The sequence below is a fragment of the Paraburkholderia heleia NBRC 101817 genome (assembly GCF_000739775.1).
GTDB lineage: Bacteria > Pseudomonadota > Gammaproteobacteria > Burkholderiales > Burkholderiaceae > Paraburkholderia > Paraburkholderia heleia.
Window position 1 is genome coordinate 1 of sequence record NZ_BBJH01000009.1, and the last position, 115343, is coordinate 115343.

The 115343-nt window shown below is 61.7% G+C and carries 101 protein-coding genes and 3 pseudogenes (1 of these 104 running past the window's edge); 63 read left to right on the forward strand and 41 right to left on the reverse strand.

Annotated elements, in window-relative coordinates; translation table 11 throughout:
- Window positions 1-474 precede the first annotated feature (474 nt).
- The 6 genes from BHE01S_RS09975 to BHE01S_RS10000 all read right to left on the reverse strand — a co-directional run bounded on the left by BHE01S_RS09975 (window position 475) and on the right by BHE01S_RS10000 (window position 7350).
- On the reverse strand, window positions 475-2175 hold the full coding sequence (locus BHE01S_RS09975) for a tannase/feruloyl esterase family alpha/beta hydrolase (protein ID WP_042263341.1): 1701 nt from the start codon (window positions 2173-2175) through the stop codon (window positions 475-477).
- Window positions 2176-2239: 64 nt separating this feature from the next.
- The gene (fabG, locus tag BHE01S_RS09980) at window positions 2240-2980 is read right to left on the reverse strand and encodes a 3-oxoacyl-[acyl-carrier-protein] reductase (protein ID WP_042263342.1); all 741 of its coding nucleotides are present in this window, start codon (window positions 2978-2980) and stop codon (window positions 2240-2242) included.
- A 91-nt stretch (window positions 2981-3071) separates the two neighbouring features.
- The gene (locus BHE01S_RS09985) at window positions 3072-3863 is read right to left on the reverse strand and encodes an SDR family oxidoreductase (RefSeq protein ID WP_042263344.1); all 792 of its coding nucleotides are present in this window, start codon (window positions 3861-3863) and stop codon (window positions 3072-3074) included.
- 56 nt (window positions 3864-3919) lie between these two features.
- Window positions 3920-4918, reverse strand: a complete 999-nt coding sequence (locus tag BHE01S_RS09990) for an SMP-30/gluconolactonase/LRE family protein (protein WP_042263345.1) — start codon at window positions 4916-4918, stop codon at window positions 3920-3922.
- 38 nt (window positions 4919-4956) lie between these two features.
- Complete coding sequence (locus BHE01S_RS09995; protein WP_042263667.1) at window positions 4957-6297, reverse strand: MFS transporter; 1341 nt, start codon at window positions 6295-6297, stop codon at window positions 4957-4959.
- Between the two features lie 114 nt (window positions 6298-6411).
- Window positions 6412-7350 (reverse strand): BKACE family enzyme, encoded by a 939-nt coding sequence (locus tag BHE01S_RS10000; protein WP_042263348.1) that lies wholly within the window; start codon window positions 7348-7350, stop codon window positions 6412-6414.
- Between the two features lie 264 nt (window positions 7351-7614).
- Here BHE01S_RS10000 and BHE01S_RS10005 point away from each other — a divergent pair, with 264 nt between their 5' ends.
- A complete protein-coding gene (locus BHE01S_RS10005; RefSeq protein ID WP_042263349.1) occupies window positions 7615-8646 on the forward strand; it encodes an AraC family transcriptional regulator in 1032 nt (343 codons plus the stop codon).
- 530 nt (window positions 8647-9176) lie between these two features.
- Here BHE01S_RS10005 and BHE01S_RS10015 read toward each other — a convergent pair.
- The 4 genes and pseudogenes from BHE01S_RS10015 to BHE01S_RS10030 all read right to left on the reverse strand — a co-directional run bounded on the left by BHE01S_RS10015 (window position 9177) and on the right by BHE01S_RS10030 (window position 12787).
- Window positions 9177-10130 carry an SDR family NAD(P)-dependent oxidoreductase gene (locus BHE01S_RS10015; protein ID WP_042263353.1) on the reverse strand — a complete coding sequence of 318 codons (954 nt, stop codon included), beginning with the start codon at window positions 10128-10130 and terminating at the stop codon, window positions 9177-9179.
- Between the two features lie 48 nt (window positions 10131-10178).
- A complete protein-coding gene (locus BHE01S_RS10020; RefSeq protein ID WP_042263354.1) occupies window positions 10179-10745 on the reverse strand; it encodes a TetR/AcrR family transcriptional regulator in 567 nt (188 codons plus the stop codon).
- Between the two features lie 120 nt (window positions 10746-10865).
- Window positions 10866-11058 (reverse strand): annotated as a pseudogene (locus tag BHE01S_RS38375) (DUF932 domain-containing protein); the annotation flags it as partial.
- Window positions 11059-11551: 493 nt separating this feature from the next.
- The gene (locus BHE01S_RS10030) at window positions 11552-12787 is read right to left on the reverse strand and encodes a citrate synthase family protein (protein WP_042263358.1); all 1236 of its coding nucleotides are present in this window, start codon (window positions 12785-12787) and stop codon (window positions 11552-11554) included.
- A gap of 268 nt (window positions 12788-13055) precedes the next feature.
- Between BHE01S_RS10030 and BHE01S_RS10035 the strand changes: the two genes are divergently transcribed.
- From BHE01S_RS10035 to BHE01S_RS10050, 4 genes are read left to right on the forward strand one after another with little or no spacing between them, the layout of a single operon-like run.
- On the forward strand, window positions 13056-14180 hold the full coding sequence (locus BHE01S_RS10035; RefSeq protein WP_042263359.1) for a cupin domain-containing protein: 1125 nt from the start codon (window positions 13056-13058) through the stop codon (window positions 14178-14180).
- A gap of 25 nt (window positions 14181-14205) precedes the next feature.
- Window positions 14206-15099, forward strand: a complete 894-nt coding sequence (gene dapA / locus BHE01S_RS10040) for a 4-hydroxy-tetrahydrodipicolinate synthase (RefSeq protein WP_042263361.1) — start codon at window positions 14206-14208, stop codon at window positions 15097-15099.
- A gap of 11 nt (window positions 15100-15110) precedes the next feature.
- Complete coding sequence (locus tag BHE01S_RS10045; protein WP_042263670.1) at window positions 15111-15665, forward strand: carboxymuconolactone decarboxylase family protein; 555 nt, start codon at window positions 15111-15113, stop codon at window positions 15663-15665.
- A gap of 1 nt (window position 15666) precedes the next feature.
- A complete protein-coding gene (locus BHE01S_RS10050; protein WP_042263363.1) occupies window positions 15667-16662 on the forward strand; it encodes an ornithine cyclodeaminase family protein in 996 nt (331 codons plus the stop codon).
- A 9-nt stretch (window positions 16663-16671) separates the two neighbouring features.
- On the opposite strand, the gene BHE01S_RS10055 is transcribed toward BHE01S_RS10050, so the two are convergent.
- The gene (locus tag BHE01S_RS10055; protein ID WP_042263365.1) at window positions 16672-17169 is read right to left on the reverse strand and encodes a MarR family winged helix-turn-helix transcriptional regulator; all 498 of its coding nucleotides are present in this window, start codon (window positions 17167-17169) and stop codon (window positions 16672-16674) included.
- A gap of 137 nt (window positions 17170-17306) precedes the next feature.
- Between BHE01S_RS10055 and BHE01S_RS10060 the strand changes: the two genes are divergently transcribed.
- From BHE01S_RS10060 to BHE01S_RS10095, 8 genes are all read left to right on the forward strand, one after another.
- On the forward strand, window positions 17307-18146 hold the full coding sequence (locus BHE01S_RS10060; RefSeq protein ID WP_042263366.1) for a p-hydroxycinnamoyl CoA hydratase/lyase: 840 nt from the start codon (window positions 17307-17309) through the stop codon (window positions 18144-18146).
- A gap of 29 nt (window positions 18147-18175) precedes the next feature.
- Window positions 18176-18658, forward strand: a complete 483-nt coding sequence (locus BHE01S_RS10065; RefSeq protein WP_042263368.1) for a MaoC/PaaZ C-terminal domain-containing protein — start codon at window positions 18176-18178, stop codon at window positions 18656-18658.
- Complete coding sequence (locus BHE01S_RS10070; RefSeq protein WP_052405821.1) at window positions 18630-20180, forward strand: AMP-binding protein; 1551 nt, start codon at window positions 18630-18632, stop codon at window positions 20178-20180. Before BHE01S_RS10065 ends, BHE01S_RS10070 begins: the two co-directional genes overlap by 29 nt.
- Before the next feature lie 134 nt (window positions 20181-20314).
- Window positions 20315-21688, forward strand: a complete 1374-nt coding sequence (locus BHE01S_RS10075) for an MFS transporter (RefSeq protein ID WP_042263370.1) — start codon at window positions 20315-20317, stop codon at window positions 21686-21688.
- A gap of 40 nt (window positions 21689-21728) precedes the next feature.
- Window positions 21729-23234, forward strand: coding sequence for an aldehyde dehydrogenase family protein (locus BHE01S_RS10080; protein WP_042263371.1), 1506 nt, complete (start codon window positions 21729-21731; stop codon window positions 23232-23234).
- Window positions 23235-23338: 104 nt separating this feature from the next.
- On the forward strand, window positions 23339-24463 hold the full coding sequence (locus BHE01S_RS10085; protein WP_042263374.1) for a porin: 1125 nt from the start codon (window positions 23339-23341) through the stop codon (window positions 24461-24463).
- Window positions 24464-24526: 63 nt separating this feature from the next.
- Window positions 24527-25369, forward strand: a complete 843-nt coding sequence (locus tag BHE01S_RS10090; RefSeq protein ID WP_245639693.1) for an alpha/beta fold hydrolase — start codon at window positions 24527-24529, stop codon at window positions 25367-25369.
- A 96-nt stretch (window positions 25370-25465) separates the two neighbouring features.
- Window positions 25466-25756 (forward strand): MFS transporter, encoded by a 291-nt coding sequence (locus BHE01S_RS10095; protein WP_042263378.1) that lies wholly within the window; start codon window positions 25466-25468, stop codon window positions 25754-25756.
- 952 nt (window positions 25757-26708) lie between these two features.
- Here BHE01S_RS10095 and BHE01S_RS10100 read toward each other — a convergent pair.
- Window positions 26709-28223 (reverse strand): annotated as a pseudogene (locus tag BHE01S_RS10100) (efflux RND transporter permease subunit); the annotation flags it as partial.
- A 143-nt stretch (window positions 28224-28366) separates the two neighbouring features.
- Window positions 28367-30604 carry a helix-turn-helix domain-containing protein gene (locus BHE01S_RS10105; protein ID WP_042263380.1) on the reverse strand — a complete coding sequence of 746 codons (2238 nt, stop codon included), beginning with the start codon at window positions 30602-30604 and terminating at the stop codon, window positions 28367-28369.
- 645 nt (window positions 30605-31249) lie between these two features.
- On the opposite strand from BHE01S_RS10105, the gene BHE01S_RS10110 reads away from it, so the two are divergent.
- The 28 genes from BHE01S_RS10110 (at window position 31250) to BHE01S_RS10240 (ending at window position 62187) form a co-directional block, all read left to right on the forward strand.
- Complete coding sequence (locus BHE01S_RS10110) at window positions 31250-32230, forward strand: DUF7064 domain-containing protein (RefSeq protein ID WP_042263381.1); 981 nt, start codon at window positions 31250-31252, stop codon at window positions 32228-32230.
- Between the two features lie 2 nt (window positions 32231-32232).
- On the forward strand, window positions 32233-32931 hold the full coding sequence (locus BHE01S_RS10115; RefSeq protein ID WP_167337673.1) for an HAD family hydrolase: 699 nt from the start codon (window positions 32233-32235) through the stop codon (window positions 32929-32931).
- Between the two features lie 189 nt (window positions 32932-33120).
- Window positions 33121-33531, forward strand: a complete 411-nt coding sequence (locus BHE01S_RS10120) for a PEP-utilizing enzyme (RefSeq protein ID WP_042263383.1) — start codon at window positions 33121-33123, stop codon at window positions 33529-33531.
- Between the two features lie 28 nt (window positions 33532-33559).
- Window positions 33560-34978 carry a hypothetical protein gene (locus tag BHE01S_RS10125; RefSeq protein WP_042263385.1) on the forward strand — a complete coding sequence of 473 codons (1419 nt, stop codon included), beginning with the start codon at window positions 33560-33562 and terminating at the stop codon, window positions 34976-34978.
- A 71-nt stretch (window positions 34979-35049) separates the two neighbouring features.
- Window positions 35050-35625 (forward strand): hypothetical protein, encoded by a 576-nt coding sequence (locus BHE01S_RS10130; protein ID WP_042263388.1) that lies wholly within the window; start codon window positions 35050-35052, stop codon window positions 35623-35625.
- A 2-nt stretch (window positions 35626-35627) separates the two neighbouring features.
- The gene (locus BHE01S_RS10135; protein ID WP_042263389.1) at window positions 35628-38147 is read left to right on the forward strand and encodes a pyruvate, phosphate dikinase; all 2520 of its coding nucleotides are present in this window, start codon (window positions 35628-35630) and stop codon (window positions 38145-38147) included.
- A 191-nt stretch (window positions 38148-38338) separates the two neighbouring features.
- Window positions 38339-39448: an NAD(P)-dependent alcohol dehydrogenase gene (locus tag BHE01S_RS10140; protein ID WP_042263677.1), complete on the forward strand. Its 1110-nt coding sequence runs from the start codon at window positions 38339-38341 to the stop codon at window positions 39446-39448.
- A 45-nt stretch (window positions 39449-39493) separates the two neighbouring features.
- Window positions 39494-40948, forward strand: a complete 1455-nt coding sequence (locus tag BHE01S_RS10145; RefSeq protein ID WP_042263391.1) for an aldehyde dehydrogenase family protein — start codon at window positions 39494-39496, stop codon at window positions 40946-40948.
- Window positions 40949-41001: 53 nt separating this feature from the next.
- Entirely contained in the window at window positions 41002-42537 is a 1536-nt protein-coding gene (locus BHE01S_RS10150; RefSeq protein ID WP_042263392.1) for an AMP-binding protein, read from the forward strand.
- A 321-nt stretch (window positions 42538-42858) separates the two neighbouring features.
- On the forward strand, window positions 42859-43905 hold the full coding sequence (locus tag BHE01S_RS10155) for a porin (RefSeq protein ID WP_042263393.1): 1047 nt from the start codon (window positions 42859-42861) through the stop codon (window positions 43903-43905).
- Between the two features lie 819 nt (window positions 43906-44724).
- Complete coding sequence (locus BHE01S_RS39785; protein ID WP_407669492.1) at window positions 44725-45396, forward strand: phage integrase central domain-containing protein; 672 nt, start codon at window positions 44725-44727, stop codon at window positions 45394-45396.
- Between the two features lie 135 nt (window positions 45397-45531).
- Window positions 45532-46272: a hypothetical protein gene (locus BHE01S_RS38670; RefSeq protein WP_174479498.1), complete on the forward strand. Its 741-nt coding sequence runs from the start codon at window positions 45532-45534 to the stop codon at window positions 46270-46272.
- 117 nt (window positions 46273-46389) lie between these two features.
- Window positions 46390-47439, forward strand: a complete 1050-nt coding sequence (locus BHE01S_RS10165; protein WP_042263398.1) for a porin — start codon at window positions 46390-46392, stop codon at window positions 47437-47439.
- 191 nt (window positions 47440-47630) lie between these two features.
- Entirely contained in the window at window positions 47631-48374 is a 744-nt protein-coding gene (locus BHE01S_RS10170; protein WP_007176421.1) for a GntR family transcriptional regulator, read from the forward strand.
- Complete coding sequence (locus tag BHE01S_RS10175; RefSeq protein ID WP_042263400.1) at window positions 48371-49150, forward strand: ABC transporter ATP-binding protein; 780 nt, start codon at window positions 48371-48373, stop codon at window positions 49148-49150. Before BHE01S_RS10170 ends, BHE01S_RS10175 begins: the two co-directional genes overlap by 4 nt.
- A 145-nt stretch (window positions 49151-49295) precedes the next feature.
- The gene (locus BHE01S_RS10180) at window positions 49296-49970 is read left to right on the forward strand and encodes an ABC transporter permease (protein ID WP_245639694.1); all 675 of its coding nucleotides are present in this window, start codon (window positions 49296-49298) and stop codon (window positions 49968-49970) included.
- Window positions 49971-50077: 107 nt separating this feature from the next.
- Complete coding sequence (locus tag BHE01S_RS10185) at window positions 50078-51091, forward strand: zinc-binding dehydrogenase (RefSeq protein ID WP_042263402.1); 1014 nt, start codon at window positions 50078-50080, stop codon at window positions 51089-51091.
- A 16-nt stretch (window positions 51092-51107) separates the two neighbouring features.
- Window positions 51108-51542, forward strand: coding sequence for a PaaI family thioesterase (locus tag BHE01S_RS10190; protein ID WP_042263404.1), 435 nt, complete (start codon window positions 51108-51110; stop codon window positions 51540-51542).
- Window positions 51542-52441 carry a VOC family protein gene (locus BHE01S_RS10195; protein ID WP_245639695.1) on the forward strand — a complete coding sequence of 300 codons (900 nt, stop codon included), beginning with the start codon at window positions 51542-51544 and terminating at the stop codon, window positions 52439-52441. The genes BHE01S_RS10190 and BHE01S_RS10195 overlap by 1 nt, the downstream gene beginning before the upstream one ends.
- Window positions 52428-53963 carry a class I adenylate-forming enzyme family protein gene (locus BHE01S_RS10200; protein WP_042263406.1) on the forward strand — a complete coding sequence of 512 codons (1536 nt, stop codon included), beginning with the start codon at window positions 52428-52430 and terminating at the stop codon, window positions 53961-53963. Before BHE01S_RS10195 ends, BHE01S_RS10200 begins: the two co-directional genes overlap by 14 nt.
- A gap of 38 nt (window positions 53964-54001) precedes the next feature.
- Window positions 54002-55597, forward strand: a complete 1596-nt coding sequence (locus BHE01S_RS10205) for a UbiD family decarboxylase (protein ID WP_042263679.1) — start codon at window positions 54002-54004, stop codon at window positions 55595-55597.
- A gap of 71 nt (window positions 55598-55668) precedes the next feature.
- Window positions 55669-56673: an ABC transporter substrate-binding protein gene (locus BHE01S_RS10210; RefSeq protein WP_042263408.1), complete on the forward strand. Its 1005-nt coding sequence runs from the start codon at window positions 55669-55671 to the stop codon at window positions 56671-56673.
- A 52-nt stretch (window positions 56674-56725) separates the two neighbouring features.
- Window positions 56726-57313 (forward strand): UbiX family flavin prenyltransferase, encoded by a 588-nt coding sequence (locus BHE01S_RS10215; protein ID WP_042263410.1) that lies wholly within the window; start codon window positions 56726-56728, stop codon window positions 57311-57313.
- A gap of 145 nt (window positions 57314-57458) precedes the next feature.
- Complete coding sequence (locus BHE01S_RS10220) at window positions 57459-58187, forward strand: GntR family transcriptional regulator (protein ID WP_042263412.1); 729 nt, start codon at window positions 57459-57461, stop codon at window positions 58185-58187.
- A gap of 138 nt (window positions 58188-58325) precedes the next feature.
- Window positions 58326-59321, forward strand: coding sequence for an ABC transporter substrate-binding protein (locus BHE01S_RS10225; protein ID WP_042263413.1), 996 nt, complete (start codon window positions 58326-58328; stop codon window positions 59319-59321).
- A gap of 73 nt (window positions 59322-59394) precedes the next feature.
- Window positions 59395-60669 carry an aromatic ring-hydroxylating dioxygenase subunit alpha gene (locus BHE01S_RS10230; protein WP_042263415.1) on the forward strand — a complete coding sequence of 425 codons (1275 nt, stop codon included), beginning with the start codon at window positions 59395-59397 and terminating at the stop codon, window positions 60667-60669.
- Entirely contained in the window at window positions 60662-61165 is a 504-nt protein-coding gene (locus BHE01S_RS10235; RefSeq protein ID WP_042263417.1) for an aromatic-ring-hydroxylating dioxygenase subunit beta, read from the forward strand. Before BHE01S_RS10230 ends, BHE01S_RS10235 begins: the two co-directional genes overlap by 8 nt.
- A 14-nt stretch (window positions 61166-61179) precedes the next feature.
- Entirely contained in the window at window positions 61180-62187 is a 1008-nt protein-coding gene (locus tag BHE01S_RS10240; RefSeq protein ID WP_042263419.1) for a D-2-hydroxyacid dehydrogenase, read from the forward strand.
- Window positions 62188-62348: 161 nt separating this feature from the next.
- Here BHE01S_RS10240 and BHE01S_RS10245 read toward each other — a convergent pair whose 3' ends face one another.
- The 5 genes from BHE01S_RS10245 to BHE01S_RS10265 all read right to left on the reverse strand — a co-directional run bounded on the left by BHE01S_RS10245 (window position 62349) and on the right by BHE01S_RS10265 (window position 67824).
- Window positions 62349-62618 (reverse strand): hypothetical protein, encoded by a 270-nt coding sequence (locus BHE01S_RS10245; RefSeq protein WP_157025278.1) that lies wholly within the window; start codon window positions 62616-62618, stop codon window positions 62349-62351.
- 355 nt (window positions 62619-62973) lie between these two features.
- On the reverse strand, window positions 62974-63441 hold the full coding sequence (locus BHE01S_RS10250; RefSeq protein WP_245639696.1) for a hypothetical protein: 468 nt from the start codon (window positions 63439-63441) through the stop codon (window positions 62974-62976).
- A gap of 439 nt (window positions 63442-63880) precedes the next feature.
- Window positions 63881-65308: an LLM class flavin-dependent oxidoreductase gene (locus BHE01S_RS10255; RefSeq protein WP_042263423.1), complete on the reverse strand. Its 1428-nt coding sequence runs from the start codon at window positions 65306-65308 to the stop codon at window positions 63881-63883.
- The gene (locus tag BHE01S_RS10260; protein WP_042263425.1) at window positions 65308-66570 is read right to left on the reverse strand and encodes an SfnB family sulfur acquisition oxidoreductase; all 1263 of its coding nucleotides are present in this window, start codon (window positions 66568-66570) and stop codon (window positions 65308-65310) included. The genes BHE01S_RS10255 and BHE01S_RS10260 overlap by 1 nt, the downstream gene beginning before the upstream one ends.
- 3 nt (window positions 66571-66573) lie before the next feature.
- Window positions 66574-67824 carry an SfnB family sulfur acquisition oxidoreductase gene (locus tag BHE01S_RS10265; RefSeq protein WP_042263427.1) on the reverse strand — a complete coding sequence of 417 codons (1251 nt, stop codon included), beginning with the start codon at window positions 67822-67824 and terminating at the stop codon, window positions 66574-66576.
- 471 nt (window positions 67825-68295) lie between these two features.
- Here BHE01S_RS10265 and BHE01S_RS10270 point away from each other — a divergent pair, with 471 nt between their 5' ends.
- Genes BHE01S_RS10270 through BHE01S_RS10280 form a run of 3 tightly spaced genes read left to right on the forward strand, consistent with a single transcriptional unit; the run spans window position 68296 to window position 70976 of the window.
- Window positions 68296-69327 carry an aliphatic sulfonate ABC transporter substrate-binding protein gene (locus tag BHE01S_RS10270; protein WP_042263428.1) on the forward strand — a complete coding sequence of 344 codons (1032 nt, stop codon included), beginning with the start codon at window positions 68296-68298 and terminating at the stop codon, window positions 69325-69327.
- A gap of 30 nt (window positions 69328-69357) precedes the next feature.
- Window positions 69358-70224, forward strand: a complete 867-nt coding sequence (locus BHE01S_RS10275) for an ABC transporter permease (protein WP_042263430.1) — start codon at window positions 69358-69360, stop codon at window positions 70222-70224.
- Window positions 70221-70976: an ABC transporter ATP-binding protein gene (locus BHE01S_RS10280; RefSeq protein ID WP_042263432.1), complete on the forward strand. Its 756-nt coding sequence runs from the start codon at window positions 70221-70223 to the stop codon at window positions 70974-70976. The genes BHE01S_RS10275 and BHE01S_RS10280 overlap by 4 nt, the downstream gene beginning before the upstream one ends.
- A gap of 47 nt (window positions 70977-71023) precedes the next feature.
- On the opposite strand, the gene BHE01S_RS10285 is transcribed toward BHE01S_RS10280, so the two are convergent.
- Window positions 71024-72511: an MFS transporter gene (locus BHE01S_RS10285; RefSeq protein WP_042263434.1), complete on the reverse strand. Its 1488-nt coding sequence runs from the start codon at window positions 72509-72511 to the stop codon at window positions 71024-71026.
- 374 nt (window positions 72512-72885) lie between these two features.
- On the opposite strand from BHE01S_RS10285, the gene BHE01S_RS10290 reads away from it, so the two are divergent.
- The 5 genes from BHE01S_RS10290 (at window position 72886) to BHE01S_RS10310 (ending at window position 78925) form a co-directional block, all read left to right on the forward strand.
- A complete protein-coding gene (locus BHE01S_RS10290) occupies window positions 72886-73200 on the forward strand; it encodes a hypothetical protein (protein WP_042263437.1) in 315 nt (104 codons plus the stop codon).
- 371 nt (window positions 73201-73571) lie between these two features.
- Complete coding sequence (locus tag BHE01S_RS10295) at window positions 73572-74339, forward strand: coniferyl-alcohol dehydrogenase (protein WP_042263681.1); 768 nt, start codon at window positions 73572-73574, stop codon at window positions 74337-74339.
- Window positions 74340-74370: 31 nt separating this feature from the next.
- A complete protein-coding gene (locus BHE01S_RS10300; protein ID WP_042263439.1) occupies window positions 74371-75843 on the forward strand; it encodes a benzaldehyde dehydrogenase in 1473 nt (490 codons plus the stop codon).
- A 69-nt stretch (window positions 75844-75912) separates the two neighbouring features.
- Window positions 75913-76746, forward strand: coding sequence for a p-hydroxycinnamoyl CoA hydratase/lyase (locus BHE01S_RS10305; RefSeq protein ID WP_042263441.1), 834 nt, complete (start codon window positions 75913-75915; stop codon window positions 76744-76746).
- A gap of 19 nt (window positions 76747-76765) precedes the next feature.
- Window positions 76766-78925, forward strand: a complete 2160-nt coding sequence (locus tag BHE01S_RS10310) for an acetate--CoA ligase family protein (protein ID WP_042263444.1) — start codon at window positions 76766-76768, stop codon at window positions 78923-78925.
- A gap of 53 nt (window positions 78926-78978) precedes the next feature.
- Here BHE01S_RS10310 and BHE01S_RS10315 read toward each other — a convergent pair whose 3' ends face one another.
- On the reverse strand, window positions 78979-79452 hold the full coding sequence (locus BHE01S_RS10315; protein WP_042263446.1) for a MarR family winged helix-turn-helix transcriptional regulator: 474 nt from the start codon (window positions 79450-79452) through the stop codon (window positions 78979-78981).
- 348 nt (window positions 79453-79800) lie between these two features.
- Between BHE01S_RS10315 and BHE01S_RS10320 the strand changes: the two genes are divergently transcribed.
- Together BHE01S_RS10320 and BHE01S_RS10325 are read left to right on the forward strand one after the other, a co-directional pair.
- Window positions 79801-81087 (forward strand): MFS transporter, encoded by a 1287-nt coding sequence (locus BHE01S_RS10320; RefSeq protein ID WP_042263448.1) that lies wholly within the window; start codon window positions 79801-79803, stop codon window positions 81085-81087.
- Window positions 81088-81184: 97 nt separating this feature from the next.
- Window positions 81185-82264: a porin gene (locus BHE01S_RS10325; RefSeq protein ID WP_042263449.1), complete on the forward strand. Its 1080-nt coding sequence runs from the start codon at window positions 81185-81187 to the stop codon at window positions 82262-82264.
- 182 nt (window positions 82265-82446) lie between these two features.
- On the opposite strand, the gene BHE01S_RS10330 is transcribed toward BHE01S_RS10325, so the two are convergent.
- The 7 genes from BHE01S_RS10330 to BHE01S_RS10360 form a co-directional block, all read right to left on the reverse strand.
- Window positions 82447-83427, reverse strand: coding sequence for an ABC transporter permease (locus BHE01S_RS10330; protein WP_042263451.1), 981 nt, complete (start codon window positions 83425-83427; stop codon window positions 82447-82449).
- Window positions 83424-84962, reverse strand: coding sequence for a sugar ABC transporter ATP-binding protein (locus tag BHE01S_RS10335; RefSeq protein WP_042263453.1), 1539 nt, complete (start codon window positions 84960-84962; stop codon window positions 83424-83426). The genes BHE01S_RS10330 and BHE01S_RS10335 overlap by 4 nt, the downstream gene beginning before the upstream one ends.
- Before the next feature lie 46 nt (window positions 84963-85008).
- On the reverse strand, window positions 85009-86013 hold the full coding sequence (locus BHE01S_RS10340; RefSeq protein ID WP_042263455.1) for a substrate-binding domain-containing protein: 1005 nt from the start codon (window positions 86011-86013) through the stop codon (window positions 85009-85011).
- Between the two features lie 105 nt (window positions 86014-86118).
- Window positions 86119-86922 (reverse strand): FadR/GntR family transcriptional regulator, encoded by an 804-nt coding sequence (locus BHE01S_RS10345; RefSeq protein ID WP_084068726.1) that lies wholly within the window; start codon window positions 86920-86922, stop codon window positions 86119-86121.
- A complete protein-coding gene (locus tag BHE01S_RS10350; RefSeq protein WP_042263460.1) occupies window positions 86919-87824 on the reverse strand; it encodes an aldose 1-epimerase in 906 nt (301 codons plus the stop codon). The genes BHE01S_RS10345 and BHE01S_RS10350 overlap by 4 nt, the downstream gene beginning before the upstream one ends.
- A 38-nt stretch (window positions 87825-87862) precedes the next feature.
- Window positions 87863-88918, reverse strand: a complete 1056-nt coding sequence (locus BHE01S_RS10355) for a zinc-dependent alcohol dehydrogenase family protein (protein ID WP_042263461.1) — start codon at window positions 88916-88918, stop codon at window positions 87863-87865.
- Between the two features lie 369 nt (window positions 88919-89287).
- A complete protein-coding gene (locus BHE01S_RS10360; RefSeq protein ID WP_042263464.1) occupies window positions 89288-89629 on the reverse strand; it encodes a BON domain-containing protein in 342 nt (113 codons plus the stop codon).
- A gap of 497 nt (window positions 89630-90126) precedes the next feature.
- Between BHE01S_RS10360 and BHE01S_RS10365 the strand changes: the two genes are divergently transcribed.
- Window positions 90127-91593 carry a metal-dependent hydrolase family protein gene (locus BHE01S_RS10365; RefSeq protein WP_245639697.1) on the forward strand — a complete coding sequence of 489 codons (1467 nt, stop codon included), beginning with the start codon at window positions 90127-90129 and terminating at the stop codon, window positions 91591-91593.
- Between the two features lie 307 nt (window positions 91594-91900).
- On the opposite strand, the gene BHE01S_RS10370 is transcribed toward BHE01S_RS10365, so the two are convergent.
- The 3 genes from BHE01S_RS10370 to BHE01S_RS10380 form a co-directional block, all read right to left on the reverse strand.
- Window positions 91901-93379 (reverse strand): YncE family protein, encoded by a 1479-nt coding sequence (locus BHE01S_RS10370; RefSeq protein WP_042263466.1) that lies wholly within the window; start codon window positions 93377-93379, stop codon window positions 91901-91903.
- Entirely contained in the window at window positions 93379-93882 is a 504-nt protein-coding gene (locus BHE01S_RS10375) for a DUF305 domain-containing protein (protein WP_084068727.1), read from the reverse strand. Before BHE01S_RS10375 ends, BHE01S_RS10370 begins: the two co-directional genes overlap by 1 nt.
- Window positions 93883-94010: 128 nt before the next feature.
- The gene (locus tag BHE01S_RS10380; protein WP_042263468.1) at window positions 94011-94763 is read right to left on the reverse strand and encodes a response regulator transcription factor; all 753 of its coding nucleotides are present in this window, start codon (window positions 94761-94763) and stop codon (window positions 94011-94013) included.
- A 370-nt stretch (window positions 94764-95133) separates the two neighbouring features.
- On the opposite strand from BHE01S_RS10380, the gene BHE01S_RS10385 reads away from it, so the two are divergent.
- Window positions 95134-95445, forward strand: a complete 312-nt coding sequence (locus tag BHE01S_RS10385; protein WP_042263470.1) for a hypothetical protein — start codon at window positions 95134-95136, stop codon at window positions 95443-95445.
- Between the two features lie 2 nt (window positions 95446-95447).
- On the opposite strand, the gene BHE01S_RS10390 is transcribed toward BHE01S_RS10385, so the two are convergent.
- Genes BHE01S_RS10390 through hyfB form a run of 6 tightly spaced genes read right to left on the reverse strand, consistent with a single transcriptional unit; the run spans window position 95448 to window position 102589 of the window.
- On the reverse strand, window positions 95448-95957 hold the full coding sequence (locus tag BHE01S_RS10390; protein WP_042263472.1) for an NADH-quinone oxidoreductase subunit B family protein: 510 nt from the start codon (window positions 95955-95957) through the stop codon (window positions 95448-95450).
- The gene (locus tag BHE01S_RS10395) at window positions 95957-97519 is read right to left on the reverse strand and encodes a hydrogenase large subunit (protein ID WP_042263474.1); all 1563 of its coding nucleotides are present in this window, start codon (window positions 97517-97519) and stop codon (window positions 95957-95959) included. Before BHE01S_RS10395 ends, BHE01S_RS10390 begins: the two co-directional genes overlap by 1 nt.
- 3 nt (window positions 97520-97522) lie before the next feature.
- A complete protein-coding gene (locus BHE01S_RS10400) occupies window positions 97523-98986 on the reverse strand; it encodes a hydrogenase 4 subunit F (RefSeq protein WP_042263475.1) in 1464 nt (487 codons plus the stop codon).
- Entirely contained in the window at window positions 98979-99638 is a 660-nt protein-coding gene (locus BHE01S_RS10405; RefSeq protein ID WP_042263477.1) for a formate hydrogenlyase, read from the reverse strand. The genes BHE01S_RS10400 and BHE01S_RS10405 overlap by 8 nt, the downstream gene beginning before the upstream one ends.
- Window positions 99639-100589, reverse strand: a complete 951-nt coding sequence (locus tag BHE01S_RS10410) for a respiratory chain complex I subunit 1 family protein (protein WP_042263479.1) — start codon at window positions 100587-100589, stop codon at window positions 99639-99641. It abuts the gene before it with no gap.
- A complete protein-coding gene (gene hyfB, locus BHE01S_RS10415; RefSeq protein ID WP_042263481.1) occupies window positions 100583-102589 on the reverse strand; it encodes a hydrogenase 4 subunit B in 2007 nt (668 codons plus the stop codon). The genes BHE01S_RS10410 and hyfB overlap by 7 nt, the downstream gene beginning before the upstream one ends.
- 318 nt (window positions 102590-102907) lie before the next feature.
- Here hyfB and BHE01S_RS10420 point away from each other — a divergent pair, with 318 nt between their 5' ends.
- Entirely contained in the window at window positions 102908-103105 is a 198-nt protein-coding gene (locus BHE01S_RS10420; protein WP_042263483.1) for a ribbon-helix-helix protein, CopG family, read from the forward strand.
- Between the two features lie 48 nt (window positions 103106-103153).
- On the opposite strand, the gene BHE01S_RS10425 is transcribed toward BHE01S_RS10420, so the two are convergent.
- Both BHE01S_RS10425 and BHE01S_RS36605 read right to left on the reverse strand, forming a co-directional pair.
- On the reverse strand, window positions 103154-103990 hold the full coding sequence (locus BHE01S_RS10425) for a fused MFS/spermidine synthase (protein WP_042263484.1): 837 nt from the start codon (window positions 103988-103990) through the stop codon (window positions 103154-103156).
- A gap of 111 nt (window positions 103991-104101) precedes the next feature.
- Window positions 104102-104194: pseudogene (locus BHE01S_RS36605) on the reverse strand (zinc ribbon domain-containing protein YjdM); the annotation flags it as partial.
- Between the two features lie 181 nt (window positions 104195-104375).
- On the opposite strand from BHE01S_RS36605, the gene BHE01S_RS10430 reads away from it, so the two are divergent.
- Both BHE01S_RS10430 and BHE01S_RS36610 read left to right on the forward strand, forming a co-directional pair.
- Window positions 104376-104822, forward strand: a complete 447-nt coding sequence (locus tag BHE01S_RS10430; protein ID WP_042263487.1) for a hypothetical protein — start codon at window positions 104376-104378, stop codon at window positions 104820-104822.
- Between the two features lie 136 nt (window positions 104823-104958).
- Entirely contained in the window at window positions 104959-105180 is a 222-nt protein-coding gene (locus tag BHE01S_RS36610; protein ID WP_084068732.1) for a hypothetical protein, read from the forward strand.
- Window positions 105181-105368: 188 nt separating this feature from the next.
- Here the strand turns inward: BHE01S_RS36610 and BHE01S_RS10435 are convergent, their stop codons facing one another.
- Window positions 105369-106283: a LysR family transcriptional regulator gene (locus BHE01S_RS10435; protein ID WP_042263489.1), complete on the reverse strand. Its 915-nt coding sequence runs from the start codon at window positions 106281-106283 to the stop codon at window positions 105369-105371.
- Window positions 106284-106443: 160 nt separating this feature from the next.
- On the opposite strand from BHE01S_RS10435, the gene BHE01S_RS10440 reads away from it, so the two are divergent.
- The 7 genes from BHE01S_RS10440 to BHE01S_RS10470 all read left to right on the forward strand — a co-directional run bounded on the left by BHE01S_RS10440 (window position 106444) and on the right by BHE01S_RS10470 (window position 114667).
- Window positions 106444-107946: an acetyl-CoA hydrolase/transferase family protein gene (locus BHE01S_RS10440; RefSeq protein ID WP_042263491.1), complete on the forward strand. Its 1503-nt coding sequence runs from the start codon at window positions 106444-106446 to the stop codon at window positions 107944-107946.
- A 50-nt stretch (window positions 107947-107996) separates the two neighbouring features.
- The gene (locus tag BHE01S_RS10445; RefSeq protein WP_042263492.1) at window positions 107997-108995 is read left to right on the forward strand and encodes a LysR family transcriptional regulator; all 999 of its coding nucleotides are present in this window, start codon (window positions 107997-107999) and stop codon (window positions 108993-108995) included.
- A 321-nt stretch (window positions 108996-109316) separates the two neighbouring features.
- Complete coding sequence (locus BHE01S_RS10450) at window positions 109317-110465, forward strand: porin (RefSeq protein WP_042263494.1); 1149 nt, start codon at window positions 109317-109319, stop codon at window positions 110463-110465.
- Between the two features lie 132 nt (window positions 110466-110597).
- Entirely contained in the window at window positions 110598-111110 is a 513-nt protein-coding gene (locus BHE01S_RS10455) for a hypothetical protein (RefSeq protein WP_042263687.1), read from the forward strand.
- Window positions 111111-111326: 216 nt separating this feature from the next.
- Window positions 111327-112883 carry a methyl-accepting chemotaxis protein gene (locus tag BHE01S_RS10460; protein WP_042263496.1) on the forward strand — a complete coding sequence of 519 codons (1557 nt, stop codon included), beginning with the start codon at window positions 111327-111329 and terminating at the stop codon, window positions 112881-112883.
- 167 nt (window positions 112884-113050) lie between these two features.
- Window positions 113051-113986 carry a class I SAM-dependent methyltransferase gene (locus tag BHE01S_RS35975; protein WP_245639702.1) on the forward strand — a complete coding sequence of 312 codons (936 nt, stop codon included), beginning with the start codon at window positions 113051-113053 and terminating at the stop codon, window positions 113984-113986.
- A 375-nt stretch (window positions 113987-114361) separates the two neighbouring features.
- Complete coding sequence (locus BHE01S_RS10470) at window positions 114362-114667, forward strand: hypothetical protein (protein WP_042263498.1); 306 nt, start codon at window positions 114362-114364, stop codon at window positions 114665-114667.
- A gap of 92 nt (window positions 114668-114759) precedes the next feature.
- On the opposite strand, the gene BHE01S_RS10475 is transcribed toward BHE01S_RS10470, so the two are convergent.
- Both BHE01S_RS10475 and BHE01S_RS10480 read right to left on the reverse strand, forming a co-directional pair.
- Entirely contained in the window at window positions 114760-115050 is a 291-nt protein-coding gene (locus BHE01S_RS10475; protein ID WP_042263691.1) for a cupredoxin domain-containing protein, read from the reverse strand.
- Between the two features lie 92 nt (window positions 115051-115142).
- Window positions 115143-115343, reverse strand: partial view of a metallophosphoesterase family protein gene (locus BHE01S_RS10480; protein WP_042263500.1) — the end only. Its footprint extends 735 nt past the window's final position; only the last 201 of its 936 coding nucleotides appear in the window; the start codon falls outside the window, past its right edge; its stop codon occupies window positions 115143-115145.

Sequence of the window (115343 nt, forward strand, 5' to 3'; positions counted from 1 at the left end):
TCTCGCGTACCTGACGCCCGACGAGTTCAAGCAGCAGCATTGTTCAACTGAAGCAACCGAGGCCGTTCCCCAAGATTGAAATGGCCCGAAGAAGTCAGGCAGGTTAAAGGCGCTTATCCTGTCCGATCCAGATATGCGCCCTGACGGTTACGCGAGTGCGGTCGTTGGCGGCGGCGAGTTTTGCGCATAGAAGGCGAGGGTTGGCCGTTGGACCGCCTACGCAGGAGCCGGTATCCAACCTTTCGTTTCTGGACAAAAAAGGGCGATCGGCACGAAGACCATTAAACGTTGGTGCGTTCCATCTTCTCATTTACGGTCGAGGGGAGGACGGACCCTTCGTTTCGCTCTCCGGCTTCTCCTTCATCTTCGTCATTGGTTCTCGCCGCGGCGCAGGCATTGCCGGGAACCCAGGCTGTCGCGTCGCGCAGACGGCGGCGATCGCACCCGCCTACGATAACCGCAACCGCCTATCGGTTACTCCGCGCACCTGAACGAATCCGCTCGGTTCACGTCTCCGCCTTCATACCGCGGCCACGACGGGTAGTCGCAGAGCGGCCGGGTGCGGCCTGGCACGCCGGCCGTGTCGGTCGTCACCTGATCGACCGGCGCCTTGCGTCTCTCGACCCAGTCTTCGAGAGCCGACAGCGAATCCCACGTGGCGTTGAAGGTGCTGCTCGCGGCGTGTCCCATGCCGGGAATCTCGTAGAAGCGCACGAACGACCGAACCTGCGCAACGCCGTACTGCGCTTGCAGGCGTCGATAGTATTGTTCGGTTGCGCGTGTGCTCACCAGTACGTCCACCGAGCCGTGAGCGAGCAACAGCTTTCCGCCACGCGCCTTGAACGCGGAGATATCGGTGCTCGCGTCCAGTTGCGAACTCAACTGGCTGATGCGGTTTGCCCACACGCCCGGCGCTTGCGGATCGAGCGAGAGCGAATCGAAGTTCGGGTCACGAGTGACCGAGTACTTGATCCACTGATCGGTCAGCACGCTGATGTACGGCGCCGTGAGTGGCATCGGATTGGCAGGCTGCGATGTGCCGAACGCGAGGAACGTAACGACAGGTTCGACCGGAGAGGTGCGCGTCGTGACGCCGAGATCGGCGCCCCAGACGTTGTAGCCCGGATACTGCGTCTCGCCGCTCGCCAGCCAGAAGCGGAAGCGGGTCGGCGTGTCGATCGTCTTCAGCGCTTCGATCTGCGCATCAGACAGGCAATTGTCTGCGGTATCCGCGCCTTTTGGACAGCGCAGCGGGGCGCCGTTCAGTGTGGCGACGGACGGATCGAAGCGCGCGTTGCATTGCCGCTGGTCGCTGATGAGTCCGTCCACGACGCCGTCGAGCGCATCGCAGGCCTGCATGGCCGCGTCGTACACGGCCTGACGTTTACCGACGGACAGATACGCGCCCGGTTGCGCGAGCGCCCGGTTCATGCGCTGACCTCCGAGCAGCGCCGCCGCGTCGTCCCATGCCGGGTACCAGGCGATCGCGCCATTCCAGTCGGCCGGCCAGCGTTGGATCGCGGTGACGGCTTCGCGGCCGCCCGTCGATCCTCCCGCGAAATACGCCTCGCGCGGCAAATGTGAATAGCGAGCCCTGATGATGGCGAGCGCGGCGTCGTGTGTTTTCTTCAACGCGTCCCCGCCGAAGTTTCTCACCGCCTCGTCGTTCAGTCCAAAGCGCCCGTCCTGAGAGGCGAGCGCGTTAGCCTGGTGCCCCGAGTCGCTCGCGAACGTCGCATAGCCGCGGCCCAGCGGCCCTGGTTTGTCGGCGGGTCCGTTCGGCACGTTGCCTGTCACGTCGGGGATCGTGCCGTCGAATCCGCCGCCGCCCAGCATCACGACCTTGTCGTTCCAATGCACCGGCAGCGCGACCTTGAACTGGATGTCCGGTGCGGACCGGTCGACGGGGGAAATCTTGCCCGTGACCTCGCAGTATTGGGGCAGCGCAGTCGCGCCGCTGCCACTCGCGGCGACGGGCTTCACTGCGGTAACACTCGCTCCCGATGTCGGCAAGCCGATTTCATAGGCGGGCACGGTGAAGCCGAGCAGGCGTTCGCAAGGGGCAGCGTGAACGGACGGCAAGGTCGCGGTCATACCCGAGACGCATGCCGTTGCGGTCGCCACGAGAGTGATCGCGTGTGCAATCTCGAGCCTGCAAGAATGGGCTGATTTCATTGGTGTCTCCGTTATGATCGACGTTCTGCATCGCGACCCTTCCGCACCGCGCGGTCCGGAACGCTTAAAGTGTCATGCCACCTGACGCTTCGATGACGGCACCGTTGATGTAACTCGCCTCATCGCTTGCAAGGAATGCGTAGATATTCGCTATTTCGTCGGGCCTTCCCAACCTGCGCAGCGGAACTTGGCTGCGCATCTTCTCGATCACCTCTTCAGGCACCGTCGCGAGAATGGGCGTGTCGATGAAGCCCGGAGCCACGGCATTCACGCGGATGCCTTTGGGGCCGAGTTCGCGGCTCCACGTCTTCGTGAATCCGATCACGCCGAATTTCGAGGCCGCGTAGTTCGTCTGCCCGTAATTGCCATAAATGCCCACCACCGAGCTTGCGTTGAGAATGACGCCGGCCTGCTGCTCGATCATGCAATCCACCACGGCCTGAGTGGCATGGAAAACGCCGCGCAGGTTGACGTCTATGACGTCGTCGAACTGCTCCTGCGTCATTTTCTGCAGACGCGCATCGCGAGTAATTCCCGCGTTATTCACGAGCACATCCACACGGCCGAATTGCTGCAGTACTTCGGCGACCCTATCGCGGACCGCCTGGCGGTCGGCCATGTCGACGGCGAACCCGGCAGCTTCGGCGCCCAGTTCCCGACACGCGCCGACCACGCTCTTCACTGCCGCCGCATTGAGATCGCACGCCGCCACGACCGCGCCTTCGCGTGCGAATTGCAGTGCTGTCGCTGCCCCAATGCCTTGTGCGGCGCCCGTGACGATGGCAACCTTGCCCTTGAGTCTCATTGTTCTACGCCTTGCGTGAAAGATAGTTGTTGGAGATGCAACGACGGGGGCGCACGCAAACCGGTGGGTCCGCGCTCGGCTCAAGATGTCGTTACAGATATTCGACGTTGCCGTCCACACTGATGGCTTGCCCGGAGATATTGCGGCCCGCCGGCGACGCGAGGAAAAGCGCCAGCGCCGCGATGTCGTCGACGGTCACCATGCGGCGAAGCGAAATCTTGCCGAGATACTGCTGTTTCATTTCTTCGAACGACACGCCCGTCGACGCTGCTCTCGCCGCTATCACGCGGTCCATCCGCTCGCCCTGCACGACGCCCGGCAAGATCGCATTGACGCGCACGTTGCTCGGCCCGAGTTCGACGGCCAACGACTTCACGAGTCCGACGATCGCCCATTTCGTCGAGGCGTACGGCGTGCGATACGCGTAGCCGAGCCGACCGGCAACGGAAGACATCGCGATGATGCTGGCGCAATCCGACGTCTCTTTCAGCAGCGGCACCGCTTTGCGCAAAAAATAGAACTGGCTGTTGAGGTTGATCGAAATGGTCCGCTCCCAGTCGTCCGGTGCGATCGCATCGACGTCACCCGTGGGACCTGCAATGCCCGCATTGTTGATCAGCACATCGAGGCCGCCCAGCTTCGCACGCGCGTCGTCGATGACCGCATCCACCTGATCGCGATCGCCGACGTCGGCAACGCCCGCGTGCAGCTTGGGGCTGCGTTGCCTTGCACTTTCGATCGCGGCGGGATCGACATCGCAGACGTAGACGTGGGCGTCGGTTTGCACGAACGCGTCGGCAATTGCGGCGCCGATGCCCGACGCCGCGCCAGAAATGAGAACGCGCAGGCCGGCTCGCGGTTTCAATAGTTCGAAAGTGTTCATGTGTTGCACTCAAAGTTGTATCGCCGTCTGGCAAAAAAATTGGCAGACGGGCTCGCTTACCAGTGAATCATGGGCAGACCCGGAACCGGGGAGGCGAAGAACGGAATCGAATGTTGCTTCAGGCTGCCAAGGTAGACGGTCTTCAGGTCGAGGCCGCCAAAAGTCACACTCGTCATCCACGGTGCGATGGTCCCGCCGGTTTTCTCGATGAGACTCATCGGCACGATGTCGCCCGTAGCGAAGGCCGCTTCGAAAAGCGCAGTCGCTTCCTTATCGCCGTCGTCGAGCAGAACATGCGCGTCGCCTGCCGGATCAATGGCCACGAGCCGGTCCGCGAATATCATCGCGCACCACAGGTTGCCGTCAGCATCGAACGCGAATCCGTCGATCAGGCCCGGGCCCAACTGGCTCGGTCCGTACGTCTCGCGCGGGCCCAATTCGCCGTTGTCGCGAACAGCAAAGCGACTCACGCGTTTAGCCGTGGTTTCGGCCACGTAAAGGAACGCTTCGCTGGCGTCGAAGCGGATTTCATTAGTGAACGCCAGCCCATCCGCCACGATCCTCGCGCCACGTTCGTCGATGAGGACAATGTACCCGTCCGCGAGATTCGAGCGGATCGCATTCGGCCACGGGCTGACTCGGGTCGAAACGGTGACCCACAAACGGTCCCTGCTGTCCCTCAGCACGAAATTGACCTTTCCCAGCGGCTTGCCGTCGATGTTATCAAGCAGCGCGCGCAACTCGCCGGACGTGCTCAGACATTCCACGCGATCGGTGCCGATATTCGCAATGACCACGTTGCCGTGCGAGTCCAACGCAAGTCCGTTGGGCAGCGAGCCGCTCGTGAGGCCGTCACTCGACGCGGGCGTGCCGATTCCTGTCGGCAGGATCAACCTCTGCTCGCCGGTCGCGCCGATGTGCATGACGCCGCCTCGCGCATCCGCTGCAAGGAGTGAGCCGTCGCGCCGTGCGAGTATGCATTCGGGGCGCTGCAGGTCATGCCCTATCGTTCGGATCGCAGCGACATCGATCGTGAAGTCCTTGATCGGATTCATGTGACCTCCATTCGCACGCCGTTGGGCGCGACCGTGTATCAACCCTTCGATGCAGCCAACGTTGCGACGGCAGGCCGCTCCGCATTGTGGATGGCCCTCGCGAGCGCCGGCACGAGGCAAAGCCCCAGCACCGACGCGACCACGACGACTTTGAAGCCTGAGTCGCTTCGGCCCGTGATCGTCTCCGCCAGGCCGAACAGATAAGGACCGACAAAGCCGCCCAGCAGACCGACGGTATTGATGAAAGCGAGTCCTGCGGCTGCCTGCACGCCTTGCAGCCGCTTCATCGCCACGGCCCAGTAGGATGGCAGGATGCCGCCCGCGAAGAAGCCCGTGATGCCGAGCAGAACGATCTGCGCAGTCTGATTTCCGATGGCGATGAACGCGCATGCGCTGACGACCAGGCCCGCAGTCAATGCGCCGATAAAGCCGCAGTCACTGGTCATTCGCCGGTGGATACGCGGGAGCGTCAGCACGCCGATCAGAAAACCGATGCCGACGCTGCTAGACAGAACGCCCACGAGTACCGGCGACTTCACATGCATTTGCGCGACGATGGAAGGCGTGAAAAAGTACAGGCCGACAAACGCCACCTGATTGAGGAAATAGATGAGCGCGATCAGGACCGTGGTGGGACGCTTCAGCGCTGCGATCCAGTGTGCGGAGCTCAGATCGGCGCGGCCGTGAGTGTCGACCACCGCGTTGGCTTCCAGCGCTTGCGCTTCTGGTGGCGTGAGCCAGCGGACATCCGAAGGCCGGTTCGGCAACGTGAAAAACAGCACGATGCCGAACACGATGGTCGGCACGCCTTCCAGCAGGAACATCCACTGCCAGCCGTGAAGACCGCCAATGCCTCCCAGTTGCATGAGGCTCGCGCCAAGCGGATTGCCGACGATCAGCGCGATGGAGGGAGCCGTGTAAATCCAGCCGACAGCGACGGCACGATCCTTCGGTGCGAACCAGAGCGTCACCATGTACATCAGAGCAGGGAAAAGCCCCGCCTCGGCGACGCCCAACAGTACACGCAAGACGTAGAACGACCACTCGCCCTGGACGAACATCATCGCGGTAGACAGCGCGCCCCATGTCACGGCGATTCGCGCGATCCATACGCGCGGGCCGACGCGGTGCGCCATGAGATTGCTCGGCACTTCGAGCAAGGCATAGCCGATGAAGAAAACGCCGGCGCCGAGCCCATAAGCCGCGGCACTGATACCAAGGTCGGCCGCCAGCGCGCTCTTGGCCAACGCGACGTTGGTGCGATCGACGAACGACAGAAAGTAAATTGCGCACATCAGGGGAAGAAGCCTTGCCATGGCCTTGCGGGTGGCAAGCCAATGCGTCTCGGCTGAACTGCGGTCGAGTGATGTCGTGCTCATGATGTCTCCAATCATTGTCCCGTTTGTTCTTGTCGTCTTCCGCGTGGACATCGTGCTGACGCACATGCGGCAGGAGCGGGTCAGTTTCGTTCGACGCGTCGCCGCGCCGTCCCTTCATAGCGAGACGCGGTCTCGTCCCTTCAGGCCAAGGATTTGCCGTGCTTCTGCCGGCGTCGCGATCTCGAATGACAACTCTTCGAGAATGCGGCGAATCTTGCGGACCTGCTCCGCATTCGATTTCGCCTTGACGCCACGCGACAGATAGACGCTGTCTTCGAGCCCCACACGCACGTTGCCGCCCATGATCGCGCCCATAGTCACGAGCGACATCTGATGACGGCCCGCGCCGAGGATAGAGAACTGGTAGTTCTCGCGACCGAACAGGCGGTCAGCGGTCGATCGCATGACGGCCAGGTTCTCCGGGTCTGGGCCGATACCGCCCAGAATGCCGAGAACCGACTGAATGAAGAACGGCGGCTCGATAAGCCCGATGTCGACGAAATGCGCGAGACTGTGCAGATGTCCCAGGTCATAGCACTCGAATTCGAAGCGCGTGCCGTAATCGCGGAACTCCGTTAGGATGTTCCTGATGTCACGGAAGGTGTTGCGGAAGATCATGTCCTCCATGCCTTCCACGTATTCTTTTTCCCAGTCGAAGCGCCACGACGACATCTTCGCCGCGACCGGATGCAGCGAAAAGTTCATCGAGCCCATGTTCAGCGAACACATCTCGGGCCGGGCCACGCGCGCGTAGGCGAGACGCTCGTCCAACGTCATGCGCGTGCTGCCGCCCGTCGAGATGTTGATGACGGCGTCGGTCCGCTCGGCGATGGCCGGCACGAACTGACGGAACACCTCGGGCGACGGCGTCGGCCGGCCGTCTTCGGGGTTGCGCGCATGCAGGTGAAGAATCGCCGCGCCGGCTTGCGCCGCGTCGAGCGCCTGGGTCGTAATATCTTCAGGGGTCAGCGGCAGATATTCGGACATGGACGGCACATGCGCCGATCCTGTGACCGCACACGTGATGATGACTTTGCCTGGGGAATTGCTCATTGCTCGATCCTTCCAGTGGCCATGTTGCCAAACGCGAGATTGGGGGAAACGCCGCGTGCGCGGCCGTGTCGCGCGCAGCGCAGATATGCGGCAGGCGCAAGATGAGGACGAATGATGGACATGCCTGTCTCCGATGGTCCGAGGCGTTGCGCCACTGCGGTGCGCCCCCTCTCTTGTTGCACTGATATTAGTGAGATACGATCGTCGATGTAAGGTCATTTACGGACAAGCTGGTGTCCCCGCAGGACACCGACAGGAGGCGCGGTGTCGTCGAGATTTCCGCTGTTGAACGAGCGCATTTACGCGCCGTACAAGATCGCCGCGCTGGTGGAAGTGCTGGCGGAACAAGGCATTTCGCCTGAGGACAGCCTCAAGGGCAGCGGCGTGTCGCCCGATGAGATCTACGACGCGTCGGTGCTGACCTCGGTGCGGCAGTATGCGGCCGTGTGCAGGAATGCGGTCGCGCTGTCGTCCGATCCGAGCACGCCCTTCAGAACGGGCGCGCGTCTGCATCTTGCGGCGTACGGGATGTACGGCTACGCGCTGATGTCGTGTCTCTCGCTCAGAGACTACTTTCGGCTCGGCGTTAAATATCACCGGCTCGCGACGCCGACCATCACGATCGAATGGACCGAGCGCCCGGATACTTCGGTATGGACTTTCCCGGACGCGTTCACATCGAACCTGCCCCACGACGTGCAGCAGTTCCTGCTGGAACAGCAGTACACGCAACACGTGACACATCTGCAGGACGTGGCCGGCCGTAGCTGTCCGCCCCTGCTCGCGCGGTTCTCCTACCCCGCGCCCGACTACGCGGCGGTCTATCCCGAGTACCTGGGCTGTCCGTGCGAGTTCGACGCCGAGGAATGCGAGCTGATCTACGACAGCGCGATCCTCGAGATGAAACCGCACCTCGCGCACCGGCACTCTGCGGCTCTTTTGCAGGAGACGTGCGACCGGCTGATCGGGCAGGCGAAGGTGTCGTCAGGCGCGGCGGGGGAGGTCTATCAACTGTTGATGCGCAAACCCGGCGTGTTCCCGGGCATGGAGACCGTTGCCGAAGCGCTGAAGATGACGAGCCGCACACTCAGACGCAAGCTCGAGGCCGAAGGCACGTCGTTTGTCGCGATCGTCGACGACGTCAGATGCTCGCTCGCGACCGAGTACCTGAAAACCACCAAGCTGAGTACCGATGACGTCGCCATGCTGGTCGGCTTCACCGATACGGCGAACTTCCGCAGAGCGCTCAAACGCTGGACGGGCAAAGGGCCGGGCGAAATTCGCGATCAGGCGTGAGCATGATCGGTGCCGAACGCGCCGACAAGGCCGATGACCGAATGAACGCGGCTCAATGGGCGAAGGTGGCAAGCTACAGCCATGCGTTGCTGCGAGAACTTATCGAGCACGCGGAGCCGCCAGCCGCTGGGTGGGTAACGGTGGTGCATCAGTTTTTCGTTGCTCCACTGAGACAGTGGGACAGAACTTAGGTTAAAGGGGTCGTTGCAAGGAAGTATGGGTAGGATTATGGGTATGTGATCGTTCGTCGAGGTGGGAGTCATACCTGTCCGCCCGGCAATGCAAATGGATTTTCAACTGCTGGCGTAATGACTGAAGGCGGCGGCCAGTTATCGTCGCGAAAGGCGCGCTATCGCGCAGTTTTCCGAAGCAAGCTGGTGTGTAACTCTACAGGACCTTCATTGACGTGGAGGCGTGAATTCTGCAGGCCGCATCTCCGGCTTCACTTCACAAGACCCAACTCGGCCACAATGAGCCGGCGCCCCGGCAACGCACTGGCGATGTCTTACAGAGCTATGAGTTTCCAATCTTCATGTCCCTGTAGGCATTGCTGCCAAAAGGGCTCGCGTCTCCGTTACCACGCGCTCCTGAAACTTCGGATCGCGCACAAGTGCGGAGCCTTGCATCGGATTGCCGCGCTCGTCGTAGTAAAAACCGGTCTGACCGGACGCATCGGTCATGATTTTCGCGATTATCTTGGCAGATCGTTTTGGTGTGCTAAGAATTCTAATAAAGGGCATGAGCAACGGCACGAGGAGCGGGATGACGAATCTCTGAAGCAAGCGCACAAGAGTGCCGGTATCGCTTCCCCCGAGACCCGTCGTTGGATTGAACCCCGGTTCGATCGCGTTGAAGTGCAGCCGCGGAGTCTCGCGAGCAAATACCATCGCCGATGCCAGGATGGCTTGCTTGGAAGTTGCATAGGCATCGAAGCCCGGCTGCTTGGCGCCGTTGGGCTTCCATTCACCTCGTGCGCTCGCCTCGGCAGAGATGTAGCGACCGCCGCGAAAGCCGGCTGCCACGGCTGGCTTGCGGTTGGGGTCTTCCACGGCGGAAACGACGAATGCGACGTTTGTTCCGTCTCGCAGATGGGGGACGAGTGCCTCGGTCAGCACGAAGGGGCCGAGGTGGTTTGTAGCAAAAGTCAGATCCAGACCTTTGTCGCTTTTCGTCGGGCGTGTCTGCATGATGCCGGCGTTGTTGAGCAAGCCAGCGATAGGCAGATTCAATCTGGCGATCTCCTCCGCCGCGCGCCGAACGCTAGAAATATCCGACAGATCGCACACGACCGATACAGCCCGCGCTCCTTGCTGCTCGATGATCTTCTTCACTTCATTGAGCTTTTGACGGTCGCGACCGACCAAGACGAGCATTCCGTGCTTAGCAAGCTCCAGCGCCGTCGCGCGGCCAATGCCTGAGGTTGGACCAGTGATGATGTACGCCCTACGTCCTGTCGAGGAGATGTGTGAGGTGGTGTTTGACATGAATCCTCTGTTTAATGTCTGGCTAGACGGTCATTTATAAGGCGAAAATTAGCCCAACATCCGCCAGAGCGCGTCGAATCCCGCCTTCGAGTGCAAGTCCGCGTGGGCCGGATCACGAAGCATGAAATCCATCGTTGCCTCTGCCAGCGAGTTCATGACCGCAGCGACGAATGGGAACGGCACTTCGCGCATGGAGCCTTGCGCGCGCACCTCATCCATTAACGCAGCAATACGCAACATTGTTTGGTTCCCCAAAGCGTGAGTCGCTTCCGTGATTTCATCGGAAACGGCGAGTTGTGCTAGCGCCCATCTTTTCTCCGGGTTATGAACCGCCCACTGCATCCAATTTGCCCATGCCCGGAAGAACCGTTCACGAAGATCTGCATCTACTGGCTGCCCATCCGACGCTGCTGATGCCATCTCAGTTTTCAACTCTAGGTACAGTTGATTGAAGAGGGTGGCCTTGGTCTCGAAGTAGGTGAACAGCGAGCCATTCGCTACACCAGCCTCCTTCGCGATTGCCGCTGTTGGCGCGCTCAGCCCTTGCTTCTTGATCACACGGACCGCAGCGGCCATGATCGCACTGCGCTTGTCGTCGCTTTTCGGCCTAGCCAAGCTTGTTCTCCTTGAGATTATCAGAACATTTTACCATTGAGCGTCTAGACAGTCAATTTATTCGCCTGCTTTGCATTCCTAGCTGTGGCTCACCAGTCGATCAGCCAATGGCTCACGCATGCGCGGCGGCGCGAGTACCTCCGTTTCGGTGACGGGGCGCGGGCTTGTCGGGGGCGTCGTACTTCAACGCCAGCGCGGCGCGGGCGAACACTTCGGCCTTACCGCTGTCCCGCGCAACGGCTTGCATGGCATCGCGGGCTTCCTGCGCCCGATCGAAGCCGTACAAGACTTCGTAAGCCCCCTCAAGGGCGTGCCAGCCCCGTCGCCGCTTGGCCGAAGGCGGCGACGCTGCGATTTTGCTATGGACGTTGAAACCGGGCGCAGCCACCGCCGCGCCCGGATTTTGAGCAACAGCTCCGGCGCAGTCGCCGAGGCTAACCGCTGCGCCAACCGGTCGGAGACGTTCGCGGCCTTGGGCGCTTCGTTGGCATCGCCTTCGTCCTCGTTCGTGGCTCCGCCCTCCGCAAAACCCTGCCGCAGCCGGTGCAGCGTGCGCAGCGCCTTCGTCTTCGCCTTGGCCTCGCGCACGGCCCTGCGCGCCTTGACGGCACACGGCCGGGGGCTACAGTCGCGGACAAGGTGATGAAGTCAGGAAAGGCGGATCGACAGGCAAAGCGCGCACCGCATGCCAAGACAGTGAGGTCGTGGCCGGCTTGGGCAAGGCAGAAGGTCACGGCGCTTCCGATCCGCTCCGCGCCAATCACGATGATTTTCACGAGTGTTGATTTTCACAAGCAAATCGCGCGTCAAAGGTGAGCGCCCGAAATGTACTTCGCGCGCGGGCGCAGTAGAAACGCCTGCGAGCGTTGTTCGAGCACATGCGCCACCCATCCGGCCGTGCGGCTGACGATCCACAGGCCGGTCGCGGTGCCGTCCGGCAAACCGAGCGCACGCGTCAGCGTCACGAGCGCGATCGCGACGCCCGGATGCATGCCGAGCTTCTGCTTCACGAGATCGAGAAAATCGAGCGTCGGCCGGGTCGCGCGCGTCGCGTGGCGCAGCGCGCGCACCTGTTCGAGAATCAGATCGGCGCGCGCGTCGCCGTCGGGATAGAGCGGGTGGTTGAAGCCGAACAGGCTTGCGCCGTACTCGCGCACGAGTTGCAGACGCGCGGCAACTTCGCCCGCCGCGATGTCGCGCAGCAGCAGCGTTTCGACTTTTTCGGTGGCGGTGCCCGTCGAAAAGCCGACGTGCGAGCCGATCGCCGCAGCGAGGCAGTTGAACAGGTCCGCGTGCGTCGAAGCCGCCACGCGCGCGGCGAACGTGGCGGGCGCTAGTTCGTTATCGGCCAGCACGGTCAGCGCGCCGTTGATCGCGAACAGCGCGTTCGGTGCGGGTTTGCCGCCCGCCGCGCGCAGCAGATGCGCGGCGAGACTTTCGCCTGGTTCGCGCCCGATGAAGGCGCGCTTGCGGCTCAGAAAACCAAGGCATCCCGCCATGGTCTGCATCGACAGACGCGCACACTGAACCGCGCTGCCGTCGGAGATTTCTGCCGCGCCGCGCCCCTGCATGGCGAGCGCGAGCGGCACCATGCCGAGCATGTTCGCGATGTCGCCGGCTCGGAGTTTTCCGGCATACGCATGAAAGAGCGGCAGCACGTCTGACGGCGTGTCGAGTGTGCCCCATGCGGTGACGCCGTCCTGCCAAATGCCCGTCATAAGCAATTGCGACACGGATTCGAACGACGTGCCCGCCTTCGCCAGGTCAACAGCCGAACGGTTGCGATACGCCGGGCCTTCCGGCGTGATGTGCGTGACGGCCGACGTGAGCACCGGCTCACCCCAGCGCATCGTCGATTCGGCCGACACCGCGCGCGGCATGCGCCCGCGCTTGCGGCTCCCGACCCGCTCGACGTCCGCGCGCACGTACAGGCTCCGCCGCCCGTCGTCGTGCGGCGCCGTGCCTATCAGCCCACGGCTTACGTACGAATACAGCGTGCCCGGCTTGATGCGCAAGCGATCTAGCACTTCTTCCCGGGTCATCAAATCTCTGGGTGCCATCGATCAACCTAATCAACATAAATTGGGATTCCCGCATCTTAGCCGCCGCGGCAGGCTTTTGAAGCGGAATCGTGACCGGCCTGGTGGCCTATGTCAGCGGGCCGGGCTACCAGTTGCAGCATCGCGTCGATTTTATATTGATTTGAAATATCAATCTTGATCGCTGAAATCGGTGAGGGTAATTTTCGACTCGAAATCAACTGTTGCGCGCACCACGACGATGCGCGCGGCGCTTTGAGGAGACTGCACCATGCACGACCTGAGACGCGAATTCGCACCCGCGCAAGCAAGTTTTGTCGATCAGACAGGACAGCGCGCACGCGACAACCACTACTGGGCGCCCGTGATCATGAGCCGCGAACAGATCGACGCGGAAGTTGAACGCCTCGCGTCGCTGCCGAAGCCCGCCGACGGCTACCGCCAATCACTGATCGTGCATCCGTCGGCACGCGAGGGATCGTTGGGTCTTGCGCCGGGCATTCAGGTGTCGCTTCAGGTACTGCTGCCGGGCGAGTCGACCGAGCCTACGCGCCACAACGCGACGGAAGTGAACTTCTGCATCCGCGGTGGCGGCTCGACGCGCGTCGCTGGCCGCACGATCGGCTTCAAACAGTACGACGTTTGGAACCACCCGGCTTTCGTCGCGTATTCGCATACCAACGACACGAGCGACGTGCAGGTGCGCCTCGTCTATTCGAACATTCCGCTGCTGCAGCACATGGAAGTCTACGTGTGCGAGTTCGGCGTCGAGCTCGAATCGCCGACCGAAACCGTGACGATGCATGCGAGCGATGATCCCAAGCGCCGCAATCCGTTCGGCAGTTTTCCAATCGGCGAGGACGGCGGTCTGTTGATGCCGTACGAAACGTTGATCAATCCGCAAGTGGTTGAATCAACACCGCTGCATTTTCCGTGGCAGCAGGTGAAAGCCGAACTCGACAAGCTCGAAGCGCTTGGCGCGGACTACGTCGGACGGCGTCTGTACATGATGTACAACCCCGTCACCGGCCGCACCAACGGCATCACGCCGAACTTCTTCGCAACAATGACTATCCGTCCGCCGAAGATCGTCGATCGTCCGCATCGGCACGTGTCGGCAGCGATCAACTATTACTTCTCCGGCAGTGGCTACAGCATGGTCGCGGGCAATCGCTACGAGTGGAAAGCAGGCGATCTGATGCTCTCCGCGCCCGGCTGGGCCGTGCACAACCACGCGTCCTACGACGACTACGTGTACGAACTGACGATTCAGGATCAGCCGCTCAACATCTACATGCAGTCGCTGTTGTGGCAGGAAAGCCTGAAGGAACCGCCCGCGCTGCTTGGCACGCAAACGGGGTTTTCGACCAACCGCTCCAGCGCGAAAGCGGCCTGATTTCAATGTCGAGGAAAGAAGAATCATGCGTGAACTCTCATGGCTGAAGGGATCGATTACGCCCATCGTTACGCCTTTCCAGAAGGATCGGATCGATTACGACACGTACTCGAAACTGATCGACTGGCAGATCGTCAATGGCGGGCACGGCGTGCTCGTCAACGGCACGACGGCCGAACCGAGCGTGTTGAGCGTCGAAGAACGCAATCGCCTTGTCGACGTCGCGATCGAAGCAGCGCAGGGCCGCGTGCCCGTGCTCGCTGCGACGGGCTCGCAATCGCATGCGGAAACCGTCGCGCTCACCGAGCACGCGGATAAAGCAGGTGTCGACGGCGTGCTGGTGGTGACACCGTACTACATCCGTCCGCCGCAGCGCGGACTCGTAGAGTATTACGTCGATATCGGCAGGCGCACCGACAAGCCGCTGCTGATCTATCACATTCCGGGTCGTGCGGCCGTCAATATGGAACTCGCCACCGTGAAGGCGATTCGCGAGCGTGTGCCGAATCTCGTCGGTATGAAGCACGCGGTCAACGACATGGGCTTCGTCACGCACATGCTCGACGCGTTCGGTGACGATTGGCGCGTGTTCGTCGGGCTGGAAGAGTTGAGCTTTCCGATGCTCGCGGTCGGCGCGTGCGGGCTGATGAACGCGGTCGGCAACCTCGCGCCCCGCAAGGTCGCCGATCTCGTCGAAGCGGTCGAGCGCAACGATTACGCGACCGCCCGCAAGCTGCATTTCGCGCTGTTCGAACTCAACCAGTCGGTGTTCTACGACACAAACCCGATCCCGATCAAATACATGATGAAGCGCATGGGTCTGCTGCGCGAGAATGATCATCGTCTGCCGATGATGCCCGCGACCCGCGAACTCGAAACGCGTCTCGACGGCGTGCTCGATCGCGCCGGTCTGATCTGATGGAGACCACGATGAGCGAGCGAATTCCCCGCCTGGAAATGTCCGACATGCGTGCCGATCTCGCCGCGTATTTGACGCCGCGCGTCGAGCGTTTGCGTTATCTCGGCGAACTGTTCAAGTGCGCGGGCAACGCGCCCGACGTCACGCTGACCTTCATGCATTTCACCGATGCGCTGAAGGATGCGCTGCCGGATCGCCTGACCGAACTCGGTGCGCTGACGGTTGCGAGTTTCATGGAGAACCGCTATGAGCGGCATCAACACGAACGGTTGAGCGAGAAACTCGGTTTCGCACACGAGTGGATTGCGGAGATCGAGCGGCTCGAGCCATCGACATCGACGATGTTGGACGACATTGATCGAGCCGCGCAAGCGTATGCGCTCAAGGCGCTGTGCACGCGCGGGCTCGACGCGCAGGCCGAATTCGACGCGTTCGCCGCGCTCGTCACGCCGACCGAGGCTATGGCCTTCGTGCTGCTGATCGGCCGTTACATCACGCACGCGATCGCGGTGAATACGCTGGGCCTGCAACCGCCCGTGCCGTCGATTTTCGACAAGGAAAGCTGATATGTCAGAACCGGTCTGGATTTCGGAGCAGCAGGTCGTCGCGATGATGAACCTGTCCGGCGCGATTGCCGCGCTGGAAGGCGGCCTCGCGCAACAGGCGAGCGGTGCCGCGACCAACATGAGCAAGACGCATGTTGCGTGGGGATACAGCAATCTTCATGCGATCGGCGCGGCGTTTCCGCGGGCGGGCGTAGTCGGCACGAAGACCTGGGCACACACGGACGGCGGCGCGTGTCCGCTGCTGGTGCTCTTCGATAGCGAAAACGGGCAGTTGCGCGCGATCGTCGAAGCGTTCGCGCTCGGACAGATGCGCACGGGCGGCATTTCGGGTGTCGCGACGAAATGGCTCGCGCAGCCGGACGCCGATGTGTTCGCGTTGATCGGTACGGGCAAGCAGGCGATCTCGCAGCTTGCGGCCGTCGCGGCAGTGCGCAAGCTGAAACTCGCGCGCGTGTTCAGTCCAACCGCCGACAAGCGGCGCGCGTTCGTCGACAAGGCGCGCGCGAAGTTTCCGGGCATCGAAATCGTCGAGGCGAAGTCGGTGAAAGAGGCCGTCGCCGATGCGCCGATCGTTACCACGGTGACACGCGCGACCGAAGCGTTTCTGTCCGCGACGGCGCTTGCGCGCGGGACGCACGTGAACGCGGTCGGCGCGATCACGTGCGAGCGCGTCGAACTTGCCGACGACGTGTTCGCGCGCTGCACGAAAGCGGTTGTCGACGATGCCGGCACGGCGCGACGTCTGTCGGCGGAATACATCCGCGCGTTTGCCACAGAGAACAATGAAGCCGACGGCTGGCACCGCGTGCTGCCGCTATGCGATGTCGTCGCTAAACGAATGGCGCGTGACGCGAACGACGATCTGACGATCTTCAAGGCGATGGGAATGGGCGTTTCCGATCTCGCGCTCGGCTTGCGGCTCGTCGAGCTGGCGCGCGAACGCGGACTCGGCGCGCCGCTGCCGCAACCGCGCCGCGAAGCGCCGCGGCTCGATTGAGCGGCCGATTCAGCGGTCGTAGAGGCGCTGCATCAGCTTGCCAAGCAGGGCGACTTCGGCTTCGGTGAGATCCGCGGTCCATGCGGATTCGTACGCTTCCAGTTCGGCGTCGAGCCGCGCGAGCGCTTCGCGGCCCGCTTTCGTCAGCACGAGGAACTGATTGCGTTTGTCCGATTCGTCGGTGGCGCGCCCGACATAGTTGAGGCCTTCGAGGCGCGACATGCTGCGCACCAGATTGGTCCGCTGGACGTGCAGCGTATCGGCGATCGCGGTCTGCGTGACGCCGTCGTTCGTTTCGAGCAGCGCGAGGATGCAGTAATCGACGGGACGAATGCCGTGCTGGTCGAACAAGGGTTCGAGCAGCGCGTTCTTGAAGTTTTCTATCTGGCGGATGTGATAGCCGAGGCGGCGCTGCAGGAATCGCTGATCGAGCGTGGCGCTGCTCCAGCCGCCGGGAGTCAGCGCTTTGGTATTCAGCGTGACGTCGAGGTTGTCGTCGGAAGGCATAGGTGAGTCGGTCCTGAAGCAGTTGATAGAAGTAGTGGGGCAGTCTAAGTAGAACTACCCATGGAGCGCAAGCAAACGCGTATCTATGATACGTATCAATGATACACGATCAACGATACCCGTTACCCGGAGAAAGCATGAACTACGAAACCTTGCGCGTCGACATTGACAACCGTATCGCCACGATCACGCTGAATCGTCCGAACAAGCGCAATTGTATGAGCCCGCAACTGCATCGCGAGATGACGGATTTGCTGGAGAAGCTGCGCTACGACGACAACGTCGCGGTGCTGGTGTTCACGGGCGCGGGCGACGCCTTTTGCGCGGGGATGGACCTGAAGGAGTTCTTCTTCGAAACGAAAGATTCGCCCGCGCGCTTCGACGAAACCTTCCGCACCGCGTGCGAATGGCGCGGCCGCACACTGCGCTACTACCCGAAGACGACGATCGCGATGATCAACGGCTTCTGTTTCGGCGGCGCGTTTTCGATCGTCGAAGGTTGCGATCTCGCGGTCGCTGCGGATAACGCGACGTTCGGCTTGTCCGAAGTGAACTTCAAGCTGTTTCCGGGCGGCACGGTGTCTAAGTCGCTCGCCAATCTGCTGCGTCCGCGCGAAGCACTCTTTTACGCGCTGACGGGCCGCCCGTTCGACGGCACGGAAGCGGCGCGCATCGGCCTGATCAACTATGCGGTACCCGCGGGCGAATTGCGCGCCTTCACGATGGACATCGCGCGAGAGATCGCGCAGAAGGATCTCACTGCGTTGCGCGCAACCAAGGACGGCTATCGCTACGCGCTCGAAATGAGTTGGGACGCGTCGATCAACTACACGCTCGCCAAGCAGGTTGAACTGAAATCGCTGCAGGCGAGCATGGAAAGCGGCGACTGGGTCGAAGCCGGCATCAACGATTTCCTGAAGGGCGAATACAAGCCGGGTCTGGAAACTCATGGCCAGAGCGCGCAGCGCCGTTCGTAACGTCATCGCACGATCACGGAACCGCACGCATGCACCCGACCACCGCCGCCTTCGATGCGCTCACGATCGGTCAGCGCTTTCGCAGCGCAGGCCGCACGCTCACGCCAACAGATCTGTCGTTCAGCTGCATGTTGAGCGGCGACTGGCACCCGATTCACGCGGACGTCGAATATTGCCGCGCCGAAACGGGCGGCGAGCGGCTGCTGCACGGCTCGTTCGGCATCATGCTCGCGATGGGCATGGCCACCATGCTGCCGATGTTCGCCGAACGAGTGATTGGTGCGACGGGGCTGCGCGAGTGGCGTTTCGGCAAACCGCTGCGCGTCGGCGACACCGTGCATATCGACGTAATCGTTCATGACAAGCGGATCACGTCGGACGGCGCGCGCGCGATCGTCGAGCGCCGTCTGATTCTGCGCAACCAGCGCGACGACGTGATTCAGGAAGGGACTATCGGCACGATGATCCAACTGGGGACACAGGATGAATCTCGGTCAACTGATCGAACGTAATGCGCGTCTGTTCGGCGCGCAGCCCGCGATCGTCTTCGAAGGCCGCGCGACCACGCATCGCGAATTTCGCGATCGCGTCGTGCGGCTGATCAATGCGCTCGTTGCGCTCGGCGCGAAGCATCAGGACCGCATCGCGATCCTGTCGCAGAACCGCACCGAATATCTCGAGTGCTACGGCGCGGCGGAACTCGGCGGTTTCGTTGCCATCGGCTTGAACTACAGGCTGTCGGCGGCCGAACAGCTCGCGGTGCTCGGCGATTGCCAGCCCGCCGTGCTGGTGTTCGAGGCGCAGTATCGCGAGCGCGTCGAAGCGTTTCGCGACATGCTGCCCGACGTGCGCTTCGTTTGCCTCGATGATGCACCGGCCTGGGCGCAAGCGTACGAAGAGATGCTCGACGGCGCCGATGCGTGCGCACCCGCAATGCGTGCCACCGACGACGACATCGTATATCTGATGTACACGAGCGGCAGCACAGGCAAGCCGAAAGGCGTGATGCTGTCGAACGGCGGGCAGTATCTGCAGGCGGCGAAACTCGCGCTCGCGCATGCGTCGCAGGCCGACGACCGGATGGAAGTGGTGATGCCGCTCTATCACATCGGCGGTCTCACCGAGCAGCACGCGTACTCGCTGGTCGGCGCGGTCACGTATCTGCATCGCGCGTTCGACCCGCTTGCCGTGCTCGCGTCGATCCGCGAGCATCAGTCGACAGCCGCGCATCTCGCGCCGATCATGATCCACCGCATGCTCGATGCAATGGAAACGACGTCGCACGACGTCGCGTCGCTGCGCACGGTCGTGTACGCGTCGGCACCGATGTCGGTGAGTCTGCTGCGGCGCGCGATCGACCGCTTCGGCGCGGTGTTCACGCAGGTCTACGGGATGACGGAAGTGACGATCAGTTCGCTGCTCGCGTGCCAGCACGATCCCTACGGCGGCCAGCTCGCGGTCCAGCGGCTCGCGTCGGGCGGACAGCCGTGTCACGGCGTCGAGGTCCGCATCGTCGATGGCGACGGCAAGGACGCAGCGCCGGGCGAGATCGGCGAAATCTGCATCCGCTCCGATGCGATGTTCAAGGGCTACTGGAACGCGCCGGAAGCCACGCGCAGCGCGTTTTCCGGCGACTGGTTCCATACGGGCGACGTCGGTTATCTCGACGACGACGCGTTCGTGTTTATCGTCGACCGCAAGAAAGACATGATCGTGTCGGGTGGCGAAAACATCTATTCGCGCGAAGTCGAGGAAGCGATCATGCGCCACCCGCAGGTCGCAGAAGCGGCCGTGGTCGGCGTGCCTGACGACGTGTGGGGCGAGTGCGTGAAGGCGTTCGTCGTGTGTCGCGCGAACCAGGCGCTCACCGAAGCCGACATTCTCGCGCATTGCCGCACGCTGATCGCGAGCTACAAGAAACCGCGCAGCGTCGAATTCATCGCCGCGCTGCCGCGCAAGCCATCGACCGACAAGGTCGACAAGATGGCGCTGCGCGAAGCGTACTGGCGCGGCCAGGCGCGGCTGGTGTCGTAGCACGGCGAAAGAGGACGGCACCGAACAACGAGACAGGACGAGACGAACCGGCACGCTTGCGCGCGCCGGATAGGCAGGCCGAACGAGACCGGCGCAGCGCTTGGCGCGCACACGCCGGCCAACAGGAGACCGACATGGCTTCACGCGACACCCCGATCGACGTTTCGCGGCTGATCAACCAGCACGCGATTTCGAAGTTGCAATACTGGATTTTCGCGGCCTGCTTTCTGGTCGCGGTGCTCGACGGTTTCGATTCGATGGCGATGGGCATCGGCGCGCCGTGGATCGCCGCCGCGCTCAAGCTCGATCACCGGCTGCTCGGACCGGTCTTCTCGGCGTCGCAGGGGGGCTTCGTGATCGGCGCGATGGTGCTCGGGCTGATCGCGGATCGCTGGGGACGCAAGCGCGCGCTGGTGCTGTCCGTGGCGATCTTTTCGGTGTTCTCGTTCGTGACCGCGTCGGCGGGATCGTTCGAGGCGTTGTTCGCGTATCGGCTGCTGGTGGGCGTGGGGGTGGGCGGCGCGGCGCCGTGCTTCGTCGGCCTTGCGTGCGAATACGCGCCGGCGAAGACGCGCTCGAACGTGATCGCGTGGATGTGGACGGGCATTCCCGTTGGCGGCATCGCGGGCGGTCTATTTGCCGCCAACGTGATGCCGCTGATGGGGTGGCAGTCACTCTTCATCGTCGGTGGCGTGGTGCCTGGCGCGCTCGCGGTGTTGATCGCGCTGACGGTGCCGGAATCGTACACGCGGCTCGCCCGTACGCCGCATTCGACGGACGCCGTTGGCAAGCTGCGCGGCATCGTCGAACGGCTGGTACCGGGCATCGCGCTGCCGGCCGACGCGCGTTTCGTCGCGGCGCAGGACGCACGCGAGAAAGTGCCCCTCAGCGTGCTGTTCTCGCATGGCAACGGTCGCCGCACGGCCGCACTGTGGACCGCGTGCTTCTTCGTCTGGCTCACGTTGACGGCGATGACCGCGTGGTCGCCGTCGCTGCTTAAGATGGCGGGGATGACGCCCGCTCAGACGGGCGTCGCGATGACGATGAGCATGGTCGGCGCGACGCTCGGCACCGTGTTCATGGGCAAGCTGATGCAGTGGCTCGGCGCGTACGCGGCGATCGTCGGATCGCTGGTCGTGGCGGCACTGTCGTCGTCGGCAATCGGGCTCGTCACCGGCGGGTACTGGTTGACGATGATGTTCGTGCTGGTCTTCGGTCTCGCGATCGCCGCGGCCGTCGCCGGACTCGTCGCGATCGCGGCGATGACGTACCCACCGGAACTGCGCTCGACGTCGGTAGGCTCGGCGGTCGGCGTCGGACGCATCGGCTCGTTCATCGGCCCGCTTCTGATCGGCGGCGCGATCGCGATGCAGCCGGGCGCGTGGGGCTCGTTCGTGGCTATGGGGATGACCTCGCTGATCGGCGCCGCCTGTGTCGCGCTGCTCAGCGCCGCGGCGCGCCGTGGCCGCAGCGAACCCGCCGCGCCCGCCGACGCGCTCCCGCAATGATTCGACGGTTCCCGAACCTCACGATCCCTGGAGAATCCACATGACGTCCGCTTTCGGCACGCCGCCTGTCCACGATCTATCGTCGCGTGTCGCGTCGCTCGTCCCTGCGTCGAAGGGGCTGTATTGGGGCGGCGAGTGGCATACACCCGCCGGCGCGCGCATGTTCGACACGATCAATCCATCGACGGGCGCGCGCCTCGGTGCGGTGTTCGAAGCGACTCCGCACGACGTCGATGCCGCAGTCGCTGCCGCGCGCGCCGCCTTTCCCGCGTGGGCCGCAACACCGCCGCTCGAGCGCGCGCGTCGCCTGCGCGAAGCCGCTGCGCGCATCCGCGCGAACGCACTCGATCTCGCGCTGCTCGACGCCGCCAATTGCGGCAATCCGGTCGGCGCGATGCGCGCGGACGCCGAGATCGCCGCGACGCAGCTCGAATACTTCGCTGGTCTCGTGCTGGAAGTGAAAGGCGAGACCTTGCCGACGGGCAACGGCTCGCTGAACTACACGGTGCGTGAGCCGCTCGGCGTGATCGCGCGAATCTTCCCGTTCAATCATCCGTTTATGTTCGCGGCGGGCAAGATCGCGGCGCCGCTCGCGGCGGGCAACACGGTGATCGTCAAGCCTCCCGAGCAGGCGCCGCTGTCCACCGTGCGTCTGATGGAACTACTCGCCGATCTGTTCCCGCCCGGCGTGCTCAACTGTGTGACGGGCGGCCGCGACACGGGCGCGGCGCTTGCCGCGCACCCCGGCATCGCCGCAATTGCATTGATCGGCAGCGTGCCGGCAGGCAAGGCCGTGCTGCACGCGGCCGCTGACACGATGAAGCACGCGCTGCTCGAACTCGGCGGAAAGAACGCGATGATCGTGTTCCCCGACGCCGACTTCGACAAGGCCGTCGCCGGCGCGGCGCGCGGCATGAATTTCACGTGGTGCGGGCAGTCGTGCGGATCGACGAGCCGGTTGTTCGTGGAGGATTCGATTCACGACCGCTTCGTCGAAGCCCTCGCAGTGCACGTCAAGGACAGTTACGTACCCGGTCCCGCGACCGATCTGCGCACAACGATGGGCGCGCTCGCGAGCAAAGCACAGTTCGACCGCACGATGCGCTACATCCGTGCGGGCGTCGAAGAGGGTGCGCGGCTCGTGTGCGGCGGCAAGCGGCCGGGCGACCCGCGGCTCAAGGGCGGCCTGTTCGTTGAGCCGACGATCTTCGCGGATGTGGACGCGTCGATGTCGATCGCGCGCGAGGAAATCTTCGGGCCGGTGCTGTCGGTGATGCGCTGGCGCGATGAAGCGCAACTGTTCGACGCGGTCAACGCGCTCGAACTTGGCCTGACGGCATCGATCTGGACGACGAGCCTGAAGACCGCGCATCGCAGCGCGGCGCGCGTCGAAGCCGGCTATGTGTGGATCAACGACTGCTCGATCCATATTCCGGGCGCGCCGTTCGGCGGCTACAAGCAATCGGGCATCGGGCGCGAAGAGTCGAAGGAAGAACTGTACGAATTCACGCGCCTGAAGAACGTCAACGTCGCGCTGGCCGACTAGCGGTTTTATCAATGTAGCGAAGCAGTGGTCGGCAAGTCATCAGAATATTTTGGTTATTTAGTAAGCCTAATAATATAAAAAAAGAACTCTTAAGGAGACGCGCAATGAAAAAGATCGTCGCCGCCACAGCCGGCATCCTGTTCTGCCAGCTCGCCGCCGCGCAGAGCAGCGTCACGCTCTATGGGCTGATGTCGGTTGGAATCGAATACGTCAATGCGGAGAAAGGACACTCGAACATCAAGATGCTGTCGGGTACGATGCAGAACTCGCGCTGGGGCCTGAAAATCCGTGAAGATCTGGGGGGCGGCAACGCGGCGATCGCGCAGCTCGAAAACGGCTTCGATATCACCAGCGGCGCGTTCCAGCAGGGTGGCCGCATGTTCGGGCGGCAGGCCTTCATCGGCTTGTCGTCGAACCAGTTCGGTTCGATCACGTTCGGCCGTCAGTACGACCTGTTTTGGGACGACCTGCAGCAGTTCGAAGCGGCTACTGCGTCCCACAGTCTCGCTGTGCATATCGGCGACAACGACAATGCGTTCGGCGGCTTTCGCTATAACAACTCGGTCAAATATGTGAGCCCTGAGGTCCACGGACTGTCGGTGCAAGGTCTGTATGCGTTCAGCAATCAGGCCGGTTCGTTCGGCGCGAACCGCGCGACCAGCTTCGGCATCAGCTACCGACAGACGAGCTTCCGCGCCGCCGCCGCGTATCTCGACATCGACCGACCGGGCAACGCGATTCCGACAGGCGCCGTCACCGACGACTACGTCGGTGCGCCATTCATCCTGTTTCACACCAGCCCACTTGGTACGGCCATCGGCGTCGAGCGGCAGCGCGAGTTCGGAGCCGGCGGCGCGTACATGTTCGGCCCGGTGACGTGGAACGTGCTGTTCTCGGACGTCCGCTTTCGATATCGCGATCAGACGTCGCTGCACCTCGACAACTACGACACCTCGCTGACATGGCAGGTCACGCCGTCGATCCTGCTCGGTGCATCCTACATCTACACGAACGGCAACTACGGCGGCGTGCCGTCGAACGCCCCGATGCACTGGCAGACCGGCTCGCTGAGTGTGACGTATTCGCTGTCGAAACGCACCGACATTTACGTCTTCAGCGATGCCGTGTGGGCGTACGGCGCGCGCGCGACTGCGGTCACGTGGCTCAATTCGCCGTCGAGCACGAAGCAACAGATCAACGTAGTCGCAGGGATTCGTCAACGTTTTTAAGAAAGCTGGTGTAACCGGGTGACCTCTTTTGAGAAAGGAATTACTGGTATGCGAAGGCGTTTCATGTTCCTGCTTGCGCTCATCGCGCTCCCTCTTGCGTCAGCGGCGGCAGACTTGCATCGGCTCACAATCGCAACAGGCGATGGCGCGATTGAATATCTGGATTGGGGCAGCGGGCCATCGATAGTAATGATTGCCTCGCTGGGGCGCGGCGCAGAGGATTTTGGGGAAATCGCCTCCGGACTCGCCGACCGAGGTTTTCGCGTGATTGCGCCGCAACCTCGTGGCATCGGGCAGAGTACAAGCCCGTCAAAACCGATGAGTCTTCACGACTATGCCGCAGACGTCGCGGCGGTAATCGAGCAGACTGGAACGAGGCCTGCTGTGGTTCTCGGCCATGCTTATGGCAACACGGTTGCACGAACGTTAGCTGCGGACCGGCCAGACCTGGTTAGCGGTGTAATTCTCGTCGCCGCATCTGGGCGAGCGCCCCTCGACAAAGATGTTCGGATAGCTATTGCGAAGGCGTCTGATCTATCCGTGTCCGCTGCGCAGCGGCTGCAAAGCTTGGAGGTTGCGTATTTCGCGAAAGGCAACGACGCAAAGGTTTGGCTAGACGGGTGGTACCCGAACCTTCAAAAGCGCCAGTGGAACGCTTTTAACACTAGCAACCCTGATGAATACATCGCTGCCGGAGGACGTGTTCCCATTCTCGACATCCAGGGCGAAGAGGATGCGGTGATACCGGGTAGATACTCGCAGGACTTGTGTCGTGAGTTGGGTAAGCGTGTGTCGGTGGTAGTGATTCCACACGCGGGCCATGCGCTGATTCCCGAGCAGCCGACTGCGGTAGTTAATGCAATTACCGATTGGCTTCGTTTGCTGCAGCGTTCGTCTAGGCCTTGACGATCGGCACGGCCGCACAGAAGGGCGCTCACGCAGGACAACTCGCGGACCTTGTGGTGGGCTTGGCGAATCCTGCCGATCCTCATTGGCTCGTACATGCTTACGTACCATGACCGCGTCAACATCAGCTTCACGAAGCTCGGCATGCAGTCTGACTTGGGCATGAGTGATGCGATTTATGGCATGGCTGCGGGTGTGCTTCTTGTTGGATATGTGCTGTTCGAAATCCCCTCGAACATACTGATGATGAAAATCGGCGCGGCCTGGACGTTAAGCCAAATCATGATCTTATGGGGCCTGACCGCGTCGGCCATGCTATTCGTGCATGACAAAAGCAGAAGAGTGCGTGCAAGGCGCAGCTCGCCGTCCGGTGATCTTTGTTGTTGACGGATCGGTGCGGTGCGCTTGAGCAAACATCGACTGGTCGACGGGCAGGGCGGGCAAGGCTACTGGTAACGGTGGTGTATCAGTTTTTCGTTGCTCCACTGAGACAGTGGGACAGAATCATCAAGGATGTGAGAGGCGGCATGGCGCGGTAGTTGTTCCGGTCTCGCGGTCCATTTTTTTCCACCGTTTTATGGAAATAGATCTGGGGGGAACCGGCGAGCGCCACATTGGCTGAACTTTTGTGGGGTGGGCCTGAGCGGCCACAATGAGAACTCACCAGGGGTCGTTGCAAGGAAGTATGGGTAAGATTATGGGTATGTGATCGTTCGTCGAGGTGGGAGTCATACCTGGCGGCGCTTTCCGGGCGGGAGTTGTAGTTGGCTGCCTTCCGCCCTATGGGCCTTCCTGGCCATTCCGGCCTCTTTGTAGAGGTAACCATAAAGCTTCCGCCTGGAAGTTAATCGGTCTAAAAATCACCTGCCCGATTTACATTTCGTTACCGTATCCGATGACCTTAGGCTATGACCGCAGTTAGTGAGTAGCCCAGAGTTTGGTCGTGGGTACGCTCGAGAACACACAGGCGAGAATTGCGAAACTGCAAACACAAGCGGAAACGCCGATCCGGAAGCAGTCTTCGGATGACCTCTTAAAAATCCGTGGCCTGATGGAAAAACATGGCATCACCATGGCCGCCATCGAGGCGCACACGGGTGGCGGGAAGTGTGTTCGCAAACCTGTAGAAGGTTCTGTTGGGAACCAGGGCCTGAGCGCAGCGGGTATCCTGACCCGAAGAGCGACGCGGGGCCGGCGTGGATCTCGAGTGTGGGGTGCATGATCGCAAGTTTTTGTCCTGTACGCTACGCAAGGTCCCTTCGAAGCCGCGATGTGGCCACCTGCAGATTGCCGCAGACTCACTTGTTGAGGGCGAATGATAAGTCGTCGCGCCGACCGCTTAGGTTGCGTCTTCGCTAACCGCGGAAGGCTCAGCCTGTCGCTGGGCGCCAACGCGGCGATTCAATCGAAACAGATCATCGACATAGGTAAAGACGACCGGCACGACGAGCAGACTCAGAATCGTCGAAGTGAGAAGGCCACCGATCACAACGATCGCCATCGGCTGACGGAAGCTCGGCTCAGCACCAGTTCCCAGCGCATTAGGTAGCATGCCGGCCCCCATCGCGATGGTGGTCATCACGATCGGTCTTGCGCGCCTGCGGCAGGCGTCGATCAACGCGTCGAATCGGCTGACGCCAGGTTTTCGGCGCGCAACGATGGCATATTCCACGACAAGAATCGAATTCTTCGTCACGATGCCCATCAACATCAGCACGCCGATGACCGCCGGCATCGTAAACGATTGGTGCGTAATCCAGAGCGCAAACAGCGCACCGCCCAGCGCGAGCGGCAGCGCGCCCAGGATGGTGGCCGGTTGCAGGAAGTCGTGGAATAGAAGCACCAGGGTCGCGTAAATGCAAAACACGCCGACGCCCATCGCCAGGCCGAAACTCGTGAACATCTCCGACATGCGTTGCGCCTCACCCTGCTCGACAAGGTGTACGTTCGCTGGCAGTAAGCGCAACGCGGGTAGTGACATGGCCTCTTTCTGTACCGCGCCGAGGGGCCGTCCGTTCAACTCGACCGAAAAAGTGACATTGCGCGACCGATCGATACGGTTGATCTCTGTTGGCCCGCTACCGATGGCGACCTTGGCCACAGAGCCGAGGCTGACCGTTCCTTCGCGGCCGGCAACCCGTAGCGCCGCCACTGAATCGAGACTGTCGCGTACAGACGGGTCCATTTGAACGCGAATAGGGATCTGCCGTTGCGGTAGGTTGAGTTTGGGCAAGGTACTGGAATAGTCGCCGTAGGTGGCCAGTCGCACGGCATCGGCGAGTGATTGCGACGTGACGCCGAGCGCTGCTGCGCGTGAGAAATCTGGCTGCACCTGAATCTCCGGTCGCTGCAATGCGGCGCTCGACGTAACGTTGCCGATGCCCATAAGCGTGCGCAACTGCGCTTCCACCTGCGTTGCTGCGGTAAGAAGGGTCTGCGGGTCGTCGCCGGCAAGCGTGAGGTTCAGCACGTTTCCGTTGCCTCCGCCGTTCACAGACACGCGAACCCCGGGCAGCGTGTGTATCAGCGCACGCATCTTGGCTTCCACGTCTGACTGCCTTAGCTTGCGATTGATGCGTGGCACCAAGTTCACTGTAAGCGTCGCACTTGTGAGGTCGGCCAACGATGACGCGTCCGGTCCGCTGCCACTGAAGGCCGTGCCAACTGCCATGAACACGCTTTTCACTTCGGGCAGTGATTGCAGGAGGGCAGAAGCACGTTGACCCATTGCCGCAGTGTCTTCCAGTGTGCTGCCCGGCGGTAGCGTGAGCGTGATCGTGGTTTGAGCGTTGTCTCTGGCTGGCAGAAAGCCGGTAGAGATCAGCGGTGCGATGGCGGTCGCGATACCAAAGAAGATGGCCAGTCTCGCTTCTGGCGGTTCGTACCACTCCATAGAAGGTCGCCTAACTGGCGTTAGTCTCCGACGGGTTTCAGCACTCAAACAGCCGTTCGTGCGCGCTGTCGAAGAGGCAGATGCGTGAATATGACTTTCTCGCCTCATGACGGCTCGGATGACTCGCGACGGATCATCTGCATCCGAAGGGCGATATCGACCATCATCCGATTCTCGTGGCGCCGTAGGTCCATCCCGCTCAGCTGTTCAAACTGGGTCAACCGGTACCGGACGGTCTTTTGATGGACGTGAAGCGCGGATGCTGTTGCCTGCAATGAACAGTCCGCGTCGAAATAGGTGCGCAGGGTGTTGGCCAGCGCTTGCTTGTGTCTGCGGTCATACTCGACAGCATCACCAAGGATCGCGCCAACGAGCCCTTCAAGATTGTTGTCATGACGGATAGAGAGCAGGAGACCCAGGACGCCGAGTTCGTCGGAAATCGCAATGTTCTCGTTGCTGAATTTTGTTGCGGCGAGAAGCGCTATCGCGGCTTCACGATGCGAGTTGCGAAAGTCTCCGCTGCCACCGCTCACTGAACTCACGCCCCACATTGGACAGAAGCCTGAAAAGTTTGCCGCGATGCGTCTCCTGATCGTGTCCAGGGCGAAGCGGATCTCGTCGGTACTCTTTCCGCTGACCAGGGCGATGAGCAGATTGCCGCGTACGGTGAGCAACCGCAGCCCGGCTGGCTCCAGGCCCCGTGTGCAATAGTCCAGCGCGATTCGCCGGTTGCGCTCGGCCGTGCCGGCGTCCCATCCCTCGGCACGCGCGAGTTCATCGAGTTGCTCGAGGGAGCAGTGAAGAACGCGATGTGGGCCGTTTAGCTCAATGTGCAGGCCTTTGGCCCGGGAAACTGCCGCAAGCCTCACCTTGGGTTCACCCTCCAGAAGATCCCAGAGTATTTCGCTGCTGACCTCAGCGCGCGCAAGCATTGCGGCACGGCTTTCCAGATAGCTCAGTGCGCAGGCAATTGCCCCTGATCTGAGCGCCATGTCAGCGACTTCGTTCGGTTCGGTGTCGGACACAATGGAGGCCCAGCCGACACGTTCTCCCGAGACCACAATGGGCTGCGCATGAAACCACAGGTTATCGACAACCGCGCGACGATCGCTCGACGTCTCCCGGGAGTCGCCAAGCAAGCCAGCGATCTTTGGAATCAGTGTCGCTGCCCTCTGGCTCGCGGAACAGGTCGTCATGGGCTGCAATTCCTCGCTTACGATCGCTACCTCCGCCTCTGAATAGCGCCCGATGACTCTGGCGATGCCGTCGATTCCCTCGCCCGCGAGAATCGTTTCGATCATGGATTGCTGGATTTCGGCTGACTGACCAAACGCGCTATTCTGATTCTTCAGTTGACGGTTCGCTGCTGCTAGCTGTTCGACTGCGTTTTGCTGTGTTTCGTAAAGCCGCGCATTCTGGATCGCTATGGCGACAAGATCGGCGAGCGCTGTAATTCTCCTTACGTCCCGATCCGAAAAAGTGGACTTCCGACGCCGCCAGACTTCGAGTACGCCAACGACCTCGTCGTGCACCTTGAGCGGAGCGGCCAGCGCAGAATAGGCGTGTTCCAGCCTGGCCAGGTCCATATAGTCCGGGCTGATGGTATTGTCGCGAACGTATTCATCGACGCGTACCGCTTCGCCCGTTTCGAATACGCGGCCAGCGACACCGCGCCCCTTCTTCATTCGCAACTGGGCTGTTTCGATGCGCAGGTTGCCGACACAACTGCGCATTACCACCTCATCGCCTTCCCTGAGAAAGACACCACAGATGTTCGAAGAGAGCAGGCGCAGCGTCTCGTGTGTTGCGCAAGAGAGAACCTGATTAAGTTCGCGCGCGGAGAGCGTTTCTCGTACGACGCTCTGCAAGCCGCTGATTTCATCGAGCGCAGCCACAACAGCTCGTCCCCGACTGGCAGCCGAGGACGCCAGGGTGAACGCCGACGCGAGCAGACGCAGGCTTTCTGCCTGCGCATCAGTAGGCATAAAGCGGGGCAGAAAGATGGCCTCAAATCCTGGCGAAAGAGGCACAAAGCAACCGTAGCTTCCGAGCGAAATCCTGCTGTCGTCCTTCAGAAGATCTTCAGTGCCGGACTCAAGGAGCTTGCTGCTCTCGCCGGTCAGAGCAGATTGCGGAACCCATTCGCCCTGGGTATGCCGGAGCACAACGGCAGACGTCGCGCCGGTGCTCGCCCGAACGAGGTCCAGCGCAAGGGCCGTGACCGATTCGGTGCCCTCCAGCACGGCGCCCGAGAGGGTATCCAGTGCCGTTTGCAACGTGAAAATCTGCGATTCACCGGCATGAGCGGTCGCAAGGACAACGTTTTCCTGAGAAGTGTTCATTCTGAGCTCCGCCCCGTTGCCTCTGTTGCTGCGACGCAGCAGCGGAGGCGTTCGTTCCATAGGCTCTGTATCGCTGACGTTCAGTCGCCTTCCTACTAGCGTTTTCCCGTATGAAGGACACTTCGCCGCGCAAGCGACATAAAACATGCACTGATTCGAGGGTGCTTTATCTCCGCGGGATAAAACGGGAGACGTGATCCCGCCGCTTCGGCTATACGTATTGCAGGACGGTCTGGCTATCATGGGTTCAACGGTCGGTTACGCACAGCGCAGGCAGCCAGTCGCACTTCTGGCTTCCATAACCGGCCTCAGGAGACAGCAGGCTGCGCGGAGAGGCACTCATGAAAGGCTATTCACTGCGGCAAAGCATAGACAAATGCTTCTCGCCGTCGCAACGTGGCCGGATTCGCGTGACGCGGTTTCGTCACGGAGAGACGGGAGGTCAGAGTGGGGTGATCGTTCGCCTGCCGGGAGCAACGGAAGCCATCGAAGTGCTCTTTTTCCGGCACGACGATGGAGCGTGGCGACTTTTCCCCGCTGCCACAAGGCGACCAACGATGAGCGTATCTCGCTGGGCCGTAAGCTGAAAATGCTCTGCGACTGGCCCCAGACCAGTCCAAACGAACTTCAACAGACGGAGGGACAATGATCAAGGCTGAAGACGCGCAGTTTCACGTGGCGGACACGGACAAGCCGAACTGGGCCGAGACGAACTACTTCGGTTTTTATTCCGCGGAAGCAAACATCAACGTTGGCGTCTATGCGCTTTTCAGGCCGAACCTCGGCATCGTGAACTCGACCATCAGCATCAACTCGCGTCGTGCGATGACACCCTGGCATGCAGACTACAACGACCTGCAGTCTCACCTGCCAATTCCCGAGCCGCGCAATCTGCTTGACTACCGCCTGGCCAATGGGCTGAGCGTGAAGTGTCTGAAGCCGAATATGGTCTGGACGATCGACTATGACGACGGCCAGCAGACCGAGATCCATGTCAGGTACACCGCGTTGATGGAGCCGTTCGACATTCACGATCCGGAAATGGACCCGATTGTGGCGGCCCAGAAGGAGGCGGGAAAATTCGCATGGGGCACGGCGTACAACGGCCATTTCGACCAGACCGGTCGCGTGACTGGTCATATCGTGTTGCGCGGCAAGCGTTTTGAGATCGATTGTGTGTCCACCATGGACCACAGCTGGGGCCCACGCCCCGAGCGCGGCGCGCCTAACATGAGCTGGCTTCACGCACATTTCTCAGAACGCTTTGCCATGCATGCCATCTTTTCGTTTGACGAGAACGAAGGGGGCAAGACGCTGTCGCTGAGTCACGGCTACGTGCTGCAGGATGGCAAGGTATATGGGCTGAAGGCCGGCACCGGCAACACGATCCGCGTGCATGACCGCTATCCCGAGCACATCCAGCTGGCCGTGACCGATAGTGATGACCGGACGTGGGAGTTTCGAGGCGATGCGACTACCACGTTTCCATGGCAGTGCTGGCCCAACATGGTTGCGTTCAACACGCTCACGAAATGGCATTGCCAGGGCGAGACGGGATTCGGAGAGGTGATGGACTTCTTCGAAGTGCCCTCGTTGACCCGCTTGAATTCAGACAACCGGGGGTAGTCGTGTCGCTGCGCATGATTCTGTTCGACCTCGATGGAACTCTCGTGCAAACGAGAGAAGCGTCGTGGCGGGTGTTCGAGAAGGTGAACCGACGTTTTGACCTGGGAGTCAGCTCGCCGGAGGCGTTCTACGCACTGTCAGAGGTCAATCTCTTCGCTGGGCTGCGTGAGAAGTGCGGTGACGATGCAAGGGCGAAGGAGGTCACGGACTTCTTTTTCGAACTCCTGCTGAGTGAGTACCGTCCACCCATCATTCCGGGAATGCGCAGCGTCGTCAAAACCCTGGCGTCAGAGTTTCCTTTGGCGGTCGTTTCCTCGAACGCGATGGGTGCCATCCGTCACGTGCTGGACGACGCTGGCTTGATGCATTGCTTTGGACACGTCTTTTCGGGTGATGTCGAACCGGACAAGGAGAAGGCAATACAAAGGGTGCTAAGCGACTCAAGCTATGGGCTGGGCAGGCGGGGAAAGCCTGAGTACGACGAGATAGCGGGCTATCACTCGGGCGATGTCGTGCTGATCACGGACACCATCGGAGACGTCAAGGCAGCGGTCGCAGCAGGCGCCCGCGCGGTGGGGGTGTCGTGGGGCATGCATTCGTCCACGCAGCTCGCCAGCGCAGGTGCGGAATTTGTCGCGATCTGGCCAGAGGAGTTACTGATTTATTTCCGCGAAGGGGGCGGCAGTCCACGGCACCATTGAAGACTAAGGACACTGACAAACCTGGGAGCCGGATGGCCATTTCCGTAAAGCAGACAGTGAATTTTGTCTGCGAGAGCTAAAGAGCAGAAAGACGGAAGCACCTAAGATTGATCTCGCAATGGCAGTGACTGGAAGTTACGACAACAGTTGGTTATAGAGCACCCTTGGTGCCGTGAACAGGAGACAGCGATGACCGTAGTCGCAGAAGGCTTTAACGCATTCGAAACGGAGAAGGAGCCGAGTGGAACGGTGGTTTACCTCCCCGATCCGCAAGCGGTAGTCAAGTTGATCCAGAGCGGCAAGCTCAAGGACCACATTCTTCTCGTGCGCGGCGGCACGACCACCTTCCTTGCACCCGCGCTTTCGATGGGTGCCATCGGGGTGATCACGATGTCGGGCGCACCGGAGTCGCACCTCGGAATCCTTTCGCGCGAATTCCAGATCCCCTGCATCATGACCGCGCATCTCAAGAACAGCGACTCCCGCTACGAGGTCGGTAATACCGGTCAGGCGCACTTTGACGAGATCGTCAAGGAGCTCAGTGGCAAGCAGGTGACGCTGAAGTGTGCGAACCCCGAAGTCGGCCAGATCGTTCTATAGCGCGACTGAAACTATACAGGAGACGACAATGGATCAGCTGCGAAAGAGCACATACAAAAAACGCTACGAGAAGGACGACGACGGCCTTCGCTTCCAGACGCTGCTCTACACCGGGAACTATACCGACCTGCCGCCAGTCCCGGACGGCATCGCGGGCGACCGCGCAATGCGCGCGCGCATGAAAACGGGTGTCCTCGAGAAGGTCACGCGTGAAGACGTGCTGAAGCCCGAGTTCACGATCGACGAACTCAACGACCTGAACAACTATTTTGCCTGGAATATCTGGGACGTCCTCGTCATGCGCGCGACGGAAGGTGTGTCAGGGATGATCCCACGCCAGGAGTATGAAATCCTTGCGTTCATGCAGGAGTTCTACCGGTATCCGGAATTCATGCGGCTGATTACCGATCAGCTTGGCCCGCAGGGTGTAATGGACATCGGAGCGAGCGCCCGTACGGAAATCGGGACAAAAATCAACTGCGTTCACGACTGGTGTCTCGGCGCGGTCGCATTTGGCATGGGTCGCTGCGGGCTGCTGGCGCTCGAAGCCATCGGCCCGGATGACTATGTCGAGGAAAGCAATACCATCCTGAAGTTCGCCCAGCGGGTGCTGTGGGGCAAGCGGCAGGACGGCTATATCCTGAACTCCCAGGATCGTTACCGTTGCCAGATCCACGAACCGGAACTCATCGACCGTCTGGTTAACGAGGTCGAATACTTCGAGAGCGAGTCCGACACGTACAAACAGCTGACCGCCTTTAACGCCGCGGCCGAGCTGCTCGCGTTCTTCGATCACTACGACTGCCGGTTGGGCCTCGGCGACACCGGTCCCTATGAGCTCAAAGACGGGAAAATCCTCATCATCCGCGACCTGTTCGTGAACGAGGACGTCTATCACTGGAGCGATGTGTGCGAGGACCTGCCGCACTGCTATACGCTGGCACTCGTCATTGACCCGGAACAAATGGGCCTCGAGGAGATCCGGGTCAACGATATTTCGACGACCTTCACGGTTCCGAAGAACTACGTGCCCGCAATTTGTGGCGCTGCGGTCTTCGTGCGTCAGACCTGGGATACACCGATGGGCGAAGTCTATCCGGTTGCCATCAAGGACCTGTCTTCGCATCTCGAGAAGATCAAGGAAGCGACGTTCAAGCTGTACAAGAAGACGCTGAAAATGCCGCGTCGGGAACTGTGCACCAACGGTATCTACAGCTACTACGTCGGCATGATCCTGCCGCATCTGCGCAAGGCGGGTCTCTACGATCACGTCAACGAGAAGATGAACTTCTGGGAACTCGATCAGCGCGTGTCGAACTACTACTACGAGATCACGAAGCGCAATTTTGTGCAGTCGGTGGTCCCGCAGAAGATCTTCTCGGGGCAGGGCTATCTGCCTTTCTCGGAGAATGCGGATATCCGGCACTCGAAGTACGCCTGGCTCTGACACCATGACCTGAACGTATCCGGCGGAGCACTGGATATACAGTCTCCGCCGCTATAACCCGGAGAGACGTAATGTTGACGGAAACCGCATTCCTGGTCCTCAACGCCCTGTACCTGAAGAAGATGGCAAACTTCGCCGCGCTGGCCGAGTGCGTGCGCCTGCCGGAGGCTGATGTGCAGGAAGCCCTGAACGACGCGGTCGAACAGGGGGATGCCATGGACCTGAACGGCGAATACCTACTGGACGTGCCGGGTAGACGCGCGGTTCTCGAGTATTACAGCAATACTTACTTGCCAAAGCGCGCAGCCGTCTCCGACTGGTATGAGCGGTTTGAAGTGCTGAACAGCCAGTTCCTCAAGCTGGTGAGCGAGTTTCAGACGTCCGATGGCGACGCGCGTGTTCTTGCCCAGCTGATGAAGGTCGTCGAGCGCCAGATGACGGCGCTGCGGAAAATCGAAAGCGATATTCCACGCTATGGCGTCTATGCCGATCGTTTTGCCACTGCGATGGAGCGGGTCGACCTGGGTGACAAATCGTTCGTCACGAATCCGCGGGTGGATTCGATCCATAACATCTGGTTTGAATTTCACGAGGACATCCTTGCCGTCGTCGGTCGCCCCCGTGAGACTGTTGAGGATATGCACTGAAAATGGCAGCTATCAAGTACCTCTGGGATGTCGACACCATCGACGCGTCGGACACGACGCGTTTTGGTGGCAAGGCCGGCGGGCTGGCAAGGATGCGGCAGATGGGACTGCCCGTTCCGCCGGCAGTCGTGATCAGTACTGACGCGTTCAAGGCGTTTCACGAGAACGGCGGTCAGTTGCCCGCATCGCTTGGCGACGAAATCGATACAGCAATTCATCTGCTCGAGCAGCGCACCGGCAAGGATTTTTGCGGCCGCGGTGTGCCGCTACTGTTGTCCGTGCGGTCGGGCGCCAAGATCAGTATGCCCGGGATGATGGACACGATCCTGAATCTCGGTCTCGACGCGGCGTCTGCGGCGAGTTTCTCGACTTCATCCGGCAACCACGCGTTCGTCGGTGATACGTGGCTGCGATTCTGGTCGATGTACGCCGATACAGTTCTCGGTGTCGATGCCGAATCCATCGTCCCCCGGTTCGAGGAAGCCATCGCGGCGTCGAACCGGCCGGTGACCGAGACGTTCGCAGCGATTGAGACGGAACTGCTGTCTGCGATTGAGTCTGAAGCGGGCGAGCGTCCCTCTGCGTCGCCGCGCGAGCAGCTGGCGCGCGCAGTAACGGCAGTGTTCGAATCCTGGAATTCGTCACGTGCGAAGGCGTACCGCAAGCACCACGGCATTCCCGACGATCTTGGCACGGCAGTTGTAATTCAGGCCATGGTGTTCGGTAATCTCGATGATGAGTCGGGCACCGGCGTCGCGTTCACACGCGACCCCATGACCGGCGAGAGAAAGCTGTTCGGCGAATACCTGGCGGGTCACCAGGGAGAAGATCTGGTCGCCGGTACGAAGACACCTGATTCGCTCAGCAATCCGTCACCTGCCGTCACCCGCATTGCCGACGAGGTCCGCGTGGTCGGCGATCAACTGGAGGCGATATACAAGGATGCGCTCGACATTGAATTCACGGTGGAACGAGGCAAGCTGCATCTGCTCCAGGTGCGTGCAGCCAAGCGCACGGCCGCCGCGGCAGTCCGGATCGCGGCTGACATGGCGGAGGAGGGCCTCATTGGTCATGAGACGGCGCTGCGCAGGGTAACCGACGACCAGTTGCGCCAGCTCGTGCGGCCCGGCTTCGTCCCGGAGGAACTGGCGGCAGCCAATACGAACGGCAGCCTGCTGATCGAAGGCGTTGCGGCATCGCCTGGCCATTCTACCGGTGTGGCTGTGCTCGATAGCGACCGTGCCGTAGAGCGCGCGGCAACGGGCGAGAACGTCATCCTCGTACGCCCCACGACGAGCCCGCTCGATGTGCGCGGAATGCTGCACTCACAGGGCATTGTAACGGCTCGCGGCGGATCGGCGAGCCACGCGGCTGTCGTCGCGCGTGCGTTGGACAAACCCTGCGTTGTCGGATGTGCTGCACTCGAGGTCAATGAAGACGCACGAACGTTCAAGGCGGGTGCCCGTGTATGCAGCGAGGGCGATGTCCTTTCCGTCGATGGGAAGACCGGTCGCATCTATGTTGGGGCGATAGCGCTGGACGATACCGGCGCGTCGAATCCGTATCTGAACAAGCTGCTTCACTGGGCCGAGGAGTTGTCCGGTGTCTCGGTTTGGGCATCCGCGCGCATGACAGGTGAACTCGCCGCGATCGTCAAACGTCATCCAGCTGGCGTGGGGATTGTTCCCATCGTCGACCTGCTGATCGGAGGCGGACAGGCCGAAGGACTAATCGAGGCGGTGCAGTCGCTTAGTGCGAATGTCGCCGCGCCAGCCTCCAGGGTCGAGGCGCGGTTCGAGGATTCAGTGGTATCCGTCTGCAAGGGGCTGTTGTCGGCATCGCCCGAAAAGCCTGTCGCGGTGCGTCTGCCCCGACTTAGCGGATCGAGGGCACGACACATGGTCGACGGATGGGCGTCGCTCGAGCCAGGTTTGCTGCTTCCACTGGGCGCACCTCGCCTCACGAACGCCCTGGTTAAGGGTATCGCAAAAGCGGCGAGCGAGACCAGGCACAAGTCAGTCACAGTCGTTCTGCCCGCAGTCTCTGACGTCCAGGAAGTCATCGCCTTCAGAACGGCGGTTGACGGCATTCCGGGCGTAAAGGCCGGAATCCTCGTTCAGAATGCAGCGTTGCTCTCCGAGTTGCCCAGCTCGCCAGTCGACGGGGTGGATATCTGGATTGACGTACCGGAACTGGTTCGTACGTTTCACGGCTGGCCTGACGAAATGTCGTTCTCTGCGGAGGTCATTCACCAATACGAAGTTGCGGGCAATCTCTCGTGTTCGCCCTTAGGCACGCTGAAAGGATTTCTGTTGACGTGCCTCGCGCAACTCGCGGTCGTGGCGCGTGAGCGCGCATGGCCGATCGTACTTGATCTTGGTGCATCTCCAGCCGCCGGCGTGGTTCTTGAACTATATGGGTTGGGCTACAGGCAATTCTCCGTTCCAGCCGAGAGAATCGAGCCGTTGAGACTGAGCCTTGGCCACGCGGCCGGCCGTGCGGCAGAGAAAGCAGACAACTGACCAGGCGCGAAGCGCGTCGCCTAGCTCCGACGCGCTCCTTATCGGGTCGTTGATTGCACCCGGCAGGCAGAAAGTTGCTGAAGTTCAGCAGGCCATAACTGAGGAATACTATATATATCACTCAGGAGACGACATCCATCTCGATGGGCATTTCCGTCGATATGCGATGCCACCCGAATTCGGAGGAAACCATGGAAATCAAGGCAGCTGTCGTCAACGAAAAATCCGGTTCTTTCAGCATCGAGACCGTCAGCCTGGATGATCCGCGACCCGATGAGGTTCTGGTCAGGATTGTTGGCTCTGGCGTGTGCCACACTGACCTCGTAGTACGCGACCAGTATGTACCGATACCGCTGCCCGTCGTGCTCGGGCACGAGGGAGCTGGGGTCATTGAGTCGGTTGGGCGGGATGTTACCCGATTCCAGAAAGGTGACCGCGTCGTGCTTTCATACCATTCTTGCGGTCATTGTCCGAGCTGCGAGGAGGGCGAACCGGCGTACTGCGACCACCTGATGCCGAATAATTTCAGTGGACGTCGACTTGACGGTTCAGCGTCCGTGAAAAAGGGTGGCGTCGATATCAGCGCCAATTTCTTTCAACAGTCGTCGTTCGCGACGCACGCACTGGCCACTGACCGCAATGTCGTGAAGGTGCCCGACTCGGTCTCGCTGGACCTGCTTCCGCTCTATGGTCCCTTCGGCTGCGGCATTCAGACCGGCGCGGGTGCCGTGCTTAACACGCTCAATCCGCGCGCGGGAACATCCATCGTCGTTTTCGGCGCGGGTTCTGTCGGCCTGTCCGCTGTCATGGCGGCTCGCCTGGCGGGCTGCACCACTATCGTGGCGGTGGATCTCAACCCGTCCCGACTCGAACTGGCCTTGAAACTCGGTGCCACGCACGCGATCAACGCGAAGGCCGACGACCCGGTTGAATTCGTGAAATCAGTGACGCAGGGACGCGGTGCGGACTACTCGCTGGAAACCACGGCGCTGCCCCGGGTCCTCCGGCAGGCGGTCGAATGTCTGCATGCACGCGGTGTTTGCGGTTCGATCGGACTTCCTCCGGCAGGCACGGAAGTGACCCTGGACATGCTCTCGATTCTCTTTGGACGGACGCTGAAAGGCATTATCGAAGGCGACAGCGTGCCAGGCATTTTCATCAGCCGTCTGATCGAACTGCATCAGCAGGGACGATTCCCCGTCGAGAAGATCACGACGCACTATCGGTTTGACGAAATCAACAGGGCAGTTGCCGAAACCGAAGAGGGGCACGCGATCAAGGCGGTCCTTCACATGGAATAGCGGGTCGTCCGCGCGACTCTGCACCAACAACACCCGGAGACAGGAATGAAGGTAGAACATGCAGTCTGGGGAACCGCCATCCCGTTGAGCGACTTTGCAATGTCGATCAACGGGCGCCGTATCACCTCGGACGACACGGAGCTCGCAACCAATCCAGCGACGGAAGAACCCATCGCCAGCTTTCCGCTTGCGAGCCGAAAGCAACTCGATCTTGCAGTGGAGGCGGCCAAAGTCGCGTTCACCTCGTGGCGCGAGACTGACATCGCGACGCGTCGTAAGGCGCTTGAAGGTCTTGCTGACCAGATCGAAAAGAATTACGAAGCCTTCCTGACGCTCCTGACAACTGAGCAGGGCAAGCCCCGAGCGGGGGCGGAGTGGGAAATCGGCGGCTCGATCTACTGGTTACGGGAGATTGCAAAGCAGTCGCTTCCGGAAGAGGTTGTGCGCGATGACGGGGAAAATCGTGTTGTCACGCGCTATACGCCCATCGGCGTGATAGGCGGGATCACGCCGTGGAATTTCCCGCTTCTGCTCGCGGTCTGGAAGATTGCCCCGGCACTCATGGCAGGCAACACCATGGTGCTCAAGCCTTCGCCATTTACGCCCCTGTGCACGCTCTGGTTTGGCGAACTTGCGCAGGAGGTGTTGCCCCCCGGTGTGCTGAACGTCGTGTCAGGCGGCAACGACCTTGGCCAATGGATGACCGAACACCCCGACATCGGAAAGATTGCATTTACTGGATCCACCGCTACGGGCAAGCGGGTGATGCAGAGTGCCGCGTCGAACCTCAAGCGACTCACGCTGGAGCTCGGCGGTAACGATCCCGCGATTGTGCTCCCGGACGTCAATCCGGAAGCAATTGCGAAGGATCTTTTCTGGGCCAGCTTCCAGAACAGTTCCCAGTTCTGCGTTGCCACCAAGCGCCTGTATGTCCACGAAGTAATTTACGACCGCGTGGTGAAGGCACTGGTTGAATACGCACGCGGCGTTCAGGTTGACAACGGCTTGCTCGTCGAAAGCCAGCTCGGGCCGCTTCAGAACCGCATGCAGTACGAGAAGGTCTGCAACCTCCTGCAGGACTCGGCAGTTGAAGGGCACCACGTCTTGCTGGGTGGCGCACCTTCAGACAGGAAGGGCTACTTCGTCCCCATCACACTGATCGACAACCCGCCCGACGATTCCCGGTGCGTTGTCGAGGAGGCTTTCGGTCCCGTTCTGCCGATCCTGAAGTACCGCGACGTGGACGAAGTGGTCAGGCGTGCAAATGACACGGAATACGGCCTTGCTGCTTCCATATGGTCCGCTGACGTCGAGAAAGCCAGGGACGTCGCACGGAGGCTTGAAGCGGGTACCGTATGGATCAACCAGATTCACGTGTTCGGACCAGACATCGCGTTTGGAGGCCACAAGCAGTCGGGTATGGGAATCGAGAACTCGCTGCATGGGCTCTCCGAGTACTGCAACATGCAGACGATCATGGAACGTCCGCTTGCCACCTGATGCGAAATGCGGCTTGCGAATTTGGTAAAAAGAGAGACCACGTGGAGGGAAAAATGGAGCAGTCAGTCGGGGCACTGGTCACACGTTCCGCTCGGAGATTCGGGGACAAGACTGCTATCGTTGCCGACGGGAAGGCATGGTCCTTCCGTCAACTGGACAGTCTTTCCTCCAACGTGGCGGATAGTCTTCGGGAGCGAGACGTCGGGAAGGGATCCGTCGTATCGCTCTATTCACCCAATTGTGCGCAATGGGTTATCGCGTATTACGCGATATTGAAACTCGGTGCTGTCGTGAACCCGCTGAATCTCATGCTGACACCTCCAGAGGCAGCATACGCGGTGAACGACTGCAATGCTGTCGCCGTTTTTGGGTCCCTTGAGAAGCTGGTTCCGCTGCGCGACACGCTCGGAGCTGGTCGCGTCAGGCTGATTTCCTTCGGCGGCCCGGGGGCGTCGATCGAGAGTTTCGACGATCTGCTCACAGATGGTGAGATCGGCTCCTTCCCGGTGGAGGGAATTTCGCCCGATGATTTGAGCACGATCGGTTACACCTCCGGGACAACGGGGCATCCGAAAGGCGCAATGCTGTCCCATCGGGCAATTCTCATGAACACGGCGATGACGTCTACGTTTCACATACGCACGGAGCACGACACCGTGGTGAGTGCGTTACCGTGCTCGCATGTCTACGGCAATATCGTCATGAATAGCGCGATCGCCTGCGGCATGACCCTTGTACTACACGCCGTGTTTGAAGCGAAAGCCATCCTTGCGAGCATCGAGAACTACAGGGCGACGATCTTTGAGGGCGTCCCGACGATGTACATGTATCTGTTGAACGCTCCGGAACTTGGAGACTATGACGTCTCTTCGCTGACACGATGTACGGTAGGCGGCCAGACCATGTCGACGTACAAGATGAGGGAGGTTGAGGCTCGGTTGGGTGCCCCGTTGCTTGAGCTGTGGGGGATGACCGAACTCGGGGGGCTCGGAACAACCCACTCGCTCTACGGACCGCGCAAGCATGGTTCCATCGGAATTCCACTTCCATTCCTGAGTGCACGCATCGCGTCGTTAAAGATCCCGTCTGGCATCGCACCGGCAGGCGAGGTAGGCGAACTCCAGATCAAGGGGCCCGTCACTATGATGGGTTACTTTGGCCGGCCCGAGGCGACAGCCGAAGCGATCGACCGTGACGGTTGGCTGCATACGGGAGATCTTGCCTGCATGGACGAGGAGGGATTCATCTTTGTCGTAGACCGGATGAAAGATATGGTCATCACCGGTGGCTACAACATCTATCCTGCCGAGCTTGAGCGGGTTCTATGTGAACACCCCGCAGTTGCGATGGCGGCGGTCGTCGGTATCCCGGACGAGACGAAGGGCGAACTGGCGAAAGCCTTTATCGTGGGGAAAAGTGGTGTTCAGGTCGATACGGATGGCATTGTCGAGTTCTGCAGGCAGAAACTGGCTGCATACAAGGTGCCTCGTTTCATCGAAGTTGTGGATGATCTTCCGAAAACCAGTTCTGGAAAGATTTTGCGGCGGGAACTCAGGCTTAGGGAAGTGACGCAGAAACAGCCATCTTAAGCTGTACGAACACAGTTCATGTTGAATGGCGCTTTGCGCGCCGCGCAGGCTCAGCGAAGCCGCGACTCCAAGGTCGCGGCTTTTTTTTTGGTTCCTGGCGTGCGAAATGCGAATTGAAGTTCGGAGCGTTATCGGATGTCAGGCACTCCCGCGGATAGAAACGGACGCAGTGATTTATCGATATGTGACCTATCCCGGATCGTCAAGCCTGCTTATTGTCACGTCACGGACAGTTTAAGGACTATATGCGCGTCCGTTTTCCCGATGGACAAACGACACGTAGCCGAAAAGGTGCGTGCATAAAAGAATCAGGAGACGAACATGAGACGATTTCTGTGTGCGGTTTTCTTTCTCGGACTCAGTGCGACGGCGTCGGCACAAGGCAGTGTAACGTTGTACGGCATTCTCGATTCGGGCCTGCTCTATCAGAACAAGACTGCACCGGACGGGCACAGTGGTGTTGCTTTCCTTGATGGCGCATGGCTCCCCTCGATCTACGGGTTGCGAGGGAAGGAGGATATCGGCGGCGGTTATTCGGTCAATTTCAATCTTCAGGGTGGCTTTTCGACCGGAACAGGCGCGTTGGGAGACTCGAATGGTGGGATCTTCGGGCGCGCGGCGACGATTGGGGTCTCGGGTCCGTTCGGTGATGTGAAGCTGGGTGTGCAGTTCTCGCCTTTCTTTCTGGCGGTCACTGACGGTGATCCGCGAGGGATGCCGCAGTTCGGCAGTCAGCTTGTGCAGTACTTCCAGCAATTCGGCATCACCGGGATATTCGACAGCAACGCTATTGTCTATACGAGCCCGAAACTCTACGGCTTCACAGGTGCGCTCGAATACGCAGTAGGTGGTGTGCCCGGGTCGACCAAAAACGGCCGAAGCATGTCGGCGTCCCTGTCTTTCAGTCAAGGACCAGTCGTGGCGAACGCGGCTTACTATACTCACGCTGATCCGGAAAGCGGTCAGACGATCGCGATCGGGAAGACTGCGGCATTGGGCTATGCTTTCGGTCCGGTACTTGCGAAAGTTGACTGGGTGAACTACCTGAATCCGTCATCAAACGCCGCTCTGTCAAATGTCAACGTGTTCGGTGTGGGGGCTGTCTACGCCGTCACCCCAGCGATTACCCTCAACGGAGGGTTCTACTATGCCGTCAACAAAGGCATGAGCGAGAACAAATCGCGGATGTTCGCCTTCGGCGCCGAATACGCGCTTTCGCATCGCACTATCCTCTACTCGCAGGTTGGCGTTGCACACAATCAAGGGGCATTCCAGACCAATCTCGCAGTGCTGGCGCCAAGTTCATTTGCCGTCCCGCAAGGTGCAACAACGACTGCTGTAAATATCGGGGTCCGTCATACGTTCTGACGCCGTCGGGGCCGACGCTTCTGCTTCATTGCAAGCGAGGCCCCTTACACAGGACCCCATCAGGAGTTGATCGGCGCTCGAATTGCCTTGAACGTCTCGGGCAGCGAGCGAGAACAACTTCTGGGATCAGCAATTCGTACTTGCTGTCTGCTCCACTATCGCGTCGGGCGCAGCCAATTCTCATGGCGGCCGATGGAGATTCCAGCCCCTCGGCAGAATCTGCGATGAAAAAATCTCAGCACGTTTTTTCAACTGAAAGCATGATCGATGGCTCGCGAAGCGCCGATGCGGCAATTCCAGAAGGCATTAGGTGGATTCCGGGCGACTTTCATGGCAGCTTTGCGTTGATCCTCTGTTGCCGGCGACCGTCAAGTTCATGGCCGCATGCAGGCTAGGCCTGAGTCGGGCGCGGCTGCTCGACCGTGCGCGTCAGTTGGCACTGCGCGCCTCAGTGCGGGTGTTGCCTGAGCCCGGCCCCGCAGGGCTACCGCTATGCACGCGTGCTGGACGAGGACGGGCAGGGCATTGAGCTCGACGCTCACGTGAGCCGACAGGTTCGACACCGCAGCGCGCGATGCGCGGCAGCAGGGAGTTTTCCGAGCGCCGCCTCCGCCGAGGGTCATCGGGGCGGTGCCGGAAGCGCTGGGACCAACGGGAAGCGTCGATGGGCACGACCGACACAACATCTTTTCTCAATGATCCGGCGCATCGCGTACGTTGCACGCTTCCGCTGATATGGCGCAGCCAGTGTCGCTACTCGGTCCACTCTCGCGGGTCTCTCTGGGCGAGGCGCGGAAACTGACCGCCGGGTACCGTGACATGGTCAGGGACCCGATCGATCCCATTCTCGCGCGGCGTGAGCAGCAGCGAAGGCAACTGCTTGACATATCTGCGGATAACAATGTGACGTTTCGTGAAGCAACTGAAGCGTTTATCCGAGCGCATGAACCCCAGTGGCGAAATCGCAAGCATGTTCAGCAGTGGGGCAACACGCTCAAAACGTACGCGTATCCGGTGATCGGTGACGCCCGGGTGCGCGACATTGATACCGCGATGATCGTACGCATCCTTCAGCCGATCTGGACGAAGAAGGCGGAGACTGCGCGCCGTGTACGCGGCCGCATCAAGCCAATTCTCGACGCAGAGACGGTGCTGGGGCATCGCGTCGGCAGCAACCCTCCCGCACATGGTCAATTCCTGGCGATCGTACCAAGAGCGGCCGACCGCTTCGCGTACCGCTTTGTGACCGTGCTATGGAGATCGTGCACAACGCATTGCCAAAGGCAAGATACGGATATCTGTTCCCTAGCTGCAAGGAAGGGCAATGCGTCGCGAACATCCGCGAACGTGGAATGCGACGCGGCGAGGATGCGCAGTCGTTCGCAGAATTGCGGGATTGGGCGGAGTCGTACCGCTCTCGTTCTGGATCGAGTTCGTATGGCGCGCACGAGGCGATATTCAACGCGTTTGAGGGACCAAAGGCACGTCTGAAATCCAGAGTCCTGGTTACTGCTTTCGCTAACAGCTCCGCCTGAGGATGTCGCCTCAACCGAAGCGGACGGCGGCTCGGCCGATGCCGGACATTGGGTCGGTAGTGCGACGTGTAACGCTCGCAAGCCCGACAGCTTGCCGACGCTGTCCGGCCAGGAAGAGACTCCCGGTCTTCGCTTGGCGGCGACGCTCGAACGACGCGTCCATCTTGAAAGCGGCTGTTTAGACACTCTAACTAATGCCTTTTCCAGACCAACACTGACGGATTTGCAGACGCAGGTTTCGTCGGACATCGCGTCGAGCGTGCCGGGCACTGACCCGTTGCTACGCTTCGCGAATCTCCGGACTACCGGTCGGGTTCAGGCCGGCCTCGCACACCTGCATTATGACCATCTCGACTGGATCGCAAAGCCGGCCGTTCCGTATACCGCGACAGATGAATATCTGGCTGGCTGCGGCGCTGAAGAGTACATACCTGAAGCAAGCGACGTCAGCGACTGGCTCGGCTACGTTTCCGGGGTCTTCGGGAACCTTTCTGGACGGCACTCAGGTTGTCCGTGGAGATGGCTTCGTCTACACGCCTTCAATCCGAAACTCTCACGACGGCTGACGCTTTACACGCGCCCCACGCTGGAACAATGGCGATTGCGCGAGGCGAAAGCGGCAGTTGTGCCAGAGCGATGCAAATCCCGCGTTTGCCAATCATTTCTTCCAGTTGCCGCGCTCCCGCCTTCGCGCTCAAAAAATCGCGCGCCGAATGGCAATGTGGTGCTCGCCTGTAAGCACCTCACGCTTGAGATGTCCAGAAATATTTGTTGTGCATCTCTTTTTTGTCGTCCTAAAGTCAATTGTCGATCGCTTACCGATCATTTGTGAGCATCTCACAGGTCGCGTTTTCTTGCACATGTCTTTTGGGGCATGAATCAAGAAAGCGGCTCACACTGAGATGCTTAGTAATCCGACATTAACCATTTAACGAAACGGGAATCTGAAATGCGCAAGATGGCTTTGGCTTGTTCTGCAGCACTCGTTGCACTTGGCACCGTGACAGTGACGCCGGCCCGGGGCGAGGTCACGCTGTACGGCATTCTCGATACGTACCTGGGTTATACGAACGCAGGCGGCAAGGGCGCGCAGACCGCGGTTCAGAGTGGCGGTCTGTCGGCAAGCCGTGTAGGGATCAGAGGAAGCGAAGATCTAGGCGGCGGCTTGCGTGCGACCTTCGATCTCGAGAACGGCATCCTCACGAACTCGGGCGCAGCGACGGATTCGACGCTCGCGTTCAGCCGCAGTGCGTGGGTCGGTCTCGGCACGCCGTATGGCGAGTTTCGTTTCGGTCGTCAGAACTCCGTGCTGCTGCTGATGCACAGCAAGTTCGACGCGTTTTCCGGCGGTACCTACGGCTCGTTTCTTCACAACGCTTCGACGTTCGTGTTCCGCTACGACAACATGATCACGTACTGGTCGCCGAATATCGCCGGATTCACGTTCTCCGCGGGTGCGAGCCTGGGCGGTCAGACGTCGCCGCATGACGCGCTGAATGCCTACGTCGGCTCGATCGATTATCAGCGCGGCCCGCTGTACCTCGGCGTCAGCCATGCGGAACAGAACGGCGCGAACGGAAAAGTCAATACGAAGACGACGTTCGCCGGCGGCAGTTATCAGTTCGGCAGAGTGACGGGCTACTTCGGCTATTACCGCGGCAACAACCTCGGCTCGAATATCTCAACCAATGTCCAAGGCAAATATCACAGCGTCTATTCGTTATCGACGACCTACAACGTCACACCCGCGCTACGACTCGCGGCCGGCGTCGGCTACGCGCAGGATAGTTCGGGTCAGGATAACAATGCGGGAGAGGTGAGCGTTGGCGCGTTCTACAGTTTCAGCAAGCGGACGCTGGTCTATGGGACGTTTGAACGGCTCGTGAACCGCCACGGCGCGACCTATGCGCTGATCGCCAACGGGCCCATCACACCGAACACGCCGACGCGCGGAGAAGGCGTGACGGGCGCGCAGCTCGGGATACTGCATTCGTTCTGACGGCACGAAGGCGCAGTGAACGCCATGCGGATATGTCATGCGAGAGAGGCCAGGGAGCGGCATGACATATCGCTGAACAGCTCAGAAGTCACGTTTTTTTACGTGCATTTTTTTAATGGCTGTTCTAAGTTAACTCATCACCTGCCCACACGGATCTCTGTGAGCAGCTTACGAGACGAAGGAGAGGTGTCGTGAAAGATCCTGCAGCTCCGACGGTGGAATTGATCGACTGTTCGAACGAAGCAAAACTGCTCAGTGAGCGGGCGTGTTCGGCGATTCGTCAGGACATTCTGTCCTGCGTAATCGAACCGGCCGCCACGCTGACGGAAAGCGCGCTGACCGCACGCTACGGCATCGGCAAGGCAACCTGCAGGGTGGCGCTGCAGCGTCTCGCGCAGGAAGGTTTTGTGCGCATCGTGCCGCGTCAGGGTTACGTGGTGACGCCGATTACGTTGAAGGACGTCGAAGAAGTGTTTGCGCTTCGCCTTGAGCTTGAGCCGCTATCGGCGCGCCTCGCTGCGGGCAAGGCGGATATCGACCTGTTGAACCGGCTGGAGCGCGCGTGCCGCAACGACGATACGTCGCTTGGCATCGGCAGCCGGATCGGCATCTTCATGGACGCGAATGCCGCTTTCCACATGGCGATCGCCGAATGTTCGGGCAACGGCCGGCTGGTTCGCATGCTGGGTGGCCTGCTCAACGATATGGCGCGACTCGTGTCGCTCGGCTTCGGGGTGCAGAACACGAAGCCGGAGATCCGCCATGACCACACCGCGATGATCAGCGCGCTCGCGAGCGGCGACGGCAAGCGCGCCGAGCAGATCGCGCACCGGCATGTGGCGACGTTCCGCGACATGACGATGGAAAAGGTGATGGCGAGCCTGCGCGACACGCATGCAGGCGCACCGATCGTACCGCTGCGAGGCGCACGATGAACGCAGTGACTACCCAGGCCATGTTCGAGAAGGCAGCCACGACACGCAACGCGGTGGAAGTGGAGCACGTTTCGAAGCACTACGGCAAGCTGGCGGTGCTCGAGGACATCAGTCTGACGGCGCCTTCGGGTTCGGTGCTGGCGATCGTCGGTGCGTCCGGATGCGGCAAGAGCACGTTGCTCAACATCATCGCAGGGTTGGTGCAGGCGGATCAGGGCGACGTGCGGATCGACGGAGTGGCCGGCGAGCCGACGCACGATACCCGCGTGGTCAGCTACATGTTTCAGGAAGACCGCCTGCTACCTTGGCGCACGATCGTGGCGAACACGGAGTTCGGTCTCGAAGCGGGTTCGCTCAATGCAGAACGGCGGCGCGAACGCGCGCTGGCCGCGCTGAAGATGACCGGCCTCGAAGGATTCGAGCACGCCTACCCGCACGAGCTCTCGGGCGGCATGCGCAGCCGGGTGGCGCTCGCGCGCAGCCTCGTCGTGAAGCCGTACATCCTGTTGATGGACGAACCGTTTTCCAAGCTCGATCCGCAGATGCGCTCGCAGATGCACGCGGAACTGCTGCGAATCCGCGAGCAGTTGAAGATGACCGTTGTATTCGTCACACACGACGTGGAAGAAGCCATCGTGCTCGCGGATAAGGTGATTGTGCTGCGTCCGCGGCCGGGACGCGTGCGCGATGCGCTGATGATCGACTTGCCGCGACCGCGCGATCCGCTCGCCGCCGAAGTCGCGGAAACGGTGCGCCGCGTGCGCGCCCTCATTTAAGGACGTTGCGATGTCTTCTGTTTCGACCGCCAGCTCTGTTTTTCCCGCACGGTTTGGCCGACTGACGCGTTTCGCGAGAGTCGCCGGTCAACGTCTTTCACTGCTCGCCATCTTCCTGATCCTGTGGTGGGTGGCGGCGCAACGCGTGCCGGCCTTCATCCTGCCCGGTCCTGGGAAAACGTGGAACGCGCTGCTTGACCTGATCGCGACCGGTACCTTTGCCGAAGATCTCGGCATTACGCTGTACCGCGTCGTCGCAGGTTTCCTGTTGGCCGCGCTGGTCGGCACGCCGCTCGGCATCCTGCTCGGCGCGAATCGTCGGCTCGGCAGTTTCTGTGAGCCGGTATTGTCGGTGGTCAATACGGTATCCGCCGCGATCTGGGCCATCTTTGCGTTGATCTGGTTCGGCATCTCGAACGGCACGACCATCTTCGTCGTGTTCATGGAAGCGATGCCGCTGATTCTCACGAACGTGTGGCAGGGCGCGCAAAGCGTCAATGCCGAATACGTCGAGCTTGCCCGCAGCTTCCAGATGTCGCGCAGCAAGGTGATGACCAAGATCTATCTGCCCACCGTGCTGCCGTATTTCTTCTCCGGTGCTCGCCTCGCGTTCGGTTTCGGCTGGCGGGTGTCGCTGGTGGCGGAGACGATCGGTTCGTCGAACGGCGTCGGCTACCGGCTGCGTCAGGCGGCAGATCTTGTTCAGACCGATCAGGTGTTCGCATGGACACTCACTATGGTCGTGCTGATGGTGGTGCTCGAGTACGGCATTCTAAAGCCGCTTGAAAACTACCTGTTCCGCTGGAAGAAGCGGGCATAGAGAACGGGCTCGCGGCGCACTGCTGCCGCGCCGCGAGCCGAAGTGGCTGAAATGGTCGAACATTTACGAAGAAGTAGCACGTTTGCTTTCCATAAATAGGAGTACATATGAGCAGTACGATGAAGGCTTTGATTCTCTCCGAACACGGTGACGTCGACAAACTCCATGTCGGCGAGCTGCCAATGCCGAAGGCGGTGCCGGGTCACGTGGTCATCCGCGTGCGCGCGTCGTCTTTCAACTATCACGACGTCTTTACGGTGAAGGGTATGCCGGGCATCAAGGTGCCGCTGCCTGTGGTCATCGGTCTGGATATGGCGGGAGAGATCACCGAGGTAGGAGACAACGTCGAAAACTGGTCGGTTGGCGCACGCGTGCTCGTCAATCCGCTCAACAAAAAGAAAGGCCTGATGGGCGAAATGCTCGACGGCGGCATGGCGCAATACTGCCTCGTCAACGCTGACCAGTTGATTGCAATGCCCGAAGGCGTGACGTTCGAAGAAGCGGCCTCGCTGCCGGTCGCCTACGGTACAGCGCACCGGATGCTCGTCACGCACAACACTATCAAGCCGGGCGATCGTGTAGTCATTCTGGGTGCGAGCGGTGGTGTCGGAACCGGCTGCGTGACGCTCGCCAAAATGCTTGGCGCCGAAGTGATCGCGGCCGCCGGCAGCGCGGACAAGGCCGAACGGCTCAAGGCGATGGGCGCCGATCACGTCATCAACTATCGCGACACCGATTTCTCGAAGTGGGTCATCGAGAAGTACGGCAAGCCGCAACGCCGCAGCTATGAAGGCGGTGCGGACGTCGTGATCAATTTCACCGGCGGCGATACGTGGGTGCCGTCGCTCAAGTGCATCAAACGCGGCGGCAGCCTGCTCGTCTGCGGCGCGACCGCGGGCCACGATCCGAAGGAAGATCTGCGCTACATCTGGAGCTTCGAGATTCGTGTGGTCGGCTCGAACAGTTTCTATGACGACAACCTCTCCGCACTGATGGAATTGATCCGTACCAGGAAGATCGCGGTGCAGATCGACAAGGTGCTGCCGCTCGAACAGGCCGCGGAGGGCCTGCGCATGATTCGCGATCGGGAAGTACTCGGCAAGATTGTCGTTACCCCATAAAAATACGGAGACCAGAATGGCTGATAACCAGCAACTTACCGCCGAGCAGGTTCAGGCAATGCTCACGCGCGGTCCTTATCATCAATGGCTCGGTCTGCGTGTGCTCGAAGTCAGTGAAGGCTCGATCGAAATCGCTGCGACATGGCGCGAAGAGTGGGTCGTGAACCCGGAACGCGGCTACACGCATGGCGGCATTCTTGCCGCGCTGGTCGACCTCACGGCCGACTGGGCGCTGGTGTCGAAAACGGGCCGCGGCGTACCGACGATCGATCTGCGCGTCGACTATCACCGTGCGGCGATGCCCGGCGACCTCATCGCGCGCGGCAAGGTCGTGAAGTTCGGCAGCGCGATTTCGGTTGCGGAAGCACACATCTACGACCAGTCCGGCACGCTGCTCGCAAGCGGCCGGGGCGTCTATTCGACCGCACTCGCACCCGCGCCGAAGGCATGATGAATACGGCGACATCGACGCTCGACCATGTCGTCGTGAACGCGATGTTCGAAACCGACGCTGCGGCGTCATGTTTCGAAGCGCTCGGTTTCGCGCTGACCCCGCGCGGCTATCACTCGCTTGGCTCAGTCAATCACCTGATGATGTTCGATGGACATTATCTCGAACTGGTCGGCCTGCCCCCCGGCGCCACCACGTTGCGGCGCGAGATTCTTGAAAGCCGTCTGGGGTTGGACGGTCTCGTGTTCAAAACGGACGACGCGCAGGAAACCTATGCGCGGTTGATCGACGCCGGCGTGCGTGCCAGTGAACCGCAGTCGTTCACACGGCCCGTGAACGTTGAAGGCGTCGAGCAGATCGCCCGATTCCGGACAACCCGGCTCGCAGCCGAAGAACTGTCCGCCGGGCGCGTCTATTTCTGCGAGCACCTCACGCCGGAATGGGTCTTCCGTGCCGAATGGACGAAGCATCCGAACGGCGCGCGACGCCTGAAGGAATGTGTGATCGTGAGCGACGACCCGCAGCTCGAAGTGCGCCGCTATGCGTTGATTGCCGGCGAGTCGGATCTCACATCGCCCTCCGCCCGGCATTCGCGCATTGCGTTGGCTGATTTCGATCTGCATTTTATCGATGACGCGGCGTACCACGCGCGCTATGGCGACCTCGTATGTCACGCAGCAGGGCGCGGAAGCTATTTTGGTGCCGTCGTCGTCGAGGTAAGCGATCTTGCGGCGGTGCGCGCACGTCTGGACGCGCTCACGTCCCACGCCGACGAGAGCGTTGTGCGGCTGATGGCGCCGGTCCATGCGCAGAGCGGCGCGTCGTCCGTTGTCGTGCTGTTAGGCGAACTCAATACTGTCATTGAATTTATCGGAGCAGTTGAACATGCCCACGCCTGAGAATCTCGGCGATCTGATCGACGCCGACGGCGATCCGTGCAAGCTTGCAGTGATCGCGCTTGGGGAACCGGATGAAACAGGTGGCGCGTGGCACGACACGCGCATGACCTACGGGGAACTGAACGCGCTGGCTGACGGCGTCGCGCGTGCACTGGTACGGCGTGGTCTGAAAGTTGGCGAGCGCGTTGCCATTCTTGCGGCGAATCGCGCTGAATATGTCGCGGCGCTGCTTGGCATCATGCGCGCGGGAATGGTCGCCGTGCCCGTCAACTTCAGGTTCCCGCCCGCGCTCTCCACTTTTGTGATCCGCGATAGCGGTGCGAGTCTGGTGTTTTGCGACGCCGCGCGACTTGCCGATTGCCCGGACGATCTGCCAACAGTCGTATTCGATTCGACGGGCGGGGAAAGTTTCGCTTCGTTCGTCGAACCTGGCCCGTTCGAGACTTTGGTGCCCACGCCCGACATGCCTGCGATGTTTCTCTATACGTCCGGCTCGACCGGCAAGCCGAAGGGCGTAATGCTCTCGCACAGCAGCCATCTGTGGGTGGCGCGTACGCGAGCGCGCGCGCAGCCACCGGCGGCGCATCGCTTTCTGGTGGCCGCGCCGATGTATCACATGAACGCGCTGACGCTCGTGCTGATGTCGTTGTACGGGCACGGTACGGTCGTACTGCTTCCGCAATTCACCGCGCGCATGTACATCACGGCAATCGAGCGTTATCGGGTCACGTGGCTCACCTCTGTGCCGCCAATGATCGCGATGATGCTGCGCGAAAAGGAACTGCTTGCGCGCACGGATCTTTCATCGGTGCGCTTCATCCGGATGGGCTCTGCGCCCGTCAGCGAGAGTCTGCTTGCGCAGATCGGTGAGGTATTGCCGAATGCGAAGCTAACTAACGTCTATGGCACGACCGAGGGCGGCCCGATCGTGTTCGGACCACATCCGCAAGGGATCGAACCGCCGTTGCTGTCGGTCGGATATCCGCATCCCGAAGTCAGCGTCAAGTTGCTCGACGCACCGCCGACCGGTGTTGCAACCGGCGTGTTGGCCGTTAAAAGCCCCGCCGTCATGCTCGGTTACCACAACCGGCCCGCCCTGCCACTGCCGGTGACAGCAGACGGCTTCTATGTAACGGGCGACGTATTTCACCGCGACGAACAGGGCTTCTATGCGTTCGTCGGCCGTGCGGACGACATGTTCGTGTCGGGCGGCGAAAACATCTTTCCCGGTGAAGTCGAGCAGATGCTGGAGACGCACCCGGACATCGTCCAGGCTTGCGTGGTGCCGGTCGCCGACGACATCAAGGGAACCAAGCCGGTGGCGTTCGTGGTGCGGCGCACGGGCGCGTCGCTAACGGAAGAGGAAGCCAAACAGTATGCGCTGACGCATGCGCCCGCATACCAGCACCCGCGGCGCGTGTGGTTCTTCGACGCATTGCCGCTTGCGTCCACGAACAAGATCGATCGCGCCGCATTGAAAGCCATAGCGCTTGCGTCGTTGCAGGATAGCGAGACCGCGTAAGTGAAACCGATACGACATTCAACATCATGGAGTTCAGTATGAACGAGAACTTTCGCGAGTTCCTGGAACGGCTGCGCGTGGCACAGCAACTGGTCGATATCCGGCAGCCCGTCGATATCCGCCACGTGGGCACGCTCGTCGACCAGAGCGACCGGGCGCTGCTGTTTCATAACGTGATCGGCTACGACATGCCGCTGCTGTCGGGCATTATCCGCACGCAGGAGCGCGCGATGATGGCAATGGGTTGCGACAGCTACTCCGAAATCGAAAAGATGCTGGCGCATGGCATCCAGAACCCGATTCCGCCTAAATACGTCGCCACGTCGGCCACGAAAGAAGTGATCTACAAAGGCGACGATGTCGATCTGTTCCGTCTGCCCATTCCGATGTCTTCGATTTTCGACGGCGGCCCGATGATTACCGCAGGTATCGTGATTTCGCGCGATCCGGAGTATGGATTGAACAGCGGCATCTACCGCTTCATGGTCAAGGAAAAGGCGCTGAGCGGTATCGACATCGTAACGCCGAACAATATGCGCATGTTCGCGCAGCGTGCCTACGAACAGGGACGTCCGTGCCCGATCTCCATTTCGATCGGCAACCACCCGATGGAAATCATGGGCGCCGGCTATCGCGCACCGATCGGCGTGGATGAAATGGCGATCGCGGGCGGCATTCGCGGCGTGCCGGTCGAACTGGCGCCTTGCGAGACTGTCGATCTGCCCTATATCGCCGACTCGGAAATCGTGATCGAAGCGGAAATCCTGCCGACGGGCTGGACGCAACCGGAAGGCCGTTTCGGCGAATTCACCGCATTGATGGGCGGGCTGCACTGGAATCCGGATGTGCGCATCAAGGCGATCATGCATCGGCGCGACGCGATGTATTACTCACTGCACATGCCGTGGGAAAACACGTGGCTCGCGGCACCGACGCGCTATCAGGCGATCCGCAGCGCGCTGCGCACGGCCGGCGTGCAGGTGAAGGACATCAACGTGACATTGGGCGGTCGCGCGTTCTGGCATGCGGTCATTTCGATCAGGAAGCAGGCGGGCGAAGGCAAGAACGCGCTGCTGGCGGCGCTGTCAGTGATGGATCTGAAGCACGTGGTGGTGGTCGATGACGACATCGACGTGTTCAACGGCGAGCAGGTGGAATGGGCGATCGCGACGCGCGTCCAGGGTGACCGTGATCTGATCGTGATTCCCGGCGCGCGCGCGAAGCCGCTCGACCCGAGTCTGCCGGTGATGCCGCCTGGCATGGTGCCGACGGGCGCCAAGATCGGTGTCGACGCGACGATCTCGGAAGGCATTCCGCACGAGCGCTACGAGCGCATTTCGTATGCGTACGCAGACACGGCGAAGATCGCGGACTACGTAGGCGGGAAGGCGGATACGGTGCATGTGTCGGAGCCGGAACAGGTGGAGGAGGCCGCAGCCGAAGCGCTCGCGCTCATCGGCGAAGCACCGCTTTACTACACCGCACTCGCCGAACGGCTGTCGAAATACGACTTCCGCACGCTGGCCCGCGCGCTCGGCGAACTGCATGAACGCAAGCAGTTGTGGAAAACCGCGGAAGGCAAGCTGTGCGTGCGCGGTTCGCGCTTCGACGCCGTGCCGCCGACGCGGCGCTGATTGCCGCGATGTGGTTCAGTGTGCTGTGCGGGCCGGCAGCGCTCCATCCACCCCATTAATGAGCTGACCTGATGCAACCTTACTTGCTTGCAAGGCGTGTGCTGTTTGCCGCCGTGATCTCCCTGCTCGCACTGTCCGCGCAGGCCGCGCCGCTGCGCATCGGCTACTGGACGAGCGGCGTGAGCCTCGGCCTCGGCGCCGTGCTGGAAACCGGCGATTTCCTGAAGAAAGCCGGTATCGACGACGCGCGTTTCGTGCACTTCGCCGAGGTCAACGCACCAGCGAGCGGACTTGCCGCCAATGTGATCGACGTGAGTTTCAGCGTGGCGGGCGCGAGCGCGTTCAGCATCGCGGCGACCGGCGTGCCGATCAAGATCTTCGGAGCAACGGCACCGGCCGATGTCACATTTGTCACGCCCGCCGATTCGCAGATCCAGTCGATCGCGCAACTGCGTGGCAAGAAGATCGGCATGTCGCCGTCGGGAAGCTCGGTCGCGTTGATGACGGCTGCGGTACTCAAAGCGAATTACGGCTTCAACTCCGGCGATTATTCGCTGGTGCCGGGCAACGAGGCGCGCCTCGCGCAGTTTCTCGTGCAGCATCAGGTCGACGCCGCGGCGTTGCGCTCCGTCACGGTCGCACAATTGACGGAGGTGAAGACGCGGCGTCTCGGTACGCTGGTGGAAGAATGGCACAAGCTGACGAGGTCCGATGCGATGCCCTATCTGGGCGTGGCTGCGGCACGCACGGAATTGATCCAGCGCGATCCGCAATCGGTCGCGAAGCTGATCGTCGCGATTCACAACGCAATCGCCTGGGGCAACGCGCATCCGGATCAGGTCGCGGCGATCCTGCAGAAAGTTGCGAATCTGCCCGCAAGCGACGCGCAGATCTATGCCGCGCATTGGGCCGAGCTGAACAGCATTTCCTTCGAACCAGTCGATATCGACACGCTCAAGCGCGAGCAGCAGATCTTCGCTGCGAGCGGCTCGATCAAAGGCACGCTTCCGCCCGATGTATTCGTCACCGGGCCGTACGAAACGGCAAAGAAGATCATAGCGGGTCAAAAGCCGTGAGGACGCGTTTGCGCGGGCGTTGGCCGCATCTGGTCGATAAAGGAGATGTTGCATGAGATCCCAATCCGCAGCACGGCGCCGCGTCGTGGTCGGTATCAGCGGCGCTTCGGGCGCGATCTACGGTGTGCGTTTGCTTCGTCTGCTACGCGAGCTGGAGGTGGAGTCGCACCTGGTGGTCAGCCGTTCGGCGCAGGTGACGCTTGCGCAGGAGTTGCAGATGCGGCTCGCCGATCTGCAGGCGCTCGCGGACGTCAACTATCCGAACACCGATATCGGTGCGGCGATTTCGAGCGGCTCGTTTCGGGTCGACGGCATGATCGTTGCGCCGTGTTCGATCAAGACGCTGTCGGAAGTGGCCACCGGCTGCACCAGTTCGCTGCTTTCGCGAGCGGCAGACGTGATGCTGAAAGAACGTCGCCGTCTCGTGCTGATGGTGCGCGAAACGCCGTTGCATGCGGGTCATATCCGCAGTCTCGCGGCCGTCACGGACGCCGGCGCGATTGTCTATCCGCCAGTGCCGGCGTTCTACGCGCTGCCGGAAACGCTCCAGCAGATGGTCGATCATACGCTCGGGCGCGTGCTTGACCTGTTCGATATCGAATCGCGAACCATACGCCGATGGAGCGGCACTGCTGACTGATAGACGGTGCGACAGGGCGTGCCTTTTTGTGTTCAGTTTACTTCCCTATATGCGTCTCCTAAAATGACTCGAGGTTGGTGAGGTGCCTACAGAATGACGTAAGCATAATAAACAGCCATTCCTGGATAGAGCGTACGGGAGCGACATGGAAGGAAAAGTAATTTATGGGGGCAACGCCGCGGCCGAGGGCAAGTTGCTGGGCGAGTCGACTTATCTGGCCATGCGGCAGGCGATACTCTCCTGCTCGCTGAAACCGGGCAGCATGTTGACCGAGGCTGCGCTGATGGAGCAATACGGCGTCGGCAAGTCGACGTGCCGGTTAGCGCTTGCGCGTCTCACGCACGAAGGGCTCGTGCGTTCGGTGCCGCGACACGGCTACGTCGTCGTACCGGTCACCCTGAAGGATGTCGAGGAGGTGTTCGCGCTGCGGCTCATTCTCGAACCCGAAGCCGCGCGGCTCGCGGCCGGCAAGGTGGACGCGAAGGCGCTGATGCGGATCGATCGCGCCGCGCGCGGCAATACAGCGTCGAAGAATCACGGCAACCGGATCGGTTTTTTCCTCGAGGCGAACCGGGAGTTTCATCTGGTGATCGCAATGGCATCGGGCAACGAACGTCTGGTGCGCAGCATCTCGGTGCTGTTTGACGAAATGGCGCGGCTGGTGGCGCTTGGTTTCAGCGACGAAGACGACAGCCCGGAAATCGCCGACGATCACCGCCAACTGGTCGAGGTGCTGTCGGCAGGGGACGGCAAGTCGGGCGCGCGTATTACGCGCCGGCACATCGAAAAGTTTCGCGACATGACGATGGAGCGTGTGCTGCGCAGCATGAAGCAGGACTTCGCACGCGCTCCGCTGGTTGCAATGGGCAAGTAATGCGGAGGTTCCGCCTTTTCAGGCGGAATCTCTCGATGAATGGTTGCACCGTGATTTATGTTTTGATAAGGACATTTAGTAATCCTTCAAAGACGATGCTGGGGAGGCCGGCCACGTCGCTACTTCAGGCAAAGCACCATGAAATCATTTCGTTCCGTTCTAAAGGCAGCATGCGCACTCGTAATAGCCGGCGCGTGCCTTACCAGTGCGTATGCGGCGCCGCTGCGTGTGGGCTACTGGACCAGCGGCACCAGCCTCGGTTTCGGCGCCGTGCTCGAAGCGCAGAAGTTCTTTGAGAAACAGGGTCTGCAGGTGCAGTTTCTCCACTTTCCGGACGTGAACGGACCGACTACCGCGCTGGCTTCGAACGCGATCGATCTGGCATTCGGCACCAGTCTCGCGGGAGCATTCAGCCTGAGCCAGCAGGGTGTGCCTGTCAGGATGGTGGCCGCTACGCAGATTGTCGATGCGGAAATCGTCGTGCTCGCGGATTCGCCGATCCACTCCGCGGGTGAACTGCGCGGCAAGAAAGTCGGCATGTCGCCAATCGGCAGTGCGACCACTGGCGTCGGTACCGCCGTGCTCGACGGCAATTACGGGCTCAAGCTTACCGACTATCACCTGGTTGCAGGCGACGAGCCGCGTCTTGCGCAGTTCCTCGTTCAGAAGAACGTCGACGCCGCCGTCATCCGTCCCACCACAGTGGCGCAGGTGCCGGACAGTGCGCAGAAAGTCCGCGTCATCACGACTTTGTCCGATCAATGGAAACAGATGACGAAAGCGAGCACACCGCCCTATATCGGTGTCGCCGTGATGCGCAGCGAGTGGCTCAAGGACAACCCGGCAGATGCGGCGAAGGTGCTCGCGGCGATGCGCCAGGCGCTGGCCTTCGGCGCGGCCAATCCCGACGCTGTCGTGGCGATACTCAAGAAGGCCGGCAACATGAGCGACGAGGGCGCGCGTTTTTACGGCGACCACTGGACGACCATGAATACGGTCTCGTTCAAATCGGGCGACATCGACACACTGAAACGCACATTCGAGGTTTTCAAGGCCGCCGGCACGCTGAAGGGCGAGCTTCCCGCGGATCTCTTCTATCAGAAGCCGTATCTCGACTCGGAAGCAGTCAAATGAGCGGATATCGGGAATGGGCCAGCGGCCACCGCCGCCGCCGTGGAGTACGGGTTTTCATCAACGGAGCAGCAATATGACGGAAAAGTGCGACGGTACGGTCGCGACTATTGGATTTCCGGCCAGCCGGATCCGCTGGCCGGAAGAGGGCATTACACGTGTGCCGCTACGTGTGTTTTCCGATGCCGCAACCTACGAGCGCGAGCAGGATGCCGTGTTTCGCGGGCCCACATGGAGTTTCCTCTGCCTCGACATCGAGATTCCAAACGCGGGTGATTACATCACGACCAAGGTCGGCCATACGTCGGTAATTGTCGTGCGTCGGCAGGACGGCACCATTGGTGCGCTCGTGAACAAGTGCGTGCACAAGGGCTCGGTGCTTTGCTACGAAGCGCAGGGGCACCGCAAGCGTCCGAACTTCGTTTGCCCTTATCACAACTGGGTCTATAACTTCGACGGCGAACTGACGAGCATCGCATTCGAGAAGGGCGTGCAGGGCAAAGGCGGCATGCCCGAGGATTTCGACAAATCGAAGTTCCGTCTGACGAAGCTGCGCGTGGAGACCATCCGCGGCCTCGTGTTCGGGTCGTTTTCCGAAGAAGCCCCCGCACTAAAGGACTATCTCGGACCGACAATGGTGCGGCACATGGAGCGCACGCTATATGGGCGGGTAAAGATACTTGGCCGCTATAGTCAGGTGATGCACAACAACTGGAAGCTCTACATCGAGAATAGCCGAGACAATTATCACCCGAGCCTGCTACATGCGTTTTTCTCGACCTTCAAGATCAACCGGCTGTCGGCGGAAGGCGGTACGTTGCAGGATGAAGACAGCCGGCATCACATCACCTTTACGAAGCGCTATACCGACATTGGCGATCAGGCATACGACTCCGGCGTGATTCGTGCGATGCGCGACGATTTCGGTCTGAAGGATCCTTCGCTGATCGATCAGTGGATGGAGTATCCCGATCAGATCACCAATGCGATCCAGAGCATTTTTCCGGGCTTCGTGCTGCATCAGATCATGAATTCCATTGGCGTGCGGCAGGTGGTGCCGCTCGGCGTGGATCGATGCGAACTGATCTGGACCGTGCTCGGCTTCGAGGAAGACACACCGGAGCAATCGCTCATCCGGCGCAAGCAGAGCAATCTCGTCGGACCCGCAGGTTTTGTGTCGATGGAAGACGGCACGATTGGCGCGTTCGTCGAAAAGGGTATTCGCGGGGATCTTGACGACGCCGCCGTGATCGAGATGGGCGGCAAGGGCACCGGCCCGATGGCGACCCGCGCAACCGAAACCTCGGTGCGCGGCTTCTGGAAATTCTATAGAGAACTGATGGATGTCTAGCACGACGCGCTACCCCGACCTGGAGGTCAGCACCCAGACGGGCGCGAGTATCGCGCGCCTGATGGCCCACTATTGCAGTTCGATCGACAATGGCGCCTTCGACCGCTGGCCGGAGTTCTTCACCGAAGATTGCACTTACCGTATTCTCACTCGCACCGATTTCGAAGCGGGTCGCGATTTCGGCATCTGGTTCTGCAACACGCGCGGCATGCTGCTGGATCGCGTCAGTTCGATCCAGTCGGTTAACGTGTTCGAGCCGCATGTCTACCGTCATGTACTTGGACCGACGGAAGTCGTCAGCGTCGAAGACGGGCTGATCGGCTGCGAAACCAGCTACATGGTCGTGCGAACCGGCTATGAAGGCGGCATGGTTGTGTTCAGCGCCGGACGTTATATCGATCAGATCGTAATCGAGAGCGGCCGCGCGTTGCTGCGTGAGCGCACGGTCGTCACGGATTCGTGCCGCTACGACACGCTCGTTGCTCTCCCCCTGTAAGGATGTCGCCCCGGATGACCGAACCTGCCCGCCGATACCGGCTGCACCTCGAAAGCCAGCGGCGTCAGTCGCCGGCCTTTCATCTTCACGAAGCCGTGTGGCAGGTCGCCTGCGCGCGGCATGCCGATCTCGCACAGCAAATCGACGTGACGTTCGGCTGGGACGGCGAGCGGTTCGCGCGTCCGCTCGACGACGTCGACTTCCTGCTGGCGTCGAGATTTCCGCATGAGGTGGTGAACGACGCGCCAGGTCTGCGCTGGATTCACACGACAGGTGCCGGCGTCGATCAGTTGATGCCGCTCGATCGTCTGCGCCGCGACCTGATTCTGACGAACAGTAGCGGCATTCATAGCGACAAGGCGGCCGAATACACGCAAATGGCGGTGCTGATGCTGAATGCGCAACTGCCGGCCGTGTTGCACGGGCAGCGGGAGCATCGCTGGGACGCGCGGCTGACCACGTCGATTCGCGGCAAGACGGCGCTGATAATCGGTTTCGGCGATCTGGGCATGGCAGCGAGCCGCGCGGCACGTGCGCTCGGCTTGCGAGTGGTTGCATTGAACCGGAGCGGTGCGGCACCGGCGCAGGCGGTGGAAGCAGTCGATGTACTCGCAACGATCTCCGTACTCGACGACTGGCTGCCCCAGGCCGACTTCGTCGTTATCACGGCGCCGCTCACGCCGGAGACACGCGACCTGCTTTCCGCCGCGCGCCTCGCCCGCATGCGGCCCGGTGCGGGCGTCGTCAACCTTTCGCGCGCGGCGCTGATCGACCATGCGGCGTTGTTCGAGCGATTGCATTCAGGAGAGTGCGGCGGCGCGCTGCTCGACGTATTCGATCCCGAACCGTTGCCGACGGACCATGTGGCGTGGGACGTGCCGAGACTCGTCGTCACGCCGCACATTTCGTGCGACTCGCCCGATTACAACCTGCGGGTCCTCGAACTCTGGTTTGCAAATTTCGCGCGATTGCTGCGCGGCGAACCGCTGGGGAATATCGTCGATCGTTCACGCGGTTATTGATCCGGCACACAGGGCGCTATCGCGGGTGACCGACCCTGAGCCGTGGAGCGAGCTTGTCGCACAGTGGATTCGGAGCGCCATGAAGACTCGCGTGCCGCCGCCTGGTGTCTGCTATGAGCATCGACATGGCACTCGCTCTCTGAGGAGAGAGGCCGTAACCGCTACGTTTTATCGGCACTGCCTTCCAGCGCCCATTCGCCATCCTGCGTGCGGCGCAACACGCCTTGCAGATTCAGTGCATCTAGCTCGAGCGCTATTTTCCTGCCGTCCGTGCTGCCGAGCGCCTTCATCAGTTCCATGAAGAATAACGGACCCGCTGCCAGCGCGTCGCGCACGCTGCCAAAACGCTTGGCCACCGACGAAGCGGCGAAGAGTGGCGCGAAGGCGCGCCAATTTTTCAACTGTCTCGGTCCGGCCAGCCAGATCCCCAAACCGCCAAATTACGCCACTTATGACAGTAACGCTGGGCTTTCCCGCAACAAAACGCCACCTTGCGGTGGCATTTTGTTCGGCCGAAAGAATATCGAACCGCTTACGATTCTGAGTTCTCAGTGCGCCTTGACCGGACTCGTACCGTCGCGCGATACGTCTCGCGGGCGTTGTTCCCCGCAAGTGCGCCGCTCTCGGCCGCAGCCTCGGTACGCTGAACGAGCGCGGCGACCCCGCGTTTTTGCAGCGCAATCAACTTCGGGCGAAGCTTGCTAGATGCGTTCAAAGCCACAAAAAGCTCCTTCATCAGATGCCGGGCGGGTAACACAGCGAAATGTTGCCCCCAATTCGCCGCGCTCAATTTCGCGCCAGCCTATTACATAACGCGTCCAGTTTCCCAGTCTGAGGCATGTAGAAGTATTGGTCCGTCGCCGGGAAGGCGTCGGCGTGCGCCAGCAGCGCCATACCGAGCGCCTCGCTGAACTGCCAGATCTTCGTGGGATCCGGCGGCGGCCATTTGTCCGGGTAAGACATGGTCTCTCGGTCCGCCTCGGCGCGAAAGAATTTGACCAGCCGTGAATCCGGGGCTGGCACAAAGCCTCCGTTCCAGGCGGCGGCGGTCTCCCTCACAAACTGCTCGTCCTGTCCCGCGTAGATCTTCACATCAGCGAGAAAAACAAAGTGCCGGGTCCCGTCAAAGTCGATTCCGCTAGCCTCAACGGTCGGGTCGAGCTGAGTCGGCCCAGCGATTCGCAATATTCGGGGGCCACCGGCATCCAGCGGGAAAAGCGCGGCGAGCAGGGCGTCGCTCACGTATTCGATCATAGACTGCTTGCTCCACTAACGGGTCACGTCGATTTTCGCATTGTGGGCGGCGAGTCAAGCGGCCACAGTCAAGCCAAGGTTGCCTCAAGGCCCGGGCGCATCGGACTTTGCAATATGCCATAACAGCGTATCCACGATTTCCGGGGCCGCTGCATGGAAGTATGGGTACGATTATGGGTATGTGACGGTTCGTCGAGGTGGGAGTCATACCTGGCGGCGCTTTCCGGGCGGGAGTTGTAGTTTGCCGCCTTCCGCCCCATGGGCCTTTCGGGCCATTCCGGCTTTTTCTCTGCTGATGTCCTGTAGCGCGCTGATTTTAAGGTGAATTATGGGTAATGACGTGCTCGCGGCTACCCGTTGGTCGGCGCACGGCCGAAATCGGACTTGCCAAGATAGCGCGTATCGCCGGAAGTCGGCAGAAACCAGAAAATATCGAGACTCATGAATGCTCCTTCGCGAGGCGTTCGTGGACGCCCTTTTGATCGGTCGTATCGTTGGATGGGTTCGCCGGGGCAGGGCGGCGGAAGGCTGCAGCCGCATGCCGCTCTGGCAGATGATCGCCCTCGCCGAAAAATCGCTGGCGCAGCGTACCGTCGGCGTACGCGGTCTTGTAGAGGCCACGGCTTTGCAATTCGGGCACGACGAGATCGATGAAATCCTCATAGCTCTCGGGCACCACCGTGCGGCTCAGATTGAAACCGTCGATACCCGTCTCGTCGATCCATGCTTCCAGCTCGTCCGCCACCTGCGCGGCACTGCCCACAATCGCGGGATAGCGTCCGCCGAGCTCGAACATCTCGAGCAGCTTGCGGCGCGTCCAGCCATGCTGTTTCGCCGTGCGCGTGGCCGACTCGATGGCATTGCCAGGCGTGTAGTCGACCGGCGAGTCGAGATCGTATTGCGAATAGTCGATGCCCGTGCTCGCCGCAAAATGTGCGAGCCCGGCTTCGCGGCTCGCGTAGTGCAGATAGTCGGCGTATTTCTCGCGCGCTTCGTGTTCGGTCTTCCCGGCCACGACGGCGGTGCCCGCGAAGACCTTGACGTCGTCGGGACGGCGTCCCGCCTGCGCGAGCTGTTCGCGCAGGGTCTGCACCGTTTCGCGCGCGACCTTGCGGTTCGGCGGCGAGATGAATACGCATTCGGCGTGACGCGCGGCAAAGCGCTGGCCGCGTCCGGAACTGCCCGCCTGGAACAGGACGGGCGTGCGCTGCGGCGACGGCTCGGCAAGGTGATAGCCGTCGACGTTGTAGTAGCGTCCCGCATGTCGAACCGCATGCACTTTGGCTGGGTCCGCGTACACGCGCGCTGCCTTGTCGCGCCGCACGGCGCCTGCCTCCCAACTGCCTTCCCACAGCTTGTAGAGCACATCGAGATACTCATCCGCGCGCTCGTAGCGCTCGTCGTGCGCTAGCTGTCCGGTCCGGCCCATCGCACGCGCCGCGCTGTCGAGGTAACCGGTGACGATATTCCAGCCGATGCGTCCTTGCGTCAGATGATCGAGGGTCGAGAAGCGGCGCGCGAGCAGATAGGGCTGCTCGTATGTGAGATTGACAGTGACGCCAAAGCCGAGATGTTCGGTGACGGCGGCCATCGCCGAGACCAGTAGCAGTGGATCGTTGACGGGCAACTGGATCGACTCGCGCAAGGTCACGTCGACGTTGTGCTGATAGACGTCGTACACACCGACGATATCGGCGAGAAACAGTCCATCGAACAGGCCACGTTCCAGCGTGCGGGCAAGATCGGTCCAGTACGGCAACTGACGATAATCAGCCGAGCGGTCGCGCGGATGCGTCCACAAGCCGTGATTGATATGACCCACGCAGTTCATGTTGAACGCATTGAGCAAAATCTGTTTTCTTGCCATCACAAGGCTCCGTGCCGCGGCGGCAGCTTGTCGTTGAGGTAGAAGTTGCCCACCGCGTGATACTTCCAGCGCACGGGATCATGCAGCGTGTGCGTGCGGGCGTTGCGCCAGAAGCGGTCGAGGCCGAGTCCGTCGAGTGTCGCGGACGTGCCTGCCAGTTCGAACAGCCGCGAGCCCGCGTCGAGCGAGATGGTCGTGCTGAGTGCGCGCGCCTGCGCGACAGCGACCGACGCCTGTGCCACCGAACGCTCCGTCGGCTCGGCCTGCGCCGCATCGACAAACCGTCCCGCACGGCGCAGCAACGCCTCGGCTGCGCGCAGGCGCACGGCCAGATCGCCGAACTGCGTGATGGTCAGCGGATCGTCGGCGGCGCGGTCAACCCTTGCGTCGATCCAGGGCCGCGCGTGCTCGCGCACGAAGTCCAACGCGGCGTGGAACGCGCCGCGCGCCTGCCCGAGATCGATTGCGGCATGCATGATCTGCGCGAGGGGTCCGATGGTCGTCGGACGTTCGAACGAAGCCTGAAACGGCACGACCCATTCCGGTTCGACGTGCACATGGCTGAACCGAACCGAGCCGCTGCCTGTGACCCGCTGGCCGAAGCCGTCCCAGTCGTCGATCACGTCGACGCCTTGCGCATCGCGCGGCACGAACGCAAGGTAGGTCAGGTCGTGTCCGCGCTCTTCCGTGATCACGAGGGTAGGAATCCAGTGCGCGTAGAGTGCGCCCGTGCAATAGAACTTGCGCCCGTCGATATGCCAGCCCGCTGCCGTGCGCGTCAGTCTCGTACGGCGCCGGAAATCCTTGTGGCCGGTTTCGGCCAGTGCGTTGCCGAAGCGCTCGCCTGCCAGTACCCGGTCGTAGAAGAAGCGCTGCTGCGCCTCGTTGCCGCCGACGCGCAGCACTTCGAGCGCATAGAAATGATTTTGCGGAATCTGGCCGAGCGAACCGTCGGCAGCCGAGACCGTCGCCGTCACTTCCGCGAGCGTGCCGCTGCTCACGCCCGCACCGCCGAATTCACGCGGCACGGTGATCGCCCACAGCCCGCTCGAGACGAACGCGTCGAGTTCGGCCCACGGCAGACGGCGTTCGCGGTCGCGTGCGGCGGCGTCGGCTGCGAAGGCTTCGGCGAGACGCCGTGCAACACGCAGTGCATGCGCATCGTCGAGGATCCGGTCGGGCGTGCGTGACGCACGCGATTCGGGCGGGGCACCGCGCGTCACCGCGCTGTCGCGCGTTTCTTCAGACAGATCGATAGTCATGGTTCAGTTCCACGAATGCCGCGCAGGCAGCACGTGATTCAGGTGATAGTTGCCGAGTAGATGCAGCTTCCAGCGCACAGGGTCATGCAGCGTATGCGTGCGGGCATTGCGCCAGTGACGGTCGAGGTTGTGCGCGGCGCGCGTCGAAGCGGACCCGGCCAGTTCGAACAGCTTTTCGCTCGCATCGAGGGCGATGCGCGTGGTCAGCACTTTGGCCTCGGCAACGGCAACCGACGCCCGCGCGCTGGCTTCGGCGTCGATCGGCGCGCCGGCGATCGCATCGAGCGTATGGCCCGTTTCCAGCAACACTTCGCGCGCAGCGTGCAGATCGATCTGCAAACGGCCGACGTCGGCGATGATGTAGGGATCGTCCGTAGCGCGATCCAGGCCGGAATCGATCCACGGTCTCGCGCGCTCGCGCACGAACGCGAGCGTATCGGCGACGGCTGCCTCGGCGATGCCCTGATCGATCGCGGCCTGGATCAACTGCGAGGTCGGACCGAACAGGCCGGGGCGGTCGGCGAGTTGCCAGATGGGCAGAACATCCTGTGGATCGATGCGGACGTCGTCGAAAATCACCGTGCCGCTGGCCGTGGTGCGCTGACCGAACGAGCGCCAGTCGTCGATCACGCTCAGACCCGGCGCATCGCGCGGCACCCAGACCTGCACAGCGCGTCCTGCATCGTCCGTCGCGCGCGCCGGGACGCGATGCGCGAACAGCGCGCCCGTCGAATAGAAACGTTTGCCGTCGAGGCGCAAGCCGTCTGGCGTTTCGCGTAGACGGGTCGTGCCTTGCAGGATCGTCGACGATGTTGCAGAGCGGCGTTCCGGTCCCGCATTGCCGAGCCGGCGGCCGGCCAGCACTTCACCGTACAGGCGCGCTTTCTGCTCGTGCGTGCCGATTTCACGCAGCACACCCAGCACGCCGAAGTGATTTTGCGGAATCTGGCCGAGTGCGGGATCGGCAGCGCAGAGGATCACGAATACTTCGGCCAGTGTGGCGTAAGAGACATCCGCGCCGCCGTATTCGCGCGGCACGGTGATTGCACCGAGTCCGCTTTCGGACCACAGGTCAAGTTCTGGCCATGGCAGGATACGCTCGCGGTCGCGCTCCGATGCGCCTGCTGCAAAAGCCGCCGCCAGAGCGTGGGCGGCCGTGAGGGCGGCGGCATCGTCCGTGATGTGCTTCACGTGCGCAGGGTCCGGACTGCGCGGCAACTGTGTTGCGGCAGAGGAAGATTCGACAGTAGACATATGGGCTCACACGAACTCGAAAAAGCCTTTCAAACCCCTCGCTCGCCACGCAGACGCCACGGCTCGTTTCGGGCAAGGCCAATCCTGTATTGGACCAGTCCAGACGAGCGAGTCCTACTATCGAATCTGGAATTGCTTATGACGGGTGCCGATTTTCGAATGACGCAGACGGCACTCGCCCGTGCGTCGTCGAACATCTGCACGGCGCGCGCTGCCAGCAGCCGCTGCTATCGAGTTCGACCGAGGACTTGCCATAGTGGCGCAAAACGTGCGGGTCCTTGCTAGCAGCCTGCGGTCGAGTGCTTGAATGCTTATACGGAATAATGCTTTGAATCCGGCTCAGCCGAAATTCAGGCACTAATTCTGGAATAGCGCCGGGACTGCTTTGATTCTGAACTTTAATTGGTTCGCAGATGCGACCGGCTTCGCTACATTGGCCGCTTACGTCACAAGCGATCATAAGGACAATCGATGGCATCGGTTCGAGGCTTTGCATTCTCAACACGGACGCGCCGCGCGCTCGTTCTGCGCCAGATCATGACGACGGCAGCCGCCGCGCTCGCGCTGTGCTACTTCGGCAGCACGCAGGCCGCGCCGCTCACCGAACTGAAGCTCGACTACGCGTATTACTCGCCGGAAAGCCTCGTGATCAAACGCAATGGCTGGCTCGAACAGGCGTTCGCCGCCGATCATACGCAGGTCAAGTGGGTACTGAGCCTTGGCAGCAATCGCGCGCTGGAGTATCTGAATAGCGGCGCTATCGACATCGGCTCGACAGCCGGTCTCGCCGCAGTGCTTGGCAAGGCAAACGGCAATCCGATCCGTGCCGTCTATGTCTTTTCGCGCCCTGAATGGACGGCGCTCGTCGTCCGCAAGGACTCGCCCATCAAAAGCCTTACTGATCTGAGAGGCAAGAAGATCGCGGCGACCAAGGGCACTGATCCGTTCCTCTTCACGTTGCGCGCATTGCATACCGTGGGTCTGACGCGCGATGACGTTGAAATCGTCAATCTCCAGCATCCGGATGGGCGCACGGCGCTCGTGAACGGACAGGTGGATGCATGGGCCGGGCTCGATCCGCATATGGCGGCAGCAGAAGTCGATAACGGTGCGCGCCTGCTATACCGCAACATCGACTTCAACACATGGGGTCTGCTCGACGCGCGTGAAGATTTCATTCAGGCGCATCCGGACGCGCTGGCGCGTGTGTTGAAAGTCTATGAAAAAGCGCGTGGGTGGATTGCCGTACACCCCGACGATACGGCGAAGATCATCTCGGAGGAATCGAAAGTGTCGCTGGCAGTGGCGAAGTTGCAACTCAGCCGCAACGACTTCAGCCATCCGCAACCCGGCGCGCAGCAAGTTGCCGCGCTCAAGGCAGCCGCGCCAATTCTGGTCGACGAACAACTCGTAAAAAGCGGCACCGACCTGAATCAGGTCATCGACGCGCTGATCGATTCGAAGCTCGCCCAGCCCGTCATTGCGAGCAACGGCGCGCAATGACGCGCGCGGCGACCCGTACAGGCATTCCCCATGGCCGCCACTGAACGGACACTCGCGCTAGACACGCGCGACTCCTTGCCGGGTTCCACAAGCCAACGGCCACGGTCCAGGCGTCCACGCGACACACTGCGATGGTGGCGTTACGCAGGCTTTGCAGTGCCTGCCGTATTCCTCGCCGGGATCGAACTGCTGGTGCGCGGCGGTGTGCTGCCGGCGCATCTCGTGCCTGCGCCGAGCGCCATCATGCAGACGCTGTGGGATCTCGGCGGCGCACGCGTGGCGCGGCATATCGGCGCCAGCGTCGCGCGCGTCTATGCCGGCTTCGCGCTCGGCTCGGTGCTCGCGTTGCTGATCGGCGCGGCCATGGGGCTGAGCCGCCGCGTCGACGCGCTGCTCGACCCGACGTTTCAGGCGCTGCGGGCGATTCCATCGCTGGCATGGGTGCCCATCCTGCTGCTCTGGATGGGTATCGATGAAGCGCCGAAGATCATGCTCATCGCGATTGGTGCCTTCTTTCCGGTGCAATTGAGCGTCGTCGCGGGTATTCACGGCGTGGATCGCAAGCTGATCGAATTCGGTGAACTCAACCGGCTGACGACGCGGGCGATGTTCACACGCATTCTGCTGCCCGCGTCGATGCCGCAGATTTTTACCGGTCTGCGCACGGGACTGAGTCTCGCGTGGATGTTCATGGTCGCGGCCGAACTGATCGCCGCGACGCGCGGTCTTGGCTATCTGCTCAGCGATGGCCGCGAGACGGGCAGGCCCGATCTCGTGTTTGGTGCGATCCTGTTGCTGGCGCTGCTCGGCAAACTGAGTGACGGTGCGTTCAAGCTGATTGAAACGCGCGCGCTGTCATGGCGGGATGCGCGCCATGTTTTGGGAGATACACAATGACGTTGCCGCCGGCATCGTTGCTGGAAGTGCGAGGGCTGACGCGGCGCTTCGGTGCGCGCACGGTGTTCGAGCATGTTTCGTTCGAACTGGCGCGCGGCGAGATCGTGAGTCTGGTCGGCCCGAGTGGATGTGGGAAAAGCACGCTGCTGCGGGCAATTGCGGGCCTCGACGCACATACGGATGGTTTGGTGCTGCTCGAGCGGCAAGTGCAGCGCGGTCCCTCGGACAGAATCGGCATGATCTTCCAGGAGCCAAGGCTGCTGCCGTGGCTACGCGTAGCCGAGAACATCGCGTTCGCTGCTGGACCTCGGCGTGGCGACGATCCGCGCGTCGCTGCGCTGCTGACGGAGGTTGGTTTGTCAGGCGTTCACGACGTGCTGCCGAAGCAGCTTTCGGGCGGCATGGCGCAGCGTGTTGCGCTCGCTCGCGGGCTGTTTGCAGAGCCCGATCTGCTGTTGCTCGATGAACCGTTCAGCGCCGTCGACGCGATCACACGCTCCCGCCTTCAGCGCGTGTTGCTTGCCCTGGCGCGGGCGCACGGTACGACCGCGTTACTGGTCACGCACGATCTGGATGAAGCGCTGCATCTGTCGGATCGCGTGCTCGTGCTTTCGCCGGCCGGCGACGACCGTCCGAGCCATATCGCACGCGATATCCGTATCGACGCGCCGCGGCCGCGCGATTTGCGCGAACCCAGGATGAACGCACTGCGCGACACACTACTGGAAGGTATCGCGACAGTCTTCGTGTAGTGGTGGCGTGCGGGCGTCAGGCTTTCACGCGCTGAGCGATGTTCGCATCAGCGGTTGGCGTCAGCGCTCGCACCGAGATAATCCTCTCCATCGATGTCATAACCCGACGGCTCCCAACGGATCGCGAGCAACACCAGCAGTGACGTCAACGGTGCAATGGCGATGACCCAGAACACTTTCGTACCGAGCGCGGCTGCCAGTACAGGAAACAGAAACAGCGAAATCGTCGATGCCGTGCGCACGAGGGTCTGGTTGAATCCCACGCCAATGCCGCGCAGCGAAGTCGGGTAACTGAGCGACGCATAGGTCATTGAATGGGAACCGGGGCCGAAGCCTTGCCCGAAGAGGTAGCCGCCCAGCAACAGAATCGCGACGACCACCAGCGCGCCGCCGCTCGGTTTGCCGATTAGCGCCAGTCCGATCAGCGCCGCAAATTGCAACGTATGCCCGAGAACCGTCATCTTCCACGCGCCGACCGTGGGCGCAGTGCGCACGCCGATCAGCCCGCCGACGAACGCAAATACCAGATTCAGCGTGAGCGAGGCGACGATCGTCGTTAGCGGACCTTGCGCGAAGAAACTCGTGATGATGACAGGCAAGCCGAAGATGATGGCGTTGTAACCGAACGACGACGCGCTGCCGATGACGGCGGCGAGTATCGTGCGTTTGCGGTACGTGGCGTTGAAGAGTACCCCGTAGTTTCGCCATGAAGCCCGGCGAGGTTGTGCGATGGGTGCCGGGCTCCGCTCGACGACGGCATCCACGCCGTAGGTTCGCTTCAGGATGCGCGCCGCGCCTTCCAGATCTCCATGGTTGGCAGCCCAGACGGGCGACTCGCTGATGTAGCGGCTGCGCACCAGGATGATGACGATGGCGGGCACCGCGCCGAACGCGAGCGTGAATCGCCACAGCCAGCCAAGCTGATGCTCGGGCAGGACGGCGTACATGCCGAGAATCAACAGATAGCAGGTGCTGGTTGCCGCGTACCACGCGGGGCACCACGCGGCGACGCTTGCTGCCTTGTTGCCTTTTCCTGCTACGCGGGAGAACTCGGCGAGAAATGCCATCGCAACGGGTAGATCGAGTCCGACGCCGAAACCCATCAGAAAACGGGCGGCGCCGAGCACCCACGCATTGGGCGCGAGACCGGCTGCAATCGCCGCGACGACAAAGAACAGCATGTCCGCCATGAATACCCGATATCGGCCGATCCGGTCCGTCAGATAGCCGCCGAACAGCGCGCCCAGAATGGCGCCGAACGTGATCGCCGACGACACGAAGCCGACCTGCACGGGAGTCAATGCGAACTGCTTCGCGATGTCCTTGATGCCATAGGCGAGTGAAGTCAGATCGTAGGCGTCGAGAAAGACGCCTCCGAGCGCAATCGCGATCACGATGCGGGCATTGCTTCCTTTTGCTGCGCCCGCGTTGACGATGCGCGATACGTCCTGCGCCGAGCGGATGACGGTGGGAGCAGGGGACGTTTGTGGCGTGCAAGCGCCCGCGGTAGAGGACGGAAGAGCGACGGTGGACATGGTGAGCGTCGAAGCATGAAGTCGAGGAACCATGCATGCTAGCGACGCCATTCACGTCTGTTAAACGACGAATGCGTATATGCAAATTGCAGAAAACCGGGATGCGGGTCTGGAGACACCAGGTAAATCTGTTGTGCATGACCGGACCCGTGGCCGTGTGCGTCGTGACGCCGGTCCAGCCGGCTTCGAACGCAAGATGCGAAGACAGCAGCCGGAAAAAGCCGTTCTCGACTTCGCCAATGCCGATTTGATTCGCGAGCGCGTAGAGGTCGAGCAGCAGCACGCTCAGGTCGCGCTCAGGCGTGCCGTCGGGCGCGAACGGGCCTTCGAAATCGGCGCTGCGTGCGGGAGGCGTCGCCTTCGCGTAGCTGTCGATGGCAATCGCCGCGGGCATGCGCGGAACGTCGCCCGGTGCGTTGCGCCGGTCTGCGATGCATTATCTCGGCGTCAGCATTCCCACCGGCGACCTGCACGCGCTCGCCATCGCTGTGCCAGGAGAGAAGGCGGTGACACTGCTCGAGCACAACGTGGTGCCTGTGCCGACCGACGAGGGCGAACGTGTGGGCGCCGAACTTTCCCGTTTCCTGGACGCATTTCAGAGGCAACCCGCAGCGTTCACGAATCCCGCCGCGAGCAAGCGGTTTCGGGATGAAATTCCTGGCATGCTGCTGGAACTGTTTAATCCCTGAGACGCTGACAAGCGCGACGTCACGCACGCGACATACACGGAAATCGTGAAGCGCAGCGAGCGCGACCGCCCCACGCCTGCGCGTCTCCATTCGCTGACCCGCATGTTGTCCATGACGGGGCAGGATATGAACCCGCAGGCCAGCCACTGCCTCTCGCAAAGCTGTGCCGACCTCACGACACCTCGCATGCCGCGGCAGTCCGCTTTCACGGGCAAAACTGAAACGCATGCCATCCCACGCAGGAGCCAGGTTTTTCGATCGTCTCCTCCTGCATCTTCGGCTCGCCACGGGTCAAAAAAATAGTTATGCAATGTAATGATTATGGTGTAAAACTATGCATGGCGTCCGACCATAACAAAGGAGACAAGTGCATGAACCTGTACGGAAAAACCCTGATCGTCACCGGCGTGGCGTCCGGTATTGGCGCCGAGACTGCCCGGCTCGCAAGGTATCACGGTGCGCGCGTAATCGGCATCGACCGGCAGCCCGTCAACATGACACTCGATGCGTTTCACCAGGCCGATCTTGGCGATCCATCCTCCATCGATGCACTTGTCGCCCAGTTGCCCACCCGCATCGACTCGCTGGCCAATATCGCGGGCGTACCAGGCACGGCACCCGTGGATACCGTTGCTCGCGTCAACTATCTAGGTCTGCGCTATCTCAGCGAAGCGTTGCTCCCGCGCATCGCATCGGGCGGCAGCGTCATCAATGTCACATCGATTCTCGGCGCAGAGTGGCCGCAGCGACTGGCCGTACATCGGGAATTGGCGGAGACCGCTGGTTTCGATGGCGGATCTCAATGGCTAAGTGCGCATCCCGTGCCCCAGGCCACCTGCTATCAGTATTTCAAGGAAGCGCTGATCGTCTGGAGCGCACGCCGTTCGCAGGACTGGTTCGCGCGGCACTCGGTGCGTGTCAACAGCGTGGCGCCCGGTCCGGTCTTTACGCCAATTCTCGGCGATTTCGTCACGATGCTCGGGCCGGAGCGCGTTGAGGCCGATGCCGGGAAGATGAAGCGTCCCGCCTACGCCGACGAGGTCGCCGAAGCCATCGTGTTTCTGGCATCCGATTCCGCGCGCTGGATCAACGGCGTCAATCTGCCCGTCGACGGCGGCCTGGCCGCCACAGCGATCTAACCACGTCCAGTTACATCGGGAGACATCTGTCATGAGCAATCCAACCGCTTTTACCATGGCCTGTGCCGACACGTGGCAGGGCAAGATCTTCAATGGCGACTGGGTGAGCGTGCCCGGCGCGATTGAAGTCGTCGAGCCGGCTTCCGGCCGGCCGCTGCATCGGGTCGGCAAGGCCACGCCGGAGGAGGTGACGGTCGCCGTGCGTGCAGCGCGCGCGGCACAGCGTGCGTGGGCTGCAACGCCACCGCGCGATCGCGCCGCGGTATTTCATCGTGCCGCAGCGCTGCTGCAGGAGCAGGCGCCGGCCGCCGCCGCCCTGATTGCCCGGGAGACCGGTGGCATCCTGGCCAAGGGCGAGCATGAGGTACGCGAAGCCATCGTGCTGTTGCAGCGCGCTGCAGCGATGCCGCTGGAAGCCAATGGCCGGGTGCTGCCAAGCGCGCCGGGGCGACTGAGCCTCGCGCGTCAACTGCCGCTGGGCGTGATCGGCGTGATTTCGCCGTTCAATTTCCCACTGGTGTTGTCACTGCGCTCAGTCGCGCCGGCGCTCGCGGTTGGCAACGCCGTGATTCTCAAGCCGGACCCGCGTACACCCTACGCAGGCGGCTTCGTGATCGCCGAAGTGCTAGCCGCCGCGGGCCTGCCCAAGGGTCTGCTGCATGTGCTGCCCGGGGGCGCGGACGTCGGGCAGGCGCTGGTCGAGGCCCCCGGCGTGCCGATGCTTGCGTTCACCGGATCGACGGGCGCTGGCCGCAAGATCGGCGAACTGGCCGGCCGGCACCTGAAGAAGGTGTCGCTCGAACTGGGCGGCAAGAATTCATTGATCGTCCTCGATGACGCCGATCTGGACAAGGCCGCTTCGGCGATCGCCTTTGGCGCCTGGTTCCACCAGGGGCAGATCTGCATGGCGACGGGACGCGTGCTGGCGCATCGCAGCATCGCCGGCGAACTGACCAAGCGTCTGGCCGGGAAGGCACGCCACCTGCCGGTGGGCGATCCCGCCGCCGCGCAGGTTGCGCTCGGGCCGATCATCGATCAGCGTCAGTTGCAGAACGTCGTCGATATCGTCGGCGCGTCGGTGGCGGCCGGTGCGGTGGTCGAGGCCGGCGGCACGCATGAAGGTCTTTTCTATGCGCCGACGGTGCTGTCCGGTGTCAGGCCGGGTATGCGCGCCTTCGACGAAGAGATTTTCGGGCCGGTCGCCAGCGTGATTCCGTTCGACACTGACGACGAGGCAGTGGATCTGGCCAACCGCACCGAATATGGTCTGTCGGCAGGCGTGATTTCGGCGTCGGTCGGGCGCGCCATGGCAATCGGCGAGCGCTTGCATACAGGACTGCTGCATATCAACGACCAGACCGTTGCCGACGAGGTCATCAATCCGTTCGGCGGAACGGGGGCCTCGGGCAATGGCACCAGCGTGGGCGGTCCCGCCGACTGGGAGCAGTACACGCACTGGCAATGGGTGACGGTCAAGGACGCCGTCCCGCAGTATCCGTTCTAGGCGGCAACGGGGCGCCCGTGTTGAGGCGGGCACGGGGCAATTTTTTCACTATCGATCAAGGTGCAGGCAATGAGCAGTCAGGCAGAGGAACAAACGGTCGTTTTCAGCATCGAGGACGGCGTGGCATGGGTGAAGTTCAACCGGCCGGAAAAGCGCAACGCAATGAGTCCGGCGCTGAACCGGCGCATGATGCAGGTGCTCGACGAGCTGGAATTCCATCCGGACGTGGGCGTGCTTGTGCTGACCGGTGAAGGCACCGCGTGGACGGCCGGCATGGATCTCCAGGAATACTTCCGCGATACGGAGGCCCACGGTCTGGCCGGGACACGCAAGGCCCAGCGCGAGAGCTACGGCTGGTGGCGACGCCTGCGCTGGTACCAGAAACCCACCATTGCCATGATCAACGGCTGGTGTTTCGGTGGCGGATACGGTCCGCTGTTCGCTTGCGATCTCGCGTTCTGCGCCGAGGAAGCCCGATTTGGTCTTTCGGAAATCAACTGGGGCATCCTGCCGGGCGGCGGCGCATCGAAGGTCGCGGCCGAGCTGCTTTCGTTCCGGCGCGCGATGTATCACGCGATGCTGGGCGAGAACATCGACGGCCGCAAGGCCGAAGAATGGGGCCTCGTGAACGAGGCTGTCCCCGCTGCGCAACTGCGCACGCGCGTTGTGGAAGTCGCGCAGGCGCTGCTGAAGAAGAATCCGGTCGCCCTGAAGGCGACCAAGGATGCGATCCGACGCGTGCGCGAGATGACCTATGACAACGCCGAGGATTTTCTTGTGCGAGCTCAGGAAGCTGCCAATAGCTACGACGACGGGCGCAAGGAGGGGCTCAAACAGTTCCTTGACGACAAGACCTACAAGCCCGGCCTTGGCACTTACGACCTGACGCGACAGCGCGTCTGAGCGCAGGAGACCTGTTGACATGGACATGATCCAGTCTGGAGTTCGGCCCGCCGCGACTGGGCAGGCCGTGGCGCGTCTGCTGCGGCCGTCGTCGATTGCCATCGTCGGGGCTTCGCCGACGCCGGGTGCACTCGGCGCATCGGTGCTGGCCAATCTCGAGCGCAACGACTACCGGGGCCAGATTTATCTGGTCAATCCGAAGCGCGACGAGATCAACGGCCGGCCGTGCGTGAACTCGATCGGGCAGCTGCCGGACGGCGTCGACGTAGCCGTGCTGGCGATCCCGCAGGCGGCGGTGCTGGATGCGGTGCGCCAGCTTGCCGTGCGCAAGGTGGGCGCCGTGGTGATCTTCTCGGCGGGCTTCGCCGAGGCGGGTGCGCAGGGAATCGCGCAGCAGCAGGAGATCGCGAGGATTGCCAGGGAAACCGGCATGCTCGTGGAGGGGCCCAACTGCCTCGGTTGCATCAACTATCTGGAGCGTGTGCCGCTGACGTTTATCGAAACGGCCGTGAGTGTGGAGCAGGCGAGCCGCAATCGCAGCCGGCCCGCGATCGGGATTCTCTCCCAGAGCGGCGCCATGATGGCGGTGCTCAATACGACGCTGGCGAGCCGCGAGCTACCGTTGTCCTATGCGGTTTCGACCGGTAACGAGGCGGCGAGCCATCTCGAGGACTACCTGCAGTTCCTGCTGGATGATCCCGGCACTCGCGTCGTCGCGATGATTGCCGAGCAGTTCCGGCAGCCGGCTCGACTGCTGGAGATCGCACGCAACGCCCGCCGGGCCGGCAAGTTGCTGGTGCTGCTGCATCCCGGCAGGAGCGCCGCGGCGCGCGCGTCGGCCGCGACGCATACGGGTGCGATGGCCGGCGACCACTCGCTCATGCGCATCAAGGTCGAACGTGCAGGCGTCGTGATCGCGCAGACGCTCGAAGAACTCGGCGATATTGCGGAAATCGGCCTGCGTTGCGCGCACCTGCCATCACGCGGCACGGCGATTGTCGGCGAATCGGGCGCATTCAAGGCCCTGTGCCTCGACATCTGCGAAAGGCTTGGCCTCGAGCTGCCGCCGCTGAGCGACGACGATGCACCCGCCCTGCGCGCTGCGATGCCGGCGTTCGTCGCGGTCAGCAATCCGCTCGATCTGACCGCGCAGGGCCTGGTGGATCCCGAGCTCTACTACCGCACGCTCTCGGCACTGTTCGACGATGCCCGGTTTTCTGCGATCGTGGTCGGCCTGATCCAGACCGATCCCGTCACCTGTGCGATCAAGATGCCGCCCGTATTGCGCGCGGTGCGTGAACTGCGTCCGGCCAAGCCCGTGATCTGCGCCGGTCTGGACGAAGGCGCAGCGGTGCCGGCCGAATACGTCGAACAGATGCGCGAGCTGGGCATCCCGTACTTCCCGGCCACGGAACGCGCGTTGCGCGCTGTGGCGCGTCTCGTCGAACTCGGAGGGCGGGATTTCACCGCGGCAGATGCGGAGCCGGTGGAGATTCGCCTGCCTGCGTGCGGGGGCGTTGTCCCTGAATACCGTGCGAAAGAGATGCTCGCGCCGCTGGGTATCCCGTTCGCGCGCGGCGCAATCGCTGCTGACATCGACGACGCGATCGCGATTGCAGAGCGGGTGGGTTACCCGGTCGCCCTCAAGGTGCAGTCGGGCGATATCAGCCACAAGAGCGACATCGGTGGCGTGATGCTCGGCGTTGATGGCCCGCAGGCATTGAGGACGGCGTGGATGCAGTTGGGCAGCAACGTGAAGCGCCACGTGCCGGCGGCCGTGGTCGATGGCGTGCTGGTCGAGGCAATGGGCGAACGCGGCCTTGAGATGATCGTCGGTGCGCGCAACGATCCGCAGTGGGGTCCCGTGATTCTGGTCGGTTTCGGTGGCGTGGCAGCCGAGATCATGCACGACGTTCGCCTGTTGCCGCACGACCTGCCGAGGGACGCCGTGATACGCGAGATCGGCCTGCTCAAGGGGGCTGCGTTGCTGCACGGTTTTCGCGGTGAGCCTGCACGGGACGTCGGCGCACTCGCAGATATCGTCGTGTGTCTGGGCGTGTTGCTGCAGTCCGAGCCGGCCATCCGCGAGATCGACCTGAATCCGGTGGTCGTCTATCCGAACGGACGTGGCGCGCTCGCGCTCGATGCGCTGATGCTGGTCGAATCCGCGTCGTACTGAGCGTTCTCGATCGGGCCGGGGCGCAGTCGAAGCCCCGGTCAGTTGCCCGCCATCTAGCTGGCGAAAATTTTTGCCAGGAGTGTTTTGAGCTGCTCGCGTCCGGCGCCGGAAAGCATGTGCACGGCAACCTCGTCCGCTTTCTGGGCGGACTTGAGTGCCTGGCTATGCAGGCGCGTGCCCTGTGGAGTCAACGAGACATGCTGAATGCGTCTGTCGTCGACGCTGCGCTGTCGTGTCAGCAGACCGCGCGATTCGAGCCGGTCCAGCAACGTGGCCAGGTTGGGCGGTGCGATGGCCAGCGCGTCGGCGAGTGCCTTCTGGTTGATACCCGGGTTGTGGCGCAACGTCGACAGTACCGCGAAATCGGCCTGCCGCAGCTCGAGCTTTTCCATCTGCGCGTCGAAGGTCGACTGGATGACGAGATAGGCGCGGCGGATGTTGTAGCCGAGAAGATCGAGCAATTCTGACTGGTCGACCTGATCCGCGAGATCGTCGGCGGGGTTACTGGAAACGGATTTGGTCGACATGGCAATGGGCCAATTCTGTGTGGCGGGCGCTTTGGATCATAGCACGTCGATCGGCGGTATTTTCAGGCGGAATTCCTCGCGAAGCCGGTCGCCAGCACGCTCTCCAGGGCGTGGCGCAAGCGAGGCTGGCCAAGAGTGGGATGGCGCTTTCTGTCGTCAACGCCTGCTTATCCGGTCGTTACCGCGCCTTAAGGCATCCGTTCGTCCCGCTCCCCACGGCTGCTACCGGGTTCTGCCGATTCATCGTTTTCCCCTAAAGCCGGATTGTTGCATTTTTTGAGAAACAACTTATTATGAATAATAAATATATCGCATAAGCAATCTGGGACACATCAACAGGAGACACGCATGCATGCTCATTTGCCCAACGATTCGAGTCATCGTCTGGAACATGATTCGGTATACGAAATAAAAACACTGGTCCTGCTCGGGCTCGGCTTCGGTCTGGTGGGCCTCGACCGCTGGATCGTCGCGCCGCTGTTCCCGCACATGATGCACGACCTCAATCTCAACTTTCAGCAGCTCGGTAGCCTGATCGGCATTCTGAGCGTTGCCTGGGGCGTTTGGGCGATCGCAATGGGGTCGGTGGCCGACCGGATCGGCCGCAAGAAGATTCTGATCGTCTCCATGGTCGCTTTCTCGCTGCTGTCGAGTTTGTCGGGCCTCGCTTCCGGGTTTGCGAGCCTGATGCTGATCCGTGCGGTGATGGGCGTGGCCGAGGGGGCGTTTACTCCTGCGAGTGTCGCTGCCACAGGCGAGGCGTCCCTGCCTTCACGGCGCGGCTTCAACCAGGGCCTCCAGTTGAGCATGTTCTCGCTGCTCGGTCTGGGCTTTGCGCCAATTCTGGCCACGCAGTTGCTGCGCGTCGTGCCGTCGTGGCACTGGGTGTTCATGATTTCGGCTGTCCCGGGTCTGATCGTCGCCGTCCTGATCTCGCGCACGCTGCGCGACAAGCCGAAGAGCGAGCTGCCGGGCCTTGCATCGGCCCAGGACCGACCGCGCTGGAGCGGGCTCTTCGGCAGCCGCAACGTCTGGCTGGCGACGCTGGCGATCCTGTGCGCGATGACCGGCATTTTCGTGGTCAGCGCGATGGTGCCGACTTATCTCGTCGAGGTGCTGCATCTCGATACGCAGCAGATGGGATTCGTCGTCTCGGCGATCGGCTTTGGCGGCTTTGTGGGCTCGTTCGGCGTGGCCGGCATATCGGATTTCATCGGGCGGCGTAACGCGGCACTGATCGCGTTTGTCGGTGCGGCGGTCTTTTTGTATCTGTTCGCCCGGACGGGTGCGAATCAGCTGGCGCTGTTCGGTCTGTTGTTCGGCGTCTCGGTTTTCGCACTGGGGCTGCTCGGGCTGCTGAGTGGACCGATTGCGACTGAGGCGGCTCCCGCGGGTCTTGTTGCATCGTCCATCGGCTTCGTGTCGGGTGCCGGCGAAATCTTCGGCGGTGGTCTGGCGCCGGCCATCGCGGGCTTCGTCGCGCAGCATTTCGGCTTGCCGTCCACCCTGACTTTCGCGTTCGGCGGGCTCGTCGCGGGCGCCGTGGTGTCGTTGTTTCTCGCCGAGACTTCGCCGCGCCGGCGCGGCAGCGCGACACCGCTAGACGCGCCTGGCGTACCGGGAGACGCCGTATAAGGCACCTGCCTGACCGGATTCATTCAGCTGGAACACACAGGCGGCGTTGATGTGACGTGAAGCCTGGAATAGATCAAACAAGGAACGGAGATCGTCGATGGAAATGAAAACCTTCTGTTTTGCCGCGAGCCTGCTGTTCGCGTGCCACGCCAACGCACAAGGCAGCGTCACGTTGACAGGCCTGCTGGATGGGGGCGTGTCCTACGTCAGCAATGAAGGTGGCAGCCACGTCGTCAAGTTCGACGACGGCATTGCCGTGCCAAACCTGTTGCGATTTCTCGGCAAGGAGGACCTCGGAGGCGGTACGCGCGCGATCTTCGATCTCACGAGCCAGTTCGAACTGGGTTCGGGTACGTTCATGCCCGGCGGCAGCCTGTTCACCCGCAACGCGTTTGTCGGTCTGGACGACGATCACTTCGGCAAGCTGACCTTCGGCAACCAGTACGATTTCCTCATCGATTCGCTGTTCTTCGGTCTGGACGATGGCGCGATCTATGCGCAGGGCGTCTACGATTTCCGTAACGGACCATTTGCGAAACTCGCGCTGCCGAACAATCCGACCGGCGCGTTCGACTGGGATGGCATGGCGGGATCCAGACCCATCCATAGCTCGGTCAAGTATGCGAGCCCGAGCTTCGGTGGCTTCTCCGCCGGCGCGATGTACGGCTTCGGTGGCGTGGCGGGATCGTTCGGCTCGGAGAGCGGGATGAGTTTCGGTCTTAACTACGTCCACGGCGCTTTCGGTGCCAATGCGGCTTATACGCAAACGAAGACGGCGGTCGCCGGTGTACAGGATAGCGTGCGCAACTGGGGCTTTGGCGCTCACTACGGCTTCGGCCCGGTGACAGTAACAGGGCTTTACACCGCCGTGCGCAATGAGTTGAACGGCGCGGCAGTCTGGCAGGCGGAGCTGGGCGGTCTGTGGCAAATCGCGCCGGAGTGGGCATTGAGTGGTACGTATATGTACATGAAGGGCAACAAGGTCGTCGACAACAACCACGCCCACCAGCTCAGCGCGATGCTGTCGTACTTTCTCTCGAAGCGAACCAGCGTGTATGTCGCCAGCGTCTATCAGCGTACGAACGAGGGGGCGATGGCGCAGATCAACGACGTGATGGTGGCGTCGAGCGGCCCTTCGCAGTTCATCGGGCGGATTGGCTTGCAGACGCGGTTTTGATCCATGCCATGCGGGAGATTGCGTCGCCATGAATGGACGTTTCTCCCGCTGAGCCGTTCAATCCGCTGCGTCTGGCACCCGATGTGCGGGAGTGGCTTGCCGCGATGGCCGGCTCTATCGCGATGCGTTGCCGGCGGCGGGGGCCCGAATCTGCGACGCGGCCAGAACGATGGCACGCCGGTTTAGCGGCTGCCCCGTTTGCCGAGGCCAATGTTCATCAGCACCGCAATCACGATGATGAATCCGCGCACGACTTGCTGGAAGAACGGATTCACGCCCATCAGCACGAGGCCGTTGCCGATCAGCGTGATGACGAGCACGCCGAGCAGGGTGCCTGTCATCGACCCGCGGCCGCCGGAGAGCGACGTGCCGCCCACCACGACGGCGGCGATCACGTCGAATTCCAGACCGGAGGCCGCGCCCGCGTTGCCGGAGCCGAGCCGCGCGGTCAGCAGGAGGCCCGAAATGCCGGCAAGCACGCCCGCGACGGCGAAGAGGGTCATGCGAATGCGCTTTACGTCGATGCCGCACAAAGAGGCGGCATGGGCGTTGCCGCCGATCGCAAAGGTCGAACGCCCGTAGGCCGTTTTGCGGCTCACGAACAGGAAGACGAAGAACAGCACCAGCATGACGAGCGCGGAGCAGGGCACGCCAAGCACGTTGTCGCCGAGACGATCGAGGAAGTCGCTCTCGTCGAAGGTTATGGGCAGCGCGTTGCTCATGAAGAGCGCGAGTCCGCGCAGCGCGCTCCACAGACCGAGCGTTGCAATGAACGACGGCACGTTGAAAAGCGCGCGCAGCGCGCCTGCAACCGAACCGAGCGCCGCACCGAGGATCAGCGCGAGGCCGGCAGCTGCCGCGAGCGGCACCTGAAAGCGCAGCAGATACGCGAAGATCACGGAGAGGAACGCGACCATCGGGCCGACGCTCACGTCGATCTCACCCGCAATGATGATCATCGTCGCGCCCCATGCGGCAATGCCGATGGTGGACGCATCCCGCAGGATGTTCATCTGGTTTTCGAACGAGAGAAAGCCGTGCGCCATCGCGCCAAAAAGAATATAGAGCAGCATGATCACGCCTAGCAGGCCGATCTCGTTCAAATGCTGGCTGAAACGAAAATTCGGGCGCGCTTGCGCGGCGCTCACGGCAGACAGGTTCATCGTTGATCTCCTGTTGATGCTTCGAACAGGCAGGCCGACATCAGTGCCTGGGTGGTGATGGCGGGGGCGGCAAGCTCCTCGGCGATGCGGCCGTCGCGGATCACGGCGACGCGGTCGCAAACCAGCGGCAGTTCCTCGAGCTCGCTCGAGACGAAAATCACGCTGTTGCCTTCGGCGGCGAGCGCACGCATGATCGTATAGATCTGCTGCTTCGCGTCGACGTCCACGCCGCGCGTGGGTTCGTCGAGCAAGAGGATCTGCGCGCGCGCGTGAACCCAGCGGCCGATCACCGCTTTTTGCTGATTGCCGCCGGAAAGCGTGCTGATCGGTATCGCGGGCGTGCCGGCCTTGATGCCCATGCTGCGGATGACCGCCGCGGCGGCGTCGTGAATGCGCGCCGCCGAGAGCATGCCGGCGCGCGACACCTTGCGCGGGTTAGTCAGCACGATGTTCTCGTCCACGCCCAGTTGCGGAAAAATGCCCTGTTCCTTGCGGCTTTCCGGCGTGAAGCCGAGCCCGTTCTCGAGCAACTGGCGATAGTGCCAGCGCGTGTGCCGTTCGCCGCGGAAAACGAGTTCGCCGCCGCGCACCGGGTCGAGCCCGGCGATGGCGCGTACGAGTTCGCTGCGCCCCGAGCCAAGGAGCCCTGCGATGCCAAGGACTTCGCCGCGCCTGAGTGTCAACCCGATATCGATGAGCTTCGGTGGCGCGCAAAGGCCGGTGACGGACAGCGCGACCTCGTCTCGCACGTGCGAGCGCAGCGCCGCCGGCGCTGCGGCCTGTCCGTGGCCGAGCATCAGCTCGACGATATCGGCGTCGCTCATCTCGGCGAGTCGATGCGTGGGCGAGGCGCGGCCGTCGCGCATGACGGTCGCCGTTTGCGCGACCTGGCGAATCTCTTTCATGCGGTGGCTCACGTAGATCACCGCAATGCCGGTCGCGCTCATTTGCTGGACGGCATCGAGCACGCGGCGCGCTTCACGGTCCGTAAGCGAACTGGTTGGCTCGTCGAGAATGACCAGCCTCGGATGGCCCATCAGCGCTCGCGCGATTTCGACGAGTTGCCGCTCCGCCGCCGTCAGCGTGACAACCCATTGGCGCGGGTCGACGCTTTCGAGCCCGACCCGTGCGAGGGCGGCCGACGCGCCTGCGCGCATGGCGTTGTAGTCGAGCACAGCGCCTTTGCGCGGCCATGCGCCGAGGTACAGGTTCTCCTCGATGCTCATGTCGGGGACGAGGCTCAGTTCCTGGTAGACGACCCTCACGCCCGCACCCGCGGCGTGCCGTGCGAGCATATCGGTGTTCTCCGGCACGCGCGCGCCGCCCAAAAGGACCGCGCCGGTATCGGGACGCTCCGCGCCGGCCAGCAGACGGATCAGCGTCGATTTGCCTGCGCCATTCTTGCCGAGCAGTGCGCGGACTTCGCCTGCATGAATCGCGAAGTCGACGTGGTCGAGCGCCAGCACGCCGCCATATCGCTTCACGGCGCCGCGAACCTCGGCCACGGCGCCATGATCGGTTGATCCTGTGTTCACGAATACGTCTCCGGTTTCGATCGTAACGATGGGGGCACAGCGGGAGTCAGGGCAGGCCGTCCGCGTGAGCCTTGCGCCAGGCGTTCGCGGCGGCGGGGCTCGTGTAGGCCGTGATCGTGGCCGGTATGATCTTCGACGCGGCCTTCTTGCCTTGCGCCGCACTCGTCGCCTCCGCGAAGGCGAGCTTGCCGACTTCGATACCCGACACATCGACAATGCCCTTGAGCACCGCGCCCGACGCCAGTTCGTTGGCGATGTCCGTCGTCATGTCGCAGCCGAACACGACCACCGAGCCCGCCCGCCCGGACTTCTCGACGGCCTTCGTGGCGCCCAGCGTCGCGCCGCCGGATTCGCCGACCAGCACGTTGATCGAAGGCTGCGCCGACAACATCGCTTGTGCGGTGGAAATGGCCTTGTCGAGGATCGTGCCTTCCTGGTTGGCGACGATCTGCGCGTCCGGGATGCGGTGCTTGAGCGCGTCTTCGAAGCCCTTGCGCCGCTGCACGCAGACTTCGAGGAATTCGCAGTTCAACACGCCAATGCGCGGATGGGCCACACCCGCCTTTTGCAGGTAATCGGCCGCGGCGTTGCCGAGCTTCTGACCAAACACGTAAGCGTCACCGACGACATACGCGTACACATACTGCTCGACGCCGCGCTGGTTGATGCAAGTGTTGTAGCAAACGACAGGAATGCCCGCGCGCGACGCCGCCCGGATCGCACGCACCGAGCCGTCGGCCGAGGTGGCCGAAACGACGATGGCCGAAACCCTGGTCGCGATCATCGAGTCGATGAACGAGCTTTCTTTCGAAAGATCGCCGCCCGAGTTGCTGTCAAGAACCCTCGCGCTCACGCCGCTCCCGGAGGCCGCTTTCTGGATACCGCTACGCACGCCGGCGTAGTAACCCTGCGAATCGAGATACAACACGCCGATCGTCACGTCTTTCGCCTCGGCACGCGAAATGGTACTTAGCGTGCCAAACAGTGCGAGGCCGATGAGCAAGCCTGCCCGTGCGATCCGTGCCAGATTCCAGCCTGCCTTTCCGCTCATTTTCGTCTCCTGGTGATTTGTAATCCTTAGTAATTGAAAAGGAGCGGCATTGTCTGGATACCGCCCTCTGGTGCGCAGCGAAACGTGCTGCGCGAGTTTGGCGAATCAGAGAGGCGTGGTGATCTCGGGGCGGGGTTGCCGCGTGAATGGCGACGGCTGCGTGCGGCGAGTTTCACCAAAGCGCATGTCGATATGCTCGCGGAAGAGATCGAGATGCTCGTTCATGGCTTCGCGGGCCGCCTGCGGATCGCTTCGGCCGATCGCGTGCAAAATCTTGACGTGCCCTTCCAGAGAGCGTTCGGGCGCTCCGACCAGCTCGGTTGTCAGCATGTAGCCGTCACGCACGACACGGTGAATCGGTGCGAGCATGTTGCGCAGGAGGTCGTTGGACGCAGCCTGCGCAATGGCTTCGTGGAATTCGAGGTCGAGCGCGGTGTAGCGCGCATGGTCTTCGAGATGCAGTCGCATCTGCTCGACGAGCGCCGTCATTCGCGCGAGGTTCGCCTCGCTGCGCCGTTGCGCCGCGAGCGTCGCGAGCTCGGCTTCCGCGAAATGCTGCACTTCCAGAATCTCGCTCAACATTTTCTGGCTGCGCGGCGAATTCACGTGCGCGAACAGCACGAGCGGATCGAGGTACTGCCAGTTTTCCGGAGGCTGCACGGTCATTCCCGAGCCATGGCGAACCTTGACGAGCCCGCAGTTCGCGACCAGCTTGACGGCGTCGCGAATCGTCACGCGGCTCACGTCGAACTGCTTTTCGAGCAGGGGCTCGGTTGGCAGCGAGGTGCCCGGCGCATGCACACCGTCGACGATCAACTGGGCGAGCTTTGCCGCAACGCGCTCGCTGAGCGTCGTGCGCGGGATGGAGTTGTCTCGAGGGGAAGGTGTCGTAGGGGAGGGCGTACTCATCTGCGTGCTCCAGCAGAAATCGATACCGCAAGACGCATCGTCAATGCCATTTGCGCGCCTGCGGCCAGCGTGACAAGGCCGCGTGGGTCAGGCGACGCGTGGCTGTCCGCTGCGTGCGTCATCGGTTCGAAACAGAAATAGTCGTGATGATAGTGCGGATCGAACGGCGTGTCGCTCACGAACACGAAGTAGTACGCGGCGCCGGGCGCCTCGATCGACAGATCGAGCCCGCGGCTGGGCCAGGCGATGTGCGCTGCGCCGTCCCAGCCGCCGAAGCCGTTGTTCACCCAGTGGCGCGGCAAGCGCGCGCCCCGGCGGAAGTCCAGCGCCTCGGGCACCGGCGCTTCGGCGCCGGGCAAGTACTGTTCGCGCTCGGTCCAGTATGACCTGGCGGGCGCCTGCAGGAGCGTGTCAGCTTCGAGCACGAAATAAGGATGCCAGCCGAGCCCGAACGGCAGCGCCGCACCACGATTCGTGACACAGAGCGTCATGGTGAGTGCGTTGCCGCTCAACTCGAAACGCTGCATGGCGCGATAGGCGTATGGTGTTGCCGGGTTGGCGGCGTGCTCGTAGACGAGCGTAGCCGATCGCTCATCGCTTTGTTCGAGGGCCCATTGATTCAGCCAGCCGTCGCCATGCAGGTAGTGCTCGTCCCAGGGCTGGTTGGGCGCAAGTGTGTACGGCTGACCCGCGCAGGTGAAGCTGTTGCCGCGCACCCGGTTGCCGAACGGCACGAGCGGAAAGCACGCCGAGCGCAGCGCCGGAACCGTTGCGTCGCGCGGCGCAGGACGCAGGATCGGCAGGCATGCCGCGCCGCGGCGCGCGTCGAGACGCAGCAAGGTGCCGCCGAGCGTCGATACCGTGACGTCGAGCCGTTCCGAGCAGAGGTCGATCAGGGCCATGGGAACTGTTCTTGCAGGTTCATGGAGCGCGTGGGCTGTCACGCGTCGAACGTGATGACGACCTTGCCGCAACGGCCGCTGGCCATCAGCGCATAAGCTTCGCCGGCACGTTCGAGCGGGAAGCGGTGTGAAATCATCGTGTGCGGCTTCAGTTTCCAGTCTTCGAGATCGTGACAGCACTTTTCCATGTTGGCGAGGCTCGTCACCCATGAGCCGAAAATGCGGCGTTGCCGGTGCATCAAATCCGCGCTCACCTCGAATTGAACATGTCCCGTTTCGCCCAGATAGACCACGCGGCCCCAGTCTCCCGAGCCTTGCAGCGATAGCAGGCGGCCGGCTGCGTTGCCCGAGCAGTCGAGCGCGACGTCGGCGCCGCCACGGGTGAGCTCGCGGACCTGCCCGAGGGCGTCGGGCCCCGCTGGAATCAGATGATCGACGAGGTTTAGCGCCCGCATCGCATCGAGGCGCTCCGCCTGTGTATCCACGCCGATGATGCGCTTCGCGCCGCGGCCTCTGGCGATCATCGCCGCGGCCATGCCGATCGGGCCGAGGCCGACCACGAGTACGGAGTCGCTGCCTGAAACCTCCGCGCGGGTGACGCCCTCGTAGGCGGTGCCGATGCCGCATGAGATAAACGCGCCGTCCTCGTACGTCAGGCTGTCCGGCAACGCAATCAGGTCGCGCTCCTCGGCCACCAGATACTCGGCGTGCCCGCCGTCACGCTGCCAGCCATAGGCAGCCTTGTGCCGTCCGGTGCACGAGATCTGATAGCCGCGTCGGCAATTCGCGCAAAAGCCGCAACCGGAGATGTGGTAGACGAGCACGCGCTCACCCGGCCGGAAGTGGCGGCACCCGATGCCGATGGCGACGATCTCCCCGCATGGCTCATGGCCGTTCACGACGCCTTGATAAAGCGGCTCGGGATGCGAAGCCGTGCCTCGATGCCCGTGATAGATGTAGTGCACATCGCTGCCGCAAATGCCCGACGCCCGCATCCTGATCAGGACCTGGCCGATGCCAGGTGTCGGCACCGGTACCTGGCGCATTTCGACCGTGTCGCTTCCGGGCAGATAAGCAGCCAACATGGTCTGCATTCGCGTCTTCTCCTGTCTCGTATCGGTGGTGCGGCGAGACACTGGGCTGCCGCCCGTGCCGGCGATCACCCCTGCCTTCTCATTGAGGGGCAGTCTAATACATAAGGTCAGAAAGTCATATGATGTCTTTTTCGTGGTTTACCCGATACCGGAATCAGCAGATCGATTGAAAGGGGCGCGCGAGGCGGCGCGTAAAGGTCTCCGACTGAGGGGGGCCTGCGAGAGGGCGTAAGAACGGCCGACCAGGATCGTCCCGATGGCCGGTGGATTAAAGGTCGCTGTGGGCGGGCGGAATGTCGGGGGCAAACGGCGAAGCCGCATCCTCATGCAACAGAACAACAGAAAGGGCGGCCCCGCCAAAGTCCAGGCTTACTGACCCGGTTCCTTGATGGTCAGTGCGTTCTTGACCGAGGTCACCCCGGCGACGCCCTGAGCGACTTGAGTGGCCTTGTCGACCTGCGAGGAATCCGGAACGGTGCCTTCCAGCGTCACCGCACCGCCGCGAGCGCGAATCACAATGTTTTCCGCCTTGACGTCCTTCGCGTGATCCAGCGCGGCACGCACCTTCTTCTCCAACGCGTGGTTGGCCTGCTTCGACGATTGCGACGTGGCCGGCGCAGTGCTCGTTTCGTTCCCCTGTGCCCATGCGCCGATCGAAACGGCGACGATCAATGCGCCGCCGGTTAGTTTGATTGCCTGAATAGCCTTCATTGACTTTCTCCTTTTTCAGCGTTGCGATTCATGCAGCAGCACGTTCAACCGAAGCAACCGCGGCCGTCCCAGGGTTGAAAGCGCCTGAAGCAATCAGGCAGGTCAGGTCGGTGCGAGGTTATCTTTCCGGAAGAGGATATTGGCAAAGGCCACGGTCTCCCGCTTATAGTAGAAGAGCTTGCCGACATCTCGCTGACGCGTGCCTCGATTCCCGCAGCGCTTCTCCCACGGCTCGAGTTCGTGTTCGATCCGTTGGGTCGGCCAGGGGGGCGGCCACCGATATCGTTCGGTAACCTTATCATATGATGGGCAGTGTCGGTCACTGTCAAGGCCGCCCATGAGATGTAAGTTTTCGTTGGTGCCGTGCGTGCATCCGCGCGGAAAATCAGCCACACTTTCAAACAAGTCTCGTTACCGGCCACCGGCTGTTTCGGTTGCTTGTTCAAAGGCCGCAAGCAACGCTTCTGTGCATGCTGTTCGACTCGAATGGGGGAGACATGGCTTCCGGAAAATACCGTGGCGTTGGCAGAACAAGCCAAATGTATTCGTGCTTCTGCAACAAGGCGCTTGCCCAGTATGCGAATCGCCGCATCGGCGCCGACCTCGCGCGACGAGGATTCCTGATCGGCATGGGGACGACCATGCTGAGTGCATTACTGCCGGAACTCGTTCAGGCACAGGGCTCGAGTCCCGCCGCCGCTGCGCCGCAGCCCGTCACGTTTACAAATTTCCGGCTGTTCGACGGCAAGTCGGCCGCCCTGCGCGATGGGATGTTTCTCGTCGTCGAAGGAAGTCGTATTTCACAGCTGGGGCAAGGCCAGCCACCCGCTGCCAGTGCGAACCGCACCATCGATTGCGGCGGCAAGGTGATCATGCCTGGGTTGATCGAGATGCACTGGCATGCCATGCTCGCTTCACTTCCGATCCAGACGATCTTGCAGGCCGACCTGGGCCTGGTGTATCTGGCTGCGAGTGCGGAAGCCCAGCGTACGTTGCTGCGTGGTTTCACGACGATACGCGATGTGGGCGGCCCGGCATTCGCGCTGAAACAGGCTATCGACGCAGGGATGATTCCTGGCCCGCGCATTTATCCGTCCGGTGCGATGATCACGACGACAGGTGGTCATGGCGATTTTCGCCCGCTCACGGACATCCCGCGTACGACGGGCGAAGTCAGTGCGCAGGAAAGGACCGGCGCGAATGCGATCGCCGATTCGGCCGACGAAGTGCGGTTGCGCGTGCGCGAGCAATTCCTGCAGGGCGCAACGCAGATCAAGCTCGTGGGAGCCGGCGGCGTATCCACGCCGCGCAGTCCACTCGACATGCTGACCTTCACGGAGCCCCAACTGCGCGCAGCCGTCGAAACGGCAGGCGACTGGGGAACCTATGTGGCCGTCCACGCGTATACGCCGGAAGCCGTGAAGCGAGCCGTGGCAGCAGGCGCGCAATGTATCGAACATGGTCATCTGATGGACGATCATGCAGCCGAGATCATGGCGAAGAACGGGACATGGTTAAGTACCCAGCCATTCGTGAACGAAGACGACGTCGGGCCGCTAGCGGGACCGATCCTCGACAAGTTCCGGGAAGTCATCGTGGGGACCAACAACATGTACAAACTCGCACGCAAGCACGGACTCAAGGTGGCGTTCGGGACCGACCTGATCTTCTCGCCGGCGGTGGCGGCACGCCAGGGTTTGATGATTGGAAATATGACACGCTGGTACAACGGCTCCGAAATTTTGCGGATGGTAACGGGGCGAAACGGGGAGTTGCTTGCGCTCTCCGGCGAGCGCAATCCCTATCCCGCCAAACTGGGTGTGCTGGAGCGGGGCGCGTGGGCCGATTTGCTGGTCGTCGACGGCAACCCGCTCGATAATGTGGCGCTGCTCGCCGATCCCGGCAAGAACCTGAAACTGATCATGAAGGATGGGCGCATCTATAAGGATGCCATGCAGACCTAGAGACCCGGCATCCGATACCCTCGTGATTCACGTTCTGCCGTAGCCGCGTCTGCATTGACTTCCGCCAGAGTCACCTGCATGGACCGGGTTTCGCATTGGAAGCGATTTTGCCTGACGCGGTCCTCGATCCACTCGACGGCCTGCCAGGCCGTCGCCGGTCGGCGCATGCCTGACCGCTTCTTGCTTCAGCGGCCCGCAAGGCACCCGGCGTGCTGTTGCCGGATGCGTCGTGCCTCGAGATAGCCGGGAGGCACTGGCAGCCACCACCCAACCGGTGGTGTTCTTGCGTCGCCCTTCTGTTAAACGCTCATAACGCCTGAATCTGAGCCACGGGGCCTGGTTTGCCTTCAACGAGAGGTGCGATCACCAGGTAGCGTCGTGCTCCCTTGGCTTGCGGATCGTTGACTGAGACTACCTGGCGAATCTGCCCGATCGCATTCACGATTGCCGAGCCAGCCGGGTTGGTCATGAAGTTTGCGAGGGCCTCGATCGCGCCACTGCCGTCGGGATTGTCCGCGAGGCCCAGAACATAAGGCTGCCTGGGCTTCAGACCGGTTACCGATGCCTGCAGGACCTGTAAGAGGCCCTGATCGAAGAGCGCCACGCTGGTCGGCGACTTCGCCGGCGCGCCCATTTCTGCGGCTGTGGAAATCATCTGGAGGTGAGCGGTGTTGCCCGCGACGCCGAGCGGCTGCAGATTCTGGGTACCGTCGCCGCTGGGTACTGCGTCGGGAACATACGTGACCGCTTGTGGCGCCTGACCGATAGCGACTTGCGCGATCACCTTGTTGGTCATCGTATCGATCGCGGCGAGCGCGTCGCCGTTTTCCAGGCCCACGTAGACACGCGAACCGTCGCCCGATGGCCAGACGCCGTGAGGCAGGCTGCCAACCGGGATCGTTGCCACCTGGGTATAGTCATCGGTTCTGAAAACCTTCACCTCGTTCAGGCCGCCGATTGTCACATATGCGAACATGCCATTCGCATTCTTGACGATATTTACGTGATTCGTGATCGGGCCCGTGTCGAGCGTCTTCAGCAGCCTGAACGGCGGCTTTGCTTCGAATACCTGCGTGCGTCCCACGTCCTTGAGCGTGAACCAGACCTGCTTTCCATCAGGCGTTGCGGCGATGTTCGGACAGAACGGGCTGTCCTGCTTGACCTTGCCGACGATCTGATGATCCGCGACCGACACCACGTCCGTCTCCGGATTGAACGAAGAGCAAACATAACCATATTTGCCGTCCGGCGAAAAGATCTGCATGCCTGGGCCGGCAGGCGTCATGATTCGCGTCTTCTCCTCGAACGTCGTGCCGTCAAGCACGGCCACATAGTTCTCGCCGCGGACCGTAACCCAGACTTCCTTGCCATCAGGTGTGAAGAACGCTTCGTGCGGCGAACGTCCGACATATGTCACATGCTTGATGGCATTCGTGGCCGTATCGATGAACGTGACAGAGTTCGATCCGATCGACACCACGGCGAGCGTCTTGTGATCGGGCGAGAAGCCCATTCCGTGGACGAGCACCTGGCCGCGATAGAGCGGGCTGAAGTTTCCCGGCGACGGATCTCCCAGGCGGATCACGCCAAGCAGCCGGTTGTCGGCAGGATCGGTCACGGAGACCGTGTTCGAAAATTGTTCGGCAGCGTACACGCGATCGTGGTGACTCACCGGCACGTCTGGAGCCGACTCGGAGCCGGGTGCCTGTCCGGCGAATGCGACGCTGGACAGTGCGAGGGCGATGGCGCCTGCGAGCGTGTCGAGCTGGAAAATACGACGTTTCATCACTTCTCCTCGGGGGGGGGCATCGTGTTGGAGTGCTGCATGTGCATAGGCATGGGCATTGAGTCGCCGGTGGGCACTGGGGCCTTCGTCGCTGGAACGGTGGGTGCTGCTCCCGTCTGATCGGGCGATGGTGCCGATGGCGGCAGCGTCTGGCCGAGCGCCAGGTGCATCGCAACGATTTCCTGCTGTTGCTCGACGATAATTTCCTGTGCGATACGGCGTAGCTGTTCATTTTTGCCGTAGCGCAGTTCCGCCTGCGCCATGTCGATGGCGCCTTGATGATGCGGCACCATCATGGCCACGAAGTCCTGGTCGACATCGCCGGTGGGATCGACGGTCATACCGTTCATCATCTTCGTCATGGCAACATCGTTCTGTTTCAAATAGGTCGCCTCCGGCTCGGCTACCGGACCCGCTGCGTGACCGATTTGGGGAAAACCCGCGAAAAACAGAAGTGCTGCAGCGCTTGCCGTGGTATGCGGCCAATACCGGAAGGAGCGCATCGGTTATCTCCTGATAGACATGTCTAGTGGGACGAACAGAGTCGAGCCGACTTTATTCCGACGACGCCGATCGATTTGAAATGGCACGTCGTCCTGGAGCATCGGTCAGGGAAATCAGGGCGCACCCGTTATCGAGGCGGTGAGATTCGGCGTTTGGAAGCGCAAGCGGCACCGGGACGTTGACTGGTATCCGACTGGAAAACATATCCTGCGCCACGCACGGTACGGATGGAACTCGAACCCGCCAGGTCGCCGAGCCTGGAGCGTAACTGCCGGATGTGAACTTCGATCAGGTTCGTGCCTGGATCGAAGTGTCGATGCCATAGCACCTCAAGCATTTCGGCGCGCGTGATGACGCGTTCCGGATTGAGCATCATGAATTCGAGTAGCCGGAACTCCATGGGACGCAGTCGCACGCATTTTTCACGGACTGATACGCTGCGCCGGATGCGATCGAGCGTGATGCCGCTGCCGTGAAGCACGGTGCGAGTGGAAGCATCCGAACAATGGCTGCGGCGCGATTCGCGGCGCAGGAGTGCCATGGTGCGAGCGGCGAATTCGTCCCAGTCGAACGGTAGCGACAGATATTCGTCTGCGCCGGAGCGCAGCGCGCTGACACAGCGCTCCACGCTTCCCGCTGCGTCGATGACGATTACCGGCACGGCGACGCCGAGGCTTCGGATCGAAGAAAGCACGGAGAGTCCGTCCAGATCAGGGAGTCTGCGGTTCAGCACCGCCATTCGGTAACCGTTATCGATTAATTTGCCGACGGCCTTCCTGCCGCTTCCTTCGATATCAGCGCCCAGGCCCATTGAGGTCAACGACCTGGTGAGATTTCCGGAAATGACGATGTCCGGTTCGACTAAGAGGACGCGTTCCATGCTGGCCGTGTTGAATGGGTTGCGCTGTGCGCTTGGCATAGGGGGCGACGGCCTGCGTGTACGGAGGCCGTCGTGAGATCCGTTGAAGCAAACGCGTGTCTGCGTCGGCTATTCCCTTCGCGGCCTCAGCTGTTCGACGGCGTGGCGGTCGCGACGCGACGTTGCGCCGTTTGCCTGGAGAAGTATGGTCCAGCGCCGCCGCCGGCGCGTCCGCTGGACAAATCGTATGAACTATCTCGCAGCCAGCGTAGTGGAGAACGCCTCGACGCGTTCAAGCCGCGATTTTTGTGATGTCCATAAGCGGTAGCGTACATAATCGCGCGTCCTTTTCTTATAGGCTCAGGTAGCCAACAAAGACGGGAGTGAGGAAATGGAAAGCGCAATCCGGTATCAGGTTTTTGGCGTCTCCCGACCATCGGAGTCGAGTCTGTTTATCGATTATGTAGCCGGGAGTATCGAGCAACGCCGCGCGGCCATTTTAGGTCTTATATCGCATGGGACAGACGCGGCGTTGAAGGGATGGTGCATGTTTGGACACCTTTCGGATTCCGACGTCTTTGAGATCGAGTCTCTTCCAGATCAGGCGTCTGCGGAAGATGCGGTGCAATTCTGGCGAGCCTACTTCGCATCTCTGGGCGAAGAAATCGTTTCCGCGAAGCACCTGGGTGACGACGCCCGCTGACCCTAACGCGCCCGGCAGGCCGTCAGGATGCCCCGCAGCAGATCGATGGGAGGCGGCGGACATCCAAGGATCGCCACGTCGACCGGCAGGATCGATGAAACGGGCCCACACACTGCATAGCTGCCGGAAAAAATTCCGCCCGTGCACGCGCATTCACCCGCCGCAACAACGAGCTTTGGGGCGGGCGTCGCGTCGTATGCTGCGAGCACCGCCGCCTTCATGTTCAGCGTCACCGGCCCGGTCACGAGCAGCAGGTCGGCATGTCGCGGGCTCGCGACGAACCTGATACCCAGACCTTCGATGTTGTAGTAAGGATTGTTCAACGCGTGGATCTCCAGTTCGCAGCCGTTACAGGAGCCCGCATCAATTTGCCGGATGCACAGCGCGCGCCCGAGGAGATCGAGTATTTCGCGATGAACCTTTTGCTCCTCGTGTCGCCATGCATCTTCTGCTGTCGGCGCCGGTTCGTCCGAATAGCCGGTGCGCGCGAATTGCCGGATAAGCCGCCACATCAGAGATCGTGCCCCGCGTAATTCAGGTTGAACGACTTGTTGATCAACGGGAAATCAGCAACGATGTTACCGATGATCGCGTGCTCGAGTGCGGGCCAGGCCTGCCACGACGGATCGCGGCAGTGGCAGCGCGAAACCACATCGCCCGCGTCGACCTCGAGTGCCACGAACACGTCGCCGCGCCATCCTTCCACCCAGCCCGTCCCGCGCGAAGGTGTGGTTGCCGGCTGCATGTCGACCGCAAGCGGTCCGGCTGGAAGGTTGACCATTAGCGCACGGATCAGGCGCAGGGACTCGTCTATTTCGGCGAAACGCACGGCAACGCGCGCGGCGACGTCGCCCCGCGAATCGCTTGCCGCCTTGACAGTCACTTCGTCATAGGGAGCCGGCTGCAAGGCCGCGCGCACATCGAATGGGTGGCCGCTGGCGCGGGCCGCCATGCCGCGCACGCCGAAATGCCCGGCAACATCGGCAGTCAGGCGGCCCGCGCCGGCAAACCGGTCCTGCAATCCCGACTGGTCCTCGTAGATCTTGCGCATGATGTCGACTTCACGCTCGATATGGTCGCACTGCCTGAGCAATGCCGTAACTGTCTCGGGGCGAATATCGACTACCACACCCCCCGGCACGATCCGGTCCATCAGATATCGATGCGCGAAGGCGTGGGCGTTCATGCGTATCCAGTCTTCCTTGAGTCGCGAGAACTGGGCGATTCCGAAGGCGAACCCCGCATCGTTGCCGAGCGCACCAAGATCGCCCAGATGATTGGCAACGCGCTCCCGTTCCAGCAGGAGGGCGCGTACGTACAGCGCGCGGTTCGGCACCGCGATACCGCATGCCTGCTCGAGCGCCATGCAGTAGGCCCACGAAAATGCAACGGTCGAGTCGCCCGCAATCCGGCCTGCGACCCGCTGGCCGCCGGACGCCGGGGTTCGTTCGAACAGCCGCTCGACACCCCGATGCGCATAGCCGAGACGCTCCTCGAGACGCAGCACCTTTTCCCCGACCACCGAGAAGCGGAAATGCCCCGGCTCGATGATGCCGGCGTGGATCGGCCCGACCGCGATTTCGTGAACGCCGTCTCCCGCGACCTGTACGAAGGGGTAATCCGCTTCCCTCGACTCAAATGCTTCGGTGCCGGTGGCCTGTTTTTGCAACGGGAAATAATCGGCCGGCCAGTTGCCGTGATTGAGCCACGGGCGAGTGTCTGACGCGCCGCGGGCCTGCAAGCCGGTGAGTTCGAAGATCGCGCGCTGCATGCGCGCCGCATACGGAAAAATGGCAGCAAGATCAGGGTAGCTCCCGCCGGGATGCGAGCCACGCTGCGTCGCAAGACGTGCCCACAGTATCCCGTCTTCACATTCGTAGGCGGCGTTCGCCGAATCATGCCCTTCGAGCGCTTCGCTGCCCCACATCGCAATGAGCCGGCTGCTTTGCGAGCGCGCCTTGTGTGCGATTTCGAGCCACCGCGCTTCGTTGACGTCGGCGATGACAGCCGGAATCTGTCCCACGGCGTGGAACAGCCCGACCGCGCCTTCGATCTGTGCCGTGTCTAGCCGCATGCTTCAGCCCCCCAGCATCGTCGCGGCCTGGCGATACCACGTTGCCAGGTAAGGCGGTACATAAAGACCGAGCATCAGGCCGAGGCCCAGATGCACGAATACCGGCAGCAGCGCGGGGCGATGCTCGAGCGGTTTTGCCGTCGTCGTTCCACCGAACACCATCCGCTGCACGCGCGCGAAGATTGCCGCAAATGCCACAGCGAGTCCGAGCAGCAGCAAGGGTGCCGTCCAGGGTAGCGTATTCATGGCGGTCGTCAGGATCAGGAACTCGCTTGCAAACACGCCGAACGGAGGCAGACCGAGAATCGCGAGCGCGCCGAGCATCATCCCCCAGCCGACTGTCGGGCTGACCTGCCGCAGCCCGCGAATCCCCTCGATCGCCTGCGTGCCGGCCTTCTGCGCCGCATGGCCGACCGTGAAGAAGATCGCCGACTTGACGAGGGAATGGACGGTCATGTGGAGCAGCCCGGCGAACGTCGCGATCGGGCCACCCAGTCCGAACGCGAAGGTGACCAGTCCCATGTGCTCGATCGAGGACCAGGAGAACAGCCGCTTGACGTCTTTCTGGCGGAACAGCGAGAACGCGGCAATCAGCACCGACACGAGCCCGAATCCGACCAGCAACTGCCCCGGCAGGCCATTGCCCAGCGCGCCGTCGGCGAGCACCTTGCAGCGCAGCACCGCGTACAGCGCGACGTTCAGCAGCAGCCCAGAAAGCACCGCCGAAATGGGCGTCGGGCCTTCGGCATGGGCGTCCGGCAACCAGCTATGCATGGGCACAAGACCGACTTTGGTGCCGTAGCCTACGAGCAGGAACACGAAGGCGATCGATACGATGCCGGGGTCGAGGTGCGTCCTCGCGGCGGCCAGGCTCGTCCAGAGCAGCGCATCGTCGCCGCTCAACTGCCGGCTCGCAGCGAGGTAAAGCAGGATCGTGCCGAACAATGCCTGCGCGATGCCGACGCCGCACAGGATGAAGTACTTCCATGCGGCCTCGAGGCTCGCGGCTGTCCGGTAGACGCTGACGAGCAGCACGGTCGCGAGCGTGGCGGCTTCCATCGCGACCCACAGCACGCCGAGATTGTTGGTCAGCAGCGCCAGCAGCATCGCGAACATGAAGAGCTGGTACATGCTGTGATAGAGCCGCGTGCGCTTTGCGGTCATGCGGCTGCGCGCCTCTTCGACCTGCATGTACGGCCGCGAAAACAGTGACGTCGTCCAGCCGACGAACGCGGTCAGCGCGACGAGGTACACGTTGAGCGGATCGACAAAAAATGTTCGTCCGAACGCAAACGACGGCCCTCGTTCGACGGTGCGCGCGGCGAGCACGAGTGTTGCCGCGAATGTCGCGAAGCTGAAGGCGACGTTCAGGCGACGCGCGACATGGCTGGGTCGTGTGCCTGCCAGACAGGCGGCGGCCAGGAGCGGAATGCCGAGTACGGCGAGCACGACGTGGGCGTCACTCATCCTTGAGTTTCTCGATGTGATGGATGTCCAGGCTGTCGAACTGCTCCCGGATCTGGAACATGAACACGCCCAGAATCAGAAGCCCAACCAGCACGTCCAGCCCGATGCCGAGCTCCACGATCATCGGCATGCCGTTGGTCGCGGCCGTTGCCGCGAAGAACAGCCCGTTCTCCATCGACAGGAAGCCGATCACCTGGGGAATCGCCTTCGCGCGCGTGATCATCGCCATGAACGACAGCAACACGCACGCGAGCGCAATCCCGAGTGTTCCGTGCGCAACCGAGGTCGCGAGCTGGCTGATTGGCGAGGCGACATTAAACGCAATGATCACCAGCACGATGCCAATGAGCATCGTCGTCGGAATGTTGATGAGCGGCTCGACATCGGTCTGGACGTCGAGCCTGCGCACGAGCCGGTACAGGATCCACGGAATCGCGCCGACCTTCAGCACGAGCGTCAGTCCGGCGGACACGTACAGGTGCGCATCTCCCGTCACCCATCCGAGGATCAGGTTCGCCAGCACGAGCGCGACACCCTGCAGCGTATAAAGGTGAATCAGCGAGAGAATGCGGCGCTGGCTCAGCATCGCGAACGACAACGCGAGCAGCACGGCCGCGAGGAAGTTGATGAGTTGCGTTGCGTAACCGTGCATTCATGCCCCCAGCAGAATATGCACGAGCATGCCGATTACCGCGAGCAGGAAAGCGGTGGCGAGAAACTCCGGAACCCTGAAGATCCGCATCTTCGCGTTGGCGGTTTCGACTGCGGCAAGCGTTGCACCGCCCACCATCAGCTTGACGAAGAGCACGGGCAGCGCGAGCAGCAGCGCAAGCGGGTTGCCCGCGCCGGCGATGCCCCACGGTACGAACAGAGCCAGACCGATGCACGAGTACGCGAACAGCTTGAGGCTCGCCGCCCATTCCATCAGCGCGAGGTGCCGCCCCGAATATTCGAGGATCAGCGCCTCATGGATCATCGTCAGCTCGAGATGGGTGGCCGGATTGTCGACGGGCAGACGCGCGTTCTCGGCGAGTGAGACCAGCGTGAACGCAATCCCCGCGAAGGCCAGGCTCGGATAGATCGTGAGCTCGCCCCGACCGAGTGTCGCGACGATGCTCGTGAGCAGTGTCGATTGCGTGATCAGCGAAGTCGAGAACAGGACCATCAGCAGCGCTGGCTCTGCGAGGAACCCGATCAGCATCTCGCGGCGGGCGCCGAGCGTGCCGAACGCGGTGCCGATGTCCATTGCGGCGAGCGACAACGCGGCTCGCGCGAGTGCGAACAGGCCGACGAGCGCGATCGCGTCCGCGGCGGGCGACAGCGGCAGTTCAGTCGACAGCGTCGGCACGATCGCACACGCAAGCGTCATTGCCGCCCAGACGACGTAGGGTGCGCCACGGAACACCGGACTTGCGGTATGCGCGACGACCGATTCCTTGTTGAACAGCTTGTGGAGCATCCGGTACGGCTGCCAGATGGACGGCGCGCGCCGGTTCTGCAGCCGCGCGCGGCACTGGTTGATCCAGCCCGTGAGCAGGGGGGCGCCGGCAAGCGCCACAACGATCTCGAGGGCCTGCGAGATTACGCCGGACAGGCTCACCATCGTTTCACCAGCATCAGGAGCAGGATCAGTACCGCGAAGCTGTAGGTCAGGTACACGGCAATCTTGCCGGTCTGCAGCCGCCCGGCCCATTGCGCCACGCGTAGCGTGAGCGCCGCGATACGGTCGTAGACAATGGACCACGTGCGGTCGGTGACCGACACGCGGTAGACCGGTTGCGCATCGAACGGCGACGGCAACTGCCGCTCGACGCGCAGCAGCGGCGAGAAGATCTCGCGGATCGGCTGCCCGAACCCTTCGGCTGTGTCCTGCATGCGTGCCGTCGTGAACGGAAAGCCACAGCTCCAGGGTGCCGCGCGCCGCAGCCGGCCGTGATAGAAGCGCCGCACCAGGACCCAGGCGAGCGCGCAGCAGGCAACGAAGAACAGCATGAACACGGCGGGCATGTAGCTTGCCCGGGCAGTCGATACCGGCGCGAACAGCAGCCAGCCGTGATGGCTGGCGGCGACGCCGCTCCCGACAAGCGCACGCGTGACCGGGTCCAGTACCTTGACGAACTGCACGGGCATCAGCCCGAGCAGCACGCCGGCCACGGCGAACCAGTAGAACGCGAGCCGCTCCCATGCATTCGCGTCGCGTGCGCGAGCCAGTTTCGCTTCCCTCGGCTGCCCGAGGAACACGATGCCAAAGAACTTGACCATCGTGTACCCGGCGAGCGCCGCCGACATCGCAACCAGCGCAGCCACGATCGGCACCGTCATGGCGAGGACGGAATTCGGCAAGCCCGGCGCGAACAGGAAACTCTGCAGCAGGAGCCACTCCGCGACGAAGCCGCTCAGTGGCGGCAAGCCGGCGCTGGCCGCGACGCCGGCAAGGACGGCCCACGCGGTCCACGGCATGAAGCGGATCAGGCCGCCCAGCCTGCCGAGATTGCGCTCCCCGGTGGCATGCAGTACCGCGCCCGTACCCAGGAACAGCAGACTCTTGAAGGACGCGTGCGCAGCGATCTGGTAGAGCATCGCAGTCAGCGCCAGAGCCGACAGGTGCGGCATCCCGCATGCACGAAACAGCACCGCGAGCCCGAGTGCAGCGATCATCAGGCCAACGTTGTCGATCGACGAATACGCGAGCAGGCGCTTCATGTCCACCTGGATCGTGCTGAACACCACGCCTAGCAGCGTCGTCCCGACGCCGAGCACGAGCAGCAGCACGCCCCACCACGCGATCTGTACGTGCAGCAGGTCGAACACGGTGCGCAGCATGCCGTACAGGCCGACTTTCAGCACGAATCCGCTCAGGAGTGCCGACACGGGCGAGGGCGCCGCCGGATGGGCATCAGGCAGCCAGACATGCAGCGGGAACACGCCCGCCTTGGCGCCGAATCCGGTCAGCGCAAGCAGGAAGGCGAGCGACGCCCAGAAGGCGTCGAGCGACTGCGCGCGCATGTTGGCGAATGTGTAGTCTCCGGTGCGAGCCTGCAGTATGCCGAAGCACAGGAGCAGCGCGAGCGCACCGACGTGGGAAATCAGGAAATACTGGTAGGCGGCGCGACGGATCTCGCCGATGCGGTGGTTGGTCATCACGAGGAACGTCGCGGACAGCGTCAACGTTTCCCAGGCAACCATGAACACGTAGGCGTCGTCGGCGACCAGGACAAGCGCGATGCTTGCGATGCACACGTGATATTCAAAACAGATGAGCCCAGGCGCGGTTCCTTCGCCCTTGCGGAAATAGCCGGCGGAAAAGGCGCCGATTCCCGCGCTGACGACGCCGAGCACGAAGAGGAAATAGCCCGACAGCCGGTCGAGGCGCAGATGGAAGGGAAGACCGGGCAGGCCCACCGGCAGCACCACGGTGGACGGTTCGGCGAAGACGCCGGCAAGACCTGCCGCTCCCAGCAGCAATCCAGCCAGCGCGCCCAGCGGAAACAGACCGTGTGCGACAAGCCGCGTGCGATGCAGAACCCCAAGGCCCAGCGCGCCGACCGTGAGCCAGACAGCCACGACCAGCAGGACGAAATGCACACCAGGCACGCTTGCCATCCGGAATGTCTCCAGTGCGCTCGGATTGGACGGGGGCATGGACCGGGCCCGGCACACCGGGTCGGTCTTGCGCATAATATTACATCGAAAGTTGAATGTGACTGGCAGAGTATGATAATGACGTTATCATGCAAGCCACATGAGGCAACAAAAGTGGGGACTTCCGGTGGGACGTTGACAGGCGCCGTCGGGTTCGGGGGCGTGGATTGCGTGTCGACCTCGCCGGTCGCCATTCCTGCGTGAATCGCTGGCACGGCCATTGGATTTGAGGGCGAGTGTATTATAATCCTATTATCATACTTGTCTTTCCTGCTCCCAATGGAAACGAAAACCGCGCGCCTGACTATCCTGATCGATCCCGCCAAGAAGGAGGCATTGGAGAAGCTCTGTGCCGCGCAGGATCTGACGCCATCGCAGGTTGTCCGGCAGTTGATCCGTGAATATCTCGAACGTCATGGCGTGACCTACAAGACGAAGAGCGCGCTCGGAAAGCGGGTCGGGCGCAGTGCCGACTGAAGCTGACTAACTGAGGTTGACTGAGGTTGACTGAGCCTGCGGGCAGGATCAGGTGCCTTGCTCCCAATGTGCGTGACCGTTTTCGCGCCAGATCAACCGCTTCGGGTCGAGGCTCATGCCGCTCTTCAGGCGTCTGGCAATTGAGGGCAGCCTCAGGTCGTCCGCCCACGCATACGAGAAGGCGCGATCCAGCAGGACGCGCGAAGACGGCAGGCGGCCTCTGCCTTTCCAGGCGAAAACGACGAAATTGCTGTCGTCCGCGCATCGGACCATCGTGTACGAGGAGCCGAACACGGCGTTCAGCCGTTCGACGTAAAGGTCCAGCGCCGGCTCGTCATCGGTAAAGTTGATCGCAAGAACCCCCGTCTTCGTCAGCCGTTCGCGGCACGCAGAGAAAAATGCAATATCCGTGCACTGGCTTGCGATCCCGTTCGACGCGTAGGCGTCGACCAGGATAACGTCTGCTGCAACGCTCTCGTTGCGGATGTAGTCCGCACCATCGGCGCACAGCACCCTGAAGCGTGCGTCGTCGGCAGGAATCCTGAACACATCGCGCAGGGCAATGACTTCGGGATCGATCTCGACCGCGGTGATCTCCACTTCAGGCAGGTGCCGATAACAGTACTTTGCCAGCGAGCCCCCGCCTAGCCCGATCATGCAGATGTGCTGGGGAGCCGGCTGCAGCAGCAGGAATCCCATCATCGTGCGCGTATAGCCGAGCGCGAGCCTGTCCGGCGCACGAAGCGACATGCAACTCTGGGTGGCAAAGTGATCGAAGTGCAGGGACACTGCGTGCTGCGTTTCCAGCACAAATGGTCGCCCGTCATTTAATGGCGTAGAGAGGAACTCGACGAATGCGTCACAGGATGTCTGGTCGCCGTCCATTCTCGATATATCCAGGTAGTCAAACGAGTGCGTGAAACACTGCCGCGTTTCGCGTGGGTGCCGTGCTACAGGTCACGCCTTCTTCAGAATGTCGCTGCGCGCGGACTCCGACCATGCGTGACCGCAGTCCGCGCACACATACCGTGCTCCGTCCGGGTACGTGTTCTCCATCGAGCATTGCGGGCATGCGGAGGCGGCGTTCATTGCGGATTCCCTTGAAACAGTGTCGGGTCAGTCAGGAAAAATAGGGCATACCTCGCCAGGGGGCGATCATCTGAAGATGTACATGCCATTATAATGTAAGACACATAAAATTACTTCCGTATTATAATGATGTTCGCCGCCCTTCAGCGAACTTGCGGGCGGATTCGCTGAGGATGTCGTCATGTTCGATCTGGATGGAGCGTTGCTGTTGCCTGACCGGCGCCTGGTGCGCCTGTGGGAAATAGCGGGAAGCCGGGGGCTGGTCCTGGTGGGAGTCGGGCGCGGCGGCGAACGCGGGTTCCAGATGATGCACCGGTTCCATGACGTCGGCGAGCAGCTCGCGGCAACCGGTATCCACCTGGCCTTCGTCTATCCAAGAGAATCGGCCCGGCACGTGCTGGACGCGATCTCGGTCGCCAGCGCGCGGTTCCGGCGCCATCCGTGGCTCGTCCTGGACATGGACCGCCGTTTTTTTGTGCAGGCGGTGTGGCCCCGATCGCTCGAAGCAGTGCACCTGAACCCCGAAATGAAGCGACTCGCCGGCGCCAGCATCGACCTGCAGGACCCGATGTGGGAAGGCGAACTCAGGTCATTTCTCACAGACTGCCAGATCGATACTTCGTCCTGAAATCGCGTGGAAGCAGCCGTATGCACCGAGACCGGTGCGAGCTCCGACTGGACACGACAGGGCGCGTCGAACTCCGCCCGATGGTAGGGCGCCTGGCAATCCGCAGCGACTACGAGTTAATTTTTTTGGAGGTGCGATGATCGACAACGATACGCCAAATGAGCAAACCATTTCGACGTCTGCAATCTGGGCGCTGGAACGTCTCTCAGAAGTTCGCTATGGGAGAGACGCGCCGGCACTCGGCTGGTCGGTCACGCGGGAATTGATCAGTGCGGGGTACGTTGGCTATCCATCCGGCACGCGCTCCAGTATCACGATTACGGCTTCCGGGCGGGCATTCCTGAAAAGCCGGAAATAGCGGCAAACGTACGACAGCTTGAGTGAATCGTGCTGGCCGCCACGGATTCTGGTGTGCCTCGCCAGATTGAACCCAGCGTATGTGCGTCCAGCGAAACTCAAATTGAATGCCCGGTGCGATGGATCGCGAGGTACAACGCGTTGCACTTGATCACTGTGTTGCCGTCCGACATCGGGTGCCGCCCGAGGCTAGAGCGCACCGACGCGTGCGTGTTTGTCCAGCACCTCGTCGCATATGGCAAGCCACGCGCGTGCAGCGTGTGACATGTAGCGATCCGGCGACCAGATGTGCATGAGTGTCCAGTCGAGAGAAGGCTCGGTCACCCGCGCGAGCGCGAGGTTGCTGACGTCGAGACGCGCGAGAAACGGTTCGGGCAGGAATGTGGTTCCCAGTCCCGCTGCCGCCATGGCCGCGAGAAAGTCCCAGTGACCGCTTCTGGCCACGACATTCGGCTCGATGCCGGATTCGTGAAATGCCGCATGAAGGCGACGGGCCAGGGCAAATCCGTCGTCGAGCAGGATCAGCGGCTGGTCCTTCAGCGCGGCGAGCCTGACTGTCCGACGTCCCGCCCATGGCACTTCGCGCGGCCCCACGGCCCAGATCGTGTAGCGCGCAATCACACGGGTCGCAAGCTTTTCCTGGCTGCTTCCCGGTAACAGCACGGTTGCACCGACTTCCAGTTCCCCCGCAACGACCTTCTGTTCGAGCAACTGTCCACCGTGCTCGGCAAGCCGCAGTTCGAGCTTCGGGTAGCGTTGCTGAAAGGCTCTGACCGCGGCGGGGAAGAAGAGATTGCCCATCGGCGGCATGCCCACGGTGAGCTGGCCCCGGCCCAGTTGTGCGACGTCGGCGACCTCCACTTGCAGTTCGCGAATCACGGACAATGCCTGCAAGCCGCGCTCGTAGACTACACGCCCGACGTCGGTGAGTTGTACGTGTTTGCCATCGCGGATCAGAAGCGGTTGACCGATCTCGTCCTCGAGCTGCCGCACCATCTTGCTGATTGTCGACTGGGTGACAAAGACGGCGGCAGCCGCCTGGGTAAAACTGCCCAGCTGAACGGTTTCCACAAAGTAGCGCAATGCGCGGATATCGATGGCCATGTCCGTAAAGTGATTCCATGAAAAAAACGACTGGACAACATGATATTAAATCACGTTATGCATTGATGAATCTTCACTAAACTTAATATGTATTCAGTTGGATAGGCGCCATTCATCGTACGGATTGTGTCGTATTGGCAGCCAGTCAGAGGAGACAGAAGTGCTTGAGGAGCGGATTCGCCTGGCGCAGCTGCGCGACAGGATTGTGACGGCAGAGGAAGCCGCATCGCTGATTCTTGACGGCATGACCGTTGGCATGAGCGGCTTTGGTGCCGCGGGCGACTGCAAGGCAGTCCCCCTTGCGCTGGCTGCGCGTGCCCGCGAGCAGGCGTTGCGGATCACGCTGATGACGGGCGCATCGGTAGGGTACGAGGTGGACGGGGTACTCGCCGAAGCGGGTGTCATTCGCCGGCGCATGCCGTTTCAGTCGGACAGGACCCTGCGTAACCAGATCAACGCCGGCGAGGCGACGTTCATCGACCTCCACCTGTCGGAAATGGCGGAGCAGTTGCGAGACGGATACCTCGGACCCGTCGACGTCGCCGTGATCGAAGCGGTAGCCGTTAGCGAAGCCGGGATTGTGCCGACGATGTCGGTCGGCAATTCGGCCGTGTTCGCGGCGCTCGCAAAGAAGGTCATCGTCGAGATCAACCTGGAGATGCCGCTCGAGCTCGAAGGGTTGCACGACGTCTATTCGCCGCTGCCTCGTCCCAACCGTGAACCTATTCCGCTTACCAACGCGGCACAGCGAATCGGCCTTCCGTATATTCCTCTGGACCCGCAAAAGATTGCAGCGATCGTCGTCACGCGCAAGGGCGACAGCCCCAACAAGGTTCTTCCCCCGGATGCCGACACCACGCAGATAGCCGGGCACCTGAGCCGTTTTTTCTCGCACGAGGTTCGCGCGGGCCGGCTTGGCCCCTCGCTGCAGCCACTTCAGGCTGGCGTCGGCTCGATCGCGAATGCGGTATTGCATGGGCTGGTCGATTCAGGGTTTCGCGGCCTGAGCATGTATTCCGAGGTGCTTCAGGACGGCGCGATCGAACTGCTCGACGCGGGGTGTGTCGACTTCGCATGTGCATCCGCGATCATGCTGTCCAGCGAATATCAGAAGCGCTTTTTCGAGGGGCTGGGCCGCTACCGGTCGCGCGTCCTGCTGCGGCCGCAGGAGATCAGCAATCATCCGGAAGTCATTCGCCGGCTGGGCGTCATTGCGGTGAACACCGCGCTCGAATGCGACATCTATGGCAACGTGAACTCGACACATGTTGGCGGCACGCACATGATGAACGGCATCGGCGGCTCGGGTGACTTTGCGCGCAATGCGTACCTCTCGGTGTTCGTGACGAAGTCGCTGGCGAAGGATGGCGACATTTCGAGCATCGTACCGATGGTGTCGCACGTCGACCATATCGGACAGGACGTGGACGTCATCGTCACCGAGCACGGATTGGCCGACCTGCGCGGACTCGCACCCCGCGAACGCGCACTGCAGATCATCACGCATTGCGCGGACCCGCTGTACCGGGACGCGCTGCTCGATTACGTGGCAAAGGCGGTGGCGCGCGGCGGACAAACGCCTCATCTGATCGAAGAAGCACTCGCGTGGCACGGACATTTTCGCGAGTACCACAGCATGCGGCCTGAGCGAGCGCTGGCGTAACGACGCGGCCGACGGTGATGTGTGGGACAAGGTGAACGTCTGAAGGTCTGATGGATACGCTACAAAATATGCGGGTATTTGTCCGCGTCGTGGAGGTCAACAGTTTCACAGCGGCAGCGCGATCTTTCTATTCGACTACGGGCGCCATGTCGCGCGCGGTCTCGGAACTGGAGACGCATCTGCGGACACGGCTACTCAACCGCTCGACTCGTCGACTCGCGCTTACGGTTGCCGGAGAACGTTATCTGAAGCGGTGCAAGCAGATTCTTGCGGACGTCGATGGCGCCGAAGAGGAAGCGAGTTGTGCACAGGAGCGACCTGCAGGTGTGTTGCGTATGCACAGTTTCGCGAGCATCGGGCAGCATTACGTGCTGCCGGCAATCTCGCAGTATCGCGCCTTGCATCCCGACGTGACAGTCGAGCTTACGCTCTCGCAGTGCATGCCCGATCTGTTCGAAGCCAGCAGCGATGTGTCGCTGGTGACCGCGATTTCACTGCCGAATTCCGATCTCGTGTCACATCGACTTGGTTCGTCGTGCAGCATCCTGTGCGCATCGCCCGGCTATGTACGTACGCACGGCACGCCGGACACGCCCGCCGATCTCGCTCATCATGACTGCCTGATCCTCAAGACGCCGTCGTCGCCCGCGCACGAATGGACGCTCGAAGGACCGGAAGGCAACGTGGAAATGCACGTGAGTGGACCGGTGCAGGTGAATATCGCAGAATCGCTGGCGGTGGCGATTCGAGAAGGCATGGGGATCGGCACGCTGCCCGTATATACGGCCATTGAGGGTCTGCGAAACGGCACGCTTATGCGCGTCCTGCCGCGCTACATCCTGCAGAAAGTCAACGTTTATGCGCTATATCCGTCACGCAAGTTTGTCGATGCGAAGACGAAGACATGGGTGGGATTCCTGCGCGCGCATATTCCACAAGTGATCGCTCGCGACATGTCCTTGCTGGAGAAACTCACGCCGGAACAACGAGCGGATATGGCGATCATGACGTGTGACGCGCTGGACGCGACGGCATCGGAACCGCGCTGAGGACAGTATCGCTGCAACGCGTCCAGGGCTCCTCGGCTTGTTTGCCGTCCGCTCTCTATTTGGCCGTATGCGAGCGTTGCACGCATACCACACCGAACCATGCGAAAGACAGTTGGGGAGCCATGGCGCGTGACCGATTACCCGACTATCCGTAGGTGTGGCCGTCACCTTCCCAATCTTTGTTGATTCTGGAAATGGTTAATCCAGATTGGCGCATATAAGTTCAAAAAAGGTCGAACTATGCTCCCGCCACGATTTCAATCGTTCAACTGGCAGCACATCTGATCTGCCGAAAAACTATCGATCCGGGAGGCCAATCTAATGAAAAGAGTCGCGAGTTCTCACGCCATTGGCGCACTTTTAGCCGTTGCAACGTCATCGGCTTTCGCACAGAGTTCCGTCACGCTATATGGACTCGTTGATACGGCAATCCGCTATCAGACGAACGCCGCGCCGGATGGCAAGGACCTGATCGGCATGACGGTCGGTCCGGAAACGCACAGCCGCTGGGGACTACGCGGCAGCGAAGATCTGGGCGGCGGTCTTTCCGCGATCTTCCGCCTTGAAAACGGCTTCGAACTCGGCGACGGGAAACTGCACGTGCCGAACACGCTGTTCAGCCGCCAGGCGTACGTCGGCCTCTCGAGCAGCCAGTTCGGCTCGGTCACGTTCGGCAACCAGTACGCGCCTCTCTACGACACCATGGGCGACATTTTCGACCCGATGACAGTTGGCGACTATTGGCAAGACAGCTGGATGTACAACGGCATCGGCAACTACCTTACCGTTCCGAACTCCGTCAAATACAAGTTTTCGTCCAACGGGCTGAGTATCGACGCGATCTATGGCTTTGGCAACCATGCCGGCGCCATGGGCCTCGACAGCACGTATGGCGTGGAACTGACGTATGCGCGCGGGCCGGCGTCGATCAATGCGGGGTTCCAGCAGACCTCCGTCTCGTCCCTGAACGGCAGTTCGGTCAATGGCGCGAAGGTCAACTTCCTGCATGTGAGCAGCGCCTATCAGATCACCAAAACCGTACGCCTGCTGGCCGGCTGGCTGCACGGTCAGGACACGACCGGCACAACGGATTTCAACATGCAGCAAGCCGGCGCGCCGACGCTTCGAGGCAGTAGCCCGAACCGTATCGACGACACGCTTTATGTCGGTGGCAACTGGCAGGCAACCGACCCTTTGCTGATCACGGTGGCCGGCTACTACGGTCACACGCGTAATGCGGAACGACTCGACGGCACGCTCGGTTCGGGTATCAACTACTCGGCCACCGTGCTCGCCGAGTACTCTCTGTCGAAGCACACCGAGGTGTACGGCACGGCGGATTTTGCGCGAGGCAATGGGGCGTTTGCCGCCGACTATCCGGGCGTGACCAATACGGCCACCGGCAATGTCGACAGGATCGGTCGAACCAACAACGTCGGTGTGGCGATCGGCATGCGCCAGATGTTCTAGTTGTGGTGGTGGACGCCGGGTGCCGGGTGCCCGGTCCGGCACGTCGCGGCGGTCTCGATTGAGCCAGGTCAACGCGACACGGCAATTCGTCTCTACCCTGAAGGTAAGCTCATGGCGGGTCGAGTTGCTACCATGCACCGAGTCTATTTCCTTCTCCCCGGCGCCGAGGCGGCGCGCTCCCTTGTTGACGCTATCGAGCAACACGGGATAGAGCGCCGCCATATTCACATCGTTGCGAATCAGCGTATCGAAACGGATGCGTTGCCCGATGCATCGCTGGTCGAGGGCAGTGAGATGAAAGCAATCACTGCCCGCGGCATCGCCGCGGGCATATTCGTCGGAACAATTGCTGGGCTCGCCGCAATGCTGCTTTCACCTGCAGGCGTAACAGTTGCGGGCGGCGCAGTGTTGGCCTTGACGCTGGTGGGCGTCGCTTTTGGAGAGTGGCTCTCGACCACGCTTGGCATCGACGAGACCTGCGAGCGTTACAAGCAGTTTGTCGAAGCGGTCCGACGCGGAAATGTCCTTGTGATCGTAGAGACACATTCAGCAGAGCATATTGAATGGGTCAAACGTGTCATGGGGGACAAGCATCCCTATGCGCTGTTCGAGTCAGGCGGCGATACGGTCGCCCTCATTCGTTGAACGGGCCCCCGCCGACCTTGTGCTCCGCGGCGTTCTTGTATCACCGCGCAGAGACGACTACCAGACATTGCGCGAATAAATGACTCTTCTGGAATCCGTGCTAATGCAACGGCGATTCTGGACGTTAGTGATATCTGTGATCTTCGCATCTCACACACGCGTTCAACAGGCTGCATGCACGCATCACGGATCTTCTGCTCAAACTACCGCCACACTATGACCAAAAATGTCAGTATTCGCGCCCGCCTCGCGTTGGCGATGGGCTTCCTTGCAGCACTGTTAATTATCGGCGGACTCATGGGAGTCATGGGCGTCCTGATGAGCAACGGCGATGTAAAGCAGCTGTACGCCAGCCGTCTGGCTTCTTCAGAGGCTTTGAGTCAGTCGAACGTGGCGTTGTCCAGGGCGCGTCTTTGGCTTTATCGCATTGCGCTCGATCCGGCCAGTCCGGAAGTTGAACAGGAAACCCAGACGGCCCGAGATTTGCTAAGTACATCGAAGAAGGCATGGGACGCCTATCGCAAACTGCCTTTTTCGGGGCCCGAAGAGGCGCAGCGCGCGACGGACGTCAACAGCAAATTCGACGCATTCGTCGCAAACGGGCTTGACCTCATGTTTGGCGCAATTGCAACCCACGACGCCACGCAAATTCTCAAGGTATGGAAAGACCTTCCGCCTTCACTGTTTATCGATGTGTCCGATGGCATGGATGCGCTCGGCGCGATTCAGGTCGTGACCGCGCGTGAGATGTTTGAGACCGCGCAAACGAGATTTCACTGGTTTGTTGGAATAGCGATCATCGGTATTGCGATTGCGCTGGCAGCCGCGGCTTTCGCGTGGTGGTCGCTGCAACGGGCAATCGGTTTGCCTCTTGCGAGGGCACTGGAGCACTTCAAGGCGATTGAAGGCGGAGACCTGACGATGGACGTCGAAGTCCATTCGAGCGACGAGATGGGGCAGTTGATGTCCGGCCTCGATGCGATGCAAGGCAAGCTCGTTCAGACGATCGGAGCGGTGCGGGAAGGATCGCGGTCGATCACAACCGCCACTCAGGAAATTTCGGCGGGCAACCTGGATCTGTCACAGCGGACGGAAGAGCAGGCGGCTTCGCTTGAGCAGACGGCCGCATCGATGAATGAACTGACTTCGACCGTGCGTCAGAATGCTGACAATGCGAAACAGGCGAACGAAGTGGTGAGGAATACGGCCCAACTCACCGAACGGGGCAATCTGGCGACGCAGGAAGTCGTGCAAACGATGCGAGGCCTCTCCGATGCATCGGGAAAGATCGCTGAAATCATCGGCGCCATCGAAGGCATTGCTTTTCAAACCAATATCCTGTCGCTGAACGCAGCCGTCGAAGCAGCCCGGGCGGGCGAACAGGGACGCGGCTTTGCTGTCGTCGCCAGCGAAGTGCGCTCGCTGGCGCAACGGAGTGCGACAGCGTCCAGGGAGATCAAGGATCTCATCACCGACTCGCTACAACGCGTTGAAGCGGGTGCGAGGCAAGCCGATAGCGCGATCGGTACGATGGAAGCCATACTGGACTCGGTCAGGAAAGCGAGCGCCTTGATGAACGAGATTACCACCGCATCGGAAGCGCAGTCGAAGGACATCGAACAAGTCAATCGAGCCGTGTCGGAAATGGATCATGTCACGCAGCAAAATGCTGCGCTGGTCGAGCAGGCATCGGCGGCTGCCCTGTCACTGAAGGAGCAGGCGGGAAAACTGGAGAGCGCGGTTTCGATATTTCTCCTGTCAAGAGCGGGATAGGCCTGGACAACGGTGCAGCCTTCTTAAGGCTGCCATCAGGAACAGTCACATATGCTTCCGCCAGGCCTGTCATGACGCGTTGAGCCGCGGAACATCTGCACACGGACATCGCATCGAGGCGTGGCATTTCAACCTCCTGCTTGACCATAACGAGAATGCCCTTGCCGATGTCTTCCTCGCAATCCTCACGGGAAAACGAACAGTGGGCGGACTGGCTGCTTCGCGCTCGCTTCTCTGGCAGTCCCGAGCGCGAACGCGTGTTGCGCGCCGACCTGCGGCGTGACGCCGATCGATTGCTCGACCTGGCGCGCCTGGGTGCCGGTATGACGATGCTCGACGTTGGGAGCGGCGACGGCCTTCTCGCCCTTCGGGCGATCGAGCGTATCGGTCCGTCGCTCGAGGTGATCGCAACCGACGTATCTGCGTCGCTGCTACGGCACGCCAGCGAGCGGGCGGCGGAACGCGGCGTCGCCAGCCAGTGCGTCTTTCTGCGATGTCCGGCGGAGTCCTTGAGCCTCATCGAGGATGACTCGGTCGACGTCGTGGTCGCGCGTGCGGTCGTCGGCTATTTGCCGGACAAGCCCGCTGTTTTCCGGGAATTCCTGCGAGTGCTCAAGCCCGGCGGCCGCATCTCGCTTGCCGACCCGATTCGCCGCGACGAAGCGTTCGAAACGTGCTCGCTGAAAACCTTGATCACGACCGGCGGCGCGGAAGGCGTCAATCCGTTTTTTACCCTGCTTCATCGCTGGAAGGCCACCCAGTTTCCTGACACGGAAGAAGCTGCGCGCCAGAATCCCATGACGAATTTCAGCGAGCGTGATCTGGTGAGCTTCGCAATGAATGCCGGGTACACCGATATTCATATGGAGTTCCACATCGATGTCGGCACCGCGAAAGTCAATGACTGGGACGTGTTTCTCGACAGCACGCCTTTCCCGTGGGCGCCGACACTCAGGCAATTGCTGTCCGATGCCTTCACCGCGCGGGAGCGGGTATTGTTTGAACATGCCCTTCGTCCCCAGGTGATCGCCGGGGCGATGGCCTCCGCGGACCGCATCGCGTATCTTTCGGCGATGAAGCCCTCCGTGGCTGACCACCGCTAGCGTCGCCGGAGAACAGGAGATTGGCCCGTATGGATGTTCATTTCGACGGACTTGCGCGCTGTGTAGCTCGTGTCAGCCATGACAGGTTGCGCCATTCGACTATGACGGGAAACGACTCGATTCGGCTTGCCTTACTTCTTTAGAATAGACACAGGCGCGAGTAGGCGAAGGGTAAGTTTTCAGTTAAGCGCACGACGACGACCGGCTTGCGTGGACAGGGATGTTTCGGAACGCTTCACGTGCACCGGCAATGTGGGATCCAGAATATGCGCCACGCGTATCGCTGGATTCGTCGGCGTCATTGGTGGTCCGCCGTCCGGACAAATTCCATGTTCGCGCGGGCAGTTCGGCCGGACGGCGGCCTGGAGAGGCAGGATGAGCAACGACAATCCGTCGCCGAGGCGCGCGACATACGAGAAAGGGATCCGGATCGGCGGGTACGGATGGTTCAGCCGCCTGGCGGCCGTCGTCGTCAGCACAATCGTGCTCGTGGTGGCAGCGATGCTGTCGGTGGTGCTGCTGGCAGTGCTGTTCGGCGTAGGCGCGATTGTCGCCGGCTATCTCTGGTGGAAGATCCGTGCGCTGCGCCGCCAGGCGCGCGAGTTCGGCGACGACGGCCGGACCGTCGACGTCGAGGTTGTGTACAAGGACTCGCATGGCGACGATATCGCGAAACGCTGACAATACAGGAATGCCACTGATTGCCGGTGCGACGTCTGCGGGCGCGGCTGGACCACGTGAGGTCGTCACCGCCGCGCCATAAGCGCCCGTTTCTACTGCACCGTGATGGTGGCCTTCATATACGGGTGAATACCGCAGAACACCTTGTACACCCCCGGCTTGTCGAACTTGAACTGATACGTATCGTTCTGGTCGAGCGCGGCGGAGTGAAAGACGCCCGCATCGTTGACGACAGTATGCGGTTCGCCGTCCATATTTTTCCAGGTCACCGTGGTGCCCGCCTTGACCGTGAGGGCCATCGGCGAAAACATGAAGTTCTTGATGACGATCTGATTGGGCTCCTGCGCCTGCGCGGCAGACAAACCAAAGGTCGCCCCCGCCATGAGTATCCCGATCCCGTAGAAGAGGCCGAACGCGCGACGATAGTGAATGGAGAGCATGGCTCGGATCCTTGTTCAGTGAGCAAGACGCAAGGTCAGGCGAGGGATGTGTCGGAAAGCGTCGCCGCGAGCGGATGGCGCGTGATACGAATACTGGTGACGCCAAGCATTTTCGGTAGCTGATCGCTCGCCACCTTGAGCGGCCCGGGTCCGGGGCCGTCGCCGGCCGTCGGTTGCGGATAGGCCGTCGAGCGCGCCGTGTGGAACGTGATATTGCCCTCCACCTTGGAAACGAT

Bases quoted from the DNA above. Each gene is read 5' to 3' on its own strand.
- BHE01S_RS09975 (WP_042263341.1), bottom strand. From the start codon at position 2,175: ATGAAATCAGCCCATTCTTGCAGGCTCGAGATTGCACACGCGATCACT.
- fabG (WP_042263342.1), bottom strand. From the start codon at position 2,980: ATGAGACTCAAGGGCAAGGTTGCCATCGTCACGGGCGCCGCACAAGGC.
- BHE01S_RS09985 (WP_042263344.1), bottom strand. From the start codon at position 3,863: ATGAACACTTTCGAACTATTGAAACCGCGAGCCGGCCTGCGCGTTCTC.
- BHE01S_RS09990 (WP_042263345.1), bottom strand. From the start codon at position 4,918: ATGAATCCGATCAAGGACTTCACGATCGATGTCGCTGCGATCCGAACG.
- BHE01S_RS09995 (WP_042263667.1), bottom strand. From the start codon at position 6,297: ATGAGCACGACATCACTCGACCGCAGTTCAGCCGAGACGCATTGGCTT.
- BHE01S_RS10000 (WP_042263348.1), bottom strand. From the start codon at position 7,350: ATGAGCAATTCCCCAGGCAAAGTCATCATCACGTGTGCGGTCACAGGA.
- BHE01S_RS10015 (WP_042263353.1), bottom strand. From the start codon at position 10,130: ATGTCAAACACCACCTCACACATCTCCTCGACAGGACGTAGGGCGTAC.
- BHE01S_RS10030 (WP_042263358.1), bottom strand. From the start codon at position 12,787: ATGACCCGGGAAGAAGTGCTAGATCGCTTGCGCATCAAGCCGGGCACG.
- BHE01S_RS10035 (WP_042263359.1), top strand. From the start codon at position 13,056: ATGCACGACCTGAGACGCGAATTCGCACCCGCGCAAGCAAGTTTTGTC.
- dapA (WP_042263361.1), top strand. From the start codon at position 14,206: ATGCGTGAACTCTCATGGCTGAAGGGATCGATTACGCCCATCGTTACG.
- BHE01S_RS10045 (WP_042263670.1), top strand. From the start codon at position 15,111: ATGAGCGAGCGAATTCCCCGCCTGGAAATGTCCGACATGCGTGCCGAT.
- BHE01S_RS10050 (WP_042263363.1), top strand. From the start codon at position 15,667: ATGTCAGAACCGGTCTGGATTTCGGAGCAGCAGGTCGTCGCGATGATG.
- BHE01S_RS10055 (WP_042263365.1), bottom strand. From the start codon at position 17,169: ATGCCTTCCGACGACAACCTCGACGTCACGCTGAATACCAAAGCGCTG.
- BHE01S_RS10060 (WP_042263366.1), top strand. From the start codon at position 17,307: ATGAACTACGAAACCTTGCGCGTCGACATTGACAACCGTATCGCCACG.
- BHE01S_RS10065 (WP_042263368.1), top strand. From the start codon at position 18,176: ATGCACCCGACCACCGCCGCCTTCGATGCGCTCACGATCGGTCAGCGC.
- BHE01S_RS10070 (WP_052405821.1), top strand. From the start codon at position 18,630: ATGAATCTCGGTCAACTGATCGAACGTAATGCGCGTCTGTTCGGCGCG.
- BHE01S_RS10075 (WP_042263370.1), top strand. From the start codon at position 20,315: ATGGCTTCACGCGACACCCCGATCGACGTTTCGCGGCTGATCAACCAG.
- BHE01S_RS10080 (WP_042263371.1), top strand. From the start codon at position 21,729: ATGACGTCCGCTTTCGGCACGCCGCCTGTCCACGATCTATCGTCGCGT.
- BHE01S_RS10085 (WP_042263374.1), top strand. From the start codon at position 23,339: ATGAAAAAGATCGTCGCCGCCACAGCCGGCATCCTGTTCTGCCAGCTC.
- BHE01S_RS10090 (WP_245639693.1), top strand. From the start codon at position 24,527: ATGTTCCTGCTTGCGCTCATCGCGCTCCCTCTTGCGTCAGCGGCGGCA.
- BHE01S_RS10095 (WP_042263378.1), top strand. From the start codon at position 25,466: ATGCTTACGTACCATGACCGCGTCAACATCAGCTTCACGAAGCTCGGC.
- BHE01S_RS10105 (WP_042263380.1), bottom strand. From the start codon at position 30,604: ATGAACACTTCTCAGGAAAACGTTGTCCTTGCGACCGCTCATGCCGGT.
- BHE01S_RS10110 (WP_042263381.1), top strand. From the start codon at position 31,250: ATGATCAAGGCTGAAGACGCGCAGTTTCACGTGGCGGACACGGACAAG.
- BHE01S_RS10120 (WP_042263383.1), top strand. From the start codon at position 33,121: ATGACCGTAGTCGCAGAAGGCTTTAACGCATTCGAAACGGAGAAGGAG.
- BHE01S_RS10125 (WP_042263385.1), top strand. From the start codon at position 33,560: ATGGATCAGCTGCGAAAGAGCACATACAAAAAACGCTACGAGAAGGAC.
- BHE01S_RS10130 (WP_042263388.1), top strand. From the start codon at position 35,050: ATGTTGACGGAAACCGCATTCCTGGTCCTCAACGCCCTGTACCTGAAG.
- BHE01S_RS10135 (WP_042263389.1), top strand. From the start codon at position 35,628: ATGGCAGCTATCAAGTACCTCTGGGATGTCGACACCATCGACGCGTCG.
- BHE01S_RS10140 (WP_042263677.1), top strand. From the start codon at position 38,339: ATGGAAATCAAGGCAGCTGTCGTCAACGAAAAATCCGGTTCTTTCAGC.
- BHE01S_RS10145 (WP_042263391.1), top strand. From the start codon at position 39,494: ATGAAGGTAGAACATGCAGTCTGGGGAACCGCCATCCCGTTGAGCGAC.
- BHE01S_RS10150 (WP_042263392.1), top strand. From the start codon at position 41,002: ATGGAGCAGTCAGTCGGGGCACTGGTCACACGTTCCGCTCGGAGATTC.
- BHE01S_RS10155 (WP_042263393.1), top strand. From the start codon at position 42,859: ATGAGACGATTTCTGTGTGCGGTTTTCTTTCTCGGACTCAGTGCGACG.
- BHE01S_RS39785 (WP_407669492.1), top strand. From the start codon at position 44,725: ATGGTCAGGGACCCGATCGATCCCATTCTCGCGCGGCGTGAGCAGCAG.
- BHE01S_RS10165 (WP_042263398.1), top strand. From the start codon at position 46,390: ATGCGCAAGATGGCTTTGGCTTGTTCTGCAGCACTCGTTGCACTTGGC.
- BHE01S_RS10175 (WP_042263400.1), top strand. From the start codon at position 48,371: ATGAACGCAGTGACTACCCAGGCCATGTTCGAGAAGGCAGCCACGACA.
- BHE01S_RS10185 (WP_042263402.1), top strand. From the start codon at position 50,078: ATGAGCAGTACGATGAAGGCTTTGATTCTCTCCGAACACGGTGACGTC.
- BHE01S_RS10190 (WP_042263404.1), top strand. From the start codon at position 51,108: ATGGCTGATAACCAGCAACTTACCGCCGAGCAGGTTCAGGCAATGCTC.
- BHE01S_RS10195 (WP_245639695.1), top strand. From the start codon at position 51,542: ATGAATACGGCGACATCGACGCTCGACCATGTCGTCGTGAACGCGATG.
- BHE01S_RS10200 (WP_042263406.1), top strand. From the start codon at position 52,428: ATGCCCACGCCTGAGAATCTCGGCGATCTGATCGACGCCGACGGCGAT.
- BHE01S_RS10205 (WP_042263679.1), top strand. From the start codon at position 54,002: ATGAACGAGAACTTTCGCGAGTTCCTGGAACGGCTGCGCGTGGCACAG.
- BHE01S_RS10210 (WP_042263408.1), top strand. From the start codon at position 55,669: ATGCAACCTTACTTGCTTGCAAGGCGTGTGCTGTTTGCCGCCGTGATC.
- BHE01S_RS10215 (WP_042263410.1), top strand. From the start codon at position 56,726: ATGAGATCCCAATCCGCAGCACGGCGCCGCGTCGTGGTCGGTATCAGC.
- BHE01S_RS10220 (WP_042263412.1), top strand. From the start codon at position 57,459: ATGGAAGGAAAAGTAATTTATGGGGGCAACGCCGCGGCCGAGGGCAAG.
- BHE01S_RS10225 (WP_042263413.1), top strand. From the start codon at position 58,326: ATGAAATCATTTCGTTCCGTTCTAAAGGCAGCATGCGCACTCGTAATA.
- BHE01S_RS10230 (WP_042263415.1), top strand. From the start codon at position 59,395: ATGACGGAAAAGTGCGACGGTACGGTCGCGACTATTGGATTTCCGGCC.
- BHE01S_RS10235 (WP_042263417.1), top strand. From the start codon at position 60,662: ATGTCTAGCACGACGCGCTACCCCGACCTGGAGGTCAGCACCCAGACG.
- BHE01S_RS10240 (WP_042263419.1), top strand. From the start codon at position 61,180: ATGACCGAACCTGCCCGCCGATACCGGCTGCACCTCGAAAGCCAGCGG.
- BHE01S_RS10250 (WP_245639696.1), bottom strand. From the start codon at position 63,441: ATGATCGAATACGTGAGCGACGCCCTGCTCGCCGCGCTTTTCCCGCTG.
- BHE01S_RS10255 (WP_042263423.1), bottom strand. From the start codon at position 65,308: ATGGCAAGAAAACAGATTTTGCTCAATGCGTTCAACATGAACTGCGTG.
- BHE01S_RS10260 (WP_042263425.1), bottom strand. From the start codon at position 66,570: ATGACTATCGATCTGTCTGAAGAAACGCGCGACAGCGCGGTGACGCGC.
- BHE01S_RS10265 (WP_042263427.1), bottom strand. From the start codon at position 67,824: ATGTCTACTGTCGAATCTTCCTCTGCCGCAACACAGTTGCCGCGCAGT.
- BHE01S_RS10270 (WP_042263428.1), top strand. From the start codon at position 68,296: ATGGCATCGGTTCGAGGCTTTGCATTCTCAACACGGACGCGCCGCGCG.
- BHE01S_RS10275 (WP_042263430.1), top strand. From the start codon at position 69,358: ATGGCCGCCACTGAACGGACACTCGCGCTAGACACGCGCGACTCCTTG.
- BHE01S_RS10280 (WP_042263432.1), top strand. From the start codon at position 70,221: ATGACGTTGCCGCCGGCATCGTTGCTGGAAGTGCGAGGGCTGACGCGG.
- BHE01S_RS10285 (WP_042263434.1), bottom strand. From the start codon at position 72,511: ATGTCCACCGTCGCTCTTCCGTCCTCTACCGCGGGCGCTTGCACGCCA.
- BHE01S_RS10290 (WP_042263437.1), top strand. From the start codon at position 72,886: ATGGCAATCGCCGCGGGCATGCGCGGAACGTCGCCCGGTGCGTTGCGC.
- BHE01S_RS10295 (WP_042263681.1), top strand. From the start codon at position 73,572: ATGAACCTGTACGGAAAAACCCTGATCGTCACCGGCGTGGCGTCCGGT.
- BHE01S_RS10300 (WP_042263439.1), top strand. From the start codon at position 74,371: ATGAGCAATCCAACCGCTTTTACCATGGCCTGTGCCGACACGTGGCAG.
- BHE01S_RS10305 (WP_042263441.1), top strand. From the start codon at position 75,913: ATGAGCAGTCAGGCAGAGGAACAAACGGTCGTTTTCAGCATCGAGGAC.
- BHE01S_RS10310 (WP_042263444.1), top strand. From the start codon at position 76,766: ATGGACATGATCCAGTCTGGAGTTCGGCCCGCCGCGACTGGGCAGGCC.
- BHE01S_RS10315 (WP_042263446.1), bottom strand. From the start codon at position 79,452: ATGTCGACCAAATCCGTTTCCAGTAACCCCGCCGACGATCTCGCGGAT.
- BHE01S_RS10320 (WP_042263448.1), top strand. From the start codon at position 79,801: ATGCATGCTCATTTGCCCAACGATTCGAGTCATCGTCTGGAACATGAT.
- BHE01S_RS10325 (WP_042263449.1), top strand. From the start codon at position 81,185: ATGGAAATGAAAACCTTCTGTTTTGCCGCGAGCCTGCTGTTCGCGTGC.
- BHE01S_RS10330 (WP_042263451.1), bottom strand. From the start codon at position 83,427: ATGAACCTGTCTGCCGTGAGCGCCGCGCAAGCGCGCCCGAATTTTCGT.
- BHE01S_RS10340 (WP_042263455.1), bottom strand. From the start codon at position 86,013: ATGAGCGGAAAGGCAGGCTGGAATCTGGCACGGATCGCACGGGCAGGC.
- BHE01S_RS10345 (WP_084068726.1), bottom strand. From the start codon at position 86,922: ATGAGTACGCCCTCCCCTACGACACCTTCCCCTCGAGACAACTCCATC.
- BHE01S_RS10350 (WP_042263460.1), bottom strand. From the start codon at position 87,824: ATGGCCCTGATCGACCTCTGCTCGGAACGGCTCGACGTCACGGTATCG.
- BHE01S_RS10355 (WP_042263461.1), bottom strand. From the start codon at position 88,918: ATGCAGACCATGTTGGCTGCTTATCTGCCCGGAAGCGACACGGTCGAA.
- BHE01S_RS10360 (WP_042263464.1), bottom strand. From the start codon at position 89,629: ATGAAGGCTATTCAGGCAATCAAACTAACCGGCGGCGCATTGATCGTC.
- BHE01S_RS10365 (WP_245639697.1), top strand. From the start codon at position 90,127: ATGGCTTCCGGAAAATACCGTGGCGTTGGCAGAACAAGCCAAATGTAT.
- BHE01S_RS10370 (WP_042263466.1), bottom strand. From the start codon at position 93,379: ATGAAACGTCGTATTTTCCAGCTCGACACGCTCGCAGGCGCCATCGCC.
- BHE01S_RS10375 (WP_084068727.1), bottom strand. From the start codon at position 93,882: ATGCGCTCCTTCCGGTATTGGCCGCATACCACGGCAAGCGCTGCAGCA.
- BHE01S_RS10380 (WP_042263468.1), bottom strand. From the start codon at position 94,763: ATGGAACGCGTCCTCTTAGTCGAACCGGACATCGTCATTTCCGGAAAT.
- BHE01S_RS10385 (WP_042263470.1), top strand. From the start codon at position 95,134: ATGGAAAGCGCAATCCGGTATCAGGTTTTTGGCGTCTCCCGACCATCG.
- BHE01S_RS10390 (WP_042263472.1), bottom strand. From the start codon at position 95,957: ATGTGGCGGCTTATCCGGCAATTCGCGCGCACCGGCTATTCGGACGAA.
- BHE01S_RS10395 (WP_042263474.1), bottom strand. From the start codon at position 97,519: ATGCGGCTAGACACGGCACAGATCGAAGGCGCGGTCGGGCTGTTCCAC.
- BHE01S_RS10400 (WP_042263475.1), bottom strand. From the start codon at position 98,986: ATGAGTGACGCCCACGTCGTGCTCGCCGTACTCGGCATTCCGCTCCTG.
- BHE01S_RS10405 (WP_042263477.1), bottom strand. From the start codon at position 99,638: ATGCACGGTTACGCAACGCAACTCATCAACTTCCTCGCGGCCGTGCTG.
- BHE01S_RS10410 (WP_042263479.1), bottom strand. From the start codon at position 100,589: ATGGTGAGCCTGTCCGGCGTAATCTCGCAGGCCCTCGAGATCGTTGTG.
- hyfB (WP_042263481.1), bottom strand. From the start codon at position 102,589: ATGGCAAGCGTGCCTGGTGTGCATTTCGTCCTGCTGGTCGTGGCTGTC.
- BHE01S_RS10420 (WP_042263483.1), top strand. From the start codon at position 102,908: ATGGAAACGAAAACCGCGCGCCTGACTATCCTGATCGATCCCGCCAAG.
- BHE01S_RS10425 (WP_042263484.1), bottom strand. From the start codon at position 103,990: ATGGACGGCGACCAGACATCCTGTGACGCATTCGTCGAGTTCCTCTCT.
- BHE01S_RS10430 (WP_042263487.1), top strand. From the start codon at position 104,376: ATGTTCGATCTGGATGGAGCGTTGCTGTTGCCTGACCGGCGCCTGGTG.
- BHE01S_RS36610 (WP_084068732.1), top strand. From the start codon at position 104,959: ATGATCGACAACGATACGCCAAATGAGCAAACCATTTCGACGTCTGCA.
- BHE01S_RS10435 (WP_042263489.1), bottom strand. From the start codon at position 106,283: ATGGCCATCGATATCCGCGCATTGCGCTACTTTGTGGAAACCGTTCAG.
- BHE01S_RS10445 (WP_042263492.1), top strand. From the start codon at position 107,997: ATGGATACGCTACAAAATATGCGGGTATTTGTCCGCGTCGTGGAGGTC.
- BHE01S_RS10450 (WP_042263494.1), top strand. From the start codon at position 109,317: ATGAAAAGAGTCGCGAGTTCTCACGCCATTGGCGCACTTTTAGCCGTT.
- BHE01S_RS10455 (WP_042263687.1), top strand. From the start codon at position 110,598: ATGCACCGAGTCTATTTCCTTCTCCCCGGCGCCGAGGCGGCGCGCTCC.
- BHE01S_RS10460 (WP_042263496.1), top strand. From the start codon at position 111,327: ATGACCAAAAATGTCAGTATTCGCGCCCGCCTCGCGTTGGCGATGGGC.
- BHE01S_RS35975 (WP_245639702.1), top strand. From the start codon at position 113,051: ATGTCTTCCTCGCAATCCTCACGGGAAAACGAACAGTGGGCGGACTGG.
- BHE01S_RS10470 (WP_042263498.1), top strand. From the start codon at position 114,362: ATGAGCAACGACAATCCGTCGCCGAGGCGCGCGACATACGAGAAAGGG.
- BHE01S_RS10475 (WP_042263691.1), bottom strand. From the start codon at position 115,050: ATGGCGGGGGCGACCTTTGGTTTGTCTGCCGCGCAGGCGCAGGAGCCC.